At 72.4% G+C, this 110,773-nt stretch carries 106 protein-coding genes and 2 pseudogenes (2 of these 108 running past the window's edge); 61 read left to right on the forward strand and 47 right to left on the reverse strand.

Going from position 1 to position 110,773, the window contains the following annotated elements:
- On the forward strand, nt 1–363 hold the 3' end of the coding sequence (locus tag OHB09_RS21250) for an SDR family oxidoreductase (protein ID WP_319351114.1). Its footprint begins 369 nt before the window's first position; only the last 363 of its 732 coding nucleotides appear in the window; the start codon falls outside the window, past its left edge; its stop codon occupies nt 361–363.
- A 234-nt stretch (nt 364–597) separates the two neighbouring features.
- On the opposite strand, the gene OHB09_RS21255 is transcribed toward OHB09_RS21250, so the two are convergent.
- Entirely contained in the window at nt 598–1,014 is a 417-nt protein-coding gene (locus OHB09_RS21255; protein WP_167794301.1) for a MerR family transcriptional regulator, read from the reverse strand.
- Between the two features lie 179 nt (nt 1,015–1,193).
- Between OHB09_RS21255 and OHB09_RS21260 the strand changes: the two genes are divergently transcribed.
- Nucleotides 1,194–2,333 carry a serine hydrolase domain-containing protein gene (locus OHB09_RS21260; RefSeq protein ID WP_328918555.1) on the forward strand — a complete coding sequence of 380 codons (1,140 nt, stop codon included), beginning with the start codon at nt 1,194–1,196 and terminating at the stop codon, nt 2,331–2,333.
- Between the two features lie 136 nt (nt 2,334–2,469).
- Here OHB09_RS21260 and OHB09_RS21265 read toward each other — a convergent pair whose 3' ends face one another.
- Nucleotides 2,470–2,991: a MarR family winged helix-turn-helix transcriptional regulator gene (locus OHB09_RS21265; RefSeq protein ID WP_093597169.1), complete on the reverse strand. Its 522-nt coding sequence runs from the start codon at nt 2,989–2,991 to the stop codon at nt 2,470–2,472.
- A gap of 123 nt (nt 2,992–3,114) precedes the next feature.
- Between OHB09_RS21265 and OHB09_RS21270 the strand changes: the two genes are divergently transcribed.
- The 4 genes from OHB09_RS21270 (at nt 3,115) to OHB09_RS21285 (ending at nt 6,246) form a co-directional block, all read left to right on the forward strand.
- Nucleotides 3,115–3,681, forward strand: a complete 567-nt coding sequence (locus tag OHB09_RS21270) for an NADPH-dependent FMN reductase (protein ID WP_006138068.1) — start codon at nt 3,115–3,117, stop codon at nt 3,679–3,681.
- A gap of 129 nt (nt 3,682–3,810) precedes the next feature.
- Complete coding sequence (locus tag OHB09_RS21275; RefSeq protein ID WP_328918554.1) at nt 3,811–4,800, forward strand: amidohydrolase family protein; 990 nt, start codon at nt 3,811–3,813, stop codon at nt 4,798–4,800.
- Nucleotides 4,801–4,856: 56 nt separating this feature from the next.
- Complete coding sequence (locus OHB09_RS21280; RefSeq protein WP_006138066.1) at nt 4,857–5,732, forward strand: dioxygenase family protein; 876 nt, start codon at nt 4,857–4,859, stop codon at nt 5,730–5,732.
- A gap of 19 nt (nt 5,733–5,751) precedes the next feature.
- On the forward strand, nt 5,752–6,246 hold the full coding sequence (locus tag OHB09_RS21285; protein ID WP_328922374.1) for a hypothetical protein: 495 nt from the start codon (nt 5,752–5,754) through the stop codon (nt 6,244–6,246).
- 13 nt (nt 6,247–6,259) lie between these two features.
- On the opposite strand, the gene OHB09_RS21290 is transcribed toward OHB09_RS21285, so the two are convergent.
- Entirely contained in the window at nt 6,260–6,847 is a 588-nt protein-coding gene (locus OHB09_RS21290) for a TetR/AcrR family transcriptional regulator (protein WP_006138064.1), read from the reverse strand.
- A gap of 125 nt (nt 6,848–6,972) precedes the next feature.
- Between OHB09_RS21290 and OHB09_RS21295 the strand changes: the two genes are divergently transcribed.
- Nucleotides 6,973–7,926 (forward strand): NADP-dependent oxidoreductase, encoded by a 954-nt coding sequence (locus OHB09_RS21295; RefSeq protein WP_328923043.1) that lies wholly within the window; start codon nt 6,973–6,975, stop codon nt 7,924–7,926.
- A gap of 73 nt (nt 7,927–7,999) precedes the next feature.
- On the opposite strand, the gene OHB09_RS21300 is transcribed toward OHB09_RS21295, so the two are convergent.
- From OHB09_RS21300 to OHB09_RS21325, 6 genes and pseudogenes are all read right to left on the reverse strand, one after another.
- On the reverse strand, nt 8,000–8,215 hold the full coding sequence (locus OHB09_RS21300; protein ID WP_191892250.1) for a DUF397 domain-containing protein: 216 nt from the start codon (nt 8,213–8,215) through the stop codon (nt 8,000–8,002).
- 9 nt (nt 8,216–8,224) lie between these two features.
- Nucleotides 8,225–8,916 (reverse strand): annotated as a pseudogene (locus OHB09_RS21305) (DUF5753 domain-containing protein).
- Nucleotides 8,917–8,974: 58 nt separating this feature from the next.
- Nucleotides 8,975–9,838, reverse strand: coding sequence for an immunity 49 family protein (locus OHB09_RS21310; protein WP_328923044.1), 864 nt, complete (start codon nt 9,836–9,838; stop codon nt 8,975–8,977).
- Nucleotides 9,839–9,876: 38 nt separating this feature from the next.
- Nucleotides 9,877–10,689: an immunity 49 family protein gene (locus tag OHB09_RS21315; protein ID WP_328922375.1), complete on the reverse strand. Its 813-nt coding sequence runs from the start codon at nt 10,687–10,689 to the stop codon at nt 9,877–9,879.
- A gap of 77 nt (nt 10,690–10,766) precedes the next feature.
- The gene (locus OHB09_RS21320) at nt 10,767–11,627 is read right to left on the reverse strand and encodes an immunity 49 family protein (RefSeq protein ID WP_328922376.1); all 861 of its coding nucleotides are present in this window, start codon (nt 11,625–11,627) and stop codon (nt 10,767–10,769) included.
- Entirely contained in the window at nt 11,624–14,530 is a 2,907-nt protein-coding gene (locus OHB09_RS21325; RefSeq protein WP_328922377.1) for a hypothetical protein, read from the reverse strand. The genes OHB09_RS21320 and OHB09_RS21325 overlap by 4 nt, the downstream gene beginning before the upstream one ends.
- Nucleotides 14,531–14,798: 268 nt before the next feature.
- Here OHB09_RS21325 and OHB09_RS21330 point away from each other — a divergent pair, with 268 nt between their 5' ends.
- The gene (locus tag OHB09_RS21330; protein WP_328922378.1) at nt 14,799–15,968 is read left to right on the forward strand and encodes a hypothetical protein; all 1,170 of its coding nucleotides are present in this window, start codon (nt 14,799–14,801) and stop codon (nt 15,966–15,968) included.
- 50 nt (nt 15,969–16,018) lie between these two features.
- On the opposite strand, the gene OHB09_RS21335 is transcribed toward OHB09_RS21330, so the two are convergent.
- Genes OHB09_RS21335 through OHB09_RS21350 form a run of 4 tightly spaced genes read right to left on the reverse strand, consistent with a single transcriptional unit; the run spans nt 16,019 to nt 19,897 of the window.
- The gene (locus tag OHB09_RS21335) at nt 16,019–16,789 is read right to left on the reverse strand and encodes a succinate dehydrogenase/fumarate reductase iron-sulfur subunit (RefSeq protein ID WP_328922379.1); all 771 of its coding nucleotides are present in this window, start codon (nt 16,787–16,789) and stop codon (nt 16,019–16,021) included.
- Nucleotides 16,786–18,771 (reverse strand): fumarate reductase/succinate dehydrogenase flavoprotein subunit, encoded by a 1,986-nt coding sequence (locus OHB09_RS21340; RefSeq protein WP_328922380.1) that lies wholly within the window; start codon nt 18,769–18,771, stop codon nt 16,786–16,788. The genes OHB09_RS21335 and OHB09_RS21340 overlap by 4 nt, the downstream gene beginning before the upstream one ends.
- Nucleotides 18,772–18,791: 20 nt before the next feature.
- Nucleotides 18,792–19,628, reverse strand: coding sequence for a hypothetical protein (locus OHB09_RS21345; protein WP_006142137.1), 837 nt, complete (start codon nt 19,626–19,628; stop codon nt 18,792–18,794).
- The gene (locus OHB09_RS21350; protein ID WP_234527429.1) at nt 19,625–19,897 is read right to left on the reverse strand and encodes a hypothetical protein; all 273 of its coding nucleotides are present in this window, start codon (nt 19,895–19,897) and stop codon (nt 19,625–19,627) included. Before OHB09_RS21350 ends, OHB09_RS21345 begins: the two co-directional genes overlap by 4 nt.
- Before the next feature lie 349 nt (nt 19,898–20,246).
- On the opposite strand from OHB09_RS21350, the gene OHB09_RS21355 reads away from it, so the two are divergent.
- Entirely contained in the window at nt 20,247–22,523 is a 2,277-nt protein-coding gene (locus tag OHB09_RS21355) for an ABC transporter family substrate-binding protein (protein ID WP_328922381.1), read from the forward strand.
- 129 nt (nt 22,524–22,652) lie between these two features.
- On the opposite strand, the gene OHB09_RS21360 is transcribed toward OHB09_RS21355, so the two are convergent.
- Entirely contained in the window at nt 22,653–23,288 is a 636-nt protein-coding gene (locus OHB09_RS21360) for an FMN-dependent NADH-azoreductase (RefSeq protein WP_234527427.1), read from the reverse strand.
- A 176-nt stretch (nt 23,289–23,464) separates the two neighbouring features.
- Here OHB09_RS21360 and OHB09_RS21365 point away from each other — a divergent pair, with 176 nt between their 5' ends.
- The 7 genes from OHB09_RS21365 (at nt 23,465) to OHB09_RS21395 (ending at nt 32,767) form a co-directional block, all read left to right on the forward strand.
- Nucleotides 23,465–24,064, forward strand: coding sequence for a TetR/AcrR family transcriptional regulator (locus OHB09_RS21365; RefSeq protein ID WP_093592184.1), 600 nt, complete (start codon nt 23,465–23,467; stop codon nt 24,062–24,064).
- Nucleotides 24,065–24,339: 275 nt separating this feature from the next.
- Nucleotides 24,340–26,256: a translational GTPase TypA gene (typA, locus tag OHB09_RS21370; RefSeq protein ID WP_006142143.1), complete on the forward strand. Its 1,917-nt coding sequence runs from the start codon at nt 24,340–24,342 to the stop codon at nt 26,254–26,256.
- A 639-nt stretch (nt 26,257–26,895) separates the two neighbouring features.
- Nucleotides 26,896–28,518: a peptide ABC transporter substrate-binding protein gene (locus tag OHB09_RS21375; protein ID WP_191852175.1), complete on the forward strand. Its 1,623-nt coding sequence runs from the start codon at nt 26,896–26,898 to the stop codon at nt 28,516–28,518.
- A gap of 165 nt (nt 28,519–28,683) precedes the next feature.
- The gene (locus tag OHB09_RS21380) at nt 28,684–29,616 is read left to right on the forward strand and encodes an ABC transporter permease (RefSeq protein ID WP_040896259.1); all 933 of its coding nucleotides are present in this window, start codon (nt 28,684–28,686) and stop codon (nt 29,614–29,616) included.
- Nucleotides 29,609–30,556 carry an ABC transporter permease gene (locus OHB09_RS21385; RefSeq protein ID WP_006142146.1) on the forward strand — a complete coding sequence of 316 codons (948 nt, stop codon included), beginning with the start codon at nt 29,609–29,611 and terminating at the stop codon, nt 30,554–30,556. Before OHB09_RS21380 ends, OHB09_RS21385 begins: the two co-directional genes overlap by 8 nt.
- Nucleotides 30,557–30,567: 11 nt before the next feature.
- Nucleotides 30,568–31,626, forward strand: coding sequence for an ABC transporter ATP-binding protein (locus OHB09_RS21390; RefSeq protein ID WP_006142147.1), 1,059 nt, complete (start codon nt 30,568–30,570; stop codon nt 31,624–31,626).
- On the forward strand, nt 31,619–32,767 hold the full coding sequence (locus OHB09_RS21395) for an ABC transporter ATP-binding protein (protein WP_093592175.1): 1,149 nt from the start codon (nt 31,619–31,621) through the stop codon (nt 32,765–32,767). The genes OHB09_RS21390 and OHB09_RS21395 overlap by 8 nt, the downstream gene beginning before the upstream one ends.
- Nucleotides 32,768–32,857: 90 nt before the next feature.
- Here the strand turns inward: OHB09_RS21395 and OHB09_RS21400 are convergent, their stop codons facing one another.
- From OHB09_RS21400 to OHB09_RS21420, 5 genes are all read right to left on the reverse strand, one after another.
- Nucleotides 32,858–33,853 (reverse strand): ABC transporter ATP-binding protein, encoded by a 996-nt coding sequence (locus OHB09_RS21400; RefSeq protein ID WP_006142149.1) that lies wholly within the window; start codon nt 33,851–33,853, stop codon nt 32,858–32,860.
- A complete protein-coding gene (locus OHB09_RS21405; RefSeq protein ID WP_328922382.1) occupies nt 33,850–34,869 on the reverse strand; it encodes an ABC transporter ATP-binding protein in 1,020 nt (339 codons plus the stop codon). The genes OHB09_RS21400 and OHB09_RS21405 overlap by 4 nt, the downstream gene beginning before the upstream one ends.
- Nucleotides 34,866–35,795 carry an ABC transporter permease gene (locus OHB09_RS21410; RefSeq protein ID WP_167795834.1) on the reverse strand — a complete coding sequence of 310 codons (930 nt, stop codon included), beginning with the start codon at nt 35,793–35,795 and terminating at the stop codon, nt 34,866–34,868. Before OHB09_RS21410 ends, OHB09_RS21405 begins: the two co-directional genes overlap by 4 nt.
- A complete protein-coding gene (locus OHB09_RS21415; protein ID WP_328922383.1) occupies nt 35,792–36,865 on the reverse strand; it encodes an ABC transporter permease in 1,074 nt (357 codons plus the stop codon). Before OHB09_RS21415 ends, OHB09_RS21410 begins: the two co-directional genes overlap by 4 nt.
- Before the next feature lie 264 nt (nt 36,866–37,129).
- Nucleotides 37,130–39,031, reverse strand: coding sequence for an ABC transporter substrate-binding protein (locus tag OHB09_RS21420; RefSeq protein ID WP_328922384.1), 1,902 nt, complete (start codon nt 39,029–39,031; stop codon nt 37,130–37,132).
- Between the two features lie 471 nt (nt 39,032–39,502).
- Between OHB09_RS21420 and OHB09_RS21425 the strand changes: the two genes are divergently transcribed.
- The 5 genes from OHB09_RS21425 to OHB09_RS21445 all read left to right on the forward strand — a co-directional run bounded on the left by OHB09_RS21425 (nt 39,503) and on the right by OHB09_RS21445 (nt 45,201).
- A complete protein-coding gene (locus tag OHB09_RS21425) occupies nt 39,503–41,134 on the forward strand; it encodes a peptide ABC transporter substrate-binding protein (protein WP_191852178.1) in 1,632 nt (543 codons plus the stop codon).
- A gap of 6 nt (nt 41,135–41,140) precedes the next feature.
- On the forward strand, nt 41,141–42,064 hold the full coding sequence (locus OHB09_RS21430; protein ID WP_006142156.1) for an ABC transporter permease: 924 nt from the start codon (nt 41,141–41,143) through the stop codon (nt 42,062–42,064).
- Nucleotides 42,057–43,157, forward strand: coding sequence for an ABC transporter permease (locus OHB09_RS21435; protein ID WP_371788225.1), 1,101 nt, complete (start codon nt 42,057–42,059; stop codon nt 43,155–43,157). The genes OHB09_RS21430 and OHB09_RS21435 overlap by 8 nt, the downstream gene beginning before the upstream one ends.
- A 72-nt stretch (nt 43,158–43,229) precedes the next feature.
- Nucleotides 43,230–44,207: an ABC transporter ATP-binding protein gene (locus OHB09_RS21440; RefSeq protein WP_093592283.1), complete on the forward strand. Its 978-nt coding sequence runs from the start codon at nt 43,230–43,232 to the stop codon at nt 44,205–44,207.
- A complete protein-coding gene (locus tag OHB09_RS21445; protein WP_006142159.1) occupies nt 44,194–45,201 on the forward strand; it encodes an ABC transporter ATP-binding protein in 1,008 nt (335 codons plus the stop codon). Before OHB09_RS21440 ends, OHB09_RS21445 begins: the two co-directional genes overlap by 14 nt.
- Before the next feature lie 206 nt (nt 45,202–45,407).
- On the opposite strand, the gene OHB09_RS21450 is transcribed toward OHB09_RS21445, so the two are convergent.
- On the reverse strand, nt 45,408–46,313 hold the full coding sequence (locus tag OHB09_RS21450) for an NAD(P)H-binding protein (RefSeq protein ID WP_319351129.1): 906 nt from the start codon (nt 46,311–46,313) through the stop codon (nt 45,408–45,410).
- A 70-nt stretch (nt 46,314–46,383) separates the two neighbouring features.
- Between OHB09_RS21450 and OHB09_RS21455 the strand changes: the two genes are divergently transcribed.
- Complete coding sequence (locus tag OHB09_RS21455; protein ID WP_191852181.1) at nt 46,384–47,190, forward strand: LysR family transcriptional regulator; 807 nt, start codon at nt 46,384–46,386, stop codon at nt 47,188–47,190.
- Between the two features lie 152 nt (nt 47,191–47,342).
- Here the strand turns inward: OHB09_RS21455 and OHB09_RS21460 are convergent, their stop codons facing one another.
- Nucleotides 47,343–49,475: a S9 family peptidase gene (locus OHB09_RS21460; protein ID WP_328922385.1), complete on the reverse strand. Its 2,133-nt coding sequence runs from the start codon at nt 49,473–49,475 to the stop codon at nt 47,343–47,345.
- 177 nt (nt 49,476–49,652) lie between these two features.
- Between OHB09_RS21460 and OHB09_RS21465 the strand changes: the two genes are divergently transcribed.
- Nucleotides 49,653–49,847 carry a hypothetical protein gene (locus OHB09_RS21465; RefSeq protein ID WP_006142165.1) on the forward strand — a complete coding sequence of 65 codons (195 nt, stop codon included), beginning with the start codon at nt 49,653–49,655 and terminating at the stop codon, nt 49,845–49,847.
- Nucleotides 49,848–50,007: 160 nt separating this feature from the next.
- On the opposite strand, the gene OHB09_RS21470 is transcribed toward OHB09_RS21465, so the two are convergent.
- Entirely contained in the window at nt 50,008–50,742 is a 735-nt protein-coding gene (locus tag OHB09_RS21470) for a GntR family transcriptional regulator (RefSeq protein WP_006142166.1), read from the reverse strand.
- 126 nt (nt 50,743–50,868) lie between these two features.
- Here OHB09_RS21470 and OHB09_RS21475 point away from each other — a divergent pair, with 126 nt between their 5' ends.
- Both OHB09_RS21475 and OHB09_RS21480 read left to right on the forward strand, forming a co-directional pair.
- The gene (locus OHB09_RS21475; protein ID WP_006142167.1) at nt 50,869–51,402 is read left to right on the forward strand and encodes a YbhB/YbcL family Raf kinase inhibitor-like protein; all 534 of its coding nucleotides are present in this window, start codon (nt 50,869–50,871) and stop codon (nt 51,400–51,402) included.
- Entirely contained in the window at nt 51,399–52,262 is an 864-nt protein-coding gene (locus OHB09_RS21480; RefSeq protein ID WP_328922386.1) for an SCO6745 family protein, read from the forward strand. Before OHB09_RS21475 ends, OHB09_RS21480 begins: the two co-directional genes overlap by 4 nt.
- A gap of 19 nt (nt 52,263–52,281) precedes the next feature.
- On the opposite strand, the gene OHB09_RS21485 is transcribed toward OHB09_RS21480, so the two are convergent.
- Both OHB09_RS21485 and OHB09_RS21490 read right to left on the reverse strand, forming a co-directional pair.
- The gene (locus tag OHB09_RS21485; RefSeq protein WP_319119122.1) at nt 52,282–52,560 is read right to left on the reverse strand and encodes a DUF397 domain-containing protein; all 279 of its coding nucleotides are present in this window, start codon (nt 52,558–52,560) and stop codon (nt 52,282–52,284) included.
- Nucleotides 52,557–53,435: a helix-turn-helix domain-containing protein gene (locus tag OHB09_RS21490; RefSeq protein ID WP_319119121.1), complete on the reverse strand. Its 879-nt coding sequence runs from the start codon at nt 53,433–53,435 to the stop codon at nt 52,557–52,559. The genes OHB09_RS21485 and OHB09_RS21490 overlap by 4 nt, the downstream gene beginning before the upstream one ends.
- A 156-nt stretch (nt 53,436–53,591) precedes the next feature.
- On the opposite strand from OHB09_RS21490, the gene OHB09_RS21495 reads away from it, so the two are divergent.
- The 3 genes and pseudogenes from OHB09_RS21495 to OHB09_RS21505 all read left to right on the forward strand — a co-directional run bounded on the left by OHB09_RS21495 (nt 53,592) and on the right by OHB09_RS21505 (nt 55,399).
- Nucleotides 53,592–54,059, forward strand: coding sequence for an ATP-binding protein (locus OHB09_RS21495; RefSeq protein ID WP_328922387.1), 468 nt, complete (start codon nt 53,592–53,594; stop codon nt 54,057–54,059).
- Between the two features lie 235 nt (nt 54,060–54,294).
- A pseudogene (locus OHB09_RS21500) lies at nt 54,295–54,693 on the forward strand (helix-turn-helix domain-containing protein); the annotation flags it as partial.
- A 115-nt stretch (nt 54,694–54,808) separates the two neighbouring features.
- A complete protein-coding gene (locus OHB09_RS21505) occupies nt 54,809–55,399 on the forward strand; it encodes a Uma2 family endonuclease (RefSeq protein WP_191852186.1) in 591 nt (196 codons plus the stop codon).
- A 25-nt stretch (nt 55,400–55,424) separates the two neighbouring features.
- Here OHB09_RS21505 and OHB09_RS21510 read toward each other — a convergent pair whose 3' ends face one another.
- The gene (locus tag OHB09_RS21510) at nt 55,425–56,177 is read right to left on the reverse strand and encodes an SDR family oxidoreductase (protein ID WP_328922388.1); all 753 of its coding nucleotides are present in this window, start codon (nt 56,175–56,177) and stop codon (nt 55,425–55,427) included.
- 91 nt (nt 56,178–56,268) lie between these two features.
- Complete coding sequence (locus OHB09_RS21515) at nt 56,269–57,147, reverse strand: ketopantoate reductase family protein (protein WP_191852187.1); 879 nt, start codon at nt 57,145–57,147, stop codon at nt 56,269–56,271.
- 70 nt (nt 57,148–57,217) lie between these two features.
- On the opposite strand from OHB09_RS21515, the gene OHB09_RS21520 reads away from it, so the two are divergent.
- From OHB09_RS21520 to OHB09_RS21530, 3 genes are all read left to right on the forward strand, one after another.
- Complete coding sequence (locus OHB09_RS21520; RefSeq protein ID WP_167793464.1) at nt 57,218–57,847, forward strand: TetR/AcrR family transcriptional regulator; 630 nt, start codon at nt 57,218–57,220, stop codon at nt 57,845–57,847.
- A 46-nt stretch (nt 57,848–57,893) separates the two neighbouring features.
- The gene (locus OHB09_RS21525; RefSeq protein WP_191891599.1) at nt 57,894–58,763 is read left to right on the forward strand and encodes a LysR family transcriptional regulator; all 870 of its coding nucleotides are present in this window, start codon (nt 57,894–57,896) and stop codon (nt 58,761–58,763) included.
- Between the two features lie 62 nt (nt 58,764–58,825).
- A complete protein-coding gene (locus tag OHB09_RS21530; RefSeq protein WP_328922389.1) occupies nt 58,826–59,860 on the forward strand; it encodes an SDR family oxidoreductase in 1,035 nt (344 codons plus the stop codon).
- A 339-nt stretch (nt 59,861–60,199) separates the two neighbouring features.
- Here the strand turns inward: OHB09_RS21530 and OHB09_RS21535 are convergent, their stop codons facing one another.
- The gene (locus OHB09_RS21535) at nt 60,200–61,450 is read right to left on the reverse strand and encodes a VanZ family protein (protein ID WP_191852190.1); all 1,251 of its coding nucleotides are present in this window, start codon (nt 61,448–61,450) and stop codon (nt 60,200–60,202) included.
- A gap of 95 nt (nt 61,451–61,545) precedes the next feature.
- On the opposite strand from OHB09_RS21535, the gene mshB reads away from it, so the two are divergent.
- The 7 genes from mshB to OHB09_RS21570 all read left to right on the forward strand — a co-directional run bounded on the left by mshB (nt 61,546) and on the right by OHB09_RS21570 (nt 69,305).
- Entirely contained in the window at nt 61,546–62,442 is an 897-nt protein-coding gene (gene mshB / locus OHB09_RS21540; RefSeq protein ID WP_167793466.1) for an N-acetyl-1-D-myo-inositol-2-amino-2-deoxy-alpha-D-glucopyranoside deacetylase, read from the forward strand.
- Nucleotides 62,439–62,870, forward strand: a complete 432-nt coding sequence (locus OHB09_RS21545; RefSeq protein ID WP_006142185.1) for a DUF6113 family protein — start codon at nt 62,439–62,441, stop codon at nt 62,868–62,870. The genes mshB and OHB09_RS21545 overlap by 4 nt, the downstream gene beginning before the upstream one ends.
- A gap of 194 nt (nt 62,871–63,064) precedes the next feature.
- Complete coding sequence (locus tag OHB09_RS21550) at nt 63,065–65,449, forward strand: peptidoglycan binding domain-containing protein (RefSeq protein WP_319118741.1); 2,385 nt, start codon at nt 63,065–63,067, stop codon at nt 65,447–65,449.
- A 202-nt stretch (nt 65,450–65,651) separates the two neighbouring features.
- A complete protein-coding gene (locus OHB09_RS21555) occupies nt 65,652–66,593 on the forward strand; it encodes an ABC transporter ATP-binding protein (protein WP_078631092.1) in 942 nt (313 codons plus the stop codon).
- Entirely contained in the window at nt 66,590–67,330 is a 741-nt protein-coding gene (locus OHB09_RS21560; RefSeq protein WP_006142189.1) for an ABC transporter permease, read from the forward strand. Before OHB09_RS21555 ends, OHB09_RS21560 begins: the two co-directional genes overlap by 4 nt.
- Nucleotides 67,327–68,694 carry a sensor histidine kinase gene (locus OHB09_RS21565; RefSeq protein ID WP_328922390.1) on the forward strand — a complete coding sequence of 456 codons (1,368 nt, stop codon included), beginning with the start codon at nt 67,327–67,329 and terminating at the stop codon, nt 68,692–68,694. The genes OHB09_RS21560 and OHB09_RS21565 overlap by 4 nt, the downstream gene beginning before the upstream one ends.
- Entirely contained in the window at nt 68,691–69,305 is a 615-nt protein-coding gene (locus tag OHB09_RS21570; protein ID WP_191852192.1) for a response regulator transcription factor, read from the forward strand. Before OHB09_RS21565 ends, OHB09_RS21570 begins: the two co-directional genes overlap by 4 nt.
- A gap of 562 nt (nt 69,306–69,867) precedes the next feature.
- Here OHB09_RS21570 and OHB09_RS21575 read toward each other — a convergent pair.
- Nucleotides 69,868–70,755 carry a transglutaminase-like domain-containing protein gene (locus OHB09_RS21575; RefSeq protein ID WP_006142192.1) on the reverse strand — a complete coding sequence of 296 codons (888 nt, stop codon included), beginning with the start codon at nt 70,753–70,755 and terminating at the stop codon, nt 69,868–69,870.
- 3 nt (nt 70,756–70,758) lie between these two features.
- On the reverse strand, nt 70,759–71,796 hold the full coding sequence (locus OHB09_RS21580) for a GNAT family N-acetyltransferase (protein ID WP_093592121.1): 1,038 nt from the start codon (nt 71,794–71,796) through the stop codon (nt 70,759–70,761).
- A gap of 140 nt (nt 71,797–71,936) precedes the next feature.
- Here OHB09_RS21580 and fdxA point away from each other — a divergent pair, with 140 nt between their 5' ends.
- Nucleotides 71,937–72,257 carry a ferredoxin gene (gene fdxA, locus OHB09_RS21585; protein WP_006142194.1) on the forward strand — a complete coding sequence of 107 codons (321 nt, stop codon included), beginning with the start codon at nt 71,937–71,939 and terminating at the stop codon, nt 72,255–72,257.
- A 187-nt stretch (nt 72,258–72,444) separates the two neighbouring features.
- Nucleotides 72,445–73,545, forward strand: coding sequence for a bifunctional succinyldiaminopimelate transaminase/glutamate-prephenate aminotransferase (locus tag OHB09_RS21590; RefSeq protein WP_328922391.1), 1,101 nt, complete (start codon nt 72,445–72,447; stop codon nt 73,543–73,545).
- Nucleotides 73,546–73,672: 127 nt separating this feature from the next.
- Here OHB09_RS21590 and OHB09_RS21595 read toward each other — a convergent pair whose 3' ends face one another.
- Both OHB09_RS21595 and OHB09_RS21600 read right to left on the reverse strand, forming a co-directional pair.
- Nucleotides 73,673–74,089, reverse strand: a complete 417-nt coding sequence (locus tag OHB09_RS21595) for a hypothetical protein (RefSeq protein WP_006142197.1) — start codon at nt 74,087–74,089, stop codon at nt 73,673–73,675.
- A gap of 460 nt (nt 74,090–74,549) precedes the next feature.
- Entirely contained in the window at nt 74,550–75,629 is a 1,080-nt protein-coding gene (locus OHB09_RS21600) for a heavy metal transporter (protein ID WP_455363906.1), read from the reverse strand.
- A 165-nt stretch (nt 75,630–75,794) separates the two neighbouring features.
- Between OHB09_RS21600 and dapE the strand changes: the two genes are divergently transcribed.
- The 4 genes from dapE to OHB09_RS21620 all read left to right on the forward strand — a co-directional run bounded on the left by dapE (nt 75,795) and on the right by OHB09_RS21620 (nt 79,702).
- Entirely contained in the window at nt 75,795–76,874 is a 1,080-nt protein-coding gene (gene dapE, locus OHB09_RS21605; protein ID WP_006142199.1) for a succinyl-diaminopimelate desuccinylase, read from the forward strand.
- A 109-nt stretch (nt 76,875–76,983) separates the two neighbouring features.
- A complete protein-coding gene (locus tag OHB09_RS21610) occupies nt 76,984–77,742 on the forward strand; it encodes an LOG family protein (RefSeq protein ID WP_006142201.1) in 759 nt (252 codons plus the stop codon).
- Between the two features lie 233 nt (nt 77,743–77,975).
- Nucleotides 77,976–78,614, forward strand: a complete 639-nt coding sequence (locus tag OHB09_RS21615; RefSeq protein WP_176944969.1) for an HD domain-containing protein — start codon at nt 77,976–77,978, stop codon at nt 78,612–78,614.
- 167 nt (nt 78,615–78,781) lie between these two features.
- Nucleotides 78,782–79,702 carry an NADP-dependent oxidoreductase gene (locus OHB09_RS21620; protein ID WP_319118737.1) on the forward strand — a complete coding sequence of 307 codons (921 nt, stop codon included), beginning with the start codon at nt 78,782–78,784 and terminating at the stop codon, nt 79,700–79,702.
- Nucleotides 79,703–79,747: 45 nt separating this feature from the next.
- Here the strand turns inward: OHB09_RS21620 and folP are convergent, their stop codons facing one another.
- Nucleotides 79,748–80,608, reverse strand: a complete 861-nt coding sequence (gene folP, locus OHB09_RS21625; protein WP_093592106.1) for a dihydropteroate synthase — start codon at nt 80,606–80,608, stop codon at nt 79,748–79,750.
- Nucleotides 80,609–80,734: 126 nt separating this feature from the next.
- On the opposite strand from folP, the gene OHB09_RS21630 reads away from it, so the two are divergent.
- Nucleotides 80,735–81,085 (forward strand): DivIVA domain-containing protein, encoded by a 351-nt coding sequence (locus tag OHB09_RS21630; protein WP_234527597.1) that lies wholly within the window; start codon nt 80,735–80,737, stop codon nt 81,083–81,085.
- On the forward strand, nt 81,082–81,663 hold the full coding sequence (locus OHB09_RS21635) for a DNA-3-methyladenine glycosylase I (RefSeq protein WP_093592103.1): 582 nt from the start codon (nt 81,082–81,084) through the stop codon (nt 81,661–81,663). Before OHB09_RS21630 ends, OHB09_RS21635 begins: the two co-directional genes overlap by 4 nt.
- Before the next feature lie 74 nt (nt 81,664–81,737).
- On the opposite strand, the gene chcB is transcribed toward OHB09_RS21635, so the two are convergent.
- Nucleotides 81,738–82,541, reverse strand: coding sequence for a 2-cyclohexenylcarbonyl CoA isomerase (gene chcB / locus OHB09_RS21640; protein ID WP_191852197.1), 804 nt, complete (start codon nt 82,539–82,541; stop codon nt 81,738–81,740).
- Between the two features lie 353 nt (nt 82,542–82,894).
- Between chcB and OHB09_RS21645 the strand changes: the two genes are divergently transcribed.
- Nucleotides 82,895–83,062, forward strand: a complete 168-nt coding sequence (locus OHB09_RS21645) for a DUF3117 domain-containing protein (RefSeq protein WP_003966491.1) — start codon at nt 82,895–82,897, stop codon at nt 83,060–83,062.
- 138 nt (nt 83,063–83,200) lie between these two features.
- Here OHB09_RS21645 and OHB09_RS21650 read toward each other — a convergent pair whose 3' ends face one another.
- Nucleotides 83,201–83,899, reverse strand: coding sequence for an O-methyltransferase (locus OHB09_RS21650; RefSeq protein WP_078618380.1), 699 nt, complete (start codon nt 83,897–83,899; stop codon nt 83,201–83,203).
- A gap of 172 nt (nt 83,900–84,071) precedes the next feature.
- Here OHB09_RS21650 and sigE point away from each other — a divergent pair, with 172 nt between their 5' ends.
- The 5 genes from sigE to OHB09_RS21675 all read left to right on the forward strand — a co-directional run bounded on the left by sigE (nt 84,072) and on the right by OHB09_RS21675 (nt 88,434).
- Nucleotides 84,072–84,848: an RNA polymerase sigma factor SigE gene (gene sigE, locus OHB09_RS21655; RefSeq protein ID WP_176944968.1), complete on the forward strand. Its 777-nt coding sequence runs from the start codon at nt 84,072–84,074 to the stop codon at nt 84,846–84,848.
- A complete protein-coding gene (locus OHB09_RS21660) occupies nt 84,845–85,828 on the forward strand; it encodes a zf-HC2 domain-containing protein (RefSeq protein ID WP_191852198.1) in 984 nt (327 codons plus the stop codon). The genes sigE and OHB09_RS21660 overlap by 4 nt, the downstream gene beginning before the upstream one ends.
- 133 nt (nt 85,829–85,961) lie before the next feature.
- Nucleotides 85,962–86,927: a S1C family serine protease gene (locus OHB09_RS21665; protein WP_191852199.1), complete on the forward strand. Its 966-nt coding sequence runs from the start codon at nt 85,962–85,964 to the stop codon at nt 86,925–86,927.
- A 192-nt stretch (nt 86,928–87,119) separates the two neighbouring features.
- The gene (locus OHB09_RS21670; RefSeq protein ID WP_040896360.1) at nt 87,120–87,554 is read left to right on the forward strand and encodes a sec-independent translocase; all 435 of its coding nucleotides are present in this window, start codon (nt 87,120–87,122) and stop codon (nt 87,552–87,554) included.
- 223 nt (nt 87,555–87,777) lie between these two features.
- Nucleotides 87,778–88,434: a hypothetical protein gene (locus OHB09_RS21675; RefSeq protein ID WP_006142219.1), complete on the forward strand. Its 657-nt coding sequence runs from the start codon at nt 87,778–87,780 to the stop codon at nt 88,432–88,434.
- Nucleotides 88,435–88,511: 77 nt separating this feature from the next.
- On the opposite strand, the gene OHB09_RS21680 is transcribed toward OHB09_RS21675, so the two are convergent.
- From OHB09_RS21680 to OHB09_RS21690, 3 genes are read right to left on the reverse strand one after another with little or no spacing between them, the layout of a single operon-like run.
- On the reverse strand, nt 88,512–89,645 hold the full coding sequence (locus tag OHB09_RS21680; RefSeq protein WP_040896361.1) for an Mrp/NBP35 family ATP-binding protein: 1,134 nt from the start codon (nt 89,643–89,645) through the stop codon (nt 88,512–88,514).
- 43 nt (nt 89,646–89,688) lie between these two features.
- The gene (locus OHB09_RS21685; protein ID WP_006142221.1) at nt 89,689–90,327 is read right to left on the reverse strand and encodes a DUF1003 domain-containing protein; all 639 of its coding nucleotides are present in this window, start codon (nt 90,325–90,327) and stop codon (nt 89,689–89,691) included.
- Nucleotides 90,317–91,597 (reverse strand): magnesium transporter MgtE N-terminal domain-containing protein, encoded by a 1,281-nt coding sequence (locus OHB09_RS21690; protein WP_006142223.1) that lies wholly within the window; start codon nt 91,595–91,597, stop codon nt 90,317–90,319. The genes OHB09_RS21685 and OHB09_RS21690 overlap by 11 nt, the downstream gene beginning before the upstream one ends.
- A gap of 221 nt (nt 91,598–91,818) precedes the next feature.
- Here OHB09_RS21690 and OHB09_RS21695 point away from each other — a divergent pair, with 221 nt between their 5' ends.
- A complete protein-coding gene (locus OHB09_RS21695; protein ID WP_006142225.1) occupies nt 91,819–92,571 on the forward strand; it encodes a hypothetical protein in 753 nt (250 codons plus the stop codon).
- 36 nt (nt 92,572–92,607) lie between these two features.
- Here OHB09_RS21695 and OHB09_RS21700 read toward each other — a convergent pair whose 3' ends face one another.
- Nucleotides 92,608–93,162 (reverse strand): hypothetical protein, encoded by a 555-nt coding sequence (locus OHB09_RS21700; protein ID WP_328922392.1) that lies wholly within the window; start codon nt 93,160–93,162, stop codon nt 92,608–92,610.
- A gap of 79 nt (nt 93,163–93,241) precedes the next feature.
- A complete protein-coding gene (locus OHB09_RS21705) occupies nt 93,242–94,357 on the reverse strand; it encodes a magnesium and cobalt transport protein CorA (RefSeq protein WP_191891660.1) in 1,116 nt (371 codons plus the stop codon).
- A 549-nt stretch (nt 94,358–94,906) separates the two neighbouring features.
- Between OHB09_RS21705 and OHB09_RS21710 the strand changes: the two genes are divergently transcribed.
- Entirely contained in the window at nt 94,907–95,491 is a 585-nt protein-coding gene (locus OHB09_RS21710) for a suppressor of fused domain protein (protein WP_167793177.1), read from the forward strand.
- Between the two features lie 46 nt (nt 95,492–95,537).
- Here OHB09_RS21710 and OHB09_RS21715 read toward each other — a convergent pair whose 3' ends face one another.
- Complete coding sequence (locus tag OHB09_RS21715; protein WP_328922393.1) at nt 95,538–96,830, reverse strand: MFS transporter; 1,293 nt, start codon at nt 96,828–96,830, stop codon at nt 95,538–95,540.
- Between the two features lie 259 nt (nt 96,831–97,089).
- On the opposite strand from OHB09_RS21715, the gene OHB09_RS21720 reads away from it, so the two are divergent.
- The 3 genes from OHB09_RS21720 (at nt 97,090) to OHB09_RS21730 (ending at nt 99,898) form a co-directional block, all read left to right on the forward strand.
- Nucleotides 97,090–97,731: a DUF6758 family protein gene (locus tag OHB09_RS21720; protein ID WP_006142230.1), complete on the forward strand. Its 642-nt coding sequence runs from the start codon at nt 97,090–97,092 to the stop codon at nt 97,729–97,731.
- A gap of 174 nt (nt 97,732–97,905) precedes the next feature.
- Nucleotides 97,906–98,763 carry a PHP domain-containing protein gene (locus OHB09_RS21725; RefSeq protein WP_328922394.1) on the forward strand — a complete coding sequence of 286 codons (858 nt, stop codon included), beginning with the start codon at nt 97,906–97,908 and terminating at the stop codon, nt 98,761–98,763.
- Between the two features lie 529 nt (nt 98,764–99,292).
- Nucleotides 99,293–99,898, forward strand: coding sequence for a MarC family protein (locus tag OHB09_RS21730; protein WP_191852203.1), 606 nt, complete (start codon nt 99,293–99,295; stop codon nt 99,896–99,898).
- Nucleotides 99,899–100,104: 206 nt separating this feature from the next.
- Here OHB09_RS21730 and OHB09_RS21735 read toward each other — a convergent pair whose 3' ends face one another.
- Nucleotides 100,105–100,257, reverse strand: a complete 153-nt coding sequence (locus OHB09_RS21735; protein ID WP_006142233.1) for a hypothetical protein — start codon at nt 100,255–100,257, stop codon at nt 100,105–100,107.
- 268 nt (nt 100,258–100,525) lie between these two features.
- Between OHB09_RS21735 and OHB09_RS21740 the strand changes: the two genes are divergently transcribed.
- Nucleotides 100,526–101,425, forward strand: a complete 900-nt coding sequence (locus OHB09_RS21740) for an NYN domain-containing protein (protein ID WP_319118732.1) — start codon at nt 100,526–100,528, stop codon at nt 101,423–101,425.
- 18 nt (nt 101,426–101,443) lie between these two features.
- Here the strand turns inward: OHB09_RS21740 and OHB09_RS21745 are convergent, their stop codons facing one another.
- Nucleotides 101,444–102,385 carry an alpha/beta fold hydrolase gene (locus OHB09_RS21745; protein WP_050811278.1) on the reverse strand — a complete coding sequence of 314 codons (942 nt, stop codon included), beginning with the start codon at nt 102,383–102,385 and terminating at the stop codon, nt 101,444–101,446.
- 168 nt (nt 102,386–102,553) lie between these two features.
- A complete protein-coding gene (locus OHB09_RS21750; RefSeq protein ID WP_328922395.1) occupies nt 102,554–104,875 on the reverse strand; it encodes a DEAD/DEAH box helicase in 2,322 nt (773 codons plus the stop codon).
- Nucleotides 104,876–105,372: 497 nt separating this feature from the next.
- Here OHB09_RS21750 and OHB09_RS21755 point away from each other — a divergent pair, with 497 nt between their 5' ends.
- Nucleotides 105,373–106,131 (forward strand): ferritin-like fold-containing protein, encoded by a 759-nt coding sequence (locus tag OHB09_RS21755; protein WP_040896275.1) that lies wholly within the window; start codon nt 105,373–105,375, stop codon nt 106,129–106,131.
- A 131-nt stretch (nt 106,132–106,262) separates the two neighbouring features.
- Here OHB09_RS21755 and OHB09_RS21760 read toward each other — a convergent pair whose 3' ends face one another.
- From OHB09_RS21760 to OHB09_RS21775, 4 genes are all read right to left on the reverse strand, one after another.
- Entirely contained in the window at nt 106,263–106,535 is a 273-nt protein-coding gene (locus tag OHB09_RS21760) for a hypothetical protein (protein ID WP_006142239.1), read from the reverse strand.
- A gap of 222 nt (nt 106,536–106,757) precedes the next feature.
- Nucleotides 106,758–106,985 carry a DUF3107 domain-containing protein gene (locus tag OHB09_RS21765; protein WP_006142240.1) on the reverse strand — a complete coding sequence of 76 codons (228 nt, stop codon included), beginning with the start codon at nt 106,983–106,985 and terminating at the stop codon, nt 106,758–106,760.
- Nucleotides 106,986–107,136: 151 nt separating this feature from the next.
- Nucleotides 107,137–107,793, reverse strand: coding sequence for a TetR/AcrR family transcriptional regulator (locus OHB09_RS21770; protein WP_040896278.1), 657 nt, complete (start codon nt 107,791–107,793; stop codon nt 107,137–107,139).
- Nucleotides 107,794–108,051: 258 nt separating this feature from the next.
- On the reverse strand, nt 108,052–108,294 hold the full coding sequence (locus OHB09_RS21775; protein WP_328922396.1) for a hypothetical protein: 243 nt from the start codon (nt 108,292–108,294) through the stop codon (nt 108,052–108,054).
- 160 nt (nt 108,295–108,454) lie between these two features.
- Between OHB09_RS21775 and OHB09_RS21780 the strand changes: the two genes are divergently transcribed.
- Both OHB09_RS21780 and OHB09_RS21785 read left to right on the forward strand, forming a co-directional pair.
- Nucleotides 108,455–109,504, forward strand: a complete 1,050-nt coding sequence (locus OHB09_RS21780; RefSeq protein ID WP_328922397.1) for an alpha/beta fold hydrolase — start codon at nt 108,455–108,457, stop codon at nt 109,502–109,504.
- Between the two features lie 683 nt (nt 109,505–110,187).
- A protein-coding gene (locus tag OHB09_RS21785; RefSeq protein WP_328922398.1) for a DUF3152 domain-containing protein crosses the window boundary here: on the forward strand, nt 110,188–110,773 show its 5' portion. 539 nt of this gene lie beyond the right edge of the window; only the first 586 of its 1,125 coding nucleotides appear in the window; the start codon lies at nt 110,188–110,190; its stop codon lies beyond the right edge, outside the window.

A 110,773-nucleotide genomic window follows, 5' to 3' on the forward strand; every position in this document is an offset into this window, starting at 1 on the left:
CTGCCGCTGCTCGCCCGCTCCCCCGCCGCCCGGATCGTCAATGTCAGCAGTGGACTGGGTTCCCTCGCCCGGATGACCGATCCCGAGGACTACTTCACGACCCGGCCCCCGATGGCCGCGTACGTCCCGTCCAAGACCGCGCTCAACTCGCTGACCGTGCAGTACGCCAAGGAACTGCGCAGCCGCGACATCCTGGTCAACGCCGCCGATCCGGGGCCGTGCGCGACCGACTTCACCACCGCGTTCCCCGGCCTCACCCGCACCGCGGCCGACGGCGCGGCCGTGGTCGTCCGGCTCGCCACGCTGCCCGACGACGGGCCGACCGGCGGGTTCTTCGACGAGCACGGCCCGGTCCCCTGGTGACCTGCCCGTCGGGGAACCGAGGGGCGGGGTGGCGGGGGCCGGTCCGGACGGGACGGACGAGCCGTGAGACCGCGCCGGCGCCCGACGGGCCGCAGCGCCCGGGTCACCCGCCGGACCGCCCCGGCGACAGCTCGACGCACCTGTCGCGGTTGGTCTCCGACCGCGTGTGGTGCCGGCGGGTGTCCTACCCGCGCCGCACCCTGCACGGCTGAGCACACGAGTGCGTGCCCGGGGTCAGCGTGCCGCGCCGTCGGGCTCCCGGTCCGGTGCGCGCTCCGCGGGGGCGGGGCCCGCCTCGCGCAGCGCGGTGAGGTATGCGCCGATCGCCTCGCGGTTGCGGGTCAGGCATTCGATGCGTGCGCTCAGCCGGGCGTGCTCCTCCTCCAGGAGGGCGACCGTCTCGGGGGTCACCCCGGAGAAGCGGACGTTCTCGCGGGGCGTGGAGAGACAGGGCAGGATCCGCACGATGAGCCGCGTCGGCAGTCCGGCCCGCAGGAGTTCCCTGACCTGCCGTACCCGGCCGACGGTGTCCTCGTCGTACTCCCGGTAGCCGTTCTCCGCCCGGCCGGGCGCGATCAGCCCCTGTGCCTCGTAGTACCGCAGCAGGCGTGGAGTCGTCTCCGTGCGCCGTGCCACCTCGCCGATGCGCATGCGGCCGATTGTAGGACCGGCGGCGGGCGAGGCAGCCGGACGTCGCCCCCCGTCCGCCCCCGCGTCGGCGGCCGCGGTCCGCACCGCTTGACCTTCACATCCGTGGCACGGTTCGAGACTGGCCGCGCAGTCGGGGGTAGAGCCGAAGACCCCGTGAACCCGAGGAAGAGGGCGGCACCATGACCACCACGCACGGCACGACCACGGCCCGTTTCGGCGGCGTGGGGGAGGTGTTCCGGCGGAACGTCGCGTCGGGGGAGGAGCTCGGCGCCTCGCTCGTGGTGGACGTGGACGGCGAGCGCGTCGTCGACCTGTGGGGCGGTTTCCGCGATCCGGCCCGCACGGCGGTCTGGGAGGAGGACACGGTGGTCAACGTGTGGTCGATCACCAAGACCGTCACCAGTCTCGCCGCGCTCGTCCTCGTGGACCGGCGCGAACTCGACGTGTACGCCCCCGTGGCACGCTACTGGCCGGAGTTCGCCGCGAACGGCAAGCGCGACGTCGAGGTCCGCCACCTGCTCTCCCACACCTCCGGCGTCTCCGGCCTGGAGCAGCCGGCCGTCCTGGAGGACCTGTACGACACGCGCGGGGCGGCGGCCCGGATGGCGGCGCAGGCCCCGTGGTGGACGCCGGGCACGGCCTCCGGCTACCACCTGCTCAACTACGGGCACCTGATCGGCGAACTCGTGCACCGCGTGACCGGCTGCTCGCTCAAGCGGTTCGTCGCCGAGGAGATCGCCGGCCCGCTGGGGGCGGACTTCCAGGTGGGGCTGGCGGAGGCGGACGCCGGCCGCGTCGCGGACGTCGTGCCGCCGCCCCCGCTGCCCTTCGACCCCGCGGCCGCCGGAACGGACAGTCCCGCGTACCGGACGCTCACCGGCCCCTCGGCGACGGCGGAGGCGGCCAACACCCCGGCCTGGCGGGCCGCCGACCTGGGCGCGGCCAACGGCCACGGCAACGCCCGCTCCGTCGCCCGCGTCCTGTCCGTGCTCGCCCGGGGCGGCCGGGCCGACGGGCTCCGGCTGCTCGGCGAGCGCACGATCGACCTCGTCTTCGACGTGCAGTCGGACGGCGCCGACCTCGTCGTCGGCCTCCCCGTGCGCCGGGGCATCGGCTACGCGCTGCCCAAGCGGGAGACGGCACCGTGGATCCCGGACGGCCGGATCGCGTTCTGGGGCGGCTGGGGCGGCTCGATGATCATCGCCGACCTGGACCGGCGCACGACGATCTCCTACGTCATGAACCGGATGGCCCCCGGCATCCTCGGCTCCGACCGCAGCGCGGCCTACGTCCGGGCGGTGTACGACGGGCTGTCCTGACCGGCTGCCCCGGGCGCTTCGCCCCGCCCGCCCCGGCCCGCGCGGCAGGGTCGCGGACGCTCGTCCCGGCCCGCGCGGCAGGGACGGCGGGCGGCTCACCCCGGTCGGCGGCGGGCAGTTCGGCCCGGCCGGCGGCTCAGCCCCGCCCTGCGGTGGCCTTCCCGCCCCGCTCCGGGGCGGCCTCCTCGATCCGGGCGACGACCTTCTCGGCGCACCGGTGCAGCACCCGCAGCTCCTCCGGGTCCAGCGCCTCGACGAACAGCTCGCGCACCCGCGCCACGTGGGAGGGCGCCGCCGCGACCAGGTGTTCGTACCCGGCCCCGGTGAGGATGACGTGGGTGTAGCGCCCGTCCTCGGGGTCGGGTTCCCGGCGCAGGATGCCGCGCTTCTCCAGCCGGCTGACCAGGTGCGAGAGCCGGGAGAGTTCCGCGTCGGCCTGGCCGGCGAGCGCGCTCATGCGCATGCGGTGCTCCGGCTGCTCGGACAGCAGTGCGAGGACGTAGTACTCCAGGAAACTCAGCCGTGAATCCCGCTGGAGCTGGAACTCCAGGGCCGTGGGGAGCAGTTGCGTCATGTGCATGAACGCGCGCCAGGCCGCGAGCTGGTCGGCGGTGAGCCACCGGGGCTCGGCCGTCTCGTCCTTCTCCGCAGCAGGCATGCGGACAGTCTAGAGTCAGCCACCTCCACAGTTCACTTGAACATTCATGCCATCGAGGGCTAGGCTCGGAGTCGCACATGAAAATTCAAGTAATCCGATGAGGCAGTGCCGGAGGAACCACGCATGAGCAACACCCTGAAGATCGGCGTCATCCTGGGCAGCACCCGCCCCGGCCGCAACGGCAAGGCGGTCGCGGACTGGGTCATGGCCAGGGCGAAGGAGCGCACCGAGGCCGACTACGAGCTGATCGATCTCGCCGACCACCCGCTGCCCCACCTCGACGAGGCGGTCCCCGCCTCCCGGGGCGCCTACGCGGGCGAGCACACCAAGGCCTGGGCCGCCGTCATCGACCGCTTCGACGGATACGTCTTCATCACCCCCGAGTACAACCACTCCATCTCGGGCGTACTGAAGAACGCGATCGACTACCTGTACGGCGAGTGGAACAACAAGGCCGCCGCCTTCGTCGCCTACGGCGGGCTCGGCGGGGCGCGGGCGATCGAGCACCTGCGGGGCATCGCGAGCGAACTGCAGCTCGCCCACGTGCGCCAGCAGTTGTCCTTCTCCCTGCTCACCGACTTCGAGAACTACTCGGTGTTCGCCCCCGCCGCGCACCACGACGCCGCCGCCGAAGCCCTGTTCGACCAGCTCGAGTCCTGGGCCGGCGCGCTGCGGACCGTCCGGGGCTGACGGGAGTCCGCCCCCACCGTTCCGGTGGACCGCCGGGGCCCGCGCGCACCTTCTCGGGTCCCGCCCCGGCGGTCCACCTCCCCGGGGCCCGTCCCGCCGGGCCCCCGACCGGACGAGGAGGCCCCGCCGATGAGGGTCTACGCGCTGGAAGAGCACATGGTCACCGCCGCCGTGACCGAGGCATGGCGGCGACGGGATCCGCGGCTCGCGGAACCGATGATGAAATGGGCCGTCTCCGGCGACGTCACGCCGGCGCTGCTCGACCTCGACGAGGGCCGGCTGGCCGCCATGGACGACGCGGGCATCGACACCGCCGTGCTGTCCATGACCACGCCGGGCCTGCAGAACCTGCCCGCCGCCGAGGCCGTCGCCCTGCAGGGACCCACGAACGACGCCCTCGCGGCCGCCGTGGGACGCCACCCCGGGCGCTTCGCCGCCTTCGCGGCGCTCGCCACCCCCGCCCCCGCGGCCGCCGCCGCCGAACTGCGCCGGGCGGTGACCGACCTCGGCTTCGACGGTGCCATGGTCAACGTCCGCTCCGGCGAACGGGGCGTCGACGCCGCCGAGTTCTGGGACATCTACGAGGCGGCCGCCGAGCTGCGCGTCCCCCTCTACCTCCACCCCCGCGCCCCGCTGCCCGCCGTCGGGCGGGCCTACTACGGGGGGTTCGGCGAACCCGTGGACAGCCTGCTGGCGACCGGCGCGGTGGGCTGGCACTACGACGCCGGACTGACGCTCCTGCGGATGATCGTCTCCGGACTCTTCGACCGGTTCCCCGACCTCCAGGTCATCCTCGGGCACTGGGGCGAGGTCGTCCTGTTCTACCTCGACCGCATCGCCGTCCTGGACCGGGTCGCCCACCTCCAGCGGCCGGTCGCCGAGTACTTCCGCACCAACGTCTTCATCACGCCCGGCGGCATCTCCAGCCACCGCTACCTGCGCTGGAGCCTGGAGACGGTGGGCGCCGAACGGATCATGTACGCCACCGACTACCCCTTCAACCGGGAGCGTGACGGCTCCGCCCGGCGCTTCCTGGACACCGCGCCGGTCAGCGCCGCCGACCGCGAACGCATCGCCTTCCGCAACTGGGAGGAACTCGTCGCCGGCATCCGCTGCTGACGGCACGTTCCGACGGCGGCCCGTCCACGGGCCCGCCGAAGAGAAGGAGCGCCTTCATGAGCACACCCGAGACACGCCTGCAGGTCGTCTTCGCCGACCTGCGCCGCGCCGTCGACGACGTCGTCCTGCGGCACCGGGTCACCCCCGAGGAGCTGTTCGCCGCCGTCGACTGGCTGCGGCGCGTCGCCGACGCCGGCGAACTGCCCCTCACCGGCGTCCTGTTCCTCAAGAGCGCACTGCAGGCCACCGAGGGCGCCGCCTACGCCCACCCGGAGACCGACGGCGCGACCCCCTGGGAGATGGAGGGCCCCGCGCACCTCCCCGGCAGCCCCGAACTGCCCAGCCCGGCCGTGCTGCCCATGCGCCCCGAGGAACCGGGCGAGCCCTTCGTCGTCTCCGGCACCGTCCGCAGCACCAGCGGCGCCCCGCTGCCCGGCGCGGTCCTGGACGTCTGGCAGATCGACGCCGACAACCTCTACTCCGGCGTCGGCACGCGGGACTTCGAGCCGCTGGACATCCCCAACGACTCCACCGGCATCCCCGTCCACAACCTACGGGGCAGGGTCGTCACCGACGCGGAGGGACGCTACGAGTTCCGCACCGTCATGCCCGGCGTCGAGACGTTCGGCTTCGCCCCGGACAGCCCCCTGACCGAACTGGCCGAAGCCCTGCGGCTGCCCGGCCTGCGGCCCCTGCACATTCACGCGATCGTCACCGCCGAGGGCTGCCTGCCGCTGACCACGCAGATCTACTTCGACGGCGACCCACTGGCCGAGGGCACCCTCGAAGGCCCCGTCCCCGCCGCCACCGTCCGCACCACGGTCGTCCACGACACCCCCGAGGACTACCGCGCCCACGGCCTCGACCGCCCCTACCGCGCCCTCACTCACGACATCGTGCTGCGCCCGGTGCGGGGCGACTCGACGAACTGAGGATCGACGGCATGGCACGATGGCCGCCATGTCAGCTCAGGTCTGGGGGCCCCTCATATCGCTGGGCGGCGTCGTCCTCGGCGGCTCGCTGTCCTACCTCGTGCAGCACAGGACGCAGCTCTCGGCGGAACGCGCGGAACGGCAACGGCAGCAGACCGCCCTGTCGGAGGCCCGCCGCGGGGAACGGCTGGCCCTGCTCGAGCGGTTCATCGAGGTGGGCGCCGAGGCCGAACGCTCCGCTTTCGGTCGGCCTTCCGAATGGGAGGACACCGACGCATGGTTCCTCACGACCCGGGACGTCATGAACAGGCTGTGGGTCGCGGAGCGTCTCATCCGCATCCAGTTCCCCCTTCCCGTGCATGACGCGGCACGCGCGTACTTCCTCGACCTCAACCGCACGGTGTGGGAGGGCCTGCCCGACGGCGAGAGCGTGCGCGACTACCTGGAGGACAACCGACTGGCATTCCTGGACGCGGCCCGCGCGGTCATGGGGCAGCGGGACGGCGGAACATGACGGGCGCCCGGCCTCAGCGCGGTCGTACGCCGTCCATGAGCATGTCGAGCAGGCGTCCGGCCTGACCCGGTTCCCCTGACTTGGCCGCCACGGCCAGCATGCCGAGGACGGCCGCGGAGAGGTCGTCGGCACGGGCGTCGGCTCGGATGTCCCCGGCGGCGGCACCCGCGTCGAGGATCGCGGTGATGGCGGAGAGCAGTTCCTGCCGGCTGTGCGCGAGGGAGATCTCACCCGCGTCGATCATGGCGAGCAGGGTGTCGGTCATGCCGTGCTTGGTGGCCTGCCATTCCGCGAACAGGTCCATCCACAGGCGCAGTGCCCGCGCGGGCGGGTGCTCGGCGAGCAGTTCGCGCGCCCCGGCGGTCAGCCGGACGACCTGGTCCCGGTAGACGGCCTCGACGAGGGCCTCCCGGGTCGGGAAGTGACGGAAGGCCGTGGCGATGCCGACCCCCGCCTGCCGGGCGATCTCGCGCATCGACGGCTCGGTGTCGGAGGTGGCGAAGGCGCGGGTCGCCGCCGCGAGCACGGCCTCGCGGTTGCGCGCGGCATCGGCGCGCGGCTGCGGGCGTGCGGACGGGGACGGGGACGGTTCAGCGGCCATGTCTGATCGGATCACGTTCCATTTCGCTCGGTCTCCGGGTTAGTCTAGGCGCGCACTAAGTGGAACACGTTCCAACTGGCTTCCGAGGAGACCTCATGACCGCACCCGTTTCCGGGCCGGACACTATGCGCGCGGTGCGCTTCCACGAGTACGGCGAGCCCGCCGACGTCCTGCGCCTGGAGACCGTTCCGGTACCCGAGCCGGGACCCGGCCGCGTCCGGGTCGCCGTGCACGCGTGCGGGCTGGCCCCGGCCGACTGGGCGCTGTGCCGCGGGCTCTTCGCCGGGAGCCTGCCCCGCGGCGTCGGCTGCGACGTCTCGGGCCTGGTCGAGGCCGTCGGCGAGGGCGTCACGGACGTGAGCGTCGGCGACCGGGTGTTCGGCACCGCCGACTTCGCGGGCTCACCGAGCGCGGGCGCGGCGGAGTACGCCGTGCTGGACCACTGGTTCGCGGTGCCCGAGGGCCTGGACCTCACTCAGGCCGCCGCGCTTCCCATGGCGCTGAGCACCGCGTCCTGGCATCTCGCGCGCCTCGGCGCCCTGGCGGGCCGCACGCTCCTGGTCAATGGCGGCGGAACCACCGTGGGGTACGCGGCCGTGCAGATCGCCCTCCTTCGCGGGGCGCGGGTGATCACGACCGCGGGCGACACCTACGCCGGGCGGTTGCGCGCGCTCGGCGCCACCGTGGTCGGCCGTGGCGAGGGCCTGCCCGGGCGGGTCGAGGCCCTCGGCGTGGGCCCCGTCGACCTCGTCCTCGACACCGCGCCGCCCGGTGGCGCCCTGCCCGGACTCGTCGAGGTGGCCGGCGGTGATCCCACGCGCGTGCTGACCTGCTCCGACCTGGCCGCGGCGCCGGAGCTCGGGGTGCGCGACACCTTCCACGAGGATCCCACGAAGTGGACCGACGCCGAACGTTTCGGAGTCTTCCCCGAGTTCGCCCGGCTGGCCGCCGAGGGCGGGTTCACCGTGCCGGTCGCCGCGACCTTCCCCCTCGAGGACTGGAGCAAGGCGCTGGAGATCAGCCTCTCCGGACACGCCCGCGGCAAGCTCCTGCTCCTGCCGTCCGGCGACGTCGGCTGACGGCCGATACCACCCGCGTTCGGGGCGCCCGCCATGCATGTCGGGCGGCGAGCCCATCCGCCGGCCTGCGAGGTCAGGCGTCCCGCCCCCGCGGGGCGTCCTGGTCGGCGTCCTTGAGGGCGTCGACGAAGGCGGTGAAGGAGGCGGTGGGGAAGGTGAGAGCGGGGAGGGCGGGGGCCTTGGAGTCGCGGACGGCTGTGCGGGTGGGGGAGGTCGCGATCTCCAGACAGGCGTTGCCGTCGCCCTCACCGGAGTACGACGACTTCCGCCAATTGTCGTGCGTGACCATGGGGGTGCCTCACAAATCCTTCGTCAGCGAGTGAATGAGGTCGCGGGAGCGGTCGGCGGCGAGCGACACGGACTTCACTCTACGGAAGAGCGTTCGGAAGACGCCGAGTTGTGCCTCGGAGTCGATGAAGAGCGAACCGTGGGGGCCGTCACGCACCACGGTGTCCAGTCTCGGGACCGCCGCGCCCACGTACACCATGCCGGCCGTGACGTCGGCGAAGTCGTCCAGCGAGAAGGGGATCACCCGCACGGTGACGTGGTCCGTCTCCGACAGCTCCAGGACACGCGCGAGCTGAGCCCGTGAGGCGGCCCGGCCACCGACCCGGATACGCAGGGCCGCTTCGTGCACCAGCACGTCGTACGGACGGGTGAGGGGCGCTCGATGATGACGCGCCGCCGCATCCGGTGCTCCACCCGCAACTCGACCTCGCTCGGCGGGGGCTGGGGTACTCGGCAGGCGAAGAGGGCGGAGCCGATCTGCATGGCGTCGACCCAGGCGTCCCATGTCGGGAAGATCGCCGCCCGTGGGTCCATCAAACAGTGCGCCTCGGCCAGGGTGAGGGTGGTACTCAAGGCGTCGCCCGGATTGGTGGAACCCTCTTCCAAGCCGTCGATCAACTGCTGTGCATTCTCCTGAAGGACGGCGAGCCCGGCTTCCGCGTTCCCCGTGGGAAAAGGGTGCCGGGGAATGATCGAGGCCAAAGCGCTCTCCATTGTTCGAACTCGTTGGGCTGCAGCCGATTCGCCGGTTCCGTCCGTGTCAGTACTCGATCTCACCGCTCCAGGAGTACTCCAGAAGCGCCTTGGGCAGGTACTCGGACTCGACGTTCACGGGGAGGCCCTGGTCGCGGGCCAGGCAGGTCAGGGCGAGTGGGCCGAGGGCGACGAGTCCGTCGGCGCTGGTGGCGCGACCTTCGTCGGCGGTCCAGTACTCCTTGTGCAGGCGCAGAGCGTCGGTCCGTGTCTTGCCGAACTCGTCCGGGTCCCGGCGCAGGATGCGGTAGAGCATGAGGAGCGGAGGGCGGAGGATGTGGGACATCAGGTCCGCGTCCGCGAGGTGTCGCGCCTCCGGGGCGGTGCCGTCGACCGCCGCGACGAGTTGGTCGCCCACGTCCTGGCGGCCGAGCCAGAAACTCCGCAGGGCCTCCGCCCAGTCGTAGACGTACTCGTCGAACAGCGCGCCCGCCTGGCGCAGGAAGGAGACGGGCACCTCGGCCAGCCGACGGAGGCGGTCGTTGTCGCGGCAGATCATGGCCAGGTAGAACGAGGTGACCCAGGTGCCGGCATTCAGATGGGACTCGATGCCGGTCGCCGGGAGCGTACGCTCCCGCTCCTTGATCCGGCACGTGACCCTGGTTCCCTCCGGAGCGGTGGCCGCGGCGAAGAGCGCGGAACCGGTCCGCATCCCCGTCACCCACGCCTGCCAGGCCTCGAATCGCACGGCTCGCGGGTCGAGCGCGCAGTGTTGCTGCGCCAGCGTGAGCGCTGTACTCAGCGCCTGCGGACGCAGGACCGGAGAGTCGGGGAACTCTTCGAGAATCCAGTCCGCGGTCTCACTGAGAGCGTCGAGCGTGTCCGGGACCTCGTCCGTGGGATACGCGTGACGGGGGACGGACGTGACCATGGATGTCACAGACGTCTTCCTTCACGGCTGGCTTCGCGTCACGTGTCGTACTCGCCCACCCAGGACCGCTTCAGGAGCGCCTTCGGGAGGTACTCCGACTCGACGTCGATCGGCATGTCGACGTCGTAGGCCATGCAGGCGATGGCGAGCGGGCCCAGGGCGACGAGGCCTTCGGCGCTTCGTGAGCGGGCCTCGTTCGCCGTCCAGTACTCCTTGTGCCAGGTGAGCGCGTCGACGAGGGAGGCGTTGAACCGCTCGGGCTCGCGGCGCAGGTAGTGCTGGAAGAGGTCGAGGGGCGGGGAGAGGATCTTCAGCATGAGCTCGGGGCCGGCGATCGGGGCACGCTGCGGGTCCGTGCCGTCGACGGCGGTGACGAGGGTGTCCCAGACCGCCTGCCGGCCGAACCACAGATGCTGAAGAGGCTCCACCCAGGCATAGATGCACTCGTCGAACTCGGCGCCGGACGCGCGCAGGAAGGAGACCGGTACCTGGGCGAGCCGGTTGACCCGGGCGTTCTCTCGGCAGATCACCGCCAGGTAGAAGGAGGTCAGCCAGTTCCCGGCATGGAGGTAGTCCTGCGGGCCGGTCGCGGGAAGTTGCTTGATCTCGCCGCTGCTGCCGATCCGGCACGAGATGGGTCCCTCGTCCGCCGTCCCCGCGGCGAACAGCGCGCTGCCGACCTGCGTCGCCGTGACCCACGCCTCCCAACTCGGGAACTTGGCGGCCCTGGGATCCGTCGCGGACCGCCACTTTGCGACGGCGAGAGTCGTCGGCAGAGCGTCGTAGCGGTCGTCCTCCGAGGTCTCGATGTGGGCCAGGACGTCCTCGGCGCTCCTGATGACGGGCGCCATGAGGTCCGTCGCGTTCTCGCCGGGACGGACCTCATGTCGTGCGATGCGGTTGACGACGCGTTCCTTCCGTGTGGGACTCAGACCTCGAACTCGCCGAGCCAGCCGCGCTCCAGCAGGTGCTTGGGCAGGTAGTCCGACTCGACCTCGATCGGGATGCCGCCGTCGTGGGCGAGGCAGGCGACGGCCAAGGGCGCCAGAGCAACGGTGCCGGACGGATCGCGTGTACGGTCCTCGTCCGCCGTCCAGTAGGTCCTGTGCAGCTCCAGCGCCTCCGTCAGTGCCTCATTGAAGCCGGTTCCGTCCTGGCGGAGGAAACGGTAGAAGAGGTTGATCGGAGGGTAGAGCACGTTTTGCAGCAGCTCCCGCGGGGTGACGGAAGCCGCCTCGGGGTGCGAACCCTGGATCGCCGCCGTCAAATCCTCGACCAGGCCCGGTCGTCGCAGCCAGTAAGCCTGTAGCGCGGCCACCCAGTGATAGACGTACTCGTCATATGCGCCCTCGGCGGACCGAAGCCGGTCGACAGGAATCTCGCACAGGTTCGTCAGCCGCTCGCGATCCCGGCAGATCACGGCCAGCCAGAACGTGGTGAGCCAGTTGCCCGCATCGGCGAATGCGCGAGGTCCGATGGCGGTGAGCGTGTGCATCTCGTGATTGATGCGGCACTGGACCGTGCCCTCCTGCGCCCCGGTCACCGCGAAAAGTGCAGAACCGATCTGCAGCGCAGCCGTGACTGCTTCCCAGGTCTCGAGCTGGGCAGCACGAGGGTCGGCCGTGCATCGCGCCTGCAGGTGCAGCAAGGACTTGGAGAACGCGGAATCGATCATCGACGCGGACTCGTCCAGCCAGCCGACGGACATGGCCAGGCTCTCGCCCAGGGCCTCCGCGTACTTCTCCGAATTCGGGCCGGATTCGCGATGCCTGGCAACGACGGCTGTCACGGCATACTCCTGTCACTGATGTCGAACTTCCGCATGTGATAGCCAGCGTACTCGCCGACGTTTTTCTCACCCTTGACGACGATGTAGTCCAGCTTCCCACTCTTCAGGGCCTGCTCCAGCTTGTCCGCGAGTACCAGTTCGCTGGGATGCGTTTCACCGCGCTTGCGCATTTCGTCGAGTATGTCGAAGAAATATTCTCTTGTTCCCTGCGAGACACGCTTGCCGCTGGGCAGGTTGCGTGCGCCCAATTCGGTGCCGACGCTGCTCTTGGCCTCGACCACCACGTAACCGCCGTCCTCACGACGCCACACCTGGTCGAACTGGTCGTTGCCGTTGCGCGGGCCGTAGGTGGTTTCCCGCGTGGCGCCCGCGTAGTGCTCCGGTATGACGTGATGCTCCGCCACCGCCTCGCCGTAGGCCTCGGAGGAGTCACGCATGTGGACGTGCGACTCCCGGTAGGCGCCCCGGGCCTCGGCCTGCTCGGCTCCCGTCTCCCAGGTCGGGTGCTCCTCGTGCGCCTTGTTGGCCTCGTGCTTCCAGTTCTCCATCACCTTGTCGTGGTGGATGGCGTAGTGGCGCGTCTCCGCGGCGTCGTTGAGGTGGGACAGAGCGTCCGGGCTCGCGGTTTCCGGGCCCTGCTTCACCCAGTCGTCGAGGTAGCGCGGCTTCAGGGGCTCCGGCGCCTTGTCCACCGTCGTCCACGGATCGTTCGGCGACTGCCTGGTCAGCTGGGGCGGTGTCTTCCCGCTCTCGTCGAAGAAGTCGAGGCTCTTGCGGTTGCCGTTGGACTTGTAGAACTGCTCGAAGTACCCGGGCTCGTGGTTGGCACGGTAGACCTGGATCTCGTGGACCTGCTCCGGCGTGAGTGAGCCCTCGGGACCGTAGGGGTTGTCCCCGTCTCGCATGAACTCGGGTCGGGCAGGTGTCTCCGCGTCCGGAACGTGAGGACCGCTTCCCGGCCCGGCCGCCGCATTGTCCAGCCCGCTGCTGCCCACCGGCGGCTCCGCGCCGTGGTGCGGGGTGCCGGTGTCGCCCGGGCCGTCGTGGTGCGGTGTGGTCGTGGCGTCGTCCGCGTGGCCCGCGGTGGAGGACGGGGTGTCCGGGTGGTGGGTGCCCGGGGGTGTGGTGTCGCCGTGGCCGGTGTGGACGGGGTTGTTCAGCTCGTTGGTGGGGAGGTGGTCGCCCGCGTGGCCGCCGGGGAGGTGGTCCCCCGCGTGCCCGCCGGGCAGGTGCTCGCCCGCGTGGATGACGGGGGTGTCGCCGCCGGCGTGGACGACCGGCGTGGTCTTACCGGCGTCGTCGCCGACGCGGCCGAGGTCGGCGAGGTTGTCGTCGAGGCTGTTGCCGAGGCGGATGTGCTGTCCGGCGTTCTCCGCGGTGTGGGTGCCCGCGCCGACGAGGGCGGGTTCCTTGACCGGGGTGGGGGTGTGCGGGTTGTCCGCGCCGGAGGTGGGGGAGCCGTTGTCGCCCAGGTCGTTCATGTGGGGCTGGTCGACGATGTCGCCGGGGCCGTCGGCCCCCTTCTGCAGGACGTTGCCGTGCTCGTCCAGGAAGTTGCCGTCCGGATCGTAGTAACGCGCCGGAGCGCCCGGCTCCGTCGGCAGCTTCGTGGTGCCCTCGGGCAGGGCCGGGACGTCGTCGGGCAGTTTGAAGTTGCCGTCGGGGAGCTTGACCGCTCCCTCGGGGACCGCCGCGCCCTCGGGCAGGTGGAAGGAGCCGTCGGGCAGCTTCAGGGCGCCCTCGGGCAGCGTGATCGCGTTGTCGGGCAGCTTGGGGATCTCGATGTTGCCGACGCCCTTCAGCGCCTTGCTGATGTCGCCGATCTTCGACAGACCCGCCCCGGCACCCTTCATGACATACGTCATCGGGTCGATGACCTTGCCCGCCTTGCCCGCCACCGACAGGGCCTTGGCCACCGCACCGGCCTTGCCCGCGCCCGAGGCCGCCGCCCCCGTACCACCGGTGAACACCGTCGTCAGCACGTTGAAGGTCACCGCACCCGCCGCCCGCGCGGGATTCTTCCCCCACTCGTCCCACGCCACCAGCGCCTTGCCCGTCTCCTTCATCGCGGTCCGCGAGTCCCGCAACCAGGAGGGCAGCTTGTCGTCCGGCAACGTCCAGAACAACGTCGACGCACCAGGAATCGAGGAGATCACCAGACCCGTGGCGAGCTGCGCCAGGCCCTTCCACGCCTGACCCATCGCCTCCCAGCCACCGAAGCCCACCAGCGTGCCCAGGCCCTTGATCGTGCCCCACACACCGTCCACGATCAGGCCGTCCCACACGAACGACTTCACCCAGTGGCCGACCTCGTACCAGTGATGCTTCTCCTCCACCGGGTCACCCCAGGGAAGCTTCGCGTTCTTCAGATCCTCCGCGTTGAACCCGTACTGGTCCTCCCGCTCGGACCCGTCGCCCGCGACCATCTGCGTCCCGCCGAAGATCGCCGTGATCTTGTTGTGGCAGGTCCGCTCCGCCGCCCAGAACGCCGCGACCGTCGTCGTGATCTCGTCCCGGATCCCGTTGTGCTCCTCGACCTTGTCCCCGTCGTACTCCCAGTCGTCGTCGTCCTTGACCGCATTGACGAACGTCGTCGCCTTCGTCTTCAGCTCCGCCAGCTTCGACACCAGCGGACGGATCTCCGTCGCATACGACGACAACGCCGAGGACACCGTCTCCAGATCCGTCGCGAACTCATCCGCACGGTCCTTCACCGGCTTCGTCGACGCGAACAACTGCTCCGCCTCCGGAGCCTTGTAATACGCCGACAACCCCTGGAACTTCGCATGCACATCACTACCGGTCGTCCGCACCGCACCCGCGTCCGACTTCAACCCCTGATGCGCCAACTCCAGTTGGAACAGGTCGCCCGTGTACTGCGGAATCTGCTCGGGCTTGATCACGCGTTCTCACCCCCGTGTGTCCGTGGGCCGCCCCCGGACCAACTCGCGTCAAGTTCAGATCATCGTACTAAGACGTACTGACACCGCCTCAGGGTTGTTACCGACGTGCCACAAATCTCCCCATGCGTAGGGACATCGCTCCCGGGAGCCGGGTGGCCGACGTCTCCCGCCCCGCCGAGCGCAACCGCGATCACCCCACCCGTCGTCCTCCCCCGCAACGCCGGCCACGAGAATCCCCTGGTCGGGACGATCGGGAGGGGCGGTTCGAGTGGATCAGGCGGAGCGGGAAGAGCGGACGGGGAAGAGAGAAGAGCAGAGGGAGCCGAGGGAAGAGCGGGCGGAGTCGAGGGAAGAGACGGAGCAGACGGAACGGAGTCCCGGGGCGGGACAGCGCAAGCCCCGTGCAAGGCCCTGGGTCCGCTGGACCCGGCGCACGCTGCTCGCGCTCGCGCTCCTCCTCGTCCTTCCGCTCCTCGCCATGCAGGTCACGCTCCGCTTCAACTACGCGGGCGACACCGCCGAGGGCACGTACACCCGCGACCGCGACGCCATCTGGCTCGGTCACGCCTGGGTGGACGGGCGGAAGACCGACGCCGACGTCACCGCGCTCGCCGAGCGGCTCAAGGACACCGGGATCAGGGACCTGTACGTCCACGCCGGGCCCTTGGAGCACGACGGCACGCTCCCCAAGTCCCTGTACCCACGCGCAGGTTGGCTGGTAAAGGCGGTGCACCGGGCGCTGCCGCACGTCCGGGTGCAGGCCTGGCTCGGGGACGTGCTCGCCACCGAGGGGCCGACCGGGATGCGGCTCACCGAGGCCGACACCCGCGACCACGTCGTCGCGTCCGCCCGGCAGATCCTCGACGCCGGCTTCCAGGGCGCCCACTTCGACCTGGAGCCCCTGCACTCCGGCGACCAGGACTACCTCCACCTCCTGGACCGGCTGCACCGCGTCACCGCCGACCACGACGCCGTCCTCTCCGTCGCCGCCCACCAGATCGACCCGCTCCCCGGCTTCCACTCCTTCTGGGGCACGGTGGCCGGGCACCCCAAGTGGTGGTCGCAAGGCTACTTCGGCCAGGTGTCGCGCCGGGTCGACCAGATCGCCGTGATGTCGTACGACACCATGCAGCCGCTGGAGAGCACGTACGGCGGGTACGTGGCCCAGCAGACCTCCCTCGCCCTGGAGGCCACCCCGCCCGGCACCGACCTGCTGATGGGCCTGCCCTTCTACCACGAGAACCGGTTCGGCCACTGGGCGCACGCCGAGACCGTCCCGGGCGCCGTCCGGGGCGTCCGCCTCGGGCTGTCCCGCACCGACGCCGACCGGAAGAACTTCGGTGTCGCCCTGTACGTCGACTTCGCGGCGACGGAGGCGGACTGGCGGGCGTACGAGGAGGACTGGGTGGAGGGCGCCCGCCCGGGGTCTGGTTCCTGAGGATCGGCACACGACCGGCTGCATCGCGACCGGCTTCACGACGACCGGCCCTACGAGGGCCGGCGTCGGATCTTCGACCCCAGCCACACCAGCGGGTCGTACTTGCGGTCCGCCGCGCGCTCCTTCAGCGGGATCAGCGCGTTGTCCGTGATGCGGATCCCCTCCGGGCACACCTCCGTGCAGCACTTGGTGATGTTGCAGTAGCCGAGACCGTGCTCGTCCTGCGCGGTGCGCTTGCGGTCGAGTCCGGTGTCCTCGGCGGCGTCCAGCGGATGCATGTCCAGTTCCGCGACCCGCATCAGGAAGCGTGGACCGGCGAAGGCGGGCTTGTTCTCCTCGTGGTCGCGGACCACGTGGCACGTGTCCTGGCACAGGAAGCACTCGATGCACTTGCGGAACTCCTGCGAGCGGTCCACGTCCTCCTGCATCATCCGGTACTCGCCCGGTCCCAGCTCCGCGGGCGGCACGAACGCGGGGACCTCGCGCGCCTTGGCGTAGTTGAAGCCGACGTCGGTCACGAGGTCGCGGACGACCGGGAAGGCGCGCAGCGGCGTCACGGTGACCGTCTCGGCGCGGTCGAAGACCGACATGCGGGTCATGCACATCAGCCGGGGGCGCCCGTTGATCTCCGCCGAGCACGAACCGCACTTGCCCGCCTTGCAGTTCCAGCGGACCGCCAGGTCGGGAGCCTGGGTGGCCTGGATGCGGTGGATGATGTCGAGGACCACCTCGCCCTCGTTGACCTCGACGCGGAAGTCGGCGAGGTCGCCGCCGTGCACGTCCCCCCGCCACACCCGGAACCGGGCCTCGTAGCCGCTCATTCGTACAGCTCCTCCTCGGCCAGGTACTTGACCAGCTCTTCCTTCTCGAACAGGGCGAGCAGGTCCGGGCGGATGGGCGGGGTGGTCTCGCGGACCAGCTCGATCTGGCCGCGCACCGGATCGGTGGCCGCGAGGCCGCCGGTCGGGTCGGCCGGCCGGCACAGCAGGTTGACCGGCCGCCAGGCGTTGTCCATCTCCGGGTGGTCCTCGCGGGTGTGGCCGCCGCGCGACTCGGTGCGTTCCAGGGCCGCCCGCGCCACGCACTCGCTGACCAGCAGCATGTTCCGCAGGTCCAGGGCGAGGTGCCAGCCCGGGTTGAACTGCCGGTGCCCCTCGACGCCGGCCCGCCGGGCCCTTACCCGCAGCTCCGCCAGCTTCTCCAGGGCCTGCTCCATCTCGGCCCGGCGGCGGATGATGCCGACCAGGTCGTTCATGGTCTGCTGGAGTTCCTGGTGGATGCCGTAGGGGTTCTCCGGCGGCCGGGCGCCGCGCATCCGCGCGGCGCCCTCGGCCTCCCCCGGAAGGGGGCTCTCGTCCGCCCCCGGCCCCTCCGCCGAGAACGGCCGCAGCGCCTCCGCCGCGGCCGCGTCGAGCTGGGCGTCGTCCGCCACCGGGCGGGCGCCCGCCAGCGAGGCCGCGTGCTCGGCGGCGTGCAGGCCCGCCCGCCGGCCGAAGACGAGCAGGTCGGACAGGGAGTTGCCGCCGAGCCGGTTGGAGCCGTGCATGCCGCCGGCCACCTCACCGGCGGCGAACAGCCCCGGCACCCCGCGCGCCGCCGCCGTGTCGGAGTCGACCGCGACCCCGCCCATCACGTAGTGGCAGGTGGGCCCGACCTCCATCGGCTCCGCGGTGATGTCGACGTCCGCCAGCTCCTTGAACTGGTGGTACATCGACGGCAGTCGCCGCCGGATCACCTCGGCCGGCATCCGCGTGGACACGTCCAGGAAGACGCCGCCGTGCGGGGAGCCGCGGCCCGCCTTCACCTCGGCGTTGATGGCCCGCGCCACCTCGTCACGGGGGAGCAGCTCGGGAGGGCGCCGGTTGTGGTCCGGGTCCTCGTACCAGCGGTCGCCCTCCGCCTCCGACTCCGCGTACTTCTCCTTGAAGACGTCGGGGACGTAGTGGAACATGAACCGCTCGCCCTCGGAATTGCGCAGCACCCCGCCGTCCCCGCGCACCGACTCGGTGACGAGGATGCCCTTGACCGAGGGCGGCCAGACCATGCCCGTCGGATGGAACTGCACGAACTCCATGTTCACCAGCGGCGCCCCCGCGAGCAGCGCCAGCGCGTGCCCGTCGCCCGTGTACTCCCAGGAATTGGACGTCACCTTGAAGGACTTGCCGATGCCGCCCGTGGCGATGACGACGGCCGGGGCCTGCAGGACGAAGAAGCGGCCGGACTCGCGCTCGTAGGCGAAGACGCCGGCCACCCGGCCCCGCTCGTCCTTGAGGATGCGGGTGACCGTGCACTCCTGGAAGACCTTCAGCCGGGTCTCGTAGCCGCCGGTCTCCTTCTTGTCCTCCTGCTGCAGCGAGACGATCTTCTGCTGGAGCGTGCGGATCAGTTCCAGGCCGGTGCGGTCGCCGACGTGGGCAAGGCGCGGGTACTCGTGCCCGCCGAAGTTGCGCTGCGAGATCCGGCCGTCGCCCGTGCGGTCGAAGAGCGCGCCCCAGGTCTCCAGCTCCCACACCCGGTCCGGCGCCTCGCGGGCGTGCAGCTCGGCCATCCGCCACTGGTTGAGGAACTTGCCGCCGCGCATCGTGTCGCGGAAGTGCACCTGCCAGTTGTCGCCGGAGTTGACGTTGCCCATCGCGGCGGCGATGCCGCCCTCGGCCATCACGGTGTGCGCCTTGCCGAACAGGGACTTGCAGATCACCGCCGTACGGGCGCCCCGCTCCCGCGCCTCGATCGCGGCGCGCAGCCCGGCGCCCCCGGCACCGACCACGACGACGTCCCACTCCTGCCGGTCGACCACGGACATGTGTTCAGTCCCCACCCAATCTAGAAGAAGCGCGGATCGTCGAAGACCCCGGACGCGAGGAGATAGACGTAGAAGTCGGCCAGCGCCACGCTCACCAGGGACGCCCAGGCGAGCTGCATGTGCCGGGCGTTGAGCCGCCCCACGAACCGCCATGCCCGGTAGCGCACCGGATGCTTGGAGAAGTGCCGCAGTTTGCCGCCGACGATGTGCCGGCAGGAATGGCAGGACAGGGTGTACGCCCAGATCAGCGCGATGTTGGCCAGGAAGACGAGGCTGCCGAGCCCCATGTGGCCCCACCCGTAGTGCTCGTCGCGGAAGGCGAGGACCGTGTCGTAGGTGAGGACGGCCGCGACGAGGAGCGCCGCGTAGAAGAAGTACCGGTGGAGGTTCTGCAGGATCAGCGGGAAGCGGGTCTCACCGGTGTACGTGGCGTGCGGCTCGGCGACGGCGCAGGCGGGCGGGGAGGCCCAGAAGCCCCGGTAGTACGCCTTGCGGTAGTAGTAGCAGGTCAGCCGGAAGCCCAGCGGGAAGATCAGGATGATGATCGCGGGGGAGATGCCCCACCAGCTCCCGAACAGGTCCCCGTTCGGGCCCGCGTGCATCGGACGGCACCGCTCGGCGAGGCAGGGGGAGTAGAACGGCGAGACGTACGGGGCGGCATAGTAGTGCGTGTCGGCGAAAGCCCGCCAGGTCGAGTAGACGACGAAGGCGAGCAGTCCGGCGGCGGTGCCGGCGGGCGCCAGCCACCAGCGGTCGGTGCGCAGATGCCGGGCGGCGATCGCGGCCCGCGTGCTCCCGCGTACGCCGCCGCGGGGGCGGGGTTCGGTGGCGGGGGGCTCCTCCGTGCCCGTGGTCACCTGAGCCCCTCGTCGTCCGAGTCCGTCCACAGGGTGGTGTCGTACGGCGTGTCCGGGATCGCCAACAGCGGTGGTCGGCCCGGGCGTTCGGGTAAGGGGCCGGCCTCGCGCAGCAGGGCGACGCTCTCGCGCAGATGGTCGGCATCGGCCCGTACCCGGCGCATCTCCAGCCCGCCGGAGCTCCCGAGCTGCTGTTCCAGCCGGCGCAGCGACCTGACCAGGTCGTCGACACAGCGCTGAACCGTCGTCAGTTCGTCCTGTACGGACATGGGCGTGACCTCATTTCCGCGGGCCTTGGGGGGACGGGGCCTGGGGGCGGTACGTACACGCGCCTGCGAGTGTCGCGCGTCACAGTGCGCCCTGGGAACCCGTGTGCACGGATTGACGGCGTGGGCGGTGGTGTACGGCGCGCGGGGGCGGCGTACGGGGGTGCGGCGTGCACAGACCGGCCGTGCCCGCGGGGCCGGGGGCGCGGTGGGCCGAACGGGTGGGGTTCGGCGGGGGCGGTCGCCGTGTCGCTTCCCCGGGCGCGGTCCCGGCCATCTGATCGGAGGAGACGACAAGAACGACAAGAGTGATGAAAGTGATGACTTCGACGGACCACCGGAGGTGGCAGTGATGTCCCACGACGGCGTCCGGCCGAGCGCGACCCGGCGCGCGGCCGCGTTCCTCCTCGCGGGCGCCCTCACGGTGTCCGCGCTCTCCGCCTGCAGCTCCGACGAGAAGGAGAACCGGCCGCTCGCCGGCCAGGACATCGCCCCGGCCGGCCGCGCCCTCGTCGCCGACGGCGGCACCCTGCGCTGGGCGGTGGACGCCGTGCCCGCCACCCTCAACACCTTCCAGGCGGACGCCGACGCCGCCACGAGCCGGGTCGCCGGTGCCGTCCTGCCCTCGCTGTTCCGGCTCGACGCGCGGGGCCGGCCGCAGCCGAACCCCGCCTATCTGGAGTCGGCGAAGGTGGTCGACACCGAGCCCCGGCAGGTCGTCCTGTACCGGCTCGACCAGCAGGCCGTCTGGAGCGACGGCCGCGAGATCGGCGCCGCCGACTTCGCCGCGCAGTGGCGTGCCCTGTCCGGCAAGGACAGCGCCTACTGGACCGCCCGCAACGCCGGCTACGACCGGATCGCGAAGATCGAGCGCGGGCACGACGACCTCGAGGTCAAGGTCACCTTCGCCCGCCCCTACGCCGACTGGAAGTCGCTGTTCACGCCGCTGTACCCCAAGGAGGTCATGGGGACGCCGGACGCGTTCAACGACGGCGCCCGCAGCAAGCTCAAGGTCACGGCGGGGCCGTTCGCGCTGAAGAAGGTCGACCGCGAGGACGGGAAGGTGACCCTCGTCCGCAGCACCCGCTGGTGGGGCTCCCCGGCCAAGCTCGACAAGATCGTGCTGCGCGCGGTCCCGCGCGACGAACGGCTCGACGCCCTCGCCGAGAACAAGGTCGACCTCGCGGAGGTCGACCCCGACGACGCCGAGCGGATCGCCGCCGCCCACGGCACGAAGACCACGGCCGCCTCACAGGCGGCCGCGGGCGCCGAGCGGGAGAAGGCCGAGAAGGCCGAGAAGGCCGAGAAGGCCGAGAAAGCGGCGAAGAAGGAGAAAGAAGAGAAGGACAAGAAGAAGGACAAGAAGAAGGACGAGAAGAAGGGGGACGAGGACGCCGCCGAGGCCGCCGCGCGGCGCAAGGCGCTGCGCCGCTACGTCGTCCGCAGCTCGCTCGAACCCGCCTACACCCAGCTCGCCCTCAACGGCTCCGAGGGCCCCCTCGCCGATGAACGGGTCCGCCGGGCCGTCGCCCGCGCCCTGGACCGCACGAAGCTGGCGGAGCTGGTGCTGAAGCCGCTCGGCCTGCCCGCCGTCCCCGTCGGCAGCCATCTCGCCCTGGCCGGGCAGCCGGCGTACGAGGACAACAGCGGGGCGCTCGGCGGCCAGGACACCAAGGGGGCCCGGGCGCTGCTCGCCGACGCGGGCTGGATCCTGGGCGGCCCGGTCGAGAAGCAGGCGAAGGACAAGAAGGACAAGAAGGGGAAGGACGAGGACGGGGACGAGGCGGGGGAGAAGGACACCGCCGGGAGCAAGGGCGAGAAGTCCGAGGACGACGACGGCACGTACATCGTCGGCGAGGACGACAAGCCGGGCGAGGCGGAGGGCGCCGGGGACCACGGGGGCGACGGGCGTTCCGAGGAGCGCGCGGCCCGGTCCGCGGACGGCAAGCAGTACCTGGGCGAACCCGGGGCGGCACGGCACGGCGGGGCCCCGGGCGCGTACGCCCCCATGGGGACCGCGGCCCCGGCCCGCGCGGCGGACACGGTGATGGCGAAGGACGGCAAGGCGCTCTCGCTGCGCTTCGTCCTGCCCTCGGGGCCTGGCTCGGCCTCGCTGCGGGCGGTGGGCGACCGCATCGCGCGGATGCTGCGGAAGGTCGGTATCCGCACGACGATCACCAAGGTGCCGGACGACAGCTACTTCAAGGACCACATCGCGTCCGGCGAGTACGACCTCGCGCTGTACTCCTGGCCCGCGACGGCGTTCCCGGCGACGGACGCGCGGCCGGTCTACGCCAAGCCGGTGCCGGGGGCGGACGGGGAGCTGAAGGTCGAGCAGAACTACACGCGGGTGGGGACGGACCGGATCGACCAGCTCTTCGACGAGGCGCTGGTGACGCTGGACGCCGGGAAGGAGCGGGAGCTGATGCGCAAGGCGGACTCCCGCATCTGGGCCGGGGCGGCCTCCATCCCCCTCTACCAGCGCCCGCAGCTCACTGCGGCCCGTCCGCGGCTGGTCAACGTGGGCGCGTTCGGCTTCCGGACCCCGGTGTACGAGGACATGGGCTACCAGGAGCGGACCCCGTCCTCCGCCTCCACCTCCTCCGTTCCCTCCGCCACCTCGTCCTGACGCGGACGGACGGACGGCGGCGGACGGCGGCGGACGGCGGCGGACTGACGGACCGCGAAGGGCGGGCTGAGAGGGAGGGGAGAGATGGGCCGGGGGCGGGAGGCCGTGCGGCCGCCCCCGGCGGAGGCGTCAGCGGTCGGCGAACTTCCGGCCGGCGTCACGGGCGGTGGCGAGCGCCTCCTTGTGCTGCTGCTCGGCGAGGCCCCGCAGGCCCTCCATGGCGGGGTTGGAGGCGGCGAGGGTCAGCTCCCGGCGGACGACGGTCAGTTCGGCCTCCCAGAGGTCGCCGAGGATCCGCTCCAGGTACGGGGTGGAGTGGTCCCAGCCCTCGCGGGGGGTGCCGGGCGCGTAACCGCCGCCGAGCGTGGTGGCCAGCACGGTGGGGGTGTCCTTCAGCAGCTGGGCGGTGGGGTCGCCGGTGCCGGTGATGACGAGGTCGACCCAGGACTTGAAGTGCTGGGAGACACCCCAGTTGTACAGCGGCACGGCGAAGATCGCGGCGTCCGCGTTCCGCACTTCCTCGGCAAGGGTCGCGGCGAGGGCGAGCGCCTCCAGCTGGGCCGGGGTGCGGTCGGCCTCGGGGACGAACGCGGCGGTGGTGGCAAGGGCCCAGGCATCGGAGGGCAGCGGGTCGGTGCCGAGGTGGCGACGGGTCACCTGGGCACCGGGGTGGGCCGCGGCCCATTCGGCCTCGGCGATGTCGGCGATCTCCGCGCTGGCGGAGTTGCCGGGAAGGATGCTGGCGTCCAGTCGGAACAGGTTCATGGTCGGAAGGTCCTCTCGGGAAGGTAAGCCCGCGGGCCTCGCCCGCCGGTGGCGGGCATGCCGCGGGAAGGCCGCCGGACCGTGGTCCGGTTAGCGGCTGCCGCCTCTCGAGCATAAGCGGACTTCACCCCGTTTTCTATTCCTGGCGTAAATTGGTCGGCGTGGAACGCTCTGTGATGCACTTCGGCAAACCGCGGGCCGAGCGCGCCGACGCGGTGCGCAACCGCGAGCACCTGCTGCGCACCGCGCGCCAGATGATCGCGGAAGAGGGCGTGGACAAGGTCACGATGGACGGCCTCGCCGAACGCGCCTGCCTCGGCAAGGGCACGGTCTTCCGCCGCTTCGGCACCCGGGCCGGCATCTTCCGCGCGCTGCTCGACGCGGACGAGCGGGCCTTCCAGGAACACGCCATGAGCGGTCCGCCACCGCTGGGCCCCGGCGCCGACCCCGTCGAACGGCTCATCGCCTACGGCCGCGCGCGCGTCGACTTCCTCACGGAGCACCACGCCATCGTCCGGGCGTGCTTCGACCGCAGCAGGCCGATGATCATGGGTGATCCGTCGATGACCCAGCTCCACATCCGGGTACTGCTGCGCGAGGCCGGGTCCGTCCCGAACCTGGACGGGGTCGCGGTGCAGCTCACCGCCGCGCTCGAGGCACCGCTGCTGCTGTACCTGTCGCGCCCGCAGCGCGAGGCGGAGTCGCCCGACAGGGACGAGACCATCGCCTTCCTCGGGGACGCGTGGCAGACGCTGATCGAGCGGGTGATGCGCTGAGCCCCGCGCCGCGCGGCCCCGTGGGCGGGACCCCGTGGGCGGGCCCCCGCCGGCGGGGTGGGCGCCGCGGCTTCGGGGCGACCGGGGCAGTGCGGAAAAGCGCCGGTGAACGGGCAGGTCCGGCCCGCTCCCGGGGGTCCCGCGACGGGCCCGGGCGCCCGGGCCGGTGACGGCACGTACCATGGTGTACGGCCGAGGCGTGCAATGCCCGGCATGGCCCGCGCGACACTGACGGACGCGCTGGCCGTCCTCAATCCCGGGAGATACGCCTCACCATGGCTGTGACTGCTACGCGTCACGACATCCGCAATGTTGCCATCGTCGCCCACGTCGACCACGGCAAGACCACCCTCGTCGACGCCATGCTGAAGCAGGCGGGCGCCTTCGCCGCTCACGCCGCCGAGTCGCTCGACGACCGCATGATGGACTCGAACGACCTGGAGCGTGAGAAGGGCATCACGATCCTCGCCAAGAACACCGCGGTGAAGTATCACCCGAAGGACGGCGGGGAGCCCATCACGATCAACATCATCGACACCCCCGGCCACGCCGACTTCGGCGGCGAGGTCGAGCGCGGTCTGTCGATGGTGGACGCGGTCGTCCTCCTCGTCGACGCCTCCGAGGGCCCGCTGCCGCAGACCCGCTTCGTGCTGCGCAAGGCCCTCCAGGCCCGGCTGCCGGTGATCCTCTGCATCAACAAGACCGACCGCCCCGACTCGCGCATCGACGAGGTCGTGAACGAGGCCTACGACCTCTTCCTCGACCTGGACGCCGACGAGGAGCAGATCGAGTTCCCGATCGTCTACGCCTGCGCCCGCGACGGCGTGGCCTCCCTCACCAAGCCCGAGGACGGCACGGTCCCGCAGGACAGCGACAGCCTGGAGCCGTTCTTCAGCACCCTGCTGTCGCACGTCCCGGCCCCCACCTACGACGAGAGCCTGCCGCTGCAGGCCCACGTCACCAACCTGGACGCCGACAACTTCCTCGGCCGCATCGCGCTGCTCCGCGTCGAGCAGGGCGAGCTGCGCAAGGGCCAGACGGTCGCGTGGATCAAGCGGGACGGCACCGTCTCCAACGTCCGCATCAGCGAGCTGATGATGACCGAGGCGCTCACCCGCAAGCCCGCCGAGAAGGCCGGCCCGGGCGACATCTGCGCCGTCGCCGGCATCCCGGACATCATGATCGGTGAGACCCTCGCCGACCCCGAGAACCCGATCGCGCTGCCGCTGATCACGGTCGACGAGCCGGCGATCTCCATGACCATCGGCACCAACACCTCACCGCTGGTCGGCCGCGGCGGCACCGGCAAGGGCGCCGAGGCGAAGGCCGCCGTCAAGGACCGCAAGGTCACCGCCCGCCAGGTCAAGGACCGCCTCGACCGCGAGCTCGTCGGCAACGTCTCGCTGCGGGTGCTGGACACCGAGCGGCCGGACACCTGGGAGGTGCAGGGCCGCGGCGAGCTGGCGCTGGCCATCCTGGTGGAGCAGATGCGCCGCGAGGGCTACGAGCTGACCGTCGGCAAGCCCCAGGTCGTCACCAAGGAGGTCGACGGCAAGGTCCACGAGCCGGTCGAGCGCATGACGATCGACGTGCCCGAGGAGCACATGGGCGCGGTCACGCAGCTCATGGGCGTCCGCAAGGGCCGCATGGACAACATGTCGAACCACGGCTCCGGCTGGGTCCGCATGGAGTTCGTGGTGCCCTCCCGCGGTCTGATCGGCTTCCGCACGGAGTTCCTGACCAGCACGCGCGGCACGGGCATCGGCCACTCCATCCACGAGGGCCACGAGCCCTGGTTCGGCACGCTCACCACGCGCAACAACGGCTCCCTGGTCGCCGACCGCTCCGGCGCCGTCACCGCGTTCGCGATGACGAACCTCCAGGAGCGCGGCGTGCTGTTCGTGGAGCCGGGCACCGAGGTGTACGAGGGCATGATCGTCGGCGAGAACTCGCGCTCCGACGACATGGACGTCAACATCACCAAGGAGAAGAAGCTCACCAACATGCGGTCCTCGACGGCCGATGTGACGGAGTCGATCGTGCCGCCGCGCAAGCTGTCGCTGGAGCAGTCCCTGGAGTTCTGCCGCGACGACGAGTGCGTGGAGGTCACCCCGGAGGCGGTCCGCATCCGCAAGGTGGTCCTGGACCAGCGCGACCGCGCCCGTGCCGCCAGCCGGGCCAAGCACGGCTGACAACGGCCCCTCACCGGCGACGCCGGGCACTCCGCGACACGGAGTGCCCGGCGTCGTGCGTGTGGGGCTCGGGGAGCCGGGGGACCGGCCGGCACCCGGGTCCGCGGCGTCCCGGGTGGGGGTGAGACGAGGGGAACATAGGGAAAACCCTCTGAGAGGCGCCCGAGGCGGACCGCGGCCCTCCGATACCCCCTAGCCTTTCGTTCTCGGTCCGGTGCGCGTGCGCGCGGCGCTCCTCGAGGAGGTGTCACCTCCGCGAGTGACGGCCCAGCACAGTGGGTAAGGGCCACGCAACCCATTTTCGCCCGTGATCTCCTCCGGGCTGTCCGCAATGCGAACACTCCACGCCGATAGATGTGTAACAAGTCCGTTTCGGAGTGATCTTTCACCAAACCATTTGTCCGTATTTCGGAAGAAGTGGGCGCTAGGTGTGATCGAACCGAGACCTTGGAAATGTGGTTCGGTTCCGGCCGATGGCAGATAGTTAGGCGCGTAGACGCTCGGAGTGAAGGGTCACGCGTCGGTAGGCGGCGGCGACTCGCGAGCGGTGGGGGCACCTGACCATTACAGGCACCGGTGACGGTGTCATGGCCTGTGCCTCACCATGCGGTGAACCATTGGACTCATGAGGAGGAACCCATGCGCGGTGCCAAGAGCGCCAAGTGGGTCGCGATAGCCGCGGTAGTGGCACTGGGTGCCACCGCCTGTGGCGGTGGCAACGACGACGACGGCGACAGCAAGGCCGCGGCCGACCCGAACGGCAAGTTCTCGGTCGAGGTGGGTGAGCCGCAGAACCCCCTGCAGCCCGCGAACACCATGGAGTCCAACGGCAGCATCGTTATCAAGTCGCTCTTCTCCGGGCTCGTCGACTACGACAGCAGCGGCAAGATCGTCAACATCAACGCGCAGTCGATCGACACCAGCGACAACAAGACCTTCACGGTCAAGCTGAAGCCCGGCTGGAAGTTCCACGACGGCACCCCGGTGACCGCCACGTCCTACGTCAAGGCGTGGAACTGGGCCGCCAACCCGGACAACAAGCAGACCAACAGCTTCTGGTTCTCGGACATCGAGGGCTACGACAAGGTCGCGCCCGAGAAGGGCAAGCCCTCCGCCAAGGAGATGTCGGGCCTGAAGGTCGTCGACGACAACACCTTCACGATCAAGCTGTCGAAGCCGATCCCGTACTTCGTGTACAAGCTCGGCTACGAGGTCTTCGACCCGCTGCCGGAGTCCTTCTACAAGGACCCGAAGGCCGCCGGCCAGAAGCCGATCGGCAACGGCCCTTACAAGTTCGTCAGCTGGCAGCACAACAAGCAGATCGAGGTCGTCAAGAACGACGACTACAAGGGCCCGAACGCCGCGAAGAACGGCGGGGTGACCTTCAAGAACTACTCCAAGCTCGAGACGGCCTACCAGGACCTCAAGTCCGGCAACCTCGACGTGATGCGCCAGGTCGCCCCGCGTGACCTGCCCGTGTACAAGCAGGACCTCGGCGACCGCGCCGTGGACCAGTCGTACTCGGCGATCCAGACGCTCGGCGTCGCCTTCTACACCAAGCAGTGGAAGGACATCGACCCCAAGGTCATCCAGGGCCTGTCGATGGCGATCGACCGCGACACCATCACCAAGACCGTCCTCCAGGGCACGCGTGAGCCCGCCACCGGCTGGGTCGCCAAGGGCGTCCTCGGCTACCAGGCGGACGCGGCCGGCGACGTCACCAAGTTCGACGCCGCCAAGGCCAAGCAGCTCATCAAGGAAGGCGGCGGCGTTCCGGGCAACAAGATCTCCATCCAGTTCAACGCCGACGGCGGGCACAAGGAGTGGGTGGAGGCCGTCTGCGGCTCCATCACCAAGGCCACCGGCGTGAAGTGCGACGGCGACTCCAAGCCCGACTTCCAGTCGGACCTGAACGCCCGTGACAACAAGCAGGTCAAGTCGCTGTACCGCTCCGGCTGGGTGCTCGACTACCCGTTCATCTCCAACTTCATCCGTGACCTGTTCGGCACCAAGTCCGACGGCAACCAGGGCGGCTTCTCCAACAAGAAGGTCGACCAGCTGATCGCCGACGCGGACGCCGCCAAGTCGCTGGAGGAGTCGGAGAAGCTGTACCAGGAGGTCGAGAAGCAGCTCGTCGACTACATGCCGAGCATCCCGCTCTGGTACTACAAGGTCAACGCGGGCTACTCGGAGAAGGTCTCCGGCGTGAAGTACGCGCAGGACGGCGACCCGATCCTGACCGGCGTGCAGGTCAAGAAGTAACCGCTGACGACGACAGCGTGAGCCGTGCCGCACCCGCGCGGGGTGCGGCACGGCATCGGCCGGACGGCCGGGGGGCCCTTTTCGCCGCGTACGTACGGAATCCGTAGAGGAAGCCGCTCGTATGAGGCGAAAGGGGCCTGCCGCTGTAACTGACATGGAGGAACCATGGGGCGCTACGTCGCGAGGCGACTGCTCCAGATGATCCCGGTGTTCATCGGGACGACCCTGCTGATCTTCCTGATGGTCTACGCCCTTCCCGGCGACCCCGTGCGGGGGCTCTTCGGGGACAAGGGCGCGAGCCCGGCGGTGCTCAGGTCGCTGCGGCACGAGTACGGCCTCGACAAGCCCGTCCTGGTCCAGTACTGGGACTACATGCGGGGCATGATCCTGCACTTCGACTTCGGTACGCAGGTGGCCAGCGGCCGCCCGGTCACCGACATCCTCGGTGACGCCTTCCCGGTGACGCTGCGTCTGGCCGGCATGGCCTTCGTCTTCGAGGCGGTCCTCGGCATCGTCCTCGGCATCATCTCCGGGATGCGCGCGGGCAAGGCGGTCGACACCGTCATCCTCGTCGTGACGCTGCTCCTGATCTCGATCCCGATCTTCGTGCTCGGCTACATCTTCCAGACGGTGTTCGCGTTCAAGCTGAACCTGCTGGACCCCTCGGTGAGCGACGCCACCGACTACAGCCAACTCCTGATGCCCGCCATCGTGCTGGCGAGCGTCTCGCTCGCCTACGTCGCGCGGCTCACCCGTACCTCGGTGGCGGAGAACCTGCGCGCCGACTACATGCGCACGGCCATCGCCAAGGGACTGCCGCGCCGCCGTGTGGTCGGGGTGCACCTGATGCGCAACTCGCTCATCCCGGTCGTCACCTTCCTCGGCACCGACCTCGGCGCCCTGATGGGCGGCGCGATCGTGACCGAGGGCATCTTCAACATCCACGGCGTCGGAGGCACCATCTACCAGGCGATCATCCGCCGAGAGGGCACCACGCTGGTCGGGCTGGTCACCATCCTGGTCCTCGTGTACCTCTTCTGCAGCCTGATCGTCGACCTCCTCTACGCGGTTCTGGACCCGAGGATCCGTTATGCCTGAGCTCACCAAATCCGCCGACGAGGCCACCAAGGCCGCGGCGGGCGCCGCAGCCGGCGCCACCCTGCCCGAACCCAAGCCGGAGAAGACCCGCAGCCTGTGGGGCGACGCCTGGCAGGACCTGCGGACCAACTGGGTGTTCGTCGTCTCCGCGGTGCTCATCCTGCTGCTGCTGGTGATGGCCGCCTGGCCCGGCCTGTTCACGGGCGCCGACCCGAACGACAAGGACCTGGCCAACCACTACCTGCAGCACCCCCACTACGGCAACGTGTTCTCCGCCGACTGGCTCGGCTACGACGCCCAGGGCCGCAGCGTGTACGCCCGCGCCATCTACGGCACCCGTGCCTCGCTGCTCGTCGGCGCCGGCACCACTGTCGTGGTCGTCCTCTTCGGCGGCCTGGTCGGCATGCTCGCCGGGTACTTCGGCGGCTGGATCGACGCCGTGCTGTCCCGTGTGACGGACATGTTCATGGGCATCCCGTTCCTGCTCGGCGCGATGGTGGCGCTGAACTCCTTCACGGAGCGGTCCATCCCGGTGGTGATCGGGGCGCTGGCCTTCCTGGGCTGGACGCAGACGGCCCGTGTCATGCGCGGTTCCGTCATCACCGTCAAGTCCACGGACTACGTGCAGGCCGCGAAGGCGCTCGGCGCGGGGACGAGAAGGATCCTCTTCCGCCACGTGCTGCCCAACGCGGTGGCTCCGGTGATCGTCGTCGCCACGATCTCGCTCGGCATCTACATTGGCGCCGAGGCCACGCTGTCGTTCCTGGGCCTCGGCCTGAACGGCGTGTCGTGGGGCAACGACATCTCCGACGGCGGCAACTCGATCCGGGTGGCGCAGTTCATCATGCTCTACCCGTCGATCATGCTCAGCATCACGGTGCTGGCGTTCATCATGCTCGGTGAGGCCGTACGCAACGCCCTCGACCCGAAGACACGCTGAGGGAGGCGTACGTGACCACCATCGAGGAAACCACGCCCGTGCCGTCGCCCCGCGACGCCGGGGCGGACGGCGGGCCGCTGCTCGACGTGCGCGACCTGCACGTCGAGTTCCACACCCGCGAGGGCGTCGTCAAGGCCGTCAACGGGGTCAACTACAGCGTGGCCGCGGGCGAGACGCTCGCGGTGCTGGGCGAGTCCGGTTCGGGCAAGTCCGTCACCGCGCAGGCCATCATGGGCATCCTGGACATGCCGCCCGGGAAGATCCCCCAGGGCGAGATCCGCTTCCGCGGCCAGGACATGCTCGCCATGTCCGCCGAGGAGCGACGCAAGATCCGCGGCAGCCGGATCGCGATGATCTTCCAGGACGCGCTGTCCTCGCTCAACCCGGTGCTGACCGTCGGCTACCAGCTCGGCGAGATGTTCCGCGTCCACCAGGGCATGTCCAAGAAGGACGCCAAGGCCAAGGCCATCGAGCTGATGGACCGGGTGAAGATCCCGGCCGCCGCGGCCCGGGTGAACGACTACCCGCACCAGTTCTCCGGCGGTATGCGCCAGCGCATCATGATCGCCATGGCGCTGGCCCTGGAGCCCGAGCTGATCATCGCCGACGAGCCGACCACGGCCCTCGACGTGACGGTCCAGGCGCAGGTCATGGACCTGCTCGCGGAACTCCAGCGCGAGTTCAACATGGGCCTCATCCTGATCACCCACGACCTCGGCGTCGTCGCCGACGTCGCGGACAAGATCGCGGTGATGTACGCGGGCCGCATCGTGGAGCAGGCGCCCGTGCACGAGCTGTACAAGCGCCCGGCGCACCCGTACACGCGGGGTCTGCTGGACTCCATCCCGCGCCTGGACCAGAAGGGCCAGGAGCTCTACGCGATCAAGGGCCTGCCGCCCAACCTGCTGCGGGTTCCGTCGGGCTGCGCCTTCAACCCGCGCTGCCCCAAGGCGCAGGACATCTGCACCACCGAGATCCCGCGTCTGTTCCCGGTCACCGAGCAGGACGGCACCCCGGTGACCGGCCGCACCTCGGCGTGCCACTTCTGGAAGGAGACGATCCATGGCTGAGCTCAGCAAGAACGACGAGCCGCAGGACGTCACCCCGAACGTCTCCAAGGTCGAGCTCGCGGACGCGCACTCGGAGGCGGAGTCGGTCGCCGCGGTCGAGGCGCCCGTCGGGCGCGGGGAGCCCATTCTTCAGGTGCGCAACCTGAAGAAGCACTTCCCGCTCACCCAGGGCATCCTGTTCAAGCGGCAGATCGGCGCGGTCAAGGCCGTCGACGGCATCTCCTTCGACCTGCACCAGGGCGAGACGCTCGGCATCGTGGGCGAGTCCGGCTGCGGCAAGTCCACGGTCGCCAAGCTGCTCATGAACCTGGAGCGGGCCACGGCGGGCGAGGTCTTCTACAAGGGCCAGGACATCACCAAGCTGTCCGGCCGCGCGCTGACCGCCGTGCGCCGCAACATCCAGATGGTGTTCCAGGACCCGTACACCTCGCTCAACCCCCGTATGACGGTGGGCGACATCATTGGGGAGCCCTTCGACATCCACCCGGAGGTGGCGCCCAAGGGCGACCGCCGCCGCAGGGTGCGCGAGCTCCTCGACGTCGTCGGCCTGAACCCGGAGTACATCAACCGCTACCCGCACCAGTTCTCGGGCGGTCAGCGCCAGCGCATCGGCATCGCCCGCGGCCTCGCGCTCAACCCCGAGATCATCATCTGCGACGAGCCGGTCTCCGCCCTGGACGTGTCCGTCCAGGCGCAGGTCATCAACCTGATGGAGGCGCTGCAGGACGAGTTCAACCTGTCCTACATCTTCATCGCGCACGACCTGTCGATCGTCCGGCACATCTCGGACCGCGTGGGCGTCATGTACCTCGGCCGCATGGCCGAGATCGGCACGGACGAGCAGATCTACGAGCACCCGACGCACCCCTACACCCAGGCGCTGCTGTCCGCGGTGCCGGTGCCGGACCCCGACGCCAGGGAGCATCGCGAGCGCATCATCCTCAGCGGTGACGTGCCCTCGCCGGCCAACCCGCCCTCCGGCTGCCGGTTCCGCACCCGCTGCTGGAAGGCGCAGGACAAGTGCGCCGAGCAGGAGCCCCTGCTGGCGGTGCCCGAGCGCTTCAAGGGCCAGGACAGCCCGGCGGCCCACGAGTCGGCGTGCCACTTCGCCGAGGAGAAGGACGTCGTCGGCGCGGCCTGACTTCCCGCGCACACCCACCGGTTCCCGGCCCCCTTCAAAAGGGTGCCGGGAACTGGTGCGTCGGGGGGCGCGGCGCAGCCGGGCCGCGCGTCACGCCCCCGCGCGCGCCCGCGCCCAGTGGCAGGCGACCTCCGCCTCCCGGCCCCCGCCCGGCACCCCGGGGTCCTCGGTGCGGCACGCCCCCGCCACTCCAGCCCGTTCCGCCTCGCCGCTCGCCAGGACGGGGCAGCGGGCGTGGAAGCGGCAGCCGGGCGGGATGCGGGACGGGTCCGGGGGCTCACCGGCGAGGACCTCGGGCTCGCCGGGGGAGTCCGGCAGCACCGACAGCAGCGCCCGGGTGTAGGGGTGCCGGGGCGCCGACAGCACCTGTTCCACCGCGCCCGTCTCCACGATCCGCCCGAGGTACATCACCGCCACCCGGTCGGCGATGTTCCACGCCAGGCCCAGGTCGTGCGTCACCACCAGCGCGGAGAGCCCCAGTTCGGTGCGCAGCCGCAGCAGCAGCGCGAGGATCTCCCCGCGCACCGAGGCGTCCAGCGAGGCCACCGGCTCGTCGGCGACGAGGAGTTCGGGTTCCAGGACGAGCGCGCCCGCGATCACCACGCGCTGCCGCTGGCCCCCGGACAGTTCGTGCGGATGGCGCAGCAGGAACCGCTCGGGGGGCCGCAGCCCCGCCCGGGACAGCGCCTCGGTGACCGCGGCCCGCTCGTCCCCGGCGTAGCCGTGGATGCGCAGTCCCTCGGCGACCGCCTCGTAGACCGTGTGCCGGGGGTTGAGGGACCCGGAGGGGTCCTGGAGGACGAGCTGGACCCGCTTGCGGTACGCCCGCAGCGCCCGGGAGGAGTACTCCATCGGCGTCCCGGCGAAGGTGACCCGCCCGGAGGTCGGCCGGACCAGCCCCAGCAGCGCCCGCGCCAGGGTCGTCTTGCCGCAGCCGGACTCGCCGACGAGGGCCACGATCTCCCCGGCCCCGATGTCGAGTTCGACGCCGTCCACCGCGCGGGCCGGGTCGGCGCCGCGCCGGCCGGGGAAGGTCACGTGCAGGTCCCGTGCGGTGAGCAGGGGCGGTGCCGTGGTCGTCGTCATGTGCCGCTCCTCGTCTCCCCGGCGGCGGGTGCCGCCGGTCCCGGCAACGACGGCCCCGGCGGCACCGGCGGCGTGACGTGCACGCACGCGGCCCGGTGCCCGGGTGCCGCCTCCCGGAGCGCCGGGTCGTCCTCGGCGCATCCCGCGAGCGCCACCGGGCAGCGCGGGTGGAAGGCGCAGCCGCCGGGCAGCGCGGCCGGGTCCGGCGGATCGCCCGGCAGCCCGCGCGGGGCGTACCGGGAGGCGGGGTCGCCGATGCGCGGGAAGGCCGCCGAGAGCGCCTGGCCGTAGGGGTGCCGGGCGTGCTCGTGGACGGTCCGGGCGGGGCCCTCCTCGACCACGCGGCCCGCGTACATCACGGCGAGCCGGTCGCAGCTGTCGGCGAGCACCGACAGATCGTGGCTGATCATGATCAGCCCCAGGTCCTGCTCGGCGACCAGCCGTTCGATGAGTCGCAGCACCTGCGCCTGGATCATCACGTCCAGGGCGGTGGTCGGCTCGTCGGCGACGATCAGCCGGGGGTCGCAGGCCAGAGCCATCGCGATCATGACACGCTGTCGCTGCCCGCCGGAGAGTTCGTGCGGGTAGGCCGCGGCCCGCGCGGCCGGCAGTCCCACGTGTTCGAGCAGCTCGCCGGTCCGGCGGCGGGCGGCGGCGCCGCTCTCCTTGCGGTGCAGCAGGATCGGCTCGGCGATCTGGTCGCCGACGCGGTGCACGGGGTTGAGGGAGTGCATCGCCCCCTGGAAGACGATGGAGGCACCGGCCCAGCGCACCGCCCGCACCCGCCCCCACCGCATCGTCAGCACGTCCTCGCCGTCCAGCAGGACCTCTCCGGTGACGCGGGTCCCGGCCGGGAGCAGCCGGAGCAGGGCGAGCGCCAGCGTGGACTTGCCGGAGCCCGACTCGCCCGCGACCCCGAGCTTGTGCCCGGCCTCCAGGCTCAGGTCGACGCCCCGCACGGCGGCGGCCCCGCCCGGATACGTGACCCGCAGGTCCCGCACGTCCAGCAGCGTCAACGTGTCACTCCCAGCCTGGGGTTGAGGACCGATTCGACGGCGCGCCCGCACAGCGTGAAGGCAAGCGCCACGACGGCGATGGCGAGGCCCGGCGGCACCAGGTACCACCAGTCCCCGGAACTGACCGCGCCCGCCTCGCGCGCGTCCTGGAGCAGCCCGCCCCAGGAGACCACCGAGGGGTCGCCGAGCCCGAGGAAGGCCAGCGTCGCCTCGGAGAGGATGGAGAGGGACACCATCAGGGTGGCCTGCGCGAGCACCAGGGGCATCACGTTGGGCAGCACGTGCCGGGTCATGACGTGCCAGTGCCCGCCGCCGAGTGCCTTGGCGCGTTCGATGTAGGGACGCGATTCCACCGCGAGCGTCTGGGCCCGCACCAGCCGGGCCGTCGTCGGCCAGGAGGTGACGCCGATCGCCAGGACCACCGTGCCCAGCGAGCGGGACATCACGGTGGCGAGCGCGATGGCCAGTACGAGGGTGGGCATCACCAGGAACCAGTCCGTGACGCGCATCAGCAGGGTTGCCCAGGGGCCCCGGAAGTGCCCGGCGGTGATGCCCACGAGGGCGCCGATCGCCACCGACAGCACGGCGGCGAGCAGCCCCACGAGCAGCGAGACGCGCGAGCCCCACACGAGCAGGCCGAGCAGGTTGCGCCCGTAGCGGTCGGCGCCCAGCGGGAAGGCGCCGCTCGGCCCCTGGAGCGGGCGGCCCGGGGCGTCGGTCACGCTCGCCACGTCGGAGCCGACCGTGAGCGGCGCGGTCAGGGCGACCAGCGCGAACAGCGCGAGCACGGCCAGGCCCACGAGGCCCGCGCGGTGCGTGCGGTACTGGCGCCAGAAGTGGGCGGCGGCCCGGCGCCGCCGCTGCCGGGCGAGCGCGCGCGGGCCGGGGCCGGGCGCGGCGGCCGGGGGAGTGGCTTCGGTCGTCATCGGCCCACCCGGGGATCGAGGAGCGGGTACACGAGGTCGGCGAGGGTGTTCATGACGATCACCGCCGAGGCGAAGAAGAGGAACAGCCCCTGGACGAGCGGCAGATCGGGCACGCTCAGGGCCTGGTAGAACAGGCCGCCGAGGCCCGGCCAGGAGAACACCGTCTCGACGAGGATGACTCCCGCGACCGTCCGGCCGAGGTTGACGAAGATGAGGGTGACGGTCGGCAGCAGGGCGTTGGGCACGGCGTGCCGGCGCCGTACCGCGTCGTCCCGCAGGCCCTTGGCGCGGGCGGTCGTCAGATAGTCGCTGCCCATCTCGTCGAGCAGTGCCGAGCGGGTGACCAGCAGGGTCTGCCCGTACTCGACGGCGACGAGGGTGAGGACCGGCAGGACGAGGTGGTGGGCGACGTCCACGACGTGCGCGAAGCCCTCCGTGCCGGCGTCCTCCATGCCGCCGGTCGGGAAGAGCCCCGGGACCGGGCCCGCGCCGACCGAGAACACGATGACGAGCAGCAGGCCCAGCCAGAACGAGGGCACCGAGTACAGGGTGAGGGCGAGCCCGGTGTGCAGCCGGTCGCCGAGCCGGCCGTGGCGCCAGGCCGAGCGGGTGCCGAGGGTGAGGCCCAGGGCGGTGTACAGGACGAACGCGGTGCCGGTGAGCAGCAGCGTGTTCGGCAGCGCCTCGGTGATCTTGTCGAGGACGGGGGTGCGGAACTGGTAGGAGGTGCCGAGGTCGCCGGTGAGGGCCTTGCCGCAGTAGTCGGTGAACTGCTGCCACAGGGGCAGGTCGAGGCCGAACTCGCGCCGGTAGGCGGCGAGTTGTTCGGCGGAGACGGGGCGGCCGCCGGTCATGGTGCGGACCGGGTCGCCGGGGATGAGGCGGAAGAGGAAGAAGCCGGTGATGAGGACGGCGAGGAGGGAGACGAGGGCGCCGGCGAGTTTTCCGGCGACGTAGTGGAGGTAGGGGGTGGTGCGCGTGGTGCGGGTGCGGCGGGGGGTGGTCGTCGCCGGGGCGACGGTCTCGCGGATCGGGAGGGGGCCGGGGCCGGTGCCGGTGCCGGTGCTCATGGGTGCCTCCCGGGGTGCGTGGTGCGGGGTGTCCTGGCGGGTGCCGCGCCGGGTTCCCTCGCCCCCGCCGCCCCTTCCCTTCCCGACCCCGGGGGCTCCGCCCCCGGACCCCCTGTGGGGACGTGTCCGGGTGCGGCCCGGTGGGGGTACGCCGCGCAGTTCCCCGCGCCCCTACGGGCGCGGGCTGCGCCGCGCTCCTGCGGCGGGGCCGCGAGGTGACACAGCCCCGTGCCCCTGACGGCGCGGGCTGCGTCGCGCCCTGCCCTATTCACGGTCCTCCGCCGTTGTCCGGCGGCGGTAGGTGAGGAACGCGGCGATTCCGGCCAGGACGACGGCGCCGGCGATGACGCCGATGACGACGCCCGTGGAGTCGGAGTCGTCCGAGGAGCCGTCGGAGGCCGCCGGCTTGGCGGACCACCAGCTCCAGTAGCCGTCCTGGCCGTAGATGTTGCCCGCCTTGGCCGGCATGGTCTGGATGTGCGCGATCTGGTCGGTCCGGTAGGCCTCCACGGCGTTCGGGTAGGCCATGACGTTCATGTACCCGAGGTCGTACAGCCGTGACTGCATCTGCTTGACGAGGTCGGCGCGCCGGGCGGGGTCGTACTCGGCGAGCTGGCGGGCGTAGAGCGCGTCGTACTTCTTGTCGCAGATGAAGTTGTCGGTCGCGCCGGTCCGCTTGGGGGTGGCGGGCAGGGCGTCGCAGGTGTGGATGGACAGGACGAAGTCGGGGTCGGGGTTGACGGACCAGCCGTCGAAGGCGAGGTCGTACGTGCCGGCCAGCCAGGGGTCGGACACGTTGTCGAGGCAGTCGAGCGTCACGCCGATGCCGAGCTTGCCCCACCATTCCTTGAGGTACTGCCCGACGGCCTTGTCGTTGGGGTCGGTGGCGTGGCACAGCAGCCGGTAGTCGAGCGGCTTGCCGTCCTTGCCGGTGCGTCTCCCCTCGCCGTTCTTCTTGTAGCCGGCCTCGTCGAGGAGCCGGGCGGCGGCCGCGGGGTCGTAGCCGCGCTCCTGCTCGGCGGAGGGTTTCCAGAAGTAGGCGGAGAAGCGCGGCGGGAGGTAGCCCTCGCCGTCGACCGCGTGCCCCTGGAAGACCTTGTCGATGAGCGTCTTGCGGTCGACCGCCCGGAACAGGGCCTCCCGCAGCCGGGGGTCCCGCAGCGAGGGGTCGCCGTCGCCCATGCGGGTGCCGTCCTTGGCGCGGGCGCCGGGGTTGACGGCGAGGGCGTAGAAGCGTCGGCCCGGGGCGTCGTTGACCTTGATGTCGGGCTGGTGTGCGAGGGAGTCGGCCTGCGCGGGGGTCAGCCCGCTGACGAAGGACACCTCGCCCTTGCGCAGGGCCGCGACGGCGGCGTCACCGTCCTTGTAGTACTTGAAGACCAGCTCGTCGAACTTGGGGGCGCCGCGCCAGAAGGTCTTGTTGGCCTCCATGCGCACATAGCTGTCGGGCTTGTAGCCGGTCAGCACGTAGGGGCCGTTCCCCACGACGGGGAACGTCTTGTCGTTGTTGAACTTGGAGAGGTCCTTCACCCTGGACCAGACGTGCTCCGGCACGATCGGCACGTCGAGCGCGGTCATCGTGGCCTGCGGCTTCTTCAGTTCGACGACGAGTTCGGTGTCGCTCGGCGCCGTCACCTTCCGGAAGTTGGCGACGAAGCTGCCGTTCGCGGTGGCCGCCGCCTCGTCGGTCATCATCTTGTTGAACGTCCAGGCCGCGTCCTTGGCGGTGATGCTCTTCCCGTCGGACCACTTGGCCCCGGAGCGGATGGTGTACGTCCAGGTCAGCTTGTCCGCGGAGGGCTTCCACTCGGTGGCGAGGCCCGGGACGGCGTGGTTGTCCCCGGGGTCGTAGTCGGTCAGGTACTCGTACATCAGCCGGTTGATGCTGGTGCTGGACAGACGGGTCGCCAGGAACGGGCTCAGCGAGTCGACGCTCTGCGCCACCGCGACCGTGAGGACCTTCTTGCCCTCCTCGGCCTCGGCCTGCTGGGGGGAGGGGTTCAGCGGGGTGGCGAGCACGGCGGAGAGGGTGAGGGCGCTCGCGCCGGTGAGGGCGGCGAGCCGCAGCACCGAGGGCCGCGCGCCGCGCCGTTCCCGTCCGGTGCGCCCACCCTGTCTGCCCGGTGGTTCCGGGTGCCGTCGGCCGAGTCGGACTCTCGCGCTCATGGTTGTGACCTCATGTCATCACTCGCACTGGAACGGCTGGTGGGAACGGTGTTCGGGCTCCGTCGGGAGGGGGGTCCGCGGGGTGGCGGCGGCCAGGTCGATGTGTGTGTCTATCAGCGCCGCTCGGCGCCCGTCAACGGTGCGTCGAAGGCCCATGTGGCCTGCGGAAACGGGGAGTTGACGCGTCCGGGACGGTCATTGGTGCAGACCGGTGAAGGGTCCCTGGTGGAGCCGTGACGGGTGGTGCGCGTGAGCTCGTTTCGTAGGCGGCGGCGGTGTCGTGCCGCAGTCGTTCGCGGCACCGCCCCGAGGCCGTTCCCGTGCCGCGAGGCGGCGGGCGCGGGGGGCCGGACGGGGGACTCCTCGCTCGCACAGGCGGGCTGAATGTGCGTTTTCTCCGATATGGGTAAAAGGTGGCGGTGAAGCGCCGCACACCGGCGTCGGCGCACGGCGCGTACCCGAGGAGGCACCATGCAAGGAGCCGCACCCGCCCGCTGGACCGCCGCCCTCGCCGTGCTCGCCGTGCTCGTGCCCACCGCGGCCGGCTGCGGCTCCCGTGCCGCCGCCGACGGCGGCCCCGGGGTGCTCAGCTCCTCCTGGGGCGACCCGCAGAACCCGTTGGAGCCGGCCAACACCAACGAGGTGCAGGGCGGCAAGGTCCTCGACATGGTCTTCCGGGGCCTCAAGCGGTACGACCCGCGCACCGGCGCCGCCGAGAACATGCTCGCCGAGCGGATCGAGACGAAGGACTCGCGCGACTACGCCGTCACCGTCAAGGACGGCTGGACCTTCAGCAACGGGGAGAAGGTCACCGCCCGCTCCTTCGTGGACGCCTGGAACTACGGGGCGAGCCTGAGGAACAACCAGAAGTGCGCGTACTTCTTCGGATACATCGACGGCTACGACAAGGTGCACCCCGAGTCCGGGAAGCAGACCGCCGACACCCTCTCCGGGCTGAAGGTCACCGGACCGCGCACCTTCACCGTCCGCCTCAACCAGAGCTTCTCCGGCTTCCCCGACACCCTCGGCTACGCCGCCTTCGCCCCGCTGCCCCGCGCCTTCTTCGAGGACCACGCGGCCTGGCTGAAGAAACCCGTCGGCAACGGGCCCTACCGCGTGAAGTCCTACGTCAGGGGCGCCCAGATGTCGCTGCGCACCTGGGACGCCTATCCGGGCCCCGACAAGGCGCGGAACCGGGGCGTCGACCTCAAGGTGTACACCGACGGCAACACCGCCTACACCGACCTGATGTCCGGCAACCTCGACCTCTCCGACGACATCCCCGCCGCCCAGCTCAGGAACGTGAAGAGCGATCTGGAGGGCCGGTACGTCAACGTCCCGGCCGGCATCCTGCAGACCCTCGCCTTCCCCTTCTACGACGGGAAGTGGGACCGGCCCGGCATGGAGAAGGTCCGCACCGGGCTGTCCATGGCGATCGACCGCGAGCAGATCACCCGCACCATCTTCCGCGGCACCCGCACCCCCGCCACCGACTGGACCTCACCCGTGCTCGGCGCGGAGGGCGGCTACCGCGCGGGGCTGTGCGGGGACGCCTGCCGCTACGACCCGCAACGGGCGAAGGCGCTGGTCAAGGAGGGGGGCGGGCTGCCCGGCGGGAAGCTGCGGCTCACGTACAACGCGGACACCGGCTCCCACAAGGCATGGGTGGAGGCCGTCTGCCACTCCATCAACAACGCGCTCGGCGACGACCGGGCCTGCCTCGCAGACCCGGTCGGCACCTTCGCCGACTACCGCAACCGGATCAGCCAGAAGAAACTCACCGGGCCGTTCCGGGCGGGCTGGCAGATGGACTACCCGCTCATCCAGAACTTCCTCCAGCCGCTCTACTACACCGGCGCCTCCTCCAACGACGGCAAGTGGTCCAGCGAGGAGTTCGACGACCTCGTCGACAGGGCCAACGCGGCCACCGACCCGAAGACCTCGACCGGGCTGTTCCAGCAGGCCGAGGAGGTCGTCCGGGACCAGATGGCGGCCATCCCGCTCTGGTACCAGAACGGCAGCGCGGGCTACTCCCGACGGCTCTCGGACGTGGAGCTCAATCCCTTCAGCGTGCCGGTGTACGACCGGATCAAGGTGGCGTGAGCGCTCATGGGCCAGTACGTGCTGCGACGGCTGCTGCAGATGATCCCCGTCTTCCTCGGCGCCACCCTGCTGATCTTCCTCATGGTCAACGTCATGGGCGACCCCGTCGCCGGACTCTGCGGCGACAAGGCGTGCGACGCCGCCACCGCCGCCCGGCTGAAGGCGGAGTTCGGCCTCGACCGCCCCGTGTGGCAGCAGTACCTGACCTACATGGGCAACGTCTTCACCGGCGACTTCGGCACCGCGTTCAACGGGCAGGAGGTCACCGCGCTGATGGCGGCGTCCTTCCCGGTCACCGCGCGGCTCACGCTCGTGGCGATCGTCTTCGAGGTCGTCCTCGGCGTCACCCTGGGCGTGCTCACCGGGCTGCGGCGCGGCCGCCCCGTCGACACCGGGGTGCTCATGCTGAGCCTCGTCGTGATCTCCGTGCCCACCTTCGTCACCGGGCTGCTGCTGCAACTCCTGCTCGGCGTCCAGTGGCACTGGATCACCCCCTCGGTCTCGATGGCGGCGCCCTACGACGAGCTGATCGTCCCCGGGTTCGTCCTCGCCTCCGTCTCCCTCGCCTACGTCACCCGCCTCACCCGCACCTCGATCGCGGAGAACCGGCGCGCCGACCACGTCCGCACCGCCGTCGCCAAGGGGCTGCCGCGCCGCCGGGTGATCGTCCGCCACCTGCTGCGGACCTCGCTGATCCCCGTGGTCACCTTCATCGGCTCCGACATCGGGGCGCTGATGGGCGGGGCGATCGTCACCGAGCGGATCTTCAACATCCACGGCGTCGGCTTCCAGCTCTACCAGGGCATCCTGCGCCAGAACACCCAGACCGTCGTCGGCTTCGTGACGGTCCTGGTCCTCGTCTTCCTCGCCGCCAACCTGCTGGTGGACCTGCTCTACGCCGTACTCGACCCGAGGATCCGCTATGCCTGAGCGCCCCGAGGAACCGGAACCGCACGGCCCGTACGAGCCCTACGGGCCGTTCGGGCCCTACGAATACGAGGCGGACGGCACCCTGGCGGGCACGGGCCCCGGCGCCGTCGCCCCCACCGGCACCGGCGGCACGATGGACCTCGCGGCGGGCGAGGCGGCCACGCTCCGCCGCCCGCCGTCCCCGGAGCCCGGCCCCGGTCCGGAGCCGGGACCGAAGGAGCCGGCGAAGGCCCGGCACAGGCGGGGGAAGCCCCGCTCCCTGTGGTCCGACGCCTGGCACGACCTGCGGCGCAACCCCGTCTTCCTGGCCTCCGCCCTCGTCATCCTCTTCCTCCTCGTCATCTCCGTGAGCCCCTCGCTGATCGCCTCCGGCGACCCCCTCTCCTGCGACCTCGCCCACGCCCAGGAGGGCTCCACCCCCGGCCACCCCTTCGGCTTCGACGGCCAGGGCTGCGACGTCTACACCCGCACCGTGTACGGCACCCGCGTCTCCATCGCCGTCGGCGTGCTCGCCACGGCCGGGGTCGCGCTGCTCGGCTCGGTGCTCGGCGGGCTCGCCGGGTACTTCGGCGGGACGGGCGACGCGGTCCTCTCCCGCCTCACCGACGTCTTCTTCGCGATCCCCGTCGTCCTCGGCGGCCTCGTCCTGCTCTCCGTCGTCACCAGCGACACCATCTGGCCCGTCGTCGGCTTCATGGTGCTGCTCGGCTGGCCGCAGGTCTCCCGCATCGCCCGCGGCTCCGTCCTCACCGTGGGGCGGCAGGACTACATCCAGGCCGCCCGCGCCCTCGGCGCCTCCCACACCCGGCTGCTGCTGCGGCACATCGCGCCCAACGCCGTCGCCCCCGTGATCGTCGTGGCGACCATCGCGCTCGGCACGTACATCGCGCTGGAGGCCACCCTGTCCTACGTCGGCGTCGGGCTGCGGCCACCCACGGTGAGCTGGGGCATCGACATCTCCGCCGCCTCCCCCTACATCCGCCAGGCCCCGCACATGCTGCTGTGGCCCGCCGGAGCGCTGGCGCTCACCGTGCTGGCGTTCATCATGCTCGGCGACGCGGTGCGCGACGCCCTCGACCCGAAGCTGAGGTGAGCCGCCGTGCGACACGACGACCCGAGGACGCCCGCCCCGGGACCGGCGCCGGGCACGGCGGACGGGGCCCCGCTGCTCGACGTACGCGGCCTGCGCGTGGAGTTCCGCACCCGGGACGGCGTCGCGCGCGCCGTCAACGGCGTCGATCTGCGCGTGGCGGCGGGGGAGACGCTCGCCGTGCTCGGCGAGTCCGGCTCCGGCAAGTCCGTCACCGCACAGGCGGTCATGGGCATCCTCGACACCCCGCCCGGGCACATCACCGGCGGCGAGGTCCGCTTCCGGGGCCGCGACCTGCTGACCCTCCCCGAGGAGCAGCGCCGCAGACTGCGCGGCGCCGAGATGGCGATGATCTTCCAGGACGCGCTGTCCGCCCTCAACCCCGTCCTCACCGTGGGCGACCAGCTCGCCGAGATGTTCCTCGTCCACCGCGGCACCTCCCGGCGCGAGGCCCGCGCGAGGGCCGTCGAGCTCATGGACAGGGTCCGCATCCCGGCCGCCGCCCAGCGGGCACGGGACTATCCGCACCAGTTCTCCGGCGGCATGCGCCAGCGCGTCATGATCGCGATGGCGCTCGCCCTGGAACCCGCGCTGATCATCGCCGACGAGCCCACCACCGCGCTCGACGTCACCGTGCAGGCGCAGGTCATGGACCTCCTCGCCGAGCTGCGCCGGGAGTACGCGATGGGGCTCGTCCTCATCACCCACGACCTCGGCGTCGTCGCCGACGTCGCCGACCGCATCGCCGTGATGTACGCGGGCCGGATCGTCGAGGAGGCGCCGGTCCACGACCTCTACAAGGCGCCCGCCCACCCCTACACCAGGGGCCTGCTCGACTCCATCCCCCGCCTCGACCGCAAAGGCACCGAACTCGACGCCATCCGGGGCCTGCCGCCCAGCCTCACCGACATCCCACCGGGCTGCGCCTTCCACCCGCGCTGCCCGCGAGCCCGGGACGAGTGCCTGACCGACGTGCCGCCCCTGTACGCGGCGGGCGAGGACCGGGGCAGCGCCTGCCACTTCTGGAGGGAGTGCCTGCATGACGCCGGCTGAACCGATCCTCGAGGTGACCGGACTGACCAAGCACTACCCGCTGACCAGGGGCGTGGTGCGGCGCCGGGCGGCCGGCGCCGTGCGGGCCGTCGACGGTGTCGACCTCACCCTGCGCGCGGGCGAGACCCTCGGCATCGTCGGCGAGTCCGGCTGCGGCAAGTCGACGCTGGCCCGCCTCCTGGTCCACCTCGAACGCCCCACCGCCGGCCGCGTCCGGCACCGAGGCGAGGACGTCACCGGCCTCTCCGGCCGCGCGCTCAAGGCGGTGCGCCGCAACATCCAGATGGTCTTCCAGGACCCGTACACCTCGCTCAACCCCCGCATGACGGTGGGGGACATCGTCGGGGAACCGTTCGAGATCCACCCGGAGGTCGCCCCCAAGGGCGAACGGGGCCGCAAGGTCCGGGAGCTGCTCGACGTCGTCGGCCTCAACCCCGAGCACGTCAACCGCTATCCGCACCAGTTCTCCGGCGGCCAGCGCCAGCGCATCGGCATCGCGCGGGCCCTGGCCCTGCGCCCCGAGATCGTCGTCGCCGACGAACCGGTCTCCGCGCTGGACGTCTCGGTGCAGGCCCAGGTGATCAACCTCCTGGCCCGCCTGCAACGGGAGTTCGGCCTCGCCTACGTCTTCATCGCGCACGACCTGTCCGTGGTCCGGCACATCTCGGACCGGGTGGGCGTGATGTACCTGGGCCGCATCGTGGAGACCGGCACGGACGAGCAGATCTACGAGCACCCCACGCACCCCTACACCCAGGCCCTGCTCTCCGCGGTCCCCGTCCCCGACCCGACGGCCCGCACCCGCCGCGACCGCATCATCCTCACCGGCGACGTCCCCTCCCCGGCCGACATCCCCACGGGCTGCCGCTTCCGCACCCGCTGCTTCAAGGCCCGACCCCGCTGCACCGAGGAGTCCCCCCTCCTGCAACTCCACCCCACCGCCCCCCACCCCTCCGCCTGCCACTACGCGGAGGAACGCACAACGAGGACGTGACTCCGGTCAGCGCCGCGGGAAACCACGCGCCCAGCCACCCCCCTGAGGGCCGCGGGAAACCACGCGCCCGACCACGACGCACCCGCACGTGCAACGCGGGCCGCACCCCCGCCCCCCTTAGGGGCGCGGGGAACTGCGCGACAAGCCACAACGCACCCGCACCCGCCGGCCGAACCGAGCGCCCGCCCCCTCAGGCGCCCGCCCCCTCAGGCGCCCGCAACAACCCCCCGCAGCACCCCCTCACACCACTCCCGAAACGTCGTCCCCCCGACGAAGACATTCGCGTCCGTACGCGATACCGCCGCGTCCAGCCCCTCGTTCCGCGCCCGCATCATGTCGACCATCCCCGTCGCGAACGCCTCCGGCACCCCCCGCGCGGCGAACCCCGCCGCGTAGTCCTCCAGGGACACAGGCTCATACCGCACGGCCCGCCCCAGCACCTCGGAGAGAATCCGCGCCCGCTCGTCCGCCGTCAGCTCCTCGGGCCCGAGCACGGGCACCTCACCCGTGCCGCTCCACTCCCGGTCGAGCAGCAACCGCACGGCCGCCGCCGCGATGTCGGCCGTGGCGACAGTCGCCTCGGGCCGGTCCGCGGGGACCGTGTCACTGAAGACGCCCCGTTCGCGGATCGGACCGGCCTGCCGCAGCAGGTTGTCGGTGAAGGTGGCGCACGCGAGCGCCCGGTAGGCGACCCCGGAGCCGGCGATGAGGTCGTCCATGGCCAGCGAGGCCGTGACGAGCCCGGCGCGCCCGGCGACCGGTGTGCCCCGCCCGACGGAGGACACGCCGACCACCCGCCGCACGCCGTGCGCGGCGAACGCCTTCGCCGCCGGCCGCGTGAAGCCGGAGTACGCCTCGTCCAGACTGGCCGCCGCCGGGTCGGGCGGCACGACCCAGAAGACCGCCTCGACCCCGTCGAGCGCCCGGTCGAGGACCGCCGCGTCGCCGTGCGAACCGGTGACGACGTCGACCCGCCCCCGCACCTCCTCGGGGAGCTTCGCGGGGTCGCGCACGACGACCCGCAGTGCCTCGCCCCGCGCGGGGGCTTCGTCGAGCAGACTGCGCAGCACCTGGCTGCCGATGGCGCCCGTGGGCGTGGTGATGAGGATCATGCGGTCAAGTCTTCGCGCGTCCCGGCGCACGCGTCCAATACCCTTTCCCCGCGATTGATACCCTCGGGGTATGGACCTCGATCTGCGCAAGCTGCGCTATTTCGTCGCGGTCGCCGAGCACCGGCACTTCGGCCGTGCGGCCGAGCACCTCTTCATCGCCCAGCCCGTCCTCAGCCGGCAGATCCGCGCCTTCGAACGCGAACTGGGCTGCGCGCTGCTGACCCGCACCACCCGCAGCGTGGAGCTGACGGCGGCGGGCAGGCGGCTCCACGAGGAGGCGCGCAGGGTCCTCACCACCGTGGACGCCGCGGTCCGCCGGGTCCACGAGGCCGACCGGGGCGTCGCGCGCCTGGCCGTCGCCTTCGCCCCCGGGCTGCACGTCTCGGAGGCGGTCCGCGCCTTCGCGGACGCCCACCCCGGTGTCGAGATCGACCTGATCCCGCTGCGCTGGTACGACCAGCACAGCCCTCTGCACGACGGCCGCGCCCACGTCGGCTTCCTGCGCCGGCCCTTCGACGACACGGGTCTGCGCACGATCCCCGTCGGCCACGAGCCGAGGGCCGCCATCCTGCCCGCGGCCCACCCCCTGGCCGGCCGCCCCTCGCTCCTCTCGGCGGCCCTGGAGGGCGAGAAGCTGCTCGACGCCCAGCAGCGCCGCGCGGCCTCCATCGAGGAGAAGCTCGAACTCATCGCCGCCGGCTACGGCATCGGGGTCGGCCCGCTGAGCGCGGCCCGCGCCTACAGCCGCCCGGACCTCGCCCTCGTCCCGGTCACGGACGCGGAGCCGTACGAGACGTGCCTGGCGGCCCCCGAGGACAACCGGGACGAGCGCGTACGCGACTTCCTGACCATCGCCACCAAGGTGCTGCGCGGCTGACGCCGGGCCCGGCGCGCGCGTTCACAGCCCCGCAACACCGCCGACCCGGCGCCGCCACACGGCTGGGCCACGCTGGACCGTGTACGGCCGTGCGGGTGCCGTGGACGGGCCGGGGCGCTGCGGCGCTCCGGCCCGTCGCCGTGCGTGGACCGTCAGGCGAGCTTCAAGGAGCGCCGCAGGAAGTCCAGTTGGAGCCGCAGCAGGTTCTCCGCGACCGTCTCCTGCGGGGTCATGTGCGTGACGCCGGACAGGGGCAGCACCTCGTGCGGGCGTCCGGCGGCGAGGAGCGCCGAGGACAGGCGCAGGGAGTGGGCGACGACCACGTTGTCGTCGGCGAGCCCGTGGATGATCATCATGGGACGGTGCGGGCCCTCCGCCGCGTCCACCAGGCCCGCGTCGTCGATCAGCGAGTTGTGCCGGTAGACCTCCGGCTGCTCGGCGGGCAGGCCGAGGTACCGCTCCTGGTAGTGGGTGTCGTAGAGCCGCAGATCGGTGACCGGCGCTCCGACGACCGCCGCGTGGAAGACGTCCGGGCGGCGCAGCGCGCCGAGCGCGGCGAGGTAGCCGCCGAAGGACCAGCCGCGGATCGCGACGCGGTCGAGGTCGAGGGGGAACTCCTCGGCGAGCGCGTGCAGCGCGTCGACCTGGTCCTGGAGGACCACGTCGGCGAGCTCGTCCCGGACGGCCTTCTCCCAGGCGGGGGAGCGGCCGGGCGTGCCCCGTCCGTCCGCGACGACGACGGCGAAGCCCTGGTCGGCGAACCACTGGGAGGTGAGGTGCGGGTTGTGGGCGGCCAGTACCCGTTGGCCGTGCGGACCGCCGTAGGGGTCCATGAGGACCGGCAAACGGGGACCGTCGGTCTCACGGGGGTAGTCCGTAGGCATAAGCACGGCGCATGGGATTTTCCGTGCGCCCCCCTCCACGAGGGTCACGCGCGGGGAGAAATTCGGACTTTCCGCGTACGAGGCCAGGGTCACCACCGGCTTGCCCTCACGAAGTACCTGCGCACGGGAGCCTGGCCGGTCCGACACCGCGCTGACCAGCACGGTCACGCCCCCGGCGCGCACCGCCGAGTGCACGCCGGGCTCCTGCGAGACGCGCTCCATTCCGAGTTCGTTCACCCGGTAGACGTGCACCTCGCCGATCTCCGGCTCCGCCGCGCGCGCCCCGGCCCCGGCCGAGACCAGGACGTCGTCGGCGGAGACGTCAAGTACCGCCCGCACATGCAACTGCGGTCCGGTGAGCGGGCGTTCGCCGACCGCGAGGACCCGTGCGCCCCCTTCGTCGGCGATCCGCACGAGCTGTCCGGAGGGGCTCCAGCACGGCACTCCGGGGAAAAGTTCCAGCCAAGTTGGATCTTCGTCGGCGTGCACCATCCGGGTCGCACCGGTGTGCGGATCCACCGCCAGAATGAGCTGACTGCGCTGGTCCCGGGCCTGCACCAAGATCAATGGCGCACCCGCCGCTGACCAGTGCACTCGCGCCAGATAGGGGTAGCCGGCCCGGTCCCAGGCCACCTCCGTGCGCACCCCGTCCAGGCCCATGACGAACAGGCGCACCTCCGCGTTGTCCGTCCCCGCCGCCGGGTACGCCACGGGCTGCGGGGCCCGGCCCGGGTGTGCCGGATCGGCGATCCACCACCGCTGGACCGGGGTGTCGTCCACCCGCGCGACCAGCAGGCGTTCGGAGTCCGGGGCCCACCAGAACCCGCGAGAACGGGACATTTCCTCGGCCGCGACGAACTCCGCGAGACCGTACGAAACGCCCTCCGACTCCGGTTCGAGCAGTGCCCGGTCGTCCTCGCCCTCCGCGCCGACGACCCGCAGCGCGCCCCGGGCGACATAGGCGACATGGCGGCCGTCGGGGGAGGGGCGGGGGTCGATCACCGGCCCGGCGGCGGGCAGTTCGCGCGCGGTACCGGCCCGCAGCTCGGCCGTGAAAAGCCGCCCTGACAAGGCGAAAGACGCCAACTCCACGGCGGCGTCGGTCGCGTAGCCGACGATGCCGGCGCCCCCCTCACGGCTGCGTTCCCGGCGTGCGCGCTCCTCCGGCGGCAACTCCTCGCCGGCCCCCGAGAGCAGGGCCGCGGGGTCCGCCGCGAGGTGCTCCGCGCCGTCCTCCGTGTCGAGGACCCACAACTGGTGCACCCGGTCCGTTCCGGACGCGGACCGCAGGAACACGACCCGTGAACCGTCCGGCGCGACCGTGAACGCGCGGGGCGCGCCGAGGGTGAAGCGTTGCGTGCGCGCGTGCTGGCGGGGGAAGGAAAGTGGCTCGGTCGTCATGCCCCGACCATATTGGCCATGCGCCCCCTTGTGCGGCCGTGCGCGGGACGATGCGCGCGTCCGGATAGTTATGATCACAAGCGCATAGTGGGTATGAACCCGCTGGCTGCTGTACGGATATGTCTGCCCCCATAGTCCGACCCCCCGCGTCCCTGGGATCTTTGGAGGTGAACCGCCGTGGCACTCTCGATTTCGGCGGTGGTGCTGCTGGCGATCATCGTCGTTCTGCTGATCAGGAAGTCAGGCCTGAAGGGCGGACACGCGGTGGTCTGCGTGCTCCTCGGTTTCTACCTCGCCTCCTCGACGATCGCCCCGACGATCAACGACCTGACGACGAACATCGCGGGGATGATCGGCAGCATCAAGTTCTGACGCGCGCGTCCCGACGCAGGGGCCCCGTGCGCCTTCGCGCCCCGGGGCCGGGCCGGCGACCCGCCGCAGGAGGGGGGCACGGGCTCCGGACAGCAGTCCGAAGCCCGTGCGGTGACCTTCCCAGAAACCGGTTGCCCGGGATGTGACGCGGTACGCCCGGTCAACCGGAAGAATGTTCGCCGGCTTGCGCGGCGGCGTTCTCCTCGTTCCCGGCGGCACTCTCCTCGGTCAGGGCCGCCGCGGTCAGGGTGAGGTGCCGGACCAGGACCGCGGCCGCGGTGTCGGCCTCGCGGGCCAGGGCCGCCTCCTCCAGCATGCGGTGCTCCGCGAGGGCGTCCCGCTCCGGGGCGCGGTGCGCCGACCAGCGGCGGGCCAGCTCGCTCGCCGTCCACATCCGGTCGAAGGTCTCCAGGAGCGGGCGGTTTCCGCACCCCTCCAGCAGGGTGCGGTGGAAGACCCTGTGGGCCTCGGCCCAGGCGTCGGTGTAGTGGGCGCCCTCCTCCGGCGCGTACGCCGGAGTGCGCGCCAGACGGTGGTGCGCGGCCCGCACCCGGGCCTCCCATTCGACGTCCCCGCGCTCGATCGACATGCGCAGCACCACCGGTTCGACGGTCCTGCGCGCCTCCGCGATCTCCTGCCACCGCCGGTCCGAGAAGGACGGCACCGCGAAACCGCGGTTGGGCAGCCGGTCGGCCAGCCCCTCACCCACCAGCCGCACGAGCGCCTCGCGCACCACGGCAAGGCTCACGCCCTGCGCCTTGGCGAGGTCCTGCGGCTTGAGCGGGGCGCCGGGGGAGTGGTCCCCGCGCATGATCGCGTCCCGCAGTTGCGCGTGGACCTGCTCGGACAGCATCTGCTTCCCCGGCGGGGGCGAGGAGGGGACCGTCTGTGTCATGCGTCCATCCTAGATGATCGGCGCAATAATCGATTATTCGTGTTACGGTCGATTCATCGCGTCGGTCGCCGTGCAGTCCCTCGGCCGACGAAGACCCCGCCGTCCCCGGAAGGACGATCGAGCACCATGCCTGCCAACGACCCCTTCGCCCGCCTCCCCGAGGTGGCCTCCTTCACCGTCACCAGCGAGAACGTCACCGACGGCGCCCCGTGGCGGCCCGCGCAGCTCTCCTCCGGCCTGCCCGGCGGGGAGGATCGGTCCCCGCAGCTCTCCTGGAGTGGGGCCCCCGAGGGCACCAAGAGCTACGCCGTCACCGTCTACGACCCCGACGCCCCCACCGGCTCCGGGTTCTGGCACTGGGCGGTCACCGACATCCCCGCCACCGTCACCGAACTCCCCGAGGGCGCCGGCGACGAGAAGGGCGCGCAACTGCCCGAGGGCGCCTACCAGTTGCCCAACGACGCCCGCCTGCCCCACTACATCGGGGCGGCCCCGCCCGCCGGACACGGCCCGCACCGCTACTTCGTCGTGGTGCACGCACTCGACATCCCCGCCACGGGCGTCCCCGCCGAGGCCACACCGGCTCTCCTCGGCTTCACGATGGCCGGTCACACCCTCGGGCGCGCCGTCCTCACCGCCACCGCCGAGACCTCCGCATGACGGCGCCGACCGCCCCCGGGGGCACCACGGTGACGGACCTCGACGCCGTCCGCGAGGTCAGCCGCGCCGTCAGCGCCGCCCACGTGTTCATCTACCTCGCCCCCGAGAGCACCGAGGAGGCGGCCGCGCTCGGCGTGACCGAACGAGGGCCCCGATACATGGCCTTCCGGGCGGCCTCGCTGGGCGCGGTCCCGTGGCAGGTCGTCCTCGCGGCCTTCTACAACTTCAGCCCCCGGGCGGTGCGGGCCATGACCGGCGTGTGGGACGCCGCGCCCCCGGAGCGGTGGCAGGCCGCCCGCTTCCGGGCGGCCGGACGGGCGATGCGGCGGGCCGGTGTGGCCCTCGGCGAGGACCGACTCGCCGAGGCACGCGCGCTGATCGACCCGGTCCTCGCCCGCGCCGACCACGCCGGCAAGGTGCTCGCCGCCGCCAACGCCGCCGTCGCGCTGCCGTCCGACCCCCTCCTCGCCCTGTGGCAGCAGCTCACGGTCGCGCGCGAATGGCGGGGCGACGCACACCTCGTCGTCCTCGCCGACAACGGCCTCGGCCCCTGCGACTGCCTGGTCCTGCACACCGCGACCGGCGCCGTCCCGACGGCCCTCGTCCGCGAGACCCGCCGGTGGGACGACGAGGAGTGGAACGCGGCCACGGCCCGCCTCGTCGCGCGCGGCTGGCTCGACGCCCACGGCACGCTCACGGCGGCGGGCGCAGCGGCACGCGAGCGCATCGAGACGGAAACGGACGAGCACTGCGCGGCACTGTGGGCGCCGATCGGTGCGGACGGTGCGCGCCGCCTGGCCTCGCTCGTGGCGCCGATCGGCGAGGCGTTCGCCGCCCGGCGCGCACACGAACGAGGTTGAGCGGCGCGGTGGTCGGCCGTCAGGCCCTCGGGGCCGAGGCGAACGACACGAACCCCGCCCAGGCGGAGGGCGCGAAGGCGAGACGGGGCCCGCGAAGGTTCTTGGAGTCGCGGACGTGCACGGTCCCGGGGGCGGCGGCCACCTCGACGCAGGAGTCGCCTTCAGGACCGCTGCTGTAGCTGCTCTTGAACCAGGCGCCGGCTACTTCTACGCAGGAGTCGCCTTCGTTGCCGTCGCTGTAGCTGCTCTTGAACCACGCGAGGTTCGGGACGTTCCCGGCAGAGGCTGTATGGATCATGCTTCCCCCAGCAATGCTTCGATGAAGGCCGACGACTCCCGAGGCGGGAGGGCCTGCGCCCGGATCGTGCCATACCGCAATTCCAGGAGGCGGAGTTGCCTGAGGTCCGAGATCGGCCGGCCGTTGAAGGCGCCCTCGGCGCGACCAACTGCCGTGCCGTCCTCAAACTTGAGCAACTCGATCTTGCCATCCAGCCCTGGGTGCACCTCGCGATGGGTTGGCATCACCTGGAGCGTCACGTTGCGGTACCTGGCTACCTCAAGCAGGTGTTCGAGCTGCTCCCGCCATGCCATTGTGCCGCCAAGGGGCCTTCGGAGTGGAGCTTCCTCCAGCACGAAACTCATGGAGGGCGGCGGGTCCTTCTCGAAGATCGACTGCCGGGCCAGACGGGCACCCACCATCCGCTCCACTTCCTCCCGTGAGTACGGCGGTTGGCGCGACTCGAAGGCCGCCCTGGCGTGGGCGGCGGTCTGAAGCAGCCCGCTGATGCTGTGGCAGACATACACCCCGATCTCCACCGCCCGCGCCTCCATCTTCGCCAGGTCCCGTACCTTCTTCGGGTACCGGACCCTCTTCACGTCCTCCTTCATCGCGGAGATGAGCCCGCCCGCGTCCAGCAGCGCGTCCGCCGTGTCCAGGTACTCGGGCCGGGGGATCCGCTTGCCGCTCTCGACCTTGTAGACGAGGTCCTCCCCGTACCCCGCGGCCACCGCGAAGTCGGCCGCGCGCATGCCGACCGCCTCGCGGCGCAGCCGCAACTGCCGCCCCACCGTGGCGACCACGGCGAGCGCCCAGTCGTCGTCGGGGTCGACCTCCCACCCCGGCTCGTCCGTCTCCGTCTCCGTCGTCGCCGTCCCGAGCCCGTCCACCGACATGCGCACCCCTCCGTCGTCGCGCGCCGCACCGTTGCGACGCCGTACCCGGATCAACCGTCCGACGGTCCGGACAGCACCGGACAAGCTCTGGACAGTGACCCTACGCAACCGCCTGACCACTCCTCACGGTAAGTCGGTACGGCCACGCTGTGTGACGTGAATCAGGAAACCGCCCAGGTGGGGCACCCACTCGCTCTCGCTTTCCGTAACTTCAGCGTGCTGCTGTCCTGCACTCCGCGCGGCGCACGCCTCGCGCGTCTGCTGACCGTCGCGCAACTGCGCGCCTCGGGGCTGCCGTTCGAGACGGCGCAGCACGTCGTCGCCGAGCTGGCGGCGAACGCGGCCACGCACGGCCGGCTGCCGGGCCGCAGCTTCCGGCTGACGCTGTACGTCGTCGGCGGCACGCTGCGGATCGAGGTGACCGACGCGCGCGGTGAGCGGCGCCCGGAGCCCCAAGCGCCCGGCGCGGACGCGGAGTCGGGCCGCGGCCTGGTGCTCGTCGAGGCGCTGGCGGACCGCTGGGGGGTCACCGAGGAGCGTTTTCCGCGCAAGACGGTGTGGGCCGAGGTGCCCGTGCAGGCACCGGAGCACGGATTCGCGGGCTCCGGCGGGGCGGGCGGCTGAAAGACAAAAGGACGTGGGGAAAGCACCTCCGCCGAGCCCCACCCCTCCCGCCCGTGAGCGGCGAAGGCGCTGGTCACTCGGGTGGGTGAATATGCCCGGCTCCGCTGGATTTCGCGAACGCGGACGGTCCACGCTCAGCACGAGCAGGACACACACCGGACATACGTCGGCCCCCGCCCGGGACTTCCACTCCCAACTGCGGGGGCCTGACCACCAAGGAAGCAAACCCTTCCCGATGGATACCCAAAACCCTAGCGTGCCCCCGCACGCCCCGTCCCGTACGACGGACGACAACCACCCGAATCAGGACCGGCACGGCGACCGACCCGGCGATCGGCACGGTGACCGGCACCGGCCTGCGCCGGACCGCCCCGGCGGGCTGCCGCACGACAACACCCGGCACACCACCCGCTTCACGGTGATCGGCAACCACCTCGCCCAGCACCGCCAGTTGTCGCTGCTGGCGATCGGTCTCGCCGTGCACCTGCAGTCGCTGCCGAAGGGCGTCCGGGTCGACATCAAGACGCTCGCCGCCCGCTTCCCGGAGGGCGCGACCCGGATCGCGGCCGCGCTGCGCGAGTTGGAGGCCCACGGCTACCTGCGCCGCACACGCGAACGCGTGCCCGACGGCCGGGCTCCCGGAGCGGGCCGCTGCCGCACTTGCCGAACCGATCCCCAGGAGGCCGCCTAGCATGAACGTGACGATCCTTGCCCGAGCCCGTGGGCACACACGACGAGGAGCGAGCGCCATGACCATCGCACCCGACGACGCGCAACAGGGCGCCTCCCCCTACCAGGCCATGCGCGACTTCCTGCGGTCCATGGACGACACGCTGCCCGGCAAGTTCGAGATCACCAAGGAAGGGATCGTCCACGACATGATGTCGCCGGGAGGGCCGCACGAAGTCACCGCCGCCCGTGTCAGCCGTCGCCTCGAGAGCGTCATGCCGGGCGAACTGCTGGCTCACAACGGCACACCGGACGTGGAGGACGCGGCCGAGAACATCATGCGTCACCCGGACGTGATGGTGATCGCCTGGGACGACCTCGACGTGGAAGGGTCCATCGACCCGCGTACGGTCGTCGCGGCCGTCGAGATCGTCTCCCGCTCCAACCCCGACAACGACTGGGTCGGCAAGCCCCGCGACTACCCACTGCTCGGCATCCCGGTCTACGCCATCTTCGACCCGCGGACCGGAACCGGCGCCGTCCTCACCGACATCCACTCCACCCCGGAGGGGCCTCGCTACGCGACGCGCAAGGACTTCGTCTACGGCGAGGACGTCACCATCGGCGAGTGGACGATCTCGACGGAGGGCCTCCCGCGCTATCCGGACTGACGGCATGTGCGGGCGGCCCCCCGCCTCACCAGGCCACGACCCCGTTCTCGTCGAACAGCTGACCGGTCGGGCCGTCGTCCGGGAGGGTGGCGAGGCGCACGGCGACGGCCGCGCCCTGCTCGGGGCTCAGGAAGCCGCTGAACGCGTTGAGGTCGGTGGCCACGTAGCCCGGGCAGGCGTTGTTGATCAGGATGCCGGTGCCGCTCAGTTCCTTGGCGTACTGGACGGTGACGGCGTTCAGGTACGTCTTCGTGGGGGCGTAGGCCGCGCTGACCCCGCCGAGGTCGGACCCGGGCGCCGTCTGGAGGGTGAGGGAGCCGACGTGGCTGGACTGGTTGACGACGCGCGGGTGCTCCGAGCGGCGCAGCAGCGGCAGCATCGTGTTGGTGACCCGGATGACGCCGAGGACGTTGGTCTCCAGCAGTCGCCGCACCTCGTCGAGGTCGAGGGTCGAGGGCAGGTCCCGCGGCGGGGGGACGGCGATGCCCGCGTTGTTGACGAGGACGTCGAGCCGCCCCGCCCGCTCCTCGATCAGCCGGGCCGCCGCCGCCACGCTCTCGTCGTCGGTCACGTCCAGGGGGACGCCGAAGGCGTCGGCCCCGGCCGCGCGCAGCTTGGCCACGGCGTCCTCGCGGCGCCGCTCCTCGCGGGCGCCGACGCCCACGCGGAAACCCCGTGCGCCCAGCCCGGCCGCGATCTCGTACCCGATGCCCTTGTTCGCGCCGGTGACCAGCGCGACCGTCTTCTCACTCGTCTTCTCGTTCGTCAGCTCACTCATGACACCGAGCCTGCCGGGGGCCGGGCCCCGCACCAACACCGTCTCGGTGCTGCGTCGATACCCTGCCGGTATCGATCCACGCGGGGCCGCGTCACGCCACGCGGGCTCGCGTGGAGGCACGGAGCTGCTCGGCCAGCCGTTCGAGTTCGGCCGTCGAGGCGGGTGAGGAGTCGTCGAGTCCGCTGTACACGGCCGTCGGGCTCTTCAGGAAGCGACGGAAGACGGCCACGAGCAGCCCTTGCGGCGCGGTCCGCAGCGCGGCGAACCCGCGGGGTACCGGCGGCGTGTCCATCGCGGCGAGGTTTTGCCGCATGAGGCGGAGCATGGCGCGGATCGCGTCCGGGTCGTCGGCCAGCGCGACCGGGCCGCCCGCCGCGTGCACCGCTTGTCCGAGCGGGACCTCGAACGCGGCGTGCGTCCTGAGCCAGGCGTCCATCCGTGGCTCGGCCCCGGCGTTCATGCCGGCGGTACGGAGGGTCTCCACGGTCCGCGTCAGTCGTGGGGTGCCGCGGCCGTCGGGCTCGCCGATCGGTATCGGAACCCGCCGGGTGAGGAAACCGCTCCTGCGGTGGCGGATCACGTCGCCGTCCATCGTGCCGCCGGTCATGGGGAAGCCGAGCAGTACCCGCTCGCGCCCGATCACCGTGCCCAGCGGCTCCGGACCGCCCGCCCAGTTGAGCAGGAACAGAACGTCGCCCCGGACGCCGGCGAGTGATTCCAGCACCGCGTCCACTTGGTGAGCGCGGACGAGGACGGTGATCAGGTCGTACTCGCCCTCCGGGTGCTCGACCACCGGCACCGGTACCCGCCGGACGACGGGGCTGTCCTCCTCGGCGAGCCGCACGCCGTGTCGGCGCAGGGCGGCGAGACGCTCCCCCCGGGCGAGGAGCGAGACCTCGTGGCCGGCCTCGTGCATGCGGACGGCGAACAGACTGCCGCACACCCCGGCGCCATACACGAGCAGCTTCATGACGAGCCTCTTTCATACGTTCGATTTATTCATACGTTCGTTTCATTCAAGCATATGTATAGTCCCTCGGGTGGCGACCCCGGACACCCGCACCCAGATCCTCGACGCGGCGGAGCGACTCTTCGCCGAGCACGGATACCGCGGCACCTCGGTGCGCGCGATCACCACGCTCGCGGGAGCGAACCTGGCCGCCGTCGGCTACCACTTCGGCTCGAAGGCCGAGCTGATGGCCGCGGTCGCCCGCCGCGTGGTCGAACCCCTCAACGCCGCCCAGTGCGCGAGGCTCGACGAGGCGCTCGCCAGGACCCCCGACCCCCTGGTCAGTGACCTGGTGGAGGCGTTCGTCGGGCCGCTCTTCGACGAGATGCGGGCCGGGGAGGAGGGCGGCGCCCGGACGTCGCGGCTGATCGTGATGATCCTCAGCGACCCGGCGGAGGAGGTGCGCGGCTGGACCGGTCCGCGCGAGGACGCGGTCGGCGAGCGCTACCTCGCGGCCTTCGCGCGCGCCCTGCCCGGCCTCTCCCCGGAGGAACTGCGGTTCCGGATGCGGGGGATCCTCGCCGTGACGGCCGTCGACCGTCTCGGAACGCACCAGCGACCCGTCCCCGGCTGCACGCCACCGGTGGGGGGCGAGGCGGCCCGGCAATGGGCGATCACGTTCCTGACGGCGGCGATGAGCGCGCCACCGACCCGGACCTGACGGTCGGGAGGGCGGACGTCGCCCGACGCGGAACTAGCCTGAACACATGGAGATTCGCGAGCTGCGGTACTTCGTGGCCGTCGCCGAGGAGCTGCACTTCGGCAGGGCCGCCGAGCGCCTCGGGATCGCCCAGCCGCCGCTGTCCCGCGCGATCGGCGGGCTCGAACGGCGGCTCGGGGTCGCGCTGCTGGAGCGCAGCAGCCGCAAGGTCGTGCTCACGGAGGCCGGACGCGTGCTGCTGGACGAGGCGCGGGCGATCCTCGGCGCGGTGACCGCCGCCGAGCGGCGCACCCGGCGGGCGGCCGAGGACCGTCCCGTCCTGGTCCTGGCCGTGAAGTCCGGCACCGCCGGTGAGCTGCTGACGAAGCTGCTCGACGCCTACGCCGCCGAGCCCGGCGCGGTCGCCGTCGAGCCGCTGCTCTGCGAGGCGCACCAGCACCGGCGGCTGCTGCGGGAGGGGCGGGCCGACGCGGCGCTGCTGCACCTGCCCTTCGACTCGGTTGCCGGGTTCGACACCGAGACCGTCCTCACCGAGGGGCAGGTCGCGATCCTGCCCGCCTCGCACCCGCTCGCCGGACGCTCCCGGGTCCGGATGTCCGAGGTCGGCGCGCTGCCGGAGCTGCCGATGGCCCGCTGGCCCGGGGTGGACGGGCGCTACCCGGAGGGGCCCGGGCCGGAGGTGCGGAACCTGACCCAGCTGTTCCAGCTCATCGCGCTGGGCCGGACCACCGTGGTCGTGCCCGAGTCGGTCGGCGTCGACCTGCGCCGGGACCTCGTCGCCGTGCCGGTCCTCGACGCCCCGCCCGTGACGACCGTGATCGCCTGGCCGCCGTACAGCCGCCTCCGCGCGGTCGCCGACCTGGTCCGGGTGGCGACGGGTCTCGGCCCGGGACCGGGCCGGGAGCCGGGCCACTAGGCGTCAGGTACGGACACACGCGCGGTAAAAGGTGACAGGTTCTGTCGACTTTGACGTGAACGATGGCCGGCATGAGCAACGAGGACGACGCCACCCAGAAGATCCATGCCACCCCGAAGACCCCGAACACCCCGATCACCCCGAACACCCGGGACGCCGTGCGGGGCGGCCCGACGGGCCCGCTCGCCGGGCGGGTCGCGCTCGTGGCGGGTGCCACCCGTGGGGCGGGACGCGCGCAGGCCGTGGAGCTGGGCCGGGCCGGCGCGACCGTGTACGTCACCGGCCGTACCACCCGGGACCGGGTCAGCGAGGTCGGCCGGACCACCGAGACCATCGAGGAGACCGCCGAACTCGTCACCGCGGCGGGCGGAACGGGCATCGCGGTTCCCACCGATCATCTCGACGAGGACCAGGTGCGCGCCCTCGCCGAGCGGATCGATGGGGGGCACGGACGGCTCGACATCCTCGTCAACGACCTGTGGGGCGGTGAACACCTCCTGATCGGCTCGGTGTTCGGGAAGAAGAGCTGGGAGACGCCGCTCGCCGACGGCCTGCGGATCCTGGAGCTCGGCGTGCGCTCGCACGTGATCACGGCGGCGCTGCTGCTCCCGTTGCTGATCCGCTCCGAGGCGCCCCTGCACGTGGAGGTCACCGACGGCACCGCGCACTCCAACCGCCGCTACCGGGAGAACATGTATTACGACCTGGCGAAGAACGCCCCGATCCGCCTCGCGTTCGGGCTGGGTCAGGAGCTGGCGGAGTACGGGGGCGCGGCGGTCGCCGTCTCGCCGGGCTTCCTGCGCTCGGAGCAGATGCTCGCCCACTTCGGTGTGAGCGAGGAGAACTGGCGTGACGCGATCGCCCAGGAGCCGGCGTTCGCGATCGCGGAGTCCCCGCACTACCTGGCCCGGGCGGTCGCGGCACTGGCCGCCGACCCGGACCGTGCCGAACGGTGGAACGGCAGGTCCACCTCCAGCGCGGAGCTCGCCAGGGCGTACGGGGTGACGGACGTGGACGGCAGCCGGCCGGACGGCTGGGCGTACTTCGAGGACGTCACCGAAGGGAACGGGAAGCCCTCTCCCGAGGACTACCGCTGAGTCCCGCCCGGCCCGGTTCCCTCGCCGATTCCGCGTACGCGGCCTCGTGAGGGTTCTCGCGACTCGCGAGGTTCCCGGGACCCGGGGGGCTGGGGAGGCGCGGGGTTCCCGGGACCCGGGGGGTATGCGGCGGCGCGGGGGCCCGGGGACGCGCGGGGGCTCGGTGTCCCCGGCGTCCTCGGCGTCCCCGGCGTCCCCGGCGTCCCCGGCGTCCCCGGCGCCCCCGGCGTCCTCGGGCTCCGCTTCCCGGGGAGCGGTCCCGTGGAGGGCGGCCGGGGCCGCGGCACGCCCACGGAAACGGGCGCGCAGGCGGGAACGGCCCGGCAGCGGGGTGCGCCCTCAGGACCCGTCGCCCGATACCGCGTCCACCGGCTGAGGGCGCTCGCTCCGCGGGGCCGTCGCGTGCGGCAGCGCCTGGTTGCGTACGCCCGAGAGCGTCTCGTGCGGGCCGAGGCCCTCCGGGTGGCGGCGGACCGCCGCGACCCACCCGAGGAGGACGGCGAGGAAGACGCACGGGACGAGGAAGCCGGCCAGTGCGCCCGCCGGATCGGCCAGCGCCGCGTACAGCACCTCCCGGTAGCCGGCCTCCCGCACGAGGTCCGTGCCGGCCGTCCCGGCCGAGGCGGCACGGAAGGCGGCGTCGGGCAGGGCGGCCCCGGCGAGGAACCACACCAGGGCGAAGGGCAGGCCGAGCGTCGCCGCCCGCAGCGACAGCGCTCCGAGCCCCGGCCGCCCGCCCCCGGCCGTGACCAGCTTCAGCAGCAGCACGTGCTTGCCCGGAGTGGCCCCGCTCCAGTGCGGCACGGCCACGAACCACAGCAGCCAGACGAGGAGCGGCACCCACGGCACCGGCTCGGGGCCGAGCACCAGGAACACCAGCGCGGCGGTGGAACCGGACAGCAGGACGACGCCCGTCAGGTCGAGCAGCAGGGCGACCAGGCGGCGACCGAAGGGAACCCTGAGCGGATCGAGGGCGCGCGCGTCCAGCGTGCCGAGGTCCGGCAGCGCGCGGGCCAGGGGCCCTGCCAGCGCCCAGCCGAGTGCCGCGCCCGCCGTGTTGGCGAGCAGATCGTCCACGGCGAAGAGGCGGTAGGGGCAGTCGTAGAGCCCGTACAGACCCGTGAACTGCGTGACCTCGAAGAAGAGCGAGCCGGCGAAGCCCGCCAGGGTGGCCGCCACCGGCCCCCGGCGCGCGTGCACCCGCACGAAGACGCCGAGGGGGAGCAGCAGGAGGAGGTTGAACACCGTCTGCCAGACCGCGGGGTTCCCGAGCACCAGGTCGTGGAAGGTGACGCGGTGGTGCGCCTCCTTCCAGATGTCGCCGACGAAGCTGCCGGGCATCCACTGCGGATGGGCGAACGAGGGGTATGCGGCGCACACGTCCAGGGCCCTGGAGGGCAGCGGCACGATCGTCAGACAGAACGCGGTCAGCGCGTAGTACACGCCCCCGTACAGCGAGAACGTGCGCCGGCGCGTCATCACTCCGTGCCGCCGGTAGAGCACCACGGCCATCGGCACCAGCATCAGCAGGGCGAGCCCCGGGAAGATCAGGGCCGCCGTCCGTATCGGCAACAGGTAGGAGTCCGTCACGGGCCCGCACTATACACAGCACGTATACATGTGGTGTATAGAAGCGCGTCGGGCGGGCGGCGGCGGACGCCCCCCGGGGCTCGTAGGGTGACCCCATGACGGATCTGCCCGACCGGCGTCTGCTCCTCGTGCACGCGCACCCGGACGACGAGTCGATCAACAACGGCGCGACCATGGCCCGCTACGCGGCCGAAGGTGCCCATGTCACCCTCGTCACCTGCACCCGGGGCGAGCGCGGCGAGGTCATCCCCGGGGAACTCGCCCACCTCCTCGACGACCCCGAGTTGCTCGGCGCGCACCGGCTGAGCGAGCTCGCCGCCGCGATGGGCGCCCTGGGCGTGACCGACGTGCGGCTGCTCGGCGGCCCCGGCCGCTACCGCGACTCCGGGATGATGGGCCTGCCCGACAACGAGGACCCCGACTGCCTGTGGCAGGCGGACCTCGACGAGGCCGCCGGTCACCTCGTCGAGGTGATCCGCGAGGTGCGGCCCCAGGTCCTCGTCACCTACGACGACAACGGCGGCTACGGCCACCCCGACCACATCAAGGCCCACCGCATCGCGATGCGCGCCGCCGGACTCGCCGCCGACCCCACCGCCCTCCCCGAGGCCGGGGAGCCCTGGGAGATCGCCAAGGTGTACTGGAACCGGGTGCCCCGGACGTACGGCGAGGATGCCTTCGCGCGGCTCGCGCGTGCCCTGCCCGAGCTGCCGTTCGACGCGGCGGCCGACCTCGGCGACGTCCCCGGCGTCGTCGAGGACAAGCACGTCACCACCGCGATCGACGGCACCGCGTTCGCCACCGCGAAGGCCGCCGCGATGCGCGCCCACGCCACCCAGATCGACGTCGCCGAACCCTGGTTCGCGCTCTCCAACCACCTCGCGCAGCCCCTGTTCACCACCGAGTTCTACGAGTTGGTGCGCGGCGAGCGGGGCGGACGGCAGGGCGCCGAGTGGGAACACGACCTGTTCGAAGGGGTGGGCGCGGCATGAGCACGAGCACGCGGGGAGGGCAGGGCCCCGGCGCCGGACTCGCCCAGCCACTGACGATGCCCTCGGCGGGGCGGGCCGTCGCCTACCTGGGACTGCTCGTCCTCGGCGCGGTCGTCGGCGCCGCCGGTGCGCTGGTGCAATCGGGCTGGTTCCCCGGTGGGTTGCTGCTCGCGCTGGCCGGAGCCGCCGGGCTCTTCCTCGGCGGGGCGCGCGCCCTGGGCGCGCGCGGCGGAGCCGTGGCGCCCGCCGCCGGCTGGATGATCGCCGTCATCCTGCTCACCGTGAGCCGTCCCGAGGGCGACTTCCTCTTCGGCGCGGGAATCGGCTCCTACCTCTTCCTCCTCGGCGGCATCGCCGTCGCTGTGATGTGCGCCACGCTTGCCCGGTTCGGGCAACCCGACGGGCCCGGTGCCCGACTTGCCAAGTGACGTACCACTTCGCCGCTTCACCTCCGTGCGGGTCCCGTGGGAGTTTCCCCGGTGGACGCGCTCGGGGGACCGGAAGCGGCCAGTATCGTGGTGCGCGCCGCCGCGCCTGCCCCGGGCGCTCGCTCCCGTGCGAGCAGGAGGGACTCCGACCGTGAGGTCGCGGCCGGCGGTGAAGCCAACCGGGAGAACCTGCCTTGAGTCGTGAAACTGACAGTTCGTCCGCCGGGCGCAACGGGCGCACCGGGCGCGGTGGTGCCGCGTACCCTTCGGGGACGCCGCCGTACGGCACCCCCATGGCTTCCGAGGAGGGCGCCGACGCGGGACGCGGTGCCGCGCGGCCGGACGAACGCAAGACCGAGACCACGCTGACCACGCGCATCCGCATCAACATCCCCGGCTCGCGGCCGATTCCGCCGGTCGTGATGCGTACGCCGGTGAGCAACGACGCCTCCGCCGCGGCGGGCGCGGCCGAGGACGCGGGCCACGGTCCCGCGCCCGAGGACGGCGGTGCCGCCGACCCGGAGACCACCGGGTCGATGCGGGCGCTCGGCGGCTACGACGGGGGCGGCGCCCCCGCCGGAACGGGGACCGCCGAGTTCCCGGCCCTCGGATCCGCGCCGGGCCAGGCGCCGGCCGAGGAGAAGAAGGAGAAGGCGAGCGACTGGTTCGCGCCCCGCAAGGCCCCCGCCAACCCCGCGATCGCGGGCGGCGGTTCCGTGAGCGCCGGTCCCGCCGGTCCCTCGGGGAACGGCAAGGGGCAGCAGGCGGCCGGGCAGGCCGGTGCGGGCAACGGCGGTGCGCCGTCCGCGGGTTCCGGCACGGGCCGTCCCGGCTCCGGCGGCGGGAAGGGCGCCGGGCTCCCCGGGGCCACCGGCGGACCGGTCGCCCCGGGCCACGGCGGCGGCACCGGCTCCTTCGACGTCTCCGCCGCCCTCGCCGCGGCCGCCGCCCCGCGCGGCGACGCCGATTCCGAGGGCCCCGCTGCGAGCGCCTACGGACCCGACGGCGAGGCGTACCCCTCCTCGCCCGAGGACACCGGCTCCTACGCCGCCCTCGGCGGTGGCGAACCGTACGGCGGCGAGCCCTTCGGCGAGCCGTACCCGAACGGTTCCCCCGAGGACACCGGGTCCTTCCCGGCACCCGGCGGCCCCGGGGCCGGTGGACCGCACCCGGACGACCTCCCGTACTTCTCCCAGGCCGGCGGCCCCGCCGGACCCACCACGGGCCCCGCCACGGGCGACACCCCGCTCGCCGGCCTGCCCGTCCGTCGGGCCCCCGGCGCCCCCGGAGCTCCGCAGGCCCCGGGCGGGCAGGGCGGCGCGCCCGGCACGACCGGCCGGAACGGCCAGGGCCCGCTGCCCGGCGGCGGGCTCAGCGACGACACCGCCGTGCTCACCCCGCAGCACCCCGTGCCCGGCGGACCGGGCCAGGGCGCCGGCGACAACGTCTCCGGACACACCCTGACCAGCGGCATCCCGGTCATCCCCTCCGAGGGCCGGGGCGGCCCCTACGGCCCGGGCGGCGGCGAGCCCTCCGGCCCGCACACGCCCCCGAAGCTCCCGGACGCCCCGCAGCCGGCCCCCGCCGCGCAGAACGCCGGCAAGCAGGCCAAGAGCGCCGCCAAGCCCGCCAAGAAGAAGGGCCGCCGCAAGCTCCCGCTGCTCATCGGCGTGCTGGTCTTCGCCGGCGGCGTCGCCTACGGCGCGGGGCTGCTGATGAACCACTCCGACGTGCCCAAGGGCACCACCGTGCTCGGCGTCGACATCGGCGGCGGCACCCGCGACGAGGCCGTCCAGAAGCTCGACTCCGCGCTCGGCGACCGCACCGGCAAGGCGATGAAGCTGGCCGTCGGCGGCGACACCGTCAGCCTCAAGCCCGACCAGGCCGGTCTCCAGCTCGACAGCAAGGCCACCGTGGCCGAGGCCGCGCACAGCGACTACAACCCGGTGTCCGTGGTCGGTTCGCTGTTCGGGCAGAAGCGGGTCGTGGAACCCGTCATGCCGGTCGACGAGGAGAAGCTGCGCGCCGCCCTCGAACAGGCCGCGGGCAGCGCCGGGGCCAACGACGGCACCATCCGGTTCAAGCCGGGCAAGGCCGTCCCCGTGTACGGCAGGAGCGGCCAGGGCATCGACGTCGCCAAGTCCACCCAGGCCGTCCAGGAGGCCTACCGCACCCAGGTGGAGACAGGCACGGCCGCCACGGTGAAGGTGCCGACCTCCGCCAAGGAGCCCACGGTGACCAAGGCCGAGGTGGACCGCGAGATGAAGGCGTTCGCCGAGCCCGCGATGTCGGGCTTCGTGACCGTCAAGACGGCGGACGGCATCCACCAGGTGTCCTTCAGCCCGCAGAACTCCCTGTGGAAGTTCCTCCGGGTCAAGGCCGTCGACGGCAAGCTGGTCGACTACTACGACCGGACGGCCCTGAAGAAGCTGTACGGCGACACCTTCGACGGCGTGATGATCACCCGCGGCTCGGGCCAGAAGACGGCGGTGACGGTGGAGGACGTGATCAACACCCTGCGCCCGGCGCTGCTGAGCAAGACGAACCGGGTCGCGGTCATCAACACGAACCCGAGCTGAGCCCGGTACGCCGGTACGAGGGGCGGCGGAGTCCTGCGGGACCCCGTCGCCCCTTCGTCGTGGTGGGCGGGCGGGCGGGCAGGCGGGACGGGCGTGACGGGCGTGGCGGGCTTGGCTTGGCGGGCGTGACGGGTCGACATGACATCTGTCATCGCATAGTCGGGAGGAGTGGCACTGCCACGGGCGCCGCCCGCCCGGAAGCATGGATGCCATGACGAAGACAACGGGGGCACCGGCCCGACAGGAGGTCGCGGTCGCCTTCGACCGCGTGAGCAAGACCTACGGGAACGTACACGCCGTCGATCGGCTGAGCCTCACCCTGCATCCCGGCGAGACCGTGGCCCTGCTCGGCCCGAACGGCGCCGGCAAGTCCACCACGCTCGACCTCCTCCTCGGCCTCAGACAACCCGATTCCGGCACCGTCCAGGTCTTCGGCACCGGGCCCCGCGAGGCCATCGTCGCCGGCCGCGTCGGCGCCATGCTGCAGAGCGGCGGCCTGATGGACGAGGTCACCGTCGCCGAACTCGTCACCCTCGCCTGCGCGCTGCACCCGAGGCCCCACCCGGTCTCCGACGTGCTCGCCCGCGCAGGCGTCACCCCGATCGCCGACCGCAAGGTCAACAAGCTCTCCGGGGGCCAGGAGCAGCGCGTCCGCTTCGCCCTCGCCACCGCGGGCGACAGCGACCTGATCGTCCTCGACGAGCCGACCACCGGCATGGACGTCACCGCCCGCCAGGCGTTCTGGGCCACCATGCGCGACCAGGCCGACCAGGGCCGCACCGTCCTGTTCGCCACCCACTACCTGGAGGAGGCCGACGCGATAGCGGACCGCGTGCTCGTCCTGCACCGCGGCAGGCTGCTCGCCGACGGCACCGCCGCCGAGATCAAGGCCAAGGCGGGCGCCCGCCGCGTCTCCTTCGACCTGGAGGGCGCGATCGACGAACCGGCGCTGAGGGCACTGCCGTTCCTCACCGCGCTCACCGTCTCGGGACAGACCGTCCGCATGCAGTCCACCGACGCCGACGCCACCGTGCACGCCCTGTACGGGCTCGGCCTCTACCCCCGCAACCTCGAAGTCGCCGGACTCGGACTCGAGCAGGCCTTCGTCGCCCTCACCGCCGCCGAGGAGGCCAAGCAGTCGTGAACAGTCTCATCAGACTCGAACTCGTCCGCGCCCTGCGCAACCGCAAGTTCCTGTTCTTCTCGGTGATCTACCCCTCCGTGCTGTTCCTGCTCATCGCGGGCAGCGCGGACGACACCACCAAGGTCGACGGCACGGGCCTGACCCTGCCGACGTACATGATGGTCTCGATGGCCTCCTTCGGCGCCCTCACCGCCGTCCTCATGGGCAACAGCGAACGCATAGCCAAGGAACGCGAGAACGGCTGGGTGCGGCAACTGCGGCTGACCACCCTGCCCGGCCGGGGCTACGTCCTCGCCAAGACCGCCGGCGCCGCCGTCGTCAGCCTGCCCTCCATCGTCGTCGTCTTCGCCGTCGCCGCCACCGTCAAGAACGTGCGGCTGGACGCCTGGCAGTGGCTCGCCCTGACCGGCGCGATCTGGGTCGGCAGCCTCGTCTTCGCCGCGCTCGGCGTCGCCCTCGGGTACCTCGCCAGTGGGGACGCCGTCCGCCCGATCACGATGATCGTCTACTTCGGACTGTCCATCCTCGGCGGACTGTGGATGCCTACCACCACCTTCCCGCAGTGGCTGCAGGACATGGCGAAGTGGGTGCCCACCCACGCGTACGCTGCCCTGGGGCAGTCGATCGAGCAGAGCCAGGCGCCGCACGCCAGGGACATCGTCGTCCTCGCCGTCTTCTTCGCCCTGTTCACCGGCGGTGCGGCCTGGCTGTACCGGAAGGACACGCTGAAGGCGTGAGCACCATGGCGGAAGACCCGCGGCACGACGGGGGCGGGGGCGGGGACGAGGGCTGGGGCGGGAACACGGCCGGTGACCGTGACCGTGACCGTGACGGCGACCGGGCGGAACGGCTGGTGCGCCTGGGGCAGCCGCCCCGCGACTGGCGGGAACTGCTGCGCAAGGCGCTGTGGATCGGCATCTGGCTGGTCTTCCTCAACTCCCCGTTCCTGGACCTGCTCTCCGGCGAGCACAGCACCGCCGGAACGGCCGGCGGCTGGCTCGGCCTCACCGTGTTCGTCGGCCTCTACCTCGCCCTGGTCTCCCGGGAGATGGGACCCCGGGCGTTCCCCCGGTGGCTGATCCACGGCATCATCGCCGCCCTCGGCGCACTGGCGGTCCTGCTCACCCTGACGCTCGGTTCGCACTGGGTCGGCCTGTTCGTCTACGTCTCCGTCGCCTGCGGGCTGGCCCTCCCGCTGCGCGCGGCGTACTGGGCGGTCCCCGGGACCACCGCGCTGATGGCCCTCGTCGTCGCCTACGTGGACCTGGACCAGCTCAGCAGCATGGTGCTGCTGACGCTGCTCATCGGCTTCGCGATGACCAGCGTCAGCCAACTGGTGCGGACCACGATCGAGTTGCGCAGGGCCCGTGCCACCGTCGCCCGGCTCGCCGCGAACGAGGAGCGGCTGCGGCTCGCCCGCGACCTGCACGACCTGCTCGGGCACTCGCTGTCCCTGATCACCCTCAAGAGCGAGTTGGCCGGCCGGATGCTGCCCGCCCACCCCGACAAGGCGGCCCAGCAGGTCGCCGACATCGAGAGCGTCAGCCGGCAGGCACTGGTCGACGTGCGTGAGGCGGTCAGCGGCTACCGGCGCCCCCGGCTGGCGGAGGAACTCGCGGGCGCCCAGGTCGCGCTGGCGGCGGCGGGCGTCACCGCGGACCTGCCGGCCGAGCCCGCCCTCGACGGCCTCCCCGAGGAGCGCGAGTCGGCGCTCGCCTGGGCGCTGCGCGAGGCGGTCACCAACGTCGTACGGCACAGCGGGGCACGGCGGTGCGCGGTGTCCCTGATCCGGCGGCAGACGCTGGACGGACCGGTGCTGGAACTGTCCGTCGAGGACGACGGACCGGGGGGAACCTCCGGCGCGGCCGGCGGCGGCTCCGGCGGGGGGCACGGCAACGGGCTGACCGGACTGACCGAACGGCTCCAGAAGGTGGGCGGTTCGCTGGAGACGGGCCGCGTGGGCCGCACCGGGCAACCGGGGCGGACGGGCAGAGCGGCCGGGAGCGGATACCGCCTGGTGGCCCGGGTTCCGGCGGGTGTTCCGCAGGAGGCGGCCGGGGGAACGGACGCGGCCGGGGACGCCGTAGGATCCGGGACATGAGCCGCACGATCAAGGTCCTGCTGGCGGAGGACCAGTCGATGGTCCGCGAGGCGCTGGCCGCGCTGCTCGGGCTGGAGGAGGACATCGAGGTCGTCGCCCAGGTGGCGCGCGGCGACGAGGTGACGGAAGCGGTGCGCGCGCACGCCGTGGACGTGGCCCTGCTGGACATCGAGATGCCGGGCGCCACCGGGATCGAGGCGGCCGCCCAGGTGCACCGGGAGATGCCGGACGTGAAGCTGGTCGTCCTCACCACCTTCGGGCGGCCCGGCTATCTGCGGGCGGCGATGGAGGCGGGCGCCGACGCGTTCCTGGTCAAGGACGCACCGGCGGCGCAGTTGGCGCAGGCGGTGCGCAAGGTGCTGGCGGGGGAGCGGGTGATCGACCCCACGCTCGCGGCGGCGGCCCTCGCGGAGGGCGCGAACCCGCTGACCGACCGCGAGCGGGAGGTGCTGCGGGCGGCCGCCGACGGGGCGACGAACGCGGAACTGGCGACGGCACTGCACCTGTCCCAGGGCACGGTCCGCAACTACCTCTCCACCGCCATCCAGAAACTGACGGCACGCAACAGGACGGAAGCGGTACGGATAGCCCGGGAGAAGGGCTGGCTGTAGCGGCCTTTCAGGGGCGCGAGACGCGGCGCGGGGTTGCGCGGGGCGCGGGGTGCCGCGCGCGGGCGGCCGCCGGTTCGTCGTGGCGTGTCACGCGGTTTCCCGTCGCTCACGGCTTCCGCCGCGCGCCGCTCTTTAGGGGCGCGGGGAACTGCGCGAGCACTCCCCGCCCGGCCGCACCCGCCGACGCACCGCAATCACCCCCGGGGCCCGACCCCGTCCCTGAAGCGGCGGGCTCGTCGTGGCGTGTCGCGCGGTTCCCCGTCGCTCACGGCTTCCGCCGCGCGCCGCTCTTTAGGGGCGCGGGGAACTGCGCGAGCACTCCCCGCCCGGCCGCACCCGCCGACGCACCGCGACCACCCCCGGGGCCCGACCGCGTCCCTGAAGCGGCGGGCTCGTCGTGGCGTGTCGCGCGGTTCCCCGCCGCTCACGGCTTCCGCCGCGCGCCGCTCTTTAGGGGCGCGGGGAACTGCGCGAGCACCCCCCCGCCCGGCCGCACCCGCCGACGCACCGCGACCACCCCCGGGGCCCGACCGCGTCCCCGCCCCCGGAGCCCGGCGCCCCCTCAGTTCAGGCGGGCCCTCGCCGCCCGTGCCTCCGCCCGCACGGTGCTCGCCGCCGACTCGTCCACCGCCTTCACCACCTCCGCGTACGCCTCCAGCTCCGCCGCCCCCGCCAGGAACTCCCCCCTGAGCACGAGCGTGCGCGCGTACTCGTGGCGCAGGCCGGCCGGATGCGCCGGCAGGCGCAGCGACAGCTCCAGCGCCCACAGCGCGACGTCCGAGCGCTCGGGCCGCGCCGCGGCCCACGCCCGCACGTTGTTCAGGACACGGAGCACGATGTCCAGCGGATCCGCCGGCCTCAGCATCGACGGTTCGAGCGCCGCCCCCGTCGCCCCGGCGACCAGCAGCTCCGCGTCCTCCCCGGTCAGCACCTGTCCCCCGGCGAACGGATCCACCAGCACCCGCTCACCGCCCGGTTCCCCCAGCGCGTCCGGCCCGAACCCGACCACGAAGTGCCCCGGCAGCGCCACCCCGTACACCGGGGCGCCCGCCCGCCGGGCCACCTCCATCCACAGCACGGACAGCAGGATCGGCAACCCGCGCCGGCGCCGCAGCACCTCGTGGAGCAGGGAGGACTCCAGCCGCTGGTAGTCGGCCGGGGTTCCCGCGAACCCGATGCGCCCGCCGAGGAGTTCGGCCAGGGACACCGCCCAGGCCCGCGCCCCGCCGGGCCGGAAGGGCAGTTGCCCGGCCAGTTCGTCCAGCCGGACGTCGACCGCGTCCATCCCGGCGTCGTCCAGCGTGCCGTCCGCCGCCGCGCCCACGAGCAGGCAGAGCGTGGCGAGGTCGGGGCGCTCGGTCCGGGCCTCCTCCGCGAACCGCCGCCGCACCTCCTCGGCCCGCTCGGCCCCCGGGGGAACCGGCCGTGCCGGTGGCCACGTCCCGGCCATGCCTCAGCCGTCCCTGCCCGGGGCGCCGTCACCGGCCGGCTCCCGGAAGTGGTGGTACGCGTGGTGCGCGGCGAACCCGAGCCGCGCGTACAGCGCGCGCGCCCCCGCGTTGTCGGACTCCACCTGGAGCCAGCCCGCCGAGGCGCCCTCCTGGAGCGCGCGCCCGGCCAGCGCGGCCATCACCGCCGTGGCGAGCCCGCGCCGGCGCAGACCGGGGTCGACCTCGACCGCCGCGAACCCGGCCCACCGCCCGTCCACGACGAGCCGCCCGATCGCGGCGGGGGTGTCACCGGCGGCCTCGCCGGGAACGGTCGCGAACCACACCGAGGGCCCGCCGCCGAGCACCCGCAGCGCCACCTCGCTCACGCCCTTGCGCTGGTAGCGCCGCAGCCACGCCTCGTCGGCCGTGCGGCTCAACAGGACGTCCTCGGGGGCCGTCGGCCCGGGCTCGCGGTCCACGAGCGGGGCGAGTTCCCCGGTCCACAGCTCGGCCGTCACCTCACGCTGCCAGCCGCGCGCCGTCAACGCGGCGCACAGCGCCTCCTGCGTGCCCTCGCCGCCGGTCGCGGCCTGTACGTACGCGGGCAGCCCGCGAGCCGCGTACCAGTGCCGTACCGCCGTCAGCGCCTCGTCCAGCGGCATCCCGGGATCGCCGAGCGGCAGCGCCGAGTTGGCCCGGCGGGTGAACCCGGAGGCCGCCCGCAGCTCCCACTCGCCGAGCGGCTCGCGCTCCACCGGCTGCCAGGCCCGGGCCGCCACCCGCGACAGTTCCGCGTACGAGGCGGCGGGTCCCCGGCGACGCGCCCGGGCGGCCGGCACGACCTTGCCCGCCACCAGCGCATTCTCGGCGATCCGGACGACTTCGCCGTCCCGCCGTGTGATCAGCAGCACACCTTCGTCCCATGATGTGAGAACGCCGATCGTGTCGGTGAACTTCTCACCCTCGGCGGCATGTTCGGTCCAACGCCGCACCGAGACGCGTTTGCCCACGTCAGCGGCGGTGATGCGGACTTCGAGCCGCCCGCCCGCAGAGATTTCCACAGGTCGGTCCACCCCTCCTGTTCGGATCATGCCCCGGAACGGAGATACTAGGTGCGGGCATCGACGACGCCGCGCTCCCGCGCGCCAGGCGGCGGAGCCTGAGGAGGCCCGCCAGCGCCCTACCGAGGAGGAACGACAGCGTGACCTACGTCATCGCAGAGCCTTGTGTCGACGTCAAGGACAAGGCGTGCATCGAGGAGTGTCCGGTCGACTGCATCTACGAGGGCCAGCGGTCCTTGTACATCCACCCGGACGAATGCGTCGACTGTGGTGCCTGTGAACCGGTCTGCCCGGTCGAGGCGATCTTCTACGAGGACGACACTCCGGAGGAGTGGAAGGACTACTACAAGGCGAACGTCGAGTTCTTCGACGAGCTCGGCTCGCCGGGCGGGGCAAGCAAGCTGGGCCTCATCGAGCGCGACCACCCGTTCATCGCCAAGCTGCCCCCGATGAACCAGTAGTCCTCGCCCGGACGACGCTCGACGGCACGCACGCAGGCACGCACATACGTCCGTGTGCGCGCGTGCCGCCCCGGTCCCGTACAGCGCCCACCGCGCCGTGCGGGACCGAGGCGTTCGGGCCCCGCCCCCGCCCGCACCGCGAACCGCGCACCGGGGCGCACCGGAGAGAAGAAAGAGAGTCCATTCCGTGTCCGCAGTCTCCGACCGCCTGCCGGTCTTCCCCTGGGACAAGCTCGAGCCGTACAAGGCGACGGCCGCGGGGCACCCGGACGGCATCGTCGACCTGTCCGTCGGCACCCCGGTGGACCCGGTGCCCGACCTGATCCAGAAGGCGCTGGTCGCCGCCGCCGACTCGCCGGGCTACCCGACGGTCTGGGGCACGCCCGCGCTGCGCGACGCGATCACCGGCTGGGCCGAGCGCCGGCTCGGCGCCCGCGAGCTGAGCCACCGGCACGTGCTGCCGATCGTCGGCTCCAAGGAACTGGTCGCCTGGCTGCCGACCCAGCTCGGCCTCGGCCCCGGCGACACCGTCGCCCACCCCCGTCTCGCCTACCCGACGTACGAGGTCGGCGCCCGTCTGGCCCGCGCGGAGTACGTCTCCTACGAGGACCCGACGGAGCTGGACCCGGCCGGTCTGAAGCTCCTGTGGCTCAACTCGCCCTCGAACCCGACGGGGCGCGTGCTGGGCAAGGAGGAACTGACCCGGATCGTGGCCTGGGCGCGTGCGCACGGCGTGCTCGTGGTCTCCGACGAGTGCTACCTCGAGCTGGGCTGGGAGGCCGACCCGGTCTCCGTCCTGCACCCGGACGTCAACGGCGGCTCGTACGAGGGCATCGTCGCCGTCCACTCGCTGTCCAAGCGGTCCAACCTGGCCGGCTACCGCGCGGCCTTCCTCGTCGGCGACCCGGCGGTGCTCGGACCGCTGCTGGAGATCCGCAAGCACGGCGGCATGATGACCTCGGCACCCACGCAGGCCGCGGTGATCGCCGCGCTGTCCGAGGACGCGCACGTGCGCGAGCAGCGGGAGCGGTACGCGGCACGGCGCACGCTGCTGCGCGGGGCGCTGCTGGAGCACGGCTTCCGTATCGAGCACAGCGAGGCGAGCCTGTACCTGTGGGCGACGCGCGAGGAGTCCTGCTGGGACACGGTCGCGCACCTGGCGGATCTGGGCATCCTGGTCGCCCCCGGCGACTTCTACGGCCCCGCGGGCGGGCGTTTCGTCCGCGTGGCCCTGACCGCCACGGACGAGAGGGTCCAGGCCGCGGTCGCCCGGCTGCGGCAGGGCTGAGGGCGACCGCGCCGAACGGCTGCGGCGCGGCCCGTCCGGTACGACCCGTCCCGCGCACGGGAAACCCCCGGGTTCGCGGAGAACCCGGGGGTCGCGTGTGTCTCGCGTGCGCGCCGCGCGTGCGGCGTCAGTGCAGCGGCAGACCGTCCACCGGCAGACCGCCCGAGGGGGCGGCCTTCGTCGCGGACTGGGCCACGTCGCCCAGCGCACCGCCGGCCTGGCCGGCGGCCTCGCCCGCGGTCTTCTGCGCCACCGGCACCGCCGTCTTGACGACCTTGCCGCCGGCCTTGCCCGCGGCCGGGACCGCCTTCTTGACCGCCTTGCCGCCCGTGTCACCCGCCATGCCGGTGACGTGCTGGGTGGTGGCGTCGACGTTGTGGGCGACGTGCGCACCGTCCAGCGCGGTCACACCACCGAGGTCGGGCGTGGCGGGCAGGGCCGTCGTCGCCGCGCTGGCGGAACCGGCCGCACCGACCACGGGCGCCGCTCCCGCCGCGACGATCAGCGCGGCACGGGCGATCCGACGGGTCAGGGGGAGGGACATGTTGCTCCTTCGGACGGAAGAACTCGCTGGGTGTCCGGTGCGATTCGGCAGTTGATCGCCCCGGGGTCGGACGCAGTGACTACCGCTCCAGGGCCCCGAAGGTTGCGGCGGAACAGGGTAAAGAGTTCGCAATGCATCGCATTATCGGGCGGGCAGAAATACGGGCAAACGGCCCGCCCGGAAGCGCGTGCGGAATGCTCGCATCCCTTTCCCCGCAAGGGATTTCCCCGGCGCACGGCCGACCGGCCCGACCTCGTCCGACGGCCCACTCCCGCGCCCCGGGAGAAGCGGACCGGATCGCCCCCAGGGATGACGACCCGTACGACTGCCCGAGACGGCGAGACGGCGAGACGGCGAGGCGGCGACGTGGCGAGGCGGCGACGTGGCGAGGCGGCGAAGCCGTGAGGCGGCGAAGCCGTGAGGCGCTGAGGCGCTGAAAGGACTTCGTGCGCCCGCGCGTTCAGTCCCCGGTGGCGATGCGCACGACGTCCGCCCCGGCCGCCTCCCTTCCGGCGCCCCGGTTCTTCCCGTCCTCCCCGGCTCCCGCGCCGGGCCGGGGTCTTTCGACCGTGCGCCATTCGCCGGCCCCGCCGCCCCGCGACCACTCCAGGCCCGCGTAGGACACCCGAGCGATGTGCAGCGCGGAGGAGTGGGCCACCGCCCAGTGCGCCAGCTCCCAGCCCGTCCGCCGGGTGCGCCCCTCGGCCGGTGCCCCGCGCGGCACGGGCACGGTCACGGAGGCGCGCGTGCCCCCGCCGTCCCCGCCGCCCGCGTCGCCCCGGTCGCCGGCGGAGGGTGCCGCCGTGACCGAGGCCCGCACCCCCACCCCCGACCCTGCCTCCGTCCCCATCCCCGCCGCGGGGAGCACCTGCCGGCCGAAGTCCCGCACCAGCGCCGCCCGTACCGCGTCCGGGCCGCCCGCCGGGGTCGGCGCCGGACGCCCCTCGCAGGTGAGCGTGGCCGCCGAGTGGCCGGTCAGCGCGGTGGCGAGCAGCCGGGCGTCCGGTTCGTGCTTGGCGTAGGCCCGGGGGAAGCCGCTGCGCTGCACCCGCTGCGCGGCCACGGTCAACGGGAGTCGGGCGTACCCGGGCACCCGGACCAGATGGTCGTAGAAGGCGCCCGCCGCGTAGGCCGGGTCCATGATCTGTCTCCTCGTCCCCCAGCCCTGGGAGGGGCGCTGCTGGAAGAGGCCGAGCGAATCCCGGTCCCCGTGCCCGATGTTGTGCAGGCCCGATTCCTGCAGGGCCGTCGCCAGCGCGATGGTCACCGCCCGTTCCGGCAGCCCCCGGGAGGTGCCCACGGCGGAGATCGTCGCCGCGTTCTCCGCCTGCTCCGGCGTGAACTCGTAGGACGTGCCGCCGTGGTCCGCCACGACCCGGCAACGGGGCGCGCCCCCGCCCCCGATGAGGTACTGCAGGGTCAGGTAGCCCGCCAGCGCGAGGAGCGCGGCGAGCGCCGCCCCCCAGCGGGCGAGGCGGCCCCGCCCGAGGAAGGCGGGGGCGGGGGAGCGGGCCGGAGCGGGGGAAGGGGCCGGAGACAGGGACGGTGCTGACACGGCGTACAAGGTACTGGACAGTACGCAGTCGCGCGGGAGCCTGTGGACAACTTCTGGAACGCGTTGTTCCGCGCCGTTCCGCCTTGTTGCCGCCGTTCTTCCGGAGGTCGCGGCAACGGCCCGACCCGTCCGCCGCGTTAGGGTCGGACCATGGCCGACACCCCGCTTGACCTCACGTTGGACGCCGCACGGCTCACCGCGCGACTCGTCGACTTCCCCTCCGAGAGCGGCACCGAGAAGCCGCTCGCCGACGCGGTCGAGTCCGCGCTGCGTGCCCTGCCGCACCTCACCGTCGACCGCCACGGCAACAACGTCGTCGCGCGGACGGAACTGGGCCGCTCCGAGCGTGTCGTCCTCGCGGGCCACATCGACACCGTGCCCATCGCCGACAACGTCCCCTCGCGGCTGGACGAGGACGGCGTGCTGTGGGGCTGCGGCACCTGCGACATGAAGTCGGGCGTGGCCGTCCAGCTCCGCATCGCCGCCACGGTGCCGGCCCCCAACCGCGACCTGACCTTCGTCTTCTACGACAACGAGGAGGTCGCCGCCCACCTCAACGGCCTGCGGCACGTGGCCGAGGCGCACCCCGACTGGCTGCGCGGTGACTTCGCGGTCCTCCTCGAACCCTCCGACGGCGAGGTCGAGGGCGGCTGCCAGGGCACCCTGCGGGTACTGCTGAAGACCTCCGGCGAGCGCGCCCACTCGGCACGGGGCTGGATGGGCTCCAACGCCATCCACGCCGCCGCCCCGATCCTCGACCGGCTGGCCGCGTATCAGCCGCGCCACCCGGTCATCGACGGCCTGGAGTACCGCGAGGGCCTCAACGCGGTCGGCATCTCCGGCGGAGTGGCCGGCAACGTCATCCCCGACGAATGCGTGGTCACCGTCAACTTCCGCTACGCGCCCGACCGCGACGAGGAGGGGGCGCTCGCGCACGTGCGGGAGGTCTTCGAGGGCTGCGGGATCGAGGAGTTCGTGGTCGACGACCACAGTCCCGGCGCGCTGCCCGGCCTCTCCCACCCGGCGGCGGCCGCCTTCATCGAGGCGGTCGGCGGCACCCCGCGGCCCAAGTACGGCTGGACGGACGTCTCCCGCTTCAGCGCCCTCGGCGTCCCCGCGGTCAACTACGGCCCCGGCAATCCGCACCTGGCGCACAAGCGCGACGAACGCGTCGACACGGGGAAGATCCTCGCCGCCGAGGAGCGGCTGCGCGCCTGGCTCACCTCCTGACGCCCCGGGCGGCCGAGGCGGCATGACCGTACATGCGGAGGTTCCTCCGCGGGTAACCCGAGTGGATCTAGTCTGAAACGGTACGACCGGTCGAACAGAGGGAGCGCGTATGCCCACAGGCAACCCCGAGGGCAAGAAGATGCCACCGGACGAGACGCGTGAGGGACCGGTGCTCCGCAGGCGGGGCCAGGTGCAGGAGAGCACGACGGACCAGCGGCTGCTGGACGAGCGCGCACCGACCGACTGGGTCCACACCGACCCCTGGCGGGTCCTGCGGATCCAGTCGGAGTTCATCGAGGGCTTCGGCACCCTGGCCGAACTGCCGCCCGCGATCAGCGTCTTCGGCTCTGCGCGGACCCCGGTGGACTCGCCGGAGTACGACGCGGGCGTACGCCTCGGGCGGGGCCTGGTGGAGGCCGGCTTCGCGGTGATCACCGGGGGCGGGCCCGGTGCGATGGAGGCGGCCAACAAGGGCGCCTGCGAGGCGAACGGCACCTCGGTGGGCCTCGGCATCGAGCTGCCCTTCGAGCAGGGCCTCAATCAGTACGTCGACGTCGGTCTCAACTTCCGCTACTTCTTCGTGCGCAAGATGATGTTCGTCAAGTACGCCCAGGGCTTCGTGGTCCTGCCCGGCGGCCTCGGCACCCTCGACGAACTCTTCGAGGCCCTCACCCTCGTCCAGACCAAGAAGGTCACCCGCTTCCCGATCGTCCTCTTCGGCAGCGCGTACTGGGGCGGCCTCGTCGACTGGCTGGAGAACACCCTGATCGCCCAGGGCAAGGCCGCCCAGTCCGACCTGACCCTCTTCCACGTCACGGACGACGTCGACGAGGCGGTCGCCCTCGTCTCGAAGGAGGCGGGCAGGTAGCACCCGCGGGAAAACGCGGCACCCGGAGGAACGTCCGAGGCACCCGGAGGAACGCCCGCGGCCGGGCGGGCCGCCACTCCGGGCGCCGTGCGGTGCGGCGGACCCCGTCGGCATGACCGGATCCGGGGGAAGTACGGCCGTTGCCGAGGGGGCGCCAGGGCCGTGAGGTCGGCATGGTGGAGGGAGGGCACACGCCCCACTCGTCCCACGTCGCACGGGAAAGCACCGACACCATGACCGAGATCATCGCGGGGGTGGAGATCCCCGACACCTCCGCCGCCACCGAGGCCGAGCGTTTCCTCCGGGAGAGAGCGGACCCCCTGCTCCTCCACCACTCCCGGCGGGTGTTCCTCTTCGGCTCCCTCCACGCACGTGCACTGGACCTGCGGCCCGATCCCGAGTTGCTGTACGTCGCGGCGATGTTCCACGACGCGGGCCTCCTGGTCCCCTTCTCCGCGACGCCGCAGCGCTTCGAACTGGACGGCGCCGACCACGCGCGGACGTTCCTGCGGGACCGGGGTTTCCCGGAGAACGCCGCCGAGGCGGTCTGGACGGCGATCGCCCTGCACACGACGCCGGGGCTGCCCTCCCGGATGGGCCCCGAGACGGCCGCCACCAACTACGGCGTGCTGACGGACGCGGTCGGCTGGGAGCTGGGCAGGCTGGGGGACGAGGACATCGAACAGGTCGTCGCCGTCCATCCGCGCGGCGCGTTCAAGGAAGAGTTCCCGCGGGTGTTCTACGACGGTCTCAAGAACCGCCCGGACACCACGTACGGGACCGTCAACGCGGACATCCTGGAACACTTCGATCCCGCGTTCCGCCGCACGTCGATGGTCGAACGAATCCTCGACGCCCCCTGGCCCAGCTGACCGGACCGTGCGGGACGGCCGCGGCGGAGACAGCGACGACAGGAACGGCCGCGACAGGCCGCGACAGGAACGGCCGCGACGAGAACAACCGCGACAGGAACGGCCGCGACGAGAACAACCGCAGCACAAGGAGCCGCAGGGAAACGTGCGGCGGGAAAGGAAGCACCATGCGAGCCATCACCGTCCGGCAGCGCGAGGCCGGGGTCGCAGGGATGACGCTGGAGGACCGTCCCCACCCCCATGCCTCCGAGAACGACGTCATCGTGCGGGTGCACGCCGCGGGCTTCACCCGGGGAGAACTCGACTGGCCCGCGACCTGGACCGACCGGGCCGGCCGCGAGCGCACTCCGAGCGTGCCCGGCCACGAGGTCGCGGGGGTGGTGACGGAACTCGGCTACGGAACGACCGGCCTCACCGTCGGCCGGCGGGTCTTCGGGCCGACCGACTGGACCCGCGACGGCTCGCTCGCGGAGTACGTCGCGGTGGAGGCCCGCAACCTCGCGCCCCTTCCCGCGGACATCCCGTACACGGTGGCGGCCGCGCTGCCGATCTCGGGCCTGACCGCGTGGCAGGGCCTGTTCGACCACGCTCGTCTCGACGTCGGCCAGACCGTGCTCATCCACGGCGCCGCCGGCGGTGTCGGCTCGCTCGCCGTCCAGCTCGCCCGGGAGGCAGGGGCCCACGTGATCGGCACGGGCCGCGCCCCCGACCGCGACGCCGTCCTCGACCTGGGCGCGCACGCCTTCCTCGACCTGGAGGACGACGGCTGGGAAGGCGCCGGGCCCGTCGACGTCGTGTTCGACGTGATCGGCGGCGACATCCTCGACCGCTCGGCCCCACTGGTGCGGACCGGCGGCACGCTCGTCACCGTCGCCCACCCGCCGACCGTGCGTCCCGAGGACGGGCGGACCGTCTTCTTCGTCGTGGAACCGGACCGCGCACGTCTCGGCGACCTCGCCCGGCGCGTGCGGGAGGGGCGGCTCCGGGTACGGGTCGGCGCGGTCCGGCCGCTGGCCGAGGCGGCCGAGGCGTTCGCCTCCCGGCAGCGCCTCGCCGGCCGCACCGTCATCCGGGTCGCCGAGGACTGAGCGGGCCCGAGGCGGCGATTCCTCCCGCGGCCCTTCGGACGGACCCTAGGCCAGCCCCCGCCGCGCGACCGCCGGCTGCCCGTGGCCGGCGATCGCGGAGACCATGTCCAGCACCTGCCGGGTCTCCGCGACCTCGTGCACCCGGTACACCTGCGCCCCGAGCCACGCCGACACCGCCGTCGTGGCCAGCGTGCCCACCAGCCGCTCCTTGACCGGGCGGTCCAGCGTCTCGCCGACGAAGTCCTTGTTGGACAGCGACACGAGTACGGGCCACCCGGTCTCGACCATCTCCTCCAGGCGCCGGGTCGCCTCCAGGCTGTGCCGGGTGTTCTTGCCGAAGTCGTGCCCCGGGTCGATGAGCACCGACTCCCTCGGCACCCCCAGCGCCACCGCCCGCTCGGCCAGGCCGAGCGTCACCCGCAGGATGTCCGCCATGACGTCCTCGTACGTCACCCGGTGCGGCCGCGTCCGGGGCTCGGCGCCGCCCGCGTGCGTGCACACCAGGCCCACCCCGTACCGCGCGGCGACCTCCGCCAGCCCCGGGTCGACGCCGCCCCAGGCGTCGTTGAGCAGATCCGCGCCGGCCTCGCAGACCGCCTCGCCGACCTCGGCCCGCCAGGTGTCGACGCTGATGATCACGTCGGGGAAGCGCCGCCGCACCTCCGCCACGAAGCCGACCGTCCGCCGCGCCTCCTCCTCGGCGGTCACCTCCTCGCCCGGCCCGGCCTTCACCCCGCCGATGTCGACGATGGCGGCGCCCTCCGACACCGCCCGCTCCACGCGCGCGAGGGCCGGCTCGTCGTGGAACGTCGCTCCCTGGTCGTAGAAGGAGTCCGGGGTCCGGTTCACGATCGCCATGATCACCGGTTCGTGCTCGCCGAATTCGCGCCCGCCCAGCCTGAGCATCCCCTGTGACCTCTTCCCTGCGTCCGCTTTGTTGACCGCCTGCGACCCTAACTGTCGGACCCGCATGGCACGATCGGACCCGAGCACTTCCCCGACCCTTCAGAACCGAGAGCGTGGACCCCGGCGATGTTGATGTTTCTGTTCCTGGTCGTCGCGCTCGCCGTCGTGGTCGCCGCGGTGACACTGGCCGTGGTGGGCGGCGGTGAGAACGCGCCCCTGCCCGAGGCGGCACCGGAGCGGCTGATGGACCCGCTGCCCCCGGACCGACCGGTGAACAGGGCCGACGTGGAGGGCCTGCGCTTCCCGCTCGCCGCCCGCGGCTACCGGATGGCGGACGTCGACGACGCCCTCGGCCGCCTCGGTGCCGAACTCGCCGAACGGGACGCCCGCATCGCCCACCTGGAGTCCGCGCTGGCGGGCTCCCGCACCCCCGGCCCGGTGCCGCTGGACGAGCCGGACGAGGAGAACGACCGATGACCTCACCCGGAGCCGTGCCCGGCGCCGACGGGCTGCCGCGCTGCCCGTGGGCGCTGTCCACCGAGGACTACGTCAAGTACCACGACGAGGAGTGGGGCCGGCCCGTCCACGGGGACGACGCGCTGTACGAGCGGCTCAGCCTGGAGGCGTTCCAGTCGGGGCTGTCCTGGCTCACGATCCTGCGCCGCCGCGCCGGGTTCCGGGCCGCCTTCGCCGACTTCAAGATCGCGGCGGTCGCGGAGTTCACGGAGGCGGACGCGGAGCGGCTGCTCGGGGACGCGGGCATCATCCGGAACCGGCTGAAGATCGAGGCGACGCTCGCCAACGCCCGGGTGCTGGCCCAGTGGGCGCCGGGGGAGCTGGACGCGCTGATCTGGTCCCACGCCCCCGAACCCGAAGGGCGGCCGGTGCCGCGGACCCTCGCCGACGTGCCGGCGGTGACCACGGAGTCCACGGCGCTGTCGAAGGCGCTGAAGAAGCGGGGCCTGCGGTTCGTGGGCCCCACGACGGCCTACGCCCTGATGCAGGCCTGCGGCCTGGTCAACGACCACCTGGCCACGTGCGTGTCCCGCGCCTGACCGCCTCCGCCCGCCCGGGGGAGTACACGGGAGCGGCCCGCGCCCCACGGGGCGGGGGACCGCCGGAGCACGTCCTAGCGTCCCTCGAACTTCGGCGCGCGCTTCTCGACGAACGCCCGGACCGCCTCCACGTGGTCACCGGACGACCCCGCCCGGGTCTGCAGCTCGTCCTCCTTCTCCAGCGCCTCGGACAGCGAGTGCGACTGTCCGAACGCGACCGACTCCTTCAGGGCCGCGTACGCCAGCGTCGGTCCCTCGGCCAGCTTCCGCGCCACCGCCTCCGCCTCCGCCCGCAGCTCGGCCCCCGGCACCACCCGGTTCGCGATCCCCAGCTCCAAGGCCTCCTGCGCCCGCAGCTTCCGGGGGAACAGCAGCAGGTCCATCGCCCGCCCGGCCCCGATCACCCGCGGCAGCGTCCAGGAGATACCGGAGTCCGCGCTCAGCGCGACGCCCGCGAACGAGGTGTTGAACGAGGCCGTGTCCGCCACGATCCGGTAGTCCGCCGCGAGCGCGAACCCGAAGCCGGCGCCCGCCGCGACCCCGTTCACCGCCGCCACCACCGGCTTCGGCGCCTCCGCCAGCGCCCGCAGAATCGGGTTGTAGTGCTCCCGCACGGTGGACATCGTGCCCCCCGAGCCGTCCTTCTGGTCCGCCGCCAGCAGCCCGACGTGCTCCTTGAGGTCCTGGCCCACGCAGAACGCCTGCTCACCGGCCGCGGTGAGCAGGATCGCCCGGACGGCGGAGTCCTCGGCGGCCGCTCGCGCCGCGTCCCGCAGTGCCTCCTTGGTGACGACGTTCAGCGCGTTCATCGCCTCGGGGCGGTTCAGCACGATCGTCGCGAGCCCGTCGTTCACCTCGTACAGCACGGTGTCGGCCATGGAGTCCCCTCGAAGCAGGTCGTAGAGCGGTTCGTGAACAGCATGGCGGAGTTCCCGGGCGTCCGACCGGTCGGTGCGTGTGACCTGCGTCAAAGAACCGGGACCCGGATTCGGTGCCGAATCGGGCCGCCGGGCGGCGAAGTATCGCAGCAGCATCGCCGAATTGAGTGGTTTTGCTCGCGCGCGTTGCCCAAGCGATGCCGACTGATGTTGGTCATCGGGTGTCGCGATGCGGGATAATGGCCAGGAAGCAATGTGTTCGATGCCGGTGTCGTGTGTCCATCGAGGGACCGCGTGCCCTTTCGCGGGGGCCGTCGGCTGACGATGACCTGGTTTCAGGAAGGGGAACGAGCATGGCGGCCATGAAGCCGCGGACGGGTGACGGCCCGCTCGAGGTGACCAAGGAGGGGCGGGGCATCGTCATGCGCGTTCCGCTCGAAGGCGGGGGCCGACTCGTCGTCGAGCTGACCCCGGACGAGGCCGACGCGCTCGGCGACGCCCTGAAGAAGGTCGTCGGCTGAGGCGCGAGCGGCCCTTACCCCCTTCAGTGACCCGGGCATCGGGACAACGATGCCCGGGTCGCTCGTTTTCCCGGGCCGCCGCTCCGGCGCGGCTTCCTGCGGCCGCCCGTCACGGCCTGCCCCGGACGCCCGCGCGTCTCAGCGCTTGACCGCGCACAGCAGGCCGTCGCCCACCGGCAGCAGCGAGGGCACCAGGTCCTGGCTCTCCCGCACCGCCCGCAGCAGCTCCCGCAGCCGGACCACCTCGGCGGGCTGCGGACCGGAGTCGATGGTCCGCCCGTCGGCGAAGACGCCCTCGAAGACGACCAGCCCGCCCGGCCGCAGCAGCCGCAACGATTCAGCGAGGTAGTCGAGGCACTCCATGCGGTCGCCGTCGCAGAACACCAGGTCGTAGCCCGCGTCGGCGAGCCGGGGCAGCACGTCCAGGGCGCGGCCGGGGATGAAGCGGGCCCGATTGCTGGCGAAGCCCGCAGCGCGGAAGGCCTGCCGGGCGAACTGCTGACGCTCAGGCTCGGGGTCCACGGTGGTCAGCACGCCGTCCGGGCGCATGCCGTGCAGCAGGTGGATGCCCGACACGCCGGTACCCGTGCCGATCTCCGCCACGGCCTTGGCGTCCACGGTGGCCGCGAGCAACCGCAGGGCCGCACCCGCGCCGGGCGACACCGAGCGCAGCCCTGCCTCCCGGGCCCGCTCCCGGGCCCAGTGCAGCGCGTCGTCCTCGGCGACAAAGGCGTCGGCGAACGCCCAGCTCGTCTGCCGGTTGGCGGTAATGACCCTCTCCTGTCCCCGTTGTTGCCTCGGCGTGACTGTATCCGTTGGCGTCGGGAACCCGCAGATGGGACCGGGCGTTAAAAGGGACGTGAAGGGACGGGGCAGCCGACGGGGGAGCGAGCGGGGGCGGGAGATGACGACGTGCGGCGAGCAACTGCTGACGCGTCCGCATGAGCCGGATCAGCGCGTATCAAATTCTCGTAAAACCGCTTATCCGGAGCTAACGGGCGGGGTGGCTATGGTAGGGGCTCCACTGGACACCACCAGAGCCGACAGGGGAGGTGCGGCCGCGCGCGAGGAACGGGGAGGAGCGTTTCGACGACTCCTCGGCCCGGCGGGCAGGCCGAAATCCGTGACCGACACTGCTGACAGCACCCAGCCCGCCGACTCCGCTCAGACGGCGACCTTCTCCACTGAAGCGGACTCGCAGGCGTGGACTCCGCCCACATGGGAGGAGATCGTCAGCACCCACAGCGGCCGTGTCTACCGCCTCGCCTACCGTCTGACGGGAAACCAGCACGACGCCGAGGACCTCACCCAGGAGGTCTTCGTCCGCGTCTTCCGCTCCCTGTCGACGTACACGCCCGGCACCTTCGAGGGCTGGCTGCACCGCATCACCACGAACCTCTTCCTCGACATGGTCCGCCGCAAGCAGCGCATCCGCTTCGACGCCCTCGGGGACGACGCGGCGGAGCGGCTGCCCAGCCGCGAGCCCACCCCGCAGCAGATCTTCAACGACGCCCACTTCGACGCGGACGTGCAGCAGGCGCTCGACACCCTCGCGCCCGAGTTCCGTGCCGCCGTAGTCCTCTGTGACATCGAGGGCCTCTCCTACGAGGAGATCGCCGCGACCCTCGGCGTCAAGCTCGGCACGGTCCGCTCCCGGATCCACCGGGGCCGCTCCCAGCTCCGCAAGGCACTCGCCCACCGGTCCCCCCAGGCGCGTGCCGAGAAGCGGCGCGGTTTCGCGTTCCCGGGTGTGCCCGCGCTGGGAGGAGGGGGCGCGACCGCGTGAGTGGATCACTTCGTCCCACACCGGCCGAACAGCATCTGGGAGACCGGCTCTCCGCCCTGGTGGACGGAGAACTCGGTCACGAGTCGCGTGAGCGCGTCCTGGCGCACCTCGCCACCTGCGCGAAGTGCAAGGCCGAGGCCGATGCCCAGCGGCAGCTCAAGAGCGTCTTCGCCAAGGCCGCTCCGCCGCCTCCCTCCGAGAGCTTCCTGGCCCGTCTGCAGGGCCTGCCCGCCGGAAGCGACCCCGAGGGCGGCCCACCGCCGGCCGAGGGCCGCCGCGAGGGCCGTCCCGGGCGGACGTCGCCGGAGGCCGGCCTCTTCGGCTCCCTGGCCGACCCCTTCCGCTACGTCCCCTCGGGCGCCCACGCGAGCGCGCTGTCCCCGTCCGAGGGCCACGCGCTGTCCGGGGACCCCGGCGGCGACCACGGTTTCCGCATCGCCCACGTGGGCCGTCCCGAGGAGCGTGCGGCCTCGCGCGGGCTCCGGTTCGCGTTCGTCGCGGCCGGAGCCGTGTCCCTGGCCGCGATAGCGCTCGGCGGGGTGACCGCGGGCAGCCCCACCGACACGGCCTCACAGGCGCGGGGCGGCGCGGGCGCCGGCAGCAACGTCAGCCCGGCCCAGACGGCCGCCACGACCGCGGCGACGACCGAGAACCGCCGGCGCCGCGGCGGAGGCCCCCTGCTGGCGCAGGGCCGGCGGGCGCAGGAGGACCCGGCGGTGCCCGTGGGCATCGGCGCGCCCCTCCTGCCGGGGGCACCGACGGCCGGCGGAGCGCAGGCGCGGGACGTACAGACCCCGCAGAACGCCCGGAACGCCGCGCGCACCCTGACGGCACCGACACCGGCACCGCCACAGGTCGCGGCCGGCACGGTCGCCGTCTCCCCGCTGATCCGTTCCCTGACGGCGAGCCCCCTCCGGCTCGGCACCTGGCCCGCGCCCCCGGGCCTGACGCCCCCGCCCCTCCCTCCGGCACTGCCGTGACCACGGCCTGTGGGCGGCGTCCTTCCTGAGTGTCCCCGGGACTGCCCCGGGGACCGGGGGAGGCGAGCGCGGGCGAGGAAAAACAGGTCCGGACCTGGTTGAATCCGAGGAGGCGCGCTCCCACGGAGGAATCATGACCCAGGACGGCGACATCGAGCCGGGCCTCTCCCGCCCGGCCGTCACCACCGCCCCCACCACGTCCCCGTGGCACCGCTACGACCCCTGGTCGCCCACCCCGTTCCGGAACACCCCTCTACCCGCCCCCCAGCGCCCCCGTACGCCTCGGCGCACCCTGGTCACCGCCGCCCTCGCCGTCCTCCTCGTCTCCGGCGCCACCGGCCTCGCCGTGGGCGCCCTACTGGAGCACGAGAACCTGCGGGCCACGCTCCCCGAGACCGGCCGCGACCTCCCGGACCGCCCCGCCCGCAGCGTGTCCGAGATCGCCGCCGACGCCCTCCCCGGCGTCGTCACCCTCCACGTCCGGGGTGTCGGTCAGCAGGACACCGGAACCGGCTTCGTGTTCGACACCCACGGCCGCATCCTGACCAACAACCACGTCGTCGCCCCCGGCGACTCCGACGGCGGCGAGATATCCGTGACCTTCGCCGACGGCACGACCGCCCGCGCCGGCGTCGTCGGCCGGGACACCCGTTCCGACCTGGCCGTCGTCGAGGTCGAGGACACCGCCCACCGCACCCCGCTGCCCCTCGGCGACTCCGACGGCGTCCGCGTCGGGGACCCGGTCGTGGCGATCGGCGCCCCCTTCGACCTGCCGGGCACCGTCACCGCCGGCATCGTCAGCGCCACCGAGCGGTCCGTCACCGCGGACGGCGAGAAGGGCGAGGACGACGACGTGTCGTACACCGACGCCCTCCAGACCGACGCCCCGATCAACCCCGGCAACTCCGGCGGGCCCCTCCTGGACGGCCGTGCCCGCGTCGTCGGCATCAACTCCGCCATCCGGGCAGCCGACGCCGACTCCGGCGCCGAGGAGGGCACGGCGGGCTCGATAGGGCTCGGCTTCGCCATCCCCGTCAACCACGCCCGAGAGGTCGCCGAGGAACTGATCGCCAAGGACCGCGCCGGAGGCACCGGCTGAACACCCGGACCCGGCGAACACCCTCACCCGCGCGGGACACGGCGGGAAGAACGCGGCGTGTACGGGCGGTACGCGGCCCGGGGCGGTACCGGTCCCCGGGTGTCGGCGGGTACCGTGGACCGGGCCCGCACCACGGAAGTCCTGACCGGAAGAGCGAGGGCCGAGGGCCGCGGACATCGCGAGGAGCTTCAGGTGTTCAATGACATAGGAACGTTCGAGCTGTTGACGATCGTCGTCCTCGCCGTGCTCGTCTTCGGTCCGGACAAGCTCCCGAAGGTCATCCAGGACACCATGCGGATGATCCGCAAGGTCCGCGAGTTCTCGGAGAGCGCCAAGCAGGACATCCGCAAGGAGCTCGGCCCGGAGTTCAAGGACTTCGAGTTCGAGGACCTCAACCCCAAGACGTTCATCCGCAAGCAGATGGAGAACGACGAACTGGGGCTGAAGGAGATCCGCAACGGCTTCGACCTGAAGAAGGAGATGGCCGAGGTCGCGGAGGCGGTCCACAGCAGCGAGGCCGAGCCGGCGGGCTCCTCCGGCGCCGCGGTCGACATGCGCAAGAAGCCCGAGCTCACCAAGAAGGACGCGCCGCAGGAGCGCCCGCCCTTCGACGCCGACGCCACCTGACCCCCGCCGGGGCCGCGCCCCGCGTGCGCCCCGGCTCCGCGTGTCGGACACCCGACCGGCGCTCGTACGACGCGTACGAGGCCGTACGCGCCGGGTGTTTCCCGGTCGCCCGGGGTGCGGTGGCTATGCTGCCCAGTTGTTGCGCGGACCAGAAAAGAGCGAGGACGCCCGTGGGGGGCGGGCCGCTCGGGTCGCGCCGGGAACTGAGGAGGCGTCCGGGTACATGGAGACGACGAGTCGGGTGGGCGCGCAGGCGCCGGCCGCGGAGGACGGACAACAGGTCCCCTCCGCCCGGCGCACGGTCGACGGCTACCTGCGCGCGCCCTTCCCTTGGTACGGCCTCGACGAGGCGTTCACGGGGCCGCGCTGGCTGATGCAGGTGGGCACCGCAGCCGACGGCGCGGTGGAGCACGGTTCGCTCGGACACGGCGACGAGCCGTCCATCCGCCACGAGACGACGGAGGACGAGAAGGAACGGTTCGCGGTCGTGGTGACCGTCGCCGCGCACCCGGGCCGGCGCAGCCCGGACGGCACTGGGCAGCTCGAGGCCACCTCGGTGTCCTCCGCGGCCTGGCTCGCGGGCGCGGGCCTGCTCACCTGCACCTGGCCCGGACAGCTCGACCACACGCTGCGGGACGACTGGCTGGCCCAGCAGACCGAGACGGCGTGGATCCTCGCCGACGACCTGGACGGACCTGAGTGGTCCTCGCTCTCGCTGCCGGTGGACGGCGTGCCGACGCCGTTCCACTACCGGGAGTCCGAGTTCGGCTGGGTCCTGGCCGGCTCCACCGAGCAAGGGGTGCACGTGGGGGCGTACGGGCGCGGGATGAGCGCCTACGGCCTGGGCTTCGCCGTCGCGGAGATCGCCGCCTACGCCTGAGCCCCGGCAGCCACACGGACCGGTGCCCGCGCCCCCTCAGGGGCGCGGGCACCGGTCCGTGTGCGGAAGGCGCTCTTCTAGAACTTGTTCTTCGGGGTGAGGCCCAGGGTCATGCCGGCAAGACCGCGCTGGCGGCCGCCCAGCTTGCCCGCGATCGCGCGCAGCGCCGAGCCGGCCGGGGACTCGGGGTCGCTGAGGACGACCGGCTTGCCCTCGTCGCCGCCCTCGCGCAGGCGGACGTCGATCGGGATGGAGCCGAGGACGGGGACCGTGGCGCCGGTGGTGCGGGTCAGGCCGTCGGCGACGGTCTGACCGCCGCCGGTGCCGAACACGTCGACCATCTCGCCGCAGTGCGGGCACGGCAGGCCCGACATGTTCTCGACCACGCCGACGATCTTCTGGTGGGTCTGCACGGCGATGGAACCGGCGCGCTCGGCGACCTCGGCCGCCGCCTGCTGCGGCGTCGTCACCACGAGGATCTCGGCGTTCGGCACGAGCTGGGCCACGGAGATGGCGATGTCACCGGTGCCCGGCGGGAGGTCGAGCAGCAGCACGTCCAGGTCGCCCCAGTACACGTCCGCCAGGAACTGCTGCAGCGCGCGGTGCAGCATCGGGCCGCGCCAGACCACCGGGGCGTTGCCCGGGGTGAACATGCCGATGGAGATGACCTTCACGCCATTGGCGGAGGGCGGCATGATCATGTTCTCGACCTGGGTGGGACGGCCGTCCGCGCCCAGCATCCGGGGCACGCTGTGGCCGTAGATGTCGGCGTCGACGACGCCCACCTTCAGCCCGTCGGCCGCCATGGCCGCCGCCAGGTTGACGGTGACGGAGGACTTGCCCACGCCGCCCTTGCCCGAGGCCACCGCGTAGACCCGGGTCAGCGAACCGGGCTTGGCGAAGGGGACCTCGCGCTCGGCCTGGCCGCCGCGCAGGGCGGAGGCCAGCTCCTTGCGCTGCTCGTCGCTCATCACGTCCAGCGTGACGTCGACCCGGGTGACACCCTCCACGCGGGAGACCGCCTCGGTCACCCGCTGGGTGATCGTGTCGCGCATCGGACAGCCGGAGACCGTCAGGTACACGGTCACGGCGACCGCGCCGTCCGCGCCGATCTCCACCGATTTGACCATCCCCAGCTCGGTGATGGGTCGATGGATCTCGGGGTCGTTCACCGTCGCCAGCGCCTCGCGCACCGCGTCTTCCGTAGCCATGTCCACGATGGTACGGCGCGGGGCACCACCCTCGGGCAGTCCCTCAGCGGTCTTCTGCGTCACGTCCCCGTCCGGAGCCGGGCGGGAGCCGCCGGGGGCCCGGGGGAAGGTCCCGGTGGCCGTTCGCGCGTCCCTCGGCGTGGCCGTCCGGACGCCCGTCGTGACGGCCCTCCAGCTCCTTGACGAGGTCCTGCAGTTCGGAGCGGATCCAGTCGCGGGTCGCCACCTCCCCGAGCCCCATGCGCAGCGCGGCGATCTCCCGCGTCAGGTACTCGGTGTCGGCGATCGACCGCTCGTTCTGCTTACGGTCCTGCTCGAGGTTGACCCGGTCCCGGTCGTCCTGCCGGTTCTGCGCGAGCAGGATCAGCGGGGCGGCGTAGGAGGCCTGCAGCGACAGCATCAGCGTCAGGAAGATGAACGGGTACTGGTCGAAGCGCAGATGCTCGGGCGCGGCCACGTTCCACACCACCCACAGGATGATGACGATCGTCATCCAGACGATGAACCGCCCGGTGCCCAGGAAACGCGCGATGCGTTCGGAGAGGCGTCCGAACGCCTCCGGGTCGTATTCCGGCAGCAGCCGGCGGCGCGGCGGGCGCGGCTGGTCCAGCCGGGCGCGTGGGCGGGAGCTCGCGGTGGCGCCCACGGGAGCGCGCTCGCGCGACTCGCGGTCAGGAGTCACCGGGCGCCCCCTCCCCGAGGTGGAACTCCGTCTCGCGCCAGTCCTCGGGCAGCATGTGGTCCAGGACGTCGTCCACCGTCACCGCGCCGAGGAGCGAGCCCGACTCGTCGACGACCGGCGCCGCCACCATGTCGTAGGCGGCGAAGAACCCGGCGACCACGGGCAGCGCGTCGTCCGGGGACAGCGACTGCAGATCGTCGTCGAGGATCGAACTGACCAGCGTGTACGGGGGATCGCGCAGCAGCCGCTGGAAGTGGACCGTGCCGAGGTACTTGCCGGTCGGCGTGTCGTCCGGCGGCCGGCACACGTACACCTGCGCGGCGAGCGCGGGGGACAGGTCGGGGTTGCGGACCCGGGCGAGCGCGTCGGCGACGGTGTCGTCGGGGCGCAGGATGATCGGCTCGGTCGTCATCAGACCGCCCGCCGTGTGCTCCTCGTACGCCATCAGCCGGCGCATGTCGGCGGCACCCGCGGGCTCCATCAGGCTCAGCAGCCGCTCCTGGTCCTCCTCGGGCAGCTCGGCGAGCAGGTCGGCGGCGTCGTCGGGGTCCATCGCCTCCAGGACGTCGGCGGCGCGCTCCTCCTTCAGCTTGCCGAGGATCTCGATCTGGTCGTCCTCGGGCAGTTCCTCCAGGACGTCGGCGAGACGGTCGTCGTCCAGGGCCGCGGCGACCTCGGCGCGGCGCTTGGCGGAGAGGTGGTGCAGCACGTTGGCGAGGTCGGCGGGGCGGAGCTGCTCGAAGGTGGCGAGCAGGTTCTCGGCGCCCTGGCCCTGCTCCTCCAGGGAGAAGCCGGTGACCGCGTTCCACTCGACGGTGAGGGTCTCGCCCCGGTTGCGCCGGAAGGCCCCGCCCCGGCCGCGCTTGCGGACGAAGACGCGGTCGATCTCCCAGTCCCGGCGCGCGGGGAGCTGCTGCACCGACAGGTCCAGGACGGTGACCTCCTCGCCGCCTTCCACCAGCGTGACCCGCCGGTCCAGCAGTTCCCCGAAGACCAGCCGCTCGGTGGGGCGCTGTTCGAAACGGCGCACGTTGAGCACACCGGTGGAGATGACCTGACCGGACTCGATGCTCGTCACACGGGTCATGGGAAGGAAGATACGGCGCCGGGTCGACAGCTCGACGACCAGTCCGAGCAGCCGCGGCGGCAACCGGTCCACCCGGAACATGACGACCAGATCGCGGACGCGGCCCACCTGGTCGCCGGTCGGATCGAAGACGGCGACGCCGGACAGGTGCGAGACGAAGATGCGAGGGGCGCTTGCCGCCATCCACGCGCCTCCTTTGCGTGCCGTGCGTCCGTGACCTGCGCGCACTCTGTGTGCGTGTGCGCGTCCTGTTCCCGACTGCCCCGCAAGACCGGGTTCAGGCTAGCCGGTCCCGGTACGGAATGCCCTGGTGAGGGGTCCGGACGGACCGGCTCCGGAGGGGGCACGGCGCACCGGTACGCTGCGGTACGCCGATGGCGGATCACACGAGAGGCACCCCACCTGTGACTGCAACTCCCCTGGGCCGTACCCGCAGGACCGCACTCGCGGGTGCGCTGTGTGCCGGACTGGTGGTGACGGCGACGGGGCTGACAGGGTGCGGAGAGGACCCCGACGCGGGCACGAACGGGGTGGGCAGACTGCCCGCGGAGCAGATCAGGAAACGCACGCTCGCGGCGGCGGACCAGGCCGCAACCGTACGGCTGTCCGGCAGCGTCGTCAGCGGGAAGACGACGTACAAGCTCGACATAAAGCTGTCGGACGAGGGCGCCTCGGGCGCGGTGACGTCCAAGGACACCACGTTCCAGCTCCTGCGGGTCGGGGAGCGGCTCTACCTCAAGGCCGGCGCGGGGTTCTGGCGGCAGGAGAACGGCGGGAGCGGCGGCACGGCCGGGACGGCGGCGGAGAAGCTGGGCGGCAAGTACGTGAAGGTGCCCGAGCAGGACCCGGCGTACAAGCGCTTCAGCGGGTTCACCGACAAGGACACGCTGCTCACGGGACTGCTCACGCTGCACGGGACGGTCTCGACGGACGGGCGGCACGAGGTCGACGGCGTCCGCACGGTGCGGCTCGCCGGCGGCGACGGATCGGGCGGGGCGCTCGACGTCTCCCTGGAGGGCAAGCCCTACCCGCTGCGGCTCTCCCGCGCGGGCAACGCGGGCGCGCTCACCCTCACCGACTGGGACAAGCCCTTCACCCCCGAGGAGCCCCCCGCGGCGGACACCCTCGACTACGGCAGGAACCTCCCCACCGGCTGAGGCACCGTTCCCCGGCGGGTCCGGCCCGCCGGGGGCCTACCCGCGGCGCCCCCGACGCCCTCGGCGCCACAGCAGCCGGGGGAGCGCCGCCGGGACCGGCTCCCGCGTCGTCACCGGCGTCTCCACCGGCGCCGCCGCCAGCGAGGAGGAGGGCAGCTCCGCGGAGGAGCCGGCCGGCTCCAGCCGCAGCACCCGGCACTCCCGCCGCCAGCGCTCCGGCATCGTCTCGCCGTCCGCGGCGTTCAGCCGCTTCCCCTTGAGCTCGCCCACCGCGGCCTCCCAGGCGGCCGAGCCCGGCGCGAGCTCCACCACCTTCGCGGGCCAGCTCGCGATCCGCCCGCCCTTGTCCTTGCTGCGCACCGTCACGACGGCCTCGCCGCCGTCGGCCAGCCCCGGCAGCGGCTGCTCCCCGGGCCCGTCGCCGACCACACAGGCCGCGCCCTCGTGCCAGACGTGCCACAGCGCCCGCGCCGGGCCGGGCGCCGCCTCGTCCTCGCCGTCCGCGGCGAGGCCCCCGGCACGCACCCAGATCAGTCCGGACTTCTTCGTGGCCTCCTCTACGAGGGCCCGCGCGAGCAGCTCAGTCGTCATGCGCTCAGGGTATAGCGGCCCTTCCCGGGCCTCCGCGGCACTTCGCGGCCCCGGGAAGCGCCCTGCGCGTTCCGGCGCCTCACAGCCACCCGTTGCGCTTCAGCGTGCGGTGGATGGTCAGACACAGGGCGACCGTGACGCACATGACGACGGGGTAGCCATAGCGCCAGTGCAGTTCCGGCATGTGCTGGAAGTTCATCCCGTACACCCCGCACACCATCGTCGGCACGGCGATGATCGCCGCCCACGAGGTGATCTTGCGCATGTCCTCGTTCTGCGCGACGGACGCCTGCGCGAGGTTGGCCTGGAGGATGGAGTTCAGCAGCTCGTCGAAGCCGACGACCTGCTCCTGCACCCGGGCGAGGTGGTCGGCGACGTCGCGGAAGTACTTCTGGATGTCCGGGTCGATCAGCCGCATCGGCCGCTCGCTGAGGAGCTGCATCGGCCGCAGCAGCGGCGATACCGCCCGCTTGAACTCCAGCACCTCGCGCTTGAGCTGGTAGATCTGCCCGGCGTCGGTGCCCCGCGGGGTGCCCTTGCGGCCCGGCGAGAACACCTCGGTCTCCACCTCGTCGATGTCGTCCTGCATGGCGTCGGCGACCGCGATGTAGCCGTCGACGACGTGGTCGGCGATCGCGTGCAGCACCGCGGAGGGGCCCTTGGCGAGCAGCTCGGGGTCGCACTGCAGCCGGTTGCGCAGTGCCCGCAGTGAGCCCTGGCCGCCGTGCCGGACGGTGATGAAGAAGTCCCGGCCGGTGAAGCACATGACCTCGCCGGTCTCCACGACCTGGCTGTTCGCGGTGAGCCGGTCGTGCTCCACGTAGTGGATCGTCTTGAAGACGGTGAACAGGGTGTCGTCGTACCGCTCCAGCTTGGGCCGCTGGTGGGCGGTGACCGCGTCCTCCACGGCGAGCGGGTGCAGCCCGAACTCGCCCGCGAGCGCGGCGAATTCGGCGCCGGTCGGCTCGTGCAGGCCGATCCAGGCGAAGCCGCCGTCGCGCCGCACGAGGCGCATCGCCTCCTGCGGGGTGAGCCGGCCCGGCGTGTCGACGCGGGCGCCGTCGCGGTAGACGGCGCAGTCGACGACGGCGGAGGGCGTGGCGGGGTCGCGCGTGGCGTCGTAGGTGCCGTTGTCCTTGCGGGTGGCCGGGCGGGACGGGCGGACCACGGCACGCAGGTCACGGATCATCGACATGGCAGGCTCCTTCGCGGTGCGGGCAACGAAAGGCCGCTACGAGGGGTGGAACTGCCCGGAATGAGGACGTTCTGACGTGGAGACTTCGGCACGTCCACAAAGCGGGGAGCACCGCGCCGTCGCGGTGGCGAGCTTCGCTGCTGATACAGGCCGGGCATGATCGGGCGGAACGCTCGGATCATGCGGACCAGATGAATCAGACAGATCAGACAAGGCGAAACGCACGAGCTCTTCCGTGGTGCGCGCAGGCGATGAGGCGACGGCCGGTCGGAAGGGATGACCGGGGAGACCGCGTCAGCGGCGGGAAGAGCGGGTGGTACTGCACGGTCGACTTCGGTCCATGCCAGCCCCACCTCCTCCGGCCGGTCCCCCGTGGGGGACGATCCACTTCCCTTGTTTAAGGGTGCCCCGTGTAGGGGAGTTTCATGGGCGTCGGGGCCTGAGCGCCACGCTTCTGCGTGCTGCCCCGAGCGACCGGCTCAGCGTATCAGCCGACCGGCGCGTCAAGGCGCCGCTTTGCCCTGTACTGGCGAGTTCTATGCTCGCGGCATGGCAGATGTTCTCCCCCTCGTCGAGGCCCGGCTGCGCACCGCGCTGGGCGAACCGGACGCGCGCGCGGCGGTCACCTTCCTCGGAACGGACCGCATCGAGGTGCTGCGTTTCACGGACGGGGACATCGTCCGTTACGCCACGCTCGGCATGTCCGCCCAGCCCATGAGCGACCCCACCGCGGCCCTCGCCGACCCGGTCCAGGGCCCGCGCGCCGAGCTGGTCCTCTCCGTCCGCGCCGGGCGCGCCGACACCGACAAGGTGCTCCGACCGCTCGCCGTGCTGGCCGCTTCCCCGCAGGTGGAGGGGGTGGTGGTGGCCCCCGGTGCCTCCCTCGACGTGGGCGGGCCGCTGTGGCCGGGCGCCCCCTTCACCTCCGTACTGGTCGCGGAGCCGGGCGGGCTGGTGGAGGACCTGGAACTCGACCCGCCGAGGGACCCCGTGCGGTTCCTGCCGCTGCTGCCCATGACGCCCAACGAGGCCGCGTGGAAGCGCGTGCAGGGCGCGGGCGCCCTCCAGGAGCGCTGGCTGACGCACGGGACGGACCTGCGGGACCCCGCCCGCGGGTCCGTCCCGCTCACGTGACCGATGTCACCAACGGTCGTGGCGTACCGCCCAGTTGGCCGAAATCTCAGTCGGCGAAGACGGTGACCCCGTCCTCGGCTGCGTGCCGCGGCTCGAGTTCCTCCGCCGTGAGGGTCCCCCCTGCTCGAGCGGAGTCGAGAGCTCGGGGGAGGGCGAGGGCCCGGCGACGCACCAGGACGACCAGCGCGCCCACCACCGCCGTGACGGCGGCGACCACGAACGGGATGTGGACGTCGGTCCACTCCTCGATCTTCGGCGCGAAGAAGGGCGCGGCCGCCGCGGCGAACCAGCGCACGAAGTTGTAGCCGGCGCTCGCCACCGGGCGCGGCGCGTCGGACACGCCGAGCGCCAGCTCGGTGTAGACGGTGTTGTTCACGCCGATGAAGGCACCGGAGAGGACCGTGCACACCACGGCGGTGGTGTGGTCGCCGTAGCCCAGGATCAGCACGTCGGCGGCGAGCAGTACCAGCGAACCGCCGAGCACCTTCAGCGAACCGAACCGCTTCTGCATCCGCGGGGCCACGATCACCGAGAAGACGGCCAGCAGCACGCCCCAGGCGAAGAACACGGCACCGGACTTGTACGGCGTCATGTTCAGCACGAAGGGTGTGAAGGCCAGCACGGTGAAGAACGTGTAGTTGTAGAAGAAGGCCGAGACGGCCGCGGAGGCGAGGCCGCCGTGCCCGAGCGCCTTGAGCGGATCGAGCAGCGAGGTCCTGCGGGCGGGCCTGGGCTGTTCCTTCAGGAACGCGGTGATGCACAGGAAGCCGATCGCCATCAGGACGGCGGTGCCGAAGAAGGGGTAGCGCCAGCTCGCGTCGCCGAGCAGCGCGCCCAGCAGGGGGCCGCAGGCCATGCCGAGGCCCAGGGCGGACTCGTAGAGCAGGATCGCGGCCGCGCTCCCGCCGGCTGCCGCGCCGACGATGACGGCGAGCGCGGTGGAGACGAACAGGGCGTTGCCGAGCCCCCACCCGGCCCGGAACCCGACCAGCTCCCCGACCGAGCCCGAGGTGCCGGCGAGCCCGGCGAAGACCACCACGAAGGCGAGCCCGAGGAGCAGGGTCCGGCGCCCGCCGATCCGGCTGGAGACGAAGCCGGTCACCAGCATCGCCACGGCGGTGATGAGGAAGTACGAGGTGAACAGGAGCGAGACCTGGCTCGCGGTGGCGTCCAGGCCCTTGGCGATGGACGGCAGGATCGGGTCGACGAGCCCGATGCCCATGAAGGCGACGACGGACGCCCCGGCGGTGGCCCAGACGGACTTCGGCTGCCGAAGGAGGCCGCCGGCTCCCGCGTCGAACGGGTCCGCCTCGGCGGGACCTCCGGTACTGCTGCGCATGTGCGCGCTCCTTCCCGACGGGGGACGAGGCCGGGGCCGGAACCCCGAGGTGGAGGCGGCCGGGAGGACCGGCCGCGTGGGACGGCTGGATCGCCGCGGGAAATGGTTGGCTTATACACACGATAAGTTAGCTGATCTAATAAATGCAATATGCACCTAGTCACTCGGACGGGCACTCGGGGAGGAGCGGGTGCGCGGCGCCGCCCGGACGGGTGATCGTCCTTGACGCGGGGCGGTGCGGGGAGGACCGTTGGGCTTTATGAGGGGCGAACCCAGTTGCCCGAAGTGCGGTGGCCGGGTCAGGGCTCCCGGACTCTTCGCCGACTCCTGGCAGTGCGACGTGCACGGGACCGTGCACCCGCTGCAGCCCGTGATACCGCCCAGCGTCGAGGCGCTCGGCGTCGTGGTGCACCGCACCCGGGTCCCCGTGTGGATGCCGTGGCCCCTGCCGGTCGGCTGGCTGTTCACGGGTGTCGCCTGCGCCGGCGACGACCGCAGCGGCGGTCGCGCCACGGCCGTGGCGTGCTCCGGTCCCGGCCCCCTGGGCGGCGTCGGCGAGATGATCCTGGTCGCCGAGGAACTCGGCGTCGGCCTCGGCGCCCGCTACGCGGGCATCGACGGCCCCGACCCCGGTCCCTACCTGAACGTCGAGAAACCGCCGCAGGCCAAGGTCCTGGCGGCGGGCCGCCCCACCCCCCTCTGGCACGTCACCGGCACCCCCGACGACCGTGCCGTCTTCGCGGGCGAGGCACGCGGGCTGTGGCTCTGGGCGGTCGTCTGGCCCGAGCAGACGGGCCTGCTCATGTACGACGAACTGGTCCTGACCGACCTTCGCGACGCGGGTGCCGAGGTCGACCTCCTGCCCTGCGGCGCGCTGTCGCCACGGCTGCTGGAGCCGTAGAGGGCGGGTGACGCGGGGCGACACAGGACCGGGCGTGGATCCGCCGGTACCCCCGAGGTCGGTGCACCTGCGGATGGTGCATCTGCGGACGGTGGCCCGCGGGCGAGGTGGCCTGCGGGGGCACCGTTATCCTGGAGCGTCCCCGTCCGTCCCGTCCGCCCGGAGCCCCACGTCGTGCGCATCGACCTGCACACCCACTCCACCGCCTCCGACGGCACGGACACCCCCGCCGAACTCGTGCGCAACGCGGCCGCCGCCGGACTGGATGTCGTCGCCCTCACCGACCACGACACCACCCGCGGCCACGCCGAGGCGCTCGTCGCGCTGCCGAGCGGCCTCACCCTCGTGACCGGCGCCGAGCTCTCCTGCCGCATCGACGGCGTCAGCATGCACCTGCTGGCCTACCTCTTCGACCCCGAGGAGCCCGCGCTGCTCGCCGAACGCGAGCTCGTGCGCGACGACCGCGTCCCCCGCGCCAAGGCCATGATCGCCAAGCTGAACGAGCTCGGCGTCCCCGTCACCTGGGACCAGGTCGCCCGCATCGCCCGAGGCGGCTCCGTCGGCCGCCCCCACGTCGCCTCCGCCCTCGTGGAACTCGGCGTCGTCCGAAGCGTCGACGAGGCCTTCACGGGGAACTGGCTGGCCGACGGGGGCCGCGCCCACGTGGGGAAGCACGAGACCGACCCCTTCGAGGCGATCCGCCTGGTGAAGGCGGCCGGCGGCGTCACCGTCTTCGCCCACCCCGCCGCGAGCAAGCGCGGCCACACCGTCCCCGAGTCCGCGATCGCGGACATGGCCGCGGCCGGACTGGACGGCATCGAGGTCGACCACATGGACCACGACCCCGACACCAGGGCCCGGCTGCGCGGCCTGGCCGGGGAACTGAACCTCCTCACCACCGGGTCCAGCGACTACCACGGCACCCGCAAGACCGTCGCCCTCGGCGAGTACGCCACGGACCCCGAGGTCTACGGCGAGATCACCCGCCGCGCCACGGGCGCCTTCCCGGTCCCGGGCGCGGGCGGAGCCTGACGCTCCGGCCTTCCCGGTCCCCGGCGCGGGCGGAGCCTGACGCTCCGGGGTACGGCGCCCGACGGTGATCCTCACGGTGACCCGGACGGCTCGCGCTCGCGGCCGAGGGCCCGGGGCCGAGGGCCGTGCGGCGTCGGTCGTGCGGTGCGGGCCGGCAGGGCCGGGCCTGAGGGGCTGGGCCTGAGGCCCGGTCCGCTCGGGTCGTGACCCCGCGGAGTTCGACGCCGCGGCTCGCACCCCGTCGCGGGATCACGGCGGACCGTCCCGAGTCGCCCGCCCGCGCGGCGGCCGGGGCGACCGGCCGCATGCGGCGGAAGTGACGAGCCCTCCCTCGCGACGGGCGTCGTGCGCACGCGTCCGGTCCGCGTGCCCGGGCGCTTCGTGCGCTCCCCCCCCCACCCTCGTGCGGCGCCGGTCCCGGCGGCCGCTCCCGGGGCCGTTCCGGCAGGTCCGGAACAGCCCTCATCTCTCCACTCGACTCGACACTCCACGTGCCGCCCGGCGGCACCCCATCGCAAGGCACCTTCACATGTTCGACCTCGCCGTCTTCGGCTCCCTCTTCCTGACCCTCTTCGTCATCATGGATCCCCCGGGGATCACCCCGATCTTCCTCGCCCTGACCGCGGGCCGCCCCGGCAAGGTGCAGCGCCGGATGGCCCTTCAGGCCGTGTGCGTGGCCGGTGGGGTCATCGCCGTGTTCGGCGTGCTGGGCCATCAGATCCTCGACTACCTGCACGTCTCGATCCCCGCCCTGATGATCGCCGGCGGTCTGCTGCTCCTCCTCATCGCGCTCGACCTGCTCACCGGCAAGAACGACGAACCGAAGCAGACCAAGGACGTCAACGTCGCCCTCGTACCGCTGGGGATGCCGCTGCTCGCCGGACCGGGCGCGATCGTGTCCGTGATCCTCGCCGTGCAGCGCGCCGACGGCGTGAGCGCGCAGGTCTCGGTGTGGGTGGCGATCCTCGCGATCCATGTCGTGCTGTGGTTCGTGATGCGTCACTCGCTGCTGATCATCCGGCTGATCAAGGACGGGGGCGTCGTCCTGGTGACCCGGCTGGCCGGGATGATGCTCTCCGCGATCGCCGTCCAGCAGATCATCAACGGCGTCACCCAGGTGATCCAAGGGGCCTGAAACAGCCCCCGGCGCTCGGGCGCACACGAAGAAGCCCCTGTCCGGCACCGTGCCGGACAGGGGCTGCATGCTGTGCTTCAGTACGTCGTTCGTCAATGGGGCGGGTTCGCCGCGGTTCGTCAGTACAGCGCGTTCGTCAGTACAGCGCGTTCGTCAGTACAGCGCGTTCATCCGTGGGGCGCGTTCGTCGGTGCGGCGGTTCTTCGTTACGAGGCGGAAGTGTCTGCCGGGCGGATCCACAGGCGCTGCCCTATGGCGGCGGCCTGTTGCACGATCTGATTGACGGAGGCGGCGTCCACGACGGTGGTGTCCACGGGCGTGCCGTCGACGTCGTCGAGGTGCATGATTTCGAAGCGCAAGGGGCTTCTCCCTTCGTCTGGTCATCCTCCTGTGGAGAACTACTGGTGGTGAGTGCGAGGCGGGGCGACGGCGCGTCCCGTCCACGTACATATGTAACGGCATGCTTCCAAGAAACATTCCCTACGCTAAAGAAATTTTTCAGCCGTCTAACTACTGACCGGTAAAAGTGTGGGGGACCGCCTCCGACGTTGATCGTCCGATCATTTCTCCGGACGACTCATCGGGACCGGTTGTATTCGCTGTGTGACGGCCGGGACAATGGACTCGATGAACGACGACGACCTCACGGCGCTCGGCGCCCGCATCGACCGTACGAACGAGCTGCTGCAGCGCATGCTCGCCGAGGTGGCGAAGACGCCCTCGACCCACGCGATCTTCGTCGACGCCGGCTACCTCTACGCGGCCGCGGGGCGACTGGTGGCCGGCACCGAGGACCGGCGGGCGTTCGACGTCGACGCGGAGGGACTCATCGAGGCGCTCATCGACAAGGCCCGCACGATCTTCGCCGACAGCCGGCTGCTGCGGGTCTACTGGTACGACGGCGCCCGGCGCCGCATCCACACCGCCGAGCAGCAGTCCATCGCCGAGCTGCCCGACGTCAAGGTGCGGCTGGGCAACCTCAACGCCAACAACCAGCAGAAGGGCGTCGACTCCCTCATCAGGTCCGACCTGGAGTCCCTCGCCCGGCACCGCGCCATCAGCGACGCGGCCCTGCTCGGCGGCGACGAGGACCTGGTCTCCGCGGTCGAGGCCGCGCAAGGGTACGGTGCCCGGGTCCACCTGTGGGGCATCGAGGCACCCGAGGGCCGAAACCAGGCCGAGCCCCTGCTCTGGGAGGTCGACAGCCAGCGCACCCTCGACCTGGACTTCTTCAAGCCGTACGTCTCCCGGCGGACCGCGGCGACGTACGAGGCCTCCACGGCGGTACGGCCCACGCGGGAGGACGTGCGGTTCGTGGGCGCGCAGATCGCGGCGAAGTGGCTGGCGGCACGGGGGCGGGACTCCCTGCGGGAGCTGCTCCCCGGCCATCCCTACCTGCCCGGGTCGATCGACCAGGACCTGCTGGTCGAGGCGGAGGGGCTGCTCCAGTACTCGCTGCGCGGCCAGGCCGATCTGCGCCGCTCCCTGCGGGACGGCTTCTGGGAGCACCTGCAGGCGCAGTACTGACCACCGCGCGCCCGCCTCTCAGCCGTTCGCTCCGTTCGTGCCGTCCCGGAAAGTTCCGTCCGTGCCGTCCCAGAAGTCGACGAGGGCGCGGGCGGTCTCCAGGGGGCGGTCGGTGTTGGGGGAGTGGTCGGCGCCGGCGACGACCGTACGGCGGGCGCCGAGCCGGACGGCCATCTCGTCCAGCAGCGGAACGGGCCAGGCGTCGTCGTGGTCGCCCGAGACCACGTGCTTGGGCAGCGGCACGGCCGCGAGTTCGGCGACCCGGTCCGGCTCGACACACAGCTGCCTGCCGGTCGCGCGGAGCTGGGCGGGGCTGCCCGCGAGCCAGCGGCGGCGGAGGTCGTCCCGGTCACCGAGGCCGGAGTCGACGCCGGGGGCCGTACCGGTGCCCTCGCCCGTGGCCGCGCCCGTCCCCGTCTCCGTGTCCGCCGGGGTCTCCATCAGCTGGATGGCGTTCCACACCTGGGCCATGTCCATCACGGCGAGCGCGTCGGACAGCAGTTTCACCCGCTGTTGCTGGGACGCGGAGACCTGCGCGGGGCCCGAGGACATGAGGGTGAGCGAGCGGAAGGGCGCGGGGTCGAGCAGCACGGCGGCGCGCGCGATCTGACCGCCCAGGGAGTGGCCGAGAAGGTGGACGGGGCCCTCGGCGTCCAGGGCGGCGGCCTGGGCGAGCACGTCGCGGGCCAACTCCTCCTGCGCGTACGGCGCTTCGTCGTCCTTGGGGCCCGGTGTGCCGTACTGGCCCCGGCCGTCGACGGCGACGGCGCGGTAGCCGGCGGCGGTGAGACGAGGGAGAAGGTCGATGAAGTCCTCCTTGCTGCCGGTGAAGCCCGGGAGGAGGAGAACCGTGCCGTGGGTGGCGGTGCCGGCGTCGAGGACGGCGAAGGGGCCGCGCGGGGTGGCGAGGAAGTGGGAGCGGGTGCCGGGGGGCGGGGCGAAGGTCGACGGACGGCTCATGCCGCCGAGGCTACCGGCCGTGCCGCCTCCCACCACCGGAGAGGACCTGGGCCCCGGTCCGCCGGCCACCCCGGACCCGTCCCGTCCACGACAGAAAGCCGGCCCGGCTCCACGGGGTCGTGGGCCGGGCCGGCTTCCTCACTGCGGTCCTGCTGGGTGCGCGAGCGCTCAGCCCTCCGAGGGCTCGCTCGCGGACGCCGCCTTCTTCCGCGTGCGGCGCGGCTTCGCCGGTTCCTCGGCGGCCGCCTGCGCCGGGATCTCCGGCTCGGCGGCGGCGGACTTGCGGGTCGTCCGCCTGCGCGGCTCGGCCTCCGCCGCCTCGTTCGCGGACTCGGGCTCGGCCGAGGCGGCGACCGCCTTCTTCCGGGTCCGGCGCGGCTTGGCCTCGGCGGCGCCTGCGGTCCCGTCCTCGTCACCGGCGGCCGGAGCCGCCACCGTCGCCTTGCGCGTACGGCGTGCCTTCGGCGCCTCTGCGCCCTCTGTGCCCTCGGCCGTCTCGACCGCCGCGGCGGCCTTGCGGGTCCGCCGACGGGGCTTCTCCGCCGACTCCTCCACCGCCTGTGCGGGGATCACGGCGGCACCGGCGGCCTCGACCGCTGTCTCCGCCGACTCCGCGGTCTTCCGTGTCGTGCGCCGGCGGGGCTTGGCCTCGGCGCCCTCCGCCGTGTCGACCGCGGCCTCCGCCGAGGCGGTGGCCTTCCGGGTGCGGCGACGGGGCTCCGCCACAGCCGTGGTCTCCGCCTCCGGGGCGGCCTCCGCCGCCTTCTTGCGCGGGGTGCGCCTGCGCGGCGCGGCCTCGGTGGCCTCCGCCGTGTCGACCGCCGCCTCGGCGGCCTCGGGGGACTCGACGGCCGCGGCGGACTTGCGCGTCCGCCGGCGTCGCGGCGTCGCGGGGGCCTCGGCCTCCGCCGCCTCGGAGGGCGCGACCGCCTCGGAAACGGCGGGCGCCTCGGCGGCCTCGGCGGCCGGGGTCACCTCGGTCACCGTCCGCGGAGCCGTCGCCTCGGCCTGGGCGCCGGACCGGGTACGCCGACGCCGGCGAGGCGTACGCCCGGCGCCGCCGGACTCCGCGCCGTCCGTGCCGGGCGCGTCGTTCGCGCCGTCCACGGGCGTGACCGCCCGCTCCGAGGCCGTCACCGACGCCTCCGCGTCGAGCGGCGTTCCACCGCGGGTGCGACGGCGGCGACGGGGGGTCCGCGCCGGGCGCTCGCGATCGCGCTCACGGCCGCTGTCCGCCGTGCCGCCGCTCCCGCCGCGTCCACCGCGTCCGTCCCGACCGCCGCGCGCCCCTCGGCCGCCGGTCTCACCCAGGTCCTCGATCTCCTCGGCGCCCAGCCCGGCGCGGGTGCGCTCCGCGCGGGGCAGCACACCCTTCGTGCCCGCCGGGATGGAGAGCTCCTCGAAGAAGTGCGGCGAGGTGGAGTACGTCTCCACCGGGTCGTGGTAGTCCAGCCCCAGCGCCTTGTTGATGAGCTGCCAGCGCGGGATGTCGTCCCAGTCGACGAACGTGATCGCCGTACCGGAGGCGCCCGCGCGGCCGGTGCGGCCGGTGCGGTGCAGGTAGGTCTTCTCGTCCTCGGGGGACTGGTAGTTGATGACGTGCGTGACGCCCTCGACGTCGATACCGCGCGCGGCGACGTCCGTGCAGACCAGCACGTCGACCTTGCCGTTGCGGAACGCGCGCAGCGCCTGCTCGCGCGCGCCCTGGCCGAGGTCGCCGTGGACCGCGCCCGAGGCGAAGCCGCGCTGCTGGAGCTGCTCGGCGATGTCGGCGGCCGTCCGCTTGGTGCGACAGAAGATCATCGCGAGTCCGCGGCCCTCGGCCTGCAGTATCCGCGCGATCATCTCCGGCTTGTCCATGGAGTGCGCGCGGTAGACGAACTGCTTGATGTTGGCCAGCGTCACGCCCTCGCCCTCCGGCGAGGTGGCGCGGATGTGCGTGGGCTGCGACATGTAGCGGCGGGCCAGGGAGATGACGGCGCCGGGCATGGTCGCGGAGAAGAGCATGGTCTGCCGGCGGGCCGGCAGCATGCCGATGATCTTCTCGACGTCGGGGAGGAAGCCGAGGTCCAGCATCTCGTCGGCCTCGTCGAGGACCAGGCAGCGCACGTGCGCGAGGTTCAGCTTCTTCTGCCCGGCCAGGTCGAGCAGTCGGCCGGGCGTGCCGACGACCACGTCGACACCCTTCTTCAGGGCCTCGACCTGCGGCTCGTAGGCACGTCCGCCGTAGATCGCGGTGACGCGCACGTTGCGCACCTTGCCGGCGGTCAGCAGGTCGTTGGTGACCTGGACGCACAGTTCGCGGGTGGGCACCACGACGAGGGCCTGCGGGGTGTTGGTGACGTCCTCGGGGCGGGCCCGGCCCGCCTCCACGTCGGCGGGGACGCTGACGCGCTCGAGGAGCGGAAGGCCGAAGCCCAGCGTCTTGCCGGTGCCGGTCTTGGCCTGGCCGATGACGTCGCTGCCGGAGAGCGCGACGGGGAGCGTCATCTCCTGGATGGGGAAGGGGTTGAGGATGCCGACGGCCTCAAGGGCCTCGGCCGTCTCGGGAAGGATTCCGAGCTCTCGGAAAGTCGTAGTCAGGGTGCTGCCTCTTCTGTGTGCGCGGCGCGAGGCGAGCGTGGGGGTCGTGTCGTCCGACCGTGCCGGGGACGACGGCCGGCCTCGGGGGCCGAACCGGGTGGCACGGGACGGGACCACAGCCGACGCTCTCGGGCCTGTCCGGCAGGCCCAGCGCTCGTTCCGCTGAGGGACCCTCCCGGTATGCCGTACACGCGGTGCCGTACGGCTGAGAAGGGCTGTCTGGTCGGAGCCGATCGGGCCACCGACCGGGCATCCTCATTCAAGCGGCCCGTCGCATACCAGGCGGGCCAATACCACCATACCCCGGATTCCCGCACACGCCAGGGCCGGTTCCGTCACGTAGTCGTCGTCACACTGACTGACCAGGGCCTCCCCGAGGCGGTGAGCGGACTATTGTGCGCTCCATGACGACCTCTGACAACGCCTCCGACACCGCAGGACCCGCCGCCGAAGGCACTCCCGGGCCCACCGGCATCGCCGCGCGAGACTGGGCCGAGGCCTCCGCGGACCCCCAGTACCGTGCCGCGGTGGCGGATCTGCTGGGAGCGCTGGCGTACGGGGAGCTGGCGGCGTTCGAGCGGCTGGCGGAGGACGCGAAGCTGGCGCCCACGCTCGCCGACAAGGCGGCGCTGGCCAAGATGGCGTCGGCGGAGTTCCACCACTTCGAGCAGCTGCGCGACCGGCTCGGCGAGATCGGTGCGGAGCCGACGGAGGCGATGGAACCCTTCGTCGCCGCCCTCGACGGCTTCCACCGGCAGACGGCGCCCTCGGACTGGCTGGAGGGCCTGGTCAAGGCGTACGTCGGCGACTCGATCGCCAGCGACTTCTACCGGGAGGTCGCGGCGCGGCTCGACAAGGACACCCGCGAGCTGGTGCTCGCCGTCCTCGACGACACGGGGCACGCCGGCTTCGCGGTGGAGAAGGTGCGCGCCGCGATCGAGGCCGAGCCGCGCGTGGGCGGACGGCTCGCGCTGTGGGCGCGGCGGCTGATGGGGGAGGCGCTCTCGCAGTCGCAGCGGGTGGTCGCGGACCGGGACGCGCTGTCGACGATGCTCGTGGGCGGAGTGGCGGACGGCTTCGACCTCGCCGAGGTGGGCCGGATGTTCTCCCGGATCACGGAGGCGCACACCAAGCGGATGGCCGCGCTGGGCCTCGCCGCCTGACGGTCGCGGCCCGCCGGAAGGATCAACCCCTGCCGGCGGGCCGGTGCGCGCAGCCGACCGGGGCCGAGAGGACGCTCAGGCCGACCGGAGGCCCCCGAGGAAGCTCAGCCGACCGGGGGCCGCGAGGACGCTCAGGCCGTCGCCGAGTGACGGCGGCGGAACCGCTTCTCCGGGCGGAGCAGCAGGGACACGGAGGCCGCGGCGACGGCGGCGGCGCCGAGCAGGCTCACCACCACGTGCCCCGTCTCCACCGCGCTGTGCGCGAGGAAGGCGCCGAACAACCCACCGGCCGCCCCCGTCGACAGCACGAGACGGCGCCCCGGGAGCCGGTGCGGCAGACGGTACGCGGCGGCCCAGGCGAGGGCGAGACCGAGCAACGCGGAGCCGAGCGCTTCCAAGAACATGATCGGGGTCCCTCCCGCACGGCCGGGTGCACTTCGGTCGTAGCGGATCTACCCCCGGAGCGCGGAACGCAACCCTCCCGCGTGAGGAAGATGTGAACTTCCTGTGCGGCCGCGCAGCCCGCTCCCACCCAGCTCACGCGGGGTGCACGGACCGGCTCGCAGACGGAGGGGGCCCGGAACGGCATGCGTTCCGGGCCCCCTCCGCGCGTCCTGCGGCGCGCCCTACAGCGCGCTGAATCCCACCCGGCGGGTGGTCGGCTCGCCGATCTCCACGTACGCCAGGCGGTCGGCCGGGACGAGGACCTTGCGGCCGTGCTCGTCCACGAGGCTCAGCAGCTGCGACTTCCCGGCCAGTGCCTCGGCCACGGCGCGCTCGACCTCCTCGGCATCCTGACCGCTCTCCAGAACGATCTCGCGGGGCGCGTGCTGCACGCCGATCTTGACCTCCACGGCTTCAACCCTCCGACGGTCAGTGAAGTGCGCGATCTCCCGCGCCGTACCCCGCACACATTAGCCCGGTGAGGGGACGGACACGCTCCGCCCGGCAACGCCAGGAGCGAACAGCGCACGGGAACAAACGGCCGCCCCGCCGGGGGAGCGCTCAGTGGAGCTGCTCGTGCCCCGGCTCGGTCCCGTGCAGCGGGAAACCGGCGATGCCCCGCCAGGCCAGCGAGGCGAGGAGCTGCACCGCCTGGTCGCGGGGCACGCTGCGGTCGCTGTGCAGCCAGGAGCGGGCCACCACCTGGGCGAGCCCGCCGAGGCCCGAGGCGAGCAGCATCGACTCGGCACGGGAGAGCCCGGTGTCCTCGGCGATGACGTCGCAGATCGCCTCCGCGCACTCGTTGGTGACCTTGTCGACGCGCTCGCGCACGGCCGGCTCGTTCGTCAGGTCCGATTCGAACACCAGCCGGAAGGCGCCGCCGTCGTCCTCGACGTACGCGAAGTACGCGTCCATCGTGGCCCGGACCCGCTGCTTGTTGTCCGTCGTCGAGGCCAGCGCGTGGCGCACCGACTGGATCAGGGACTCGCAGTGCTGGTCCAGCAGGGCGAGGTACAGGTCCAGCTTGCCCGGGAAGTGCTGGTAGAGGACCGGCTTGCTGACGCCGGCGCGCTCGGCGATGTCGTCCATCGCGGCCGAGTGGTAGCCCTGCGCCACGAAGACTTCCTGGGCGGCACCCAGCAGCTGGTTCCGTCGGGCACGGCGCGGCAGCCGCGTACCCCGCGGGCGTGCCGCCTCTGTCTGCTCGATGGCTGTCACGCCGCCTCCCACTTTCGTCCACGTGCGGTGTGCACCGCGCCGCCATCGTACTTTTGGGTAACCCTGGTGTGCGCGGTGCGAGCGCAGAATTTCACGGACCGGACGGCCCCGGCAGTGGCGCGGATCCGCCCGGTACGGGGCGTACGGGGGCGAACCGGCGCCCGGTGCGGCGCCGGTCCGCCCCCTTCACGCACCGGCGGACGCGCGCGCCCCTGTCGGTCGTCCGCCTCCCGAGAGTCTCCGCGAGGCGGGCGGTGTCTACCGGTAGTCGTCCTCGTCGAGTTCGACGACGCGGGCCTGTTCCGCGAGGTCGGCCTCGCTGGCACGGTCCGTGTCGTCTCCGCGCGGCCGCTCGTCCCGCTGCGGGACGACGTCCGCGAGCTGCTCGGCGGCGTCGTCCTCCGGCGCCTCGACGCCGACCTCGACGCCGACCTCGGCGTCGGCGTCGTCGTCGGCGTGCTCCCTCTCGAAGGTCTCCGGATCGGTGGGGTCGACGGTCATGGCGGGCTCCCTTTCGCGGCGGTCACGGCGTGCACGGCGTGCACGGGGTCACGGGGTTCATGGCGACGGAGCGTGGCGCGGTCCGTGTCGGTCGCCAGGTACCCGTACCTGTGAGGGCGAACACATGAGCCCGCGCGTGATCGTCTCGTAACATTGCCGCATGTCTTCGACCGAGCTGCCGGACGCGCCGGCCATGACCACCGTCCTGCCCAAGGTCTCGCCCGTCAGGGTCGCGGAGGGCGAGGAGCTCAGGTCGGTGTCACTGCCCGGCATCACCCTGACGGTGAGGTCGAGGAAGCCCGCCCGCGAGGGGCTGCCGCCCGCCCTCCACGTGCACGGACTGGGCGGTTCCTCGCAGAACTGGTCGGCGCTGATGCCGCTGCTCGACGACGTCCTCGACAGCGAGGCGGTCGACCTGCCGGGCTTCGGCGACTCCCCGCCCCCGGACGACGGCAATTACTCGATCACCGCGCACGCCCGCGCGGTGATCCGCCATCTCGACGCCTCCGGGCGCGGGCCCGTGTACCTGTTCGGCAACTCGATGGGCGGGGCGATCGCCACCCGCGTGGCCGCCGCCCGCCCGGATCTCGTCCGCACCCTCACGCTCGTCTCGCCCGCGCTGCCCGAACTGCGGGTGCAGCGCAGCGCGGTTCCCACCGGGCTGCTGGCGGTGCCGGGCGTGGCGGCCCTCTTCACCCGCTACACCCGGCAGTGGACGGCGGAGCAGCGGGTGCGCGGCATCATGGCCCTCTGCTACGGCGACCCCAATCGCGTCACCGAGGACGGGTTCCGACACGCGGTGGAGGAAATGGAACGGCGGATGCGGCTGCCGTACATGTGGGACGCGATGGCCCGCTCGACGCGCGGGCTGGTGAACGCCTACACGCTGGGCGGACAGCACGGACTGTGGCGGCAGGCCGAACGGGTACTCGCCCCGACACTCCTCGTCTACGGCGGCCGGGACCAGTTGGTCGGCTTCCGCATGGCCGCGCGTGCGGCACGAGCCTTCCGCGACTCCCGTATGTTGACCCTGCCGGAGGCGGGACACGTCGCGATGATGGAGTACCCGGAGCGGGTGGCGGACGCGTTCCGTGACCTGCTGAGGGACGTGGAGGCGGAGACGCCCGCGTCCCCGTCCGAGGCCAAGTCCGCGTCGAGAGGCGTGGGTTCGGCGGCCGGTGTGACTGATACGACCGATGCGGGGAGCTGAGGCGCGGCGTGGGACGACACAGCCGCAAGCGAGGGAGCGACAAGGGCGTCCGTAAGGGCGACAGGGGCGAGGGGAGGGACGCCGGCGAGGCGGCGGGCCCGGCAGCGGCGGCGAGACCGTCGGGTCCGGGCGGACCGTCGGCGCCGGTCGCACCCCCGGCCGGGCTGCCGCGCCGGCCTGCCGCCCGTGAGGGCGCGGGCGCCTCCGGCCCGGGCCGCGCGCCCGGCGGACCGGCACGTGTGCCGGGTGGTCCGGGAGGCGCGGGGACTCCGGGTGGACCCGGGCCCCAGGGAGGCCCGCGCTTCGCCGGCGGAGCGCCCCGGCACGGGGACGGAACCCCCGCCCAGGGCGTCCCCCGCTTCCCGGACGGAACCCCCGCCCAGGGCATTCCCCGCTTTCCCGACGGCACCCCGGCCCAGGGTTTCCCGAGGCTGCCCGACGGCACGCCGGCGCAGGGTTTCCCGAGGCTGCCCGACGGCACGTCCGCCGGTGGTGTGCCCAGGTACGCGGACGGCACGCCCGCGCACGGAGTTCCGGGTGTCCCGGGCGGGGGCCCCTCGCAGGGCGGCCCCCGGTACGGCGCGGGCACGCCCGCCCACGGAGTGCCCGGTGGCCCAGGGGGTGCACCTCCGCAGGGCGGTCCCCGGTTCCCCGAGGGCACGCCCGCCCACGGTGTGCCGCAGGTGCGCGGGGGGCATCCCGAGCAGCGGGAGGCCGGGGGCGGCTGGGGCCGGGTCGGCGCGGTGTCCGCCCGGGGCGGAACACCGGCGGCCGCGAACGCCGCCGAGGCCGCTCCGGCGCCGGCGGCACGGCGCTCGCGCGGCCCGCGGCAGGAGTACCTGGACGCCTTCGGCGAGAACCGCGAGAACCGCGAGAACCGCGAGCACGGCGAGAACCGCGGTGACCTCGACGACGCCACCCCGGCCCGCCCCCGGCCGGCCACCGCGCCCGGTACCCCGGGCACCCGCGACACCGAGGACGTCCTCGGGGCCGGGCGCCGGTCCGGCGGCAAGGGCCGCACGTTCACCGGTGCCGCGGCCGCCGCCGTCACCACCGTGCTGGCCGTCGTCGTCGCGGGCCAGGTCACCGAGGGGCGCGACGGGGCGTCCGCGCGCGCCCAGTCCGCCGGCGACCGGGGCCGCGACATCCGCGGCGCCGGTGGCGCGGAGGCCGCGGCGCCCCCCGTCACCCCGAGCGCGAAGCCGCTGACCTACGCGCAGAAGATGGCCAAGGTCTATCCGCTCACGGTGGAAGCCAAGGGCTCCGGCG

Origin of the sequence: Streptomyces griseoaurantiacus, assembly GCF_036189845.1 — a bacterium.
Classification (GTDB): Bacteria; Actinomycetota; Actinomycetes; order Streptomycetales; family Streptomycetaceae; genus Streptomyces; species Streptomyces griseoaurantiacus.

Excerpts from the sequence above, each read along its gene's own strand:
- OHB09_RS21255 (WP_167794301.1), bottom strand. The coding sequence starts at position 1,014 with ATGCGCATCGGCGAGGTGGCACGGCGCACGGAGACGACTCCACGCCTG.
- OHB09_RS21260 (WP_328918555.1), top strand. The coding sequence starts at position 1,194 with ATGACCACCACGCACGGCACGACCACGGCCCGTTTCGGCGGCGTGGGG.
- OHB09_RS21265 (WP_093597169.1), bottom strand. The coding sequence starts at position 2,991 with ATGCCTGCTGCGGAGAAGGACGAGACGGCCGAGCCCCGGTGGCTCACC.
- OHB09_RS21270 (WP_006138068.1), top strand. The coding sequence starts at position 3,115 with ATGAGCAACACCCTGAAGATCGGCGTCATCCTGGGCAGCACCCGCCCC.
- OHB09_RS21275 (WP_328918554.1), top strand. The coding sequence starts at position 3,811 with ATGAGGGTCTACGCGCTGGAAGAGCACATGGTCACCGCCGCCGTGACC.
- OHB09_RS21280 (WP_006138066.1), top strand. The coding sequence starts at position 4,857 with ATGAGCACACCCGAGACACGCCTGCAGGTCGTCTTCGCCGACCTGCGC.
- OHB09_RS21285 (WP_328922374.1), top strand. The coding sequence starts at position 5,752 with ATGGCCGCCATGTCAGCTCAGGTCTGGGGGCCCCTCATATCGCTGGGC.
- OHB09_RS21290 (WP_006138064.1), bottom strand. The coding sequence starts at position 6,847 with ATGGCCGCTGAACCGTCCCCGTCCCCGTCCGCACGCCCGCAGCCGCGC.
- OHB09_RS21295 (WP_328923043.1), top strand. The coding sequence starts at position 6,973 with ATGCGCGCGGTGCGCTTCCACGAGTACGGCGAGCCCGCCGACGTCCTG.
- OHB09_RS21300 (WP_191892250.1), bottom strand. The coding sequence starts at position 8,215 with ATGGTCACGCACGACAATTGGCGGAAGTCGTCGTACTCCGGTGAGGGC.
- OHB09_RS21310 (WP_328923044.1), bottom strand. The coding sequence starts at position 9,838 with ATGGTCACGTCCGTCCCCCGTCACGCGTATCCCACGGACGAGGTCCCG.
- OHB09_RS21315 (WP_328922375.1), bottom strand. The coding sequence starts at position 10,689 with ATGGCGCCCGTCATCAGGAGCGCCGAGGACGTCCTGGCCCACATCGAG.
- OHB09_RS21335 (WP_328922379.1), bottom strand. The coding sequence starts at position 16,789 with ATGAGCGGCTACGAGGCCCGGTTCCGGGTGTGGCGGGGGGACGTGCAC.
- OHB09_RS21340 (WP_328922380.1), bottom strand. The coding sequence starts at position 18,771 with ATGTCCGTGGTCGACCGGCAGGAGTGGGACGTCGTCGTGGTCGGTGCC.
- OHB09_RS21350 (WP_234527429.1), bottom strand. The coding sequence starts at position 19,897 with ATGTCCGTACAGGACGAACTGACGACGGTTCAGCGCTGTGTCGACGAC.
- OHB09_RS21355 (WP_328922381.1), top strand. The coding sequence starts at position 20,247 with ATGTCCCACGACGGCGTCCGGCCGAGCGCGACCCGGCGCGCGGCCGCG.
- OHB09_RS21360 (WP_234527427.1), bottom strand. The coding sequence starts at position 23,288 with ATGAACCTGTTCCGACTGGACGCCAGCATCCTTCCCGGCAACTCCGCC.
- OHB09_RS21365 (WP_093592184.1), top strand. The coding sequence starts at position 23,465 with ATGCACTTCGGCAAACCGCGGGCCGAGCGCGCCGACGCGGTGCGCAAC.
- typA (WP_006142143.1), top strand. The coding sequence starts at position 24,340 with ATGGCTGTGACTGCTACGCGTCACGACATCCGCAATGTTGCCATCGTC.
- OHB09_RS21375 (WP_191852175.1), top strand. The coding sequence starts at position 26,896 with ATGCGCGGTGCCAAGAGCGCCAAGTGGGTCGCGATAGCCGCGGTAGTG.
- OHB09_RS21380 (WP_040896259.1), top strand. The coding sequence starts at position 28,684 with ATGGGGCGCTACGTCGCGAGGCGACTGCTCCAGATGATCCCGGTGTTC.
- OHB09_RS21385 (WP_006142146.1), top strand. The coding sequence starts at position 29,609 with ATGCCTGAGCTCACCAAATCCGCCGACGAGGCCACCAAGGCCGCGGCG.
- OHB09_RS21395 (WP_093592175.1), top strand. The coding sequence starts at position 31,619 with ATGGCTGAGCTCAGCAAGAACGACGAGCCGCAGGACGTCACCCCGAAC.
- OHB09_RS21400 (WP_006142149.1), bottom strand. The coding sequence starts at position 33,853 with ATGACGACGACCACGGCACCGCCCCTGCTCACCGCACGGGACCTGCAC.
- OHB09_RS21410 (WP_167795834.1), bottom strand. The coding sequence starts at position 35,795 with ATGACGACCGAAGCCACTCCCCCGGCCGCCGCGCCCGGCCCCGGCCCG.
- OHB09_RS21415 (WP_328922383.1), bottom strand. The coding sequence starts at position 36,865 with ATGAGCACCGGCACCGGCACCGGCCCCGGCCCCCTCCCGATCCGCGAG.
- OHB09_RS21420 (WP_328922384.1), bottom strand. The coding sequence starts at position 39,031 with ATGAGCGCGAGAGTCCGACTCGGCCGACGGCACCCGGAACCACCGGGC.
- OHB09_RS21425 (WP_191852178.1), top strand. The coding sequence starts at position 39,503 with ATGCAAGGAGCCGCACCCGCCCGCTGGACCGCCGCCCTCGCCGTGCTC.
- OHB09_RS21430 (WP_006142156.1), top strand. The coding sequence starts at position 41,141 with ATGGGCCAGTACGTGCTGCGACGGCTGCTGCAGATGATCCCCGTCTTC.
- OHB09_RS21435 (WP_371788225.1), top strand. The coding sequence starts at position 42,057 with ATGCCTGAGCGCCCCGAGGAACCGGAACCGCACGGCCCGTACGAGCCC.
- OHB09_RS21445 (WP_006142159.1), top strand. The coding sequence starts at position 44,194 with ATGACGCCGGCTGAACCGATCCTCGAGGTGACCGGACTGACCAAGCAC.
- OHB09_RS21450 (WP_319351129.1), bottom strand. The coding sequence starts at position 46,313 with ATGATCCTCATCACCACGCCCACGGGCGCCATCGGCAGCCAGGTGCTG.
- OHB09_RS21455 (WP_191852181.1), top strand. The coding sequence starts at position 46,384 with ATGGACCTCGATCTGCGCAAGCTGCGCTATTTCGTCGCGGTCGCCGAG.
- OHB09_RS21460 (WP_328922385.1), bottom strand. The coding sequence starts at position 49,475 with ATGACGACCGAGCCACTTTCCTTCCCCCGCCAGCACGCGCGCACGCAA.
- OHB09_RS21470 (WP_006142166.1), bottom strand. The coding sequence starts at position 50,742 with ATGACACAGACGGTCCCCTCCTCGCCCCCGCCGGGGAAGCAGATGCTG.
- OHB09_RS21475 (WP_006142167.1), top strand. The coding sequence starts at position 50,869 with ATGCCTGCCAACGACCCCTTCGCCCGCCTCCCCGAGGTGGCCTCCTTC.
- OHB09_RS21480 (WP_328922386.1), top strand. The coding sequence starts at position 51,399 with ATGACGGCGCCGACCGCCCCCGGGGGCACCACGGTGACGGACCTCGAC.
- OHB09_RS21485 (WP_319119122.1), bottom strand. The coding sequence starts at position 52,560 with ATGATCCATACAGCCTCTGCCGGGAACGTCCCGAACCTCGCGTGGTTC.
- OHB09_RS21490 (WP_319119121.1), bottom strand. The coding sequence starts at position 53,435 with ATGTCGGTGGACGGGCTCGGGACGGCGACGACGGAGACGGAGACGGAC.
- OHB09_RS21505 (WP_191852186.1), top strand. The coding sequence starts at position 54,809 with ATGACCATCGCACCCGACGACGCGCAACAGGGCGCCTCCCCCTACCAG.
- OHB09_RS21510 (WP_328922388.1), bottom strand. The coding sequence starts at position 56,177 with ATGAGTGAGCTGACGAACGAGAAGACGAGTGAGAAGACGGTCGCGCTG.
- OHB09_RS21515 (WP_191852187.1), bottom strand. The coding sequence starts at position 57,147 with ATGAAGCTGCTCGTGTATGGCGCCGGGGTGTGCGGCAGTCTGTTCGCC.
- OHB09_RS21525 (WP_191891599.1), top strand. The coding sequence starts at position 57,894 with ATGGAGATTCGCGAGCTGCGGTACTTCGTGGCCGTCGCCGAGGAGCTG.
- OHB09_RS21530 (WP_328922389.1), top strand. The coding sequence starts at position 58,826 with ATGGCCGGCATGAGCAACGAGGACGACGCCACCCAGAAGATCCATGCC.
- mshB (WP_167793466.1), top strand. The coding sequence starts at position 61,546 with ATGACGGATCTGCCCGACCGGCGTCTGCTCCTCGTGCACGCGCACCCG.
- OHB09_RS21545 (WP_006142185.1), top strand. The coding sequence starts at position 62,439 with ATGAGCACGAGCACGCGGGGAGGGCAGGGCCCCGGCGCCGGACTCGCC.
- OHB09_RS21555 (WP_078631092.1), top strand. The coding sequence starts at position 65,652 with ATGGATGCCATGACGAAGACAACGGGGGCACCGGCCCGACAGGAGGTC.
- OHB09_RS21570 (WP_191852192.1), top strand. The coding sequence starts at position 68,691 with ATGAGCCGCACGATCAAGGTCCTGCTGGCGGAGGACCAGTCGATGGTC.
- OHB09_RS21575 (WP_006142192.1), bottom strand. The coding sequence starts at position 70,755 with ATGGCCGGGACGTGGCCACCGGCACGGCCGGTTCCCCCGGGGGCCGAG.
- OHB09_RS21595 (WP_006142197.1), bottom strand. The coding sequence starts at position 74,089 with ATGTCCCTCCCCCTGACCCGTCGGATCGCCCGTGCCGCGCTGATCGTC.
- dapE (WP_006142199.1), top strand. The coding sequence starts at position 75,795 with ATGGCCGACACCCCGCTTGACCTCACGTTGGACGCCGCACGGCTCACC.
- OHB09_RS21610 (WP_006142201.1), top strand. The coding sequence starts at position 76,984 with ATGCCCACAGGCAACCCCGAGGGCAAGAAGATGCCACCGGACGAGACG.
- OHB09_RS21615 (WP_176944969.1), top strand. The coding sequence starts at position 77,976 with ATGACCGAGATCATCGCGGGGGTGGAGATCCCCGACACCTCCGCCGCC.
- OHB09_RS21620 (WP_319118737.1), top strand. The coding sequence starts at position 78,782 with ATGCGAGCCATCACCGTCCGGCAGCGCGAGGCCGGGGTCGCAGGGATG.
- folP (WP_093592106.1), bottom strand. The coding sequence starts at position 80,608 with ATGCTCAGGCTGGGCGGGCGCGAATTCGGCGAGCACGAACCGGTGATC.
- OHB09_RS21630 (WP_234527597.1), top strand. The coding sequence starts at position 80,735 with ATGTTGATGTTTCTGTTCCTGGTCGTCGCGCTCGCCGTCGTGGTCGCC.
- OHB09_RS21635 (WP_093592103.1), top strand. The coding sequence starts at position 81,082 with ATGACCTCACCCGGAGCCGTGCCCGGCGCCGACGGGCTGCCGCGCTGC.
- chcB (WP_191852197.1), bottom strand. The coding sequence starts at position 82,541 with ATGGCCGACACCGTGCTGTACGAGGTGAACGACGGGCTCGCGACGATC.
- OHB09_RS21645 (WP_003966491.1), top strand. The coding sequence starts at position 82,895 with ATGGCGGCCATGAAGCCGCGGACGGGTGACGGCCCGCTCGAGGTGACC.
- sigE (WP_176944968.1), top strand. The coding sequence starts at position 84,072 with ATGGTAGGGGCTCCACTGGACACCACCAGAGCCGACAGGGGAGGTGCG.
- OHB09_RS21665 (WP_191852199.1), top strand. The coding sequence starts at position 85,962 with ATGACCCAGGACGGCGACATCGAGCCGGGCCTCTCCCGCCCGGCCGTC.
- OHB09_RS21675 (WP_006142219.1), top strand. The coding sequence starts at position 87,778 with ATGGAGACGACGAGTCGGGTGGGCGCGCAGGCGCCGGCCGCGGAGGAC.
- OHB09_RS21680 (WP_040896361.1), bottom strand. The coding sequence starts at position 89,645 with ATGGCTACGGAAGACGCGGTGCGCGAGGCGCTGGCGACGGTGAACGAC.
- OHB09_RS21690 (WP_006142223.1), bottom strand. The coding sequence starts at position 91,597 with ATGGCGGCAAGCGCCCCTCGCATCTTCGTCTCGCACCTGTCCGGCGTC.
- OHB09_RS21700 (WP_328922392.1), bottom strand. The coding sequence starts at position 93,162 with ATGACGACTGAGCTGCTCGCGCGGGCCCTCGTAGAGGAGGCCACGAAG.
- OHB09_RS21705 (WP_191891660.1), bottom strand. The coding sequence starts at position 94,357 with ATGTCGATGATCCGTGACCTGCGTGCCGTGGTCCGCCCGTCCCGCCCG.
- OHB09_RS21710 (WP_167793177.1), top strand. The coding sequence starts at position 94,907 with ATGGCAGATGTTCTCCCCCTCGTCGAGGCCCGGCTGCGCACCGCGCTG.
- OHB09_RS21715 (WP_328922393.1), bottom strand. The coding sequence starts at position 96,830 with ATGCGCAGCAGTACCGGAGGTCCCGCCGAGGCGGACCCGTTCGACGCG.
- OHB09_RS21720 (WP_006142230.1), top strand. The coding sequence starts at position 97,090 with ATGAGGGGCGAACCCAGTTGCCCGAAGTGCGGTGGCCGGGTCAGGGCT.
- OHB09_RS21730 (WP_191852203.1), top strand. The coding sequence starts at position 99,293 with ATGTTCGACCTCGCCGTCTTCGGCTCCCTCTTCCTGACCCTCTTCGTC.
- OHB09_RS21740 (WP_319118732.1), top strand. The coding sequence starts at position 100,526 with ATGAACGACGACGACCTCACGGCGCTCGGCGCCCGCATCGACCGTACG.
- OHB09_RS21745 (WP_050811278.1), bottom strand. The coding sequence starts at position 102,385 with ATGAGCCGTCCGTCGACCTTCGCCCCGCCCCCCGGCACCCGCTCCCAC.
- OHB09_RS21750 (WP_328922395.1), bottom strand. The coding sequence starts at position 104,875 with ATGACGCTCCCCGTCGCGCTCTCCGGCAGCGACGTCATCGGCCAGGCC.
- OHB09_RS21755 (WP_040896275.1), top strand. The coding sequence starts at position 105,373 with ATGACGACCTCTGACAACGCCTCCGACACCGCAGGACCCGCCGCCGAA.
- OHB09_RS21760 (WP_006142239.1), bottom strand. The coding sequence starts at position 106,535 with ATGTTCTTGGAAGCGCTCGGCTCCGCGTTGCTCGGTCTCGCCCTCGCC.
- OHB09_RS21775 (WP_328922396.1), bottom strand. The coding sequence starts at position 108,294 with ATGACCGTCGACCCCACCGATCCGGAGACCTTCGAGAGGGAGCACGCC.
- OHB09_RS21780 (WP_328922397.1), top strand. The coding sequence starts at position 108,455 with ATGTCTTCGACCGAGCTGCCGGACGCGCCGGCCATGACCACCGTCCTG.